Source organism: Arthrobacter sp. AG367 (assembly GCF_007828995.1).
Taxonomy (GTDB): Bacteria; Actinomycetota; Actinomycetes; order Actinomycetales; family Micrococcaceae; genus Arthrobacter.
The window spans coordinates 57,672-171,529 of the sequence record NZ_VIVE01000007.1 but is presented as its reverse complement, the minus strand read 5'-3'; the positions used below and the strand labels follow the sequence as shown (position 1 = coordinate 171,529).

At 65.9% G+C, this 113,858-nt stretch carries 114 protein-coding genes (2 of these 114 cut by a window edge); 43 read left to right on the top strand and 71 right to left on the bottom strand.

The genetic code is table 11. The features are described from left to right. From FB478_RS17060 to FB478_RS17045, 4 genes are all read right to left on the bottom strand, one after another. On the bottom strand, positions 1–572 hold the beginning of the coding sequence (locus FB478_RS17060) for a dihydrolipoamide acetyltransferase family protein (protein ID WP_056392469.1). 898 nt of this gene lie to the left of the window's left edge; only the first 572 of its 1,470 coding nucleotides appear in the window; its start codon is at positions 570–572; its stop codon lies off the left edge, out of view. A 7-nt stretch (positions 573–579) separates the two neighbouring features. Then, positions 580–1,560 (bottom strand): alpha-ketoacid dehydrogenase subunit beta, encoded by a 981-nt coding sequence (locus FB478_RS17055; protein ID WP_018769758.1) that lies wholly within the window; start codon positions 1,558–1,560, stop codon positions 580–582. Further along, positions 1,560–2,792: a pyruvate dehydrogenase (acetyl-transferring) E1 component subunit alpha gene (pdhA, locus tag FB478_RS17050; protein WP_144601160.1), complete on the bottom strand. Its 1,233-nt coding sequence runs from the start codon at positions 2,790–2,792 to the stop codon at positions 1,560–1,562. The genes FB478_RS17055 and pdhA overlap by 1 nt, the downstream gene beginning before the upstream one ends. 150 nt (positions 2,793–2,942) lie before the next feature. Next, entirely contained in the window at positions 2,943–4,061 is a 1,119-nt protein-coding gene (locus FB478_RS17045; protein ID WP_186447826.1) for a histidinol-phosphate transaminase, read from the bottom strand. A gap of 105 nt (positions 4,062–4,166) precedes the next feature. On the opposite strand from FB478_RS17045, the gene FB478_RS17040 reads away from it, so the two are divergent. Beyond that, entirely contained in the window at positions 4,167–4,592 is a 426-nt protein-coding gene (locus FB478_RS17040) for a phage holin family protein (RefSeq protein WP_018769761.1), read from the top strand. A gap of 195 nt (positions 4,593–4,787) precedes the next feature. Next, positions 4,788–5,696 carry a hypothetical protein gene (locus FB478_RS17035; protein ID WP_261377434.1) on the top strand — a complete coding sequence of 303 codons (909 nt, stop codon included), beginning with the start codon at positions 4,788–4,790 and terminating at the stop codon, positions 5,694–5,696. A gap of 31 nt (positions 5,697–5,727) precedes the next feature. Here FB478_RS17035 and FB478_RS17030 read toward each other — a convergent pair whose 3' ends face one another. Beyond that, on the bottom strand, positions 5,728–7,074 hold the full coding sequence (locus FB478_RS17030; RefSeq protein WP_223993108.1) for a hypothetical protein: 1,347 nt from the start codon (positions 7,072–7,074) through the stop codon (positions 5,728–5,730). Next, complete coding sequence (locus tag FB478_RS17025) at positions 7,074–7,376, bottom strand: hypothetical protein (protein WP_018769764.1); 303 nt, start codon at positions 7,374–7,376, stop codon at positions 7,074–7,076. Before FB478_RS17025 ends, FB478_RS17030 begins: the two co-directional genes overlap by 1 nt. A 167-nt stretch (positions 7,377–7,543) precedes the next feature. Between FB478_RS17025 and purB the strand changes: the two genes are divergently transcribed. Continuing rightward, on the top strand, positions 7,544–8,986 hold the full coding sequence (gene purB, locus FB478_RS17020) for an adenylosuccinate lyase (RefSeq protein ID WP_018769765.1): 1,443 nt from the start codon (positions 7,544–7,546) through the stop codon (positions 8,984–8,986). A 133-nt stretch (positions 8,987–9,119) separates the two neighbouring features. Then, positions 9,120–9,797: a histidine phosphatase family protein gene (locus FB478_RS17015; RefSeq protein WP_018769766.1), complete on the top strand. Its 678-nt coding sequence runs from the start codon at positions 9,120–9,122 to the stop codon at positions 9,795–9,797. On the opposite strand, the gene FB478_RS17010 is transcribed toward FB478_RS17015, so the two are convergent. The 3 genes from FB478_RS17010 to FB478_RS17000 form a co-directional block, all read right to left on the bottom strand. After that, complete coding sequence (locus FB478_RS17010; protein WP_144601158.1) at positions 9,794–10,786, bottom strand: serine/threonine-protein kinase; 993 nt, start codon at positions 10,784–10,786, stop codon at positions 9,794–9,796. The two genes, FB478_RS17015 and FB478_RS17010, sit on opposite strands and share 4 nt — an antisense overlap. Continuing rightward, entirely contained in the window at positions 10,783–11,103 is a 321-nt protein-coding gene (locus FB478_RS17005) for a hypothetical protein (protein ID WP_134164888.1), read from the bottom strand. Before FB478_RS17005 ends, FB478_RS17010 begins: the two co-directional genes overlap by 4 nt. 70 nt (positions 11,104–11,173) lie before the next feature. Further along, positions 11,174–11,689, bottom strand: a complete 516-nt coding sequence (locus FB478_RS17000) for a MarR family winged helix-turn-helix transcriptional regulator (protein ID WP_043425008.1) — start codon at positions 11,687–11,689, stop codon at positions 11,174–11,176. 156 nt (positions 11,690–11,845) lie between these two features. Here FB478_RS17000 and FB478_RS16995 point away from each other — a divergent pair, with 156 nt between their 5' ends. The 5 genes from FB478_RS16995 (at position 11,846) to FB478_RS16975 (ending at position 17,033) form a co-directional block, all read left to right on the top strand. Next, positions 11,846–12,349, top strand: a complete 504-nt coding sequence (locus FB478_RS16995; RefSeq protein ID WP_018769769.1) for a GNAT family N-acetyltransferase — start codon at positions 11,846–11,848, stop codon at positions 12,347–12,349. Positions 12,350–12,426: 77 nt separating this feature from the next. After that, entirely contained in the window at positions 12,427–12,861 is a 435-nt protein-coding gene (locus tag FB478_RS16990) for an acyl-CoA thioesterase (protein ID WP_018769770.1), read from the top strand. A 168-nt stretch (positions 12,862–13,029) separates the two neighbouring features. After that, positions 13,030–14,106 carry an extracellular solute-binding protein gene (locus tag FB478_RS16985; protein WP_144601157.1) on the top strand — a complete coding sequence of 359 codons (1,077 nt, stop codon included), beginning with the start codon at positions 13,030–13,032 and terminating at the stop codon, positions 14,104–14,106. Between the two features lie 45 nt (positions 14,107–14,151). Next, positions 14,152–15,216, top strand: a complete 1,065-nt coding sequence (locus tag FB478_RS16980; RefSeq protein WP_144601156.1) for an ABC transporter ATP-binding protein — start codon at positions 14,152–14,154, stop codon at positions 15,214–15,216. Then, the gene (locus tag FB478_RS16975; protein ID WP_144601155.1) at positions 15,213–17,033 is read left to right on the top strand and encodes an iron ABC transporter permease; all 1,821 of its coding nucleotides are present in this window, start codon (positions 15,213–15,215) and stop codon (positions 17,031–17,033) included. The genes FB478_RS16980 and FB478_RS16975 overlap by 4 nt, the downstream gene beginning before the upstream one ends. 1 nt (position 17,034) lies before the next feature. Here FB478_RS16975 and FB478_RS16970 read toward each other — a convergent pair whose 3' ends face one another. Further along, positions 17,035–18,090 (bottom strand): FAD-dependent monooxygenase, encoded by a 1,056-nt coding sequence (locus FB478_RS16970; RefSeq protein WP_144601154.1) that lies wholly within the window; start codon positions 18,088–18,090, stop codon positions 17,035–17,037. Between the two features lie 57 nt (positions 18,091–18,147). On the opposite strand from FB478_RS16970, the gene FB478_RS16965 reads away from it, so the two are divergent. Next, complete coding sequence (locus FB478_RS16965) at positions 18,148–18,687, top strand: TetR/AcrR family transcriptional regulator (protein WP_056392537.1); 540 nt, start codon at positions 18,148–18,150, stop codon at positions 18,685–18,687. A 40-nt stretch (positions 18,688–18,727) separates the two neighbouring features. On the opposite strand, the gene FB478_RS16960 is transcribed toward FB478_RS16965, so the two are convergent. After that, positions 18,728–19,915 carry a 4-hydroxybenzoate 3-monooxygenase gene (locus tag FB478_RS16960; protein WP_134164884.1) on the bottom strand — a complete coding sequence of 396 codons (1,188 nt, stop codon included), beginning with the start codon at positions 19,913–19,915 and terminating at the stop codon, positions 18,728–18,730. 113 nt (positions 19,916–20,028) lie between these two features. Beyond that, positions 20,029–20,772: an IclR family transcriptional regulator gene (locus tag FB478_RS16955; RefSeq protein WP_134164958.1), complete on the bottom strand. Its 744-nt coding sequence runs from the start codon at positions 20,770–20,772 to the stop codon at positions 20,029–20,031. 215 nt (positions 20,773–20,987) lie between these two features. On the opposite strand from FB478_RS16955, the gene FB478_RS16950 reads away from it, so the two are divergent. After that, positions 20,988–22,157, top strand: coding sequence for an aromatic acid/H+ symport family MFS transporter (locus FB478_RS16950; protein WP_144601153.1), 1,170 nt, complete (start codon positions 20,988–20,990; stop codon positions 22,155–22,157). 52 nt (positions 22,158–22,209) lie between these two features. Here the strand turns inward: FB478_RS16950 and FB478_RS16945 are convergent, their stop codons facing one another. Continuing rightward, positions 22,210–23,274, bottom strand: coding sequence for an FUSC family protein (locus tag FB478_RS16945; RefSeq protein WP_134164882.1), 1,065 nt, complete (start codon positions 23,272–23,274; stop codon positions 22,210–22,212). Positions 23,275–23,427: 153 nt separating this feature from the next. Between FB478_RS16945 and FB478_RS16940 the strand changes: the two genes are divergently transcribed. The 6 genes from FB478_RS16940 to FB478_RS16915 all read left to right on the top strand — a co-directional run bounded on the left by FB478_RS16940 (position 23,428) and on the right by FB478_RS16915 (position 29,653). Continuing rightward, on the top strand, positions 23,428–24,270 hold the full coding sequence (locus tag FB478_RS16940) for an ACT domain-containing protein (protein WP_134164881.1): 843 nt from the start codon (positions 23,428–23,430) through the stop codon (positions 24,268–24,270). Between the two features lie 285 nt (positions 24,271–24,555). Beyond that, entirely contained in the window at positions 24,556–25,914 is a 1,359-nt protein-coding gene (locus tag FB478_RS16935) for an MFS transporter (protein WP_056392441.1), read from the top strand. Between the two features lie 78 nt (positions 25,915–25,992). Then, complete coding sequence (locus FB478_RS16930; RefSeq protein WP_018769782.1) at positions 25,993–26,676, top strand: GntR family transcriptional regulator; 684 nt, start codon at positions 25,993–25,995, stop codon at positions 26,674–26,676. Then, a complete protein-coding gene (locus FB478_RS16925; protein ID WP_056392439.1) occupies positions 26,673–27,461 on the top strand; it encodes an aspartate/glutamate racemase family protein in 789 nt (262 codons plus the stop codon). Before FB478_RS16930 ends, FB478_RS16925 begins: the two co-directional genes overlap by 4 nt. A gap of 30 nt (positions 27,462–27,491) precedes the next feature. After that, entirely contained in the window at positions 27,492–28,919 is a 1,428-nt protein-coding gene (locus FB478_RS16920) for an amidohydrolase family protein (RefSeq protein WP_144601152.1), read from the top strand. Positions 28,920–28,927: 8 nt separating this feature from the next. Further along, complete coding sequence (locus FB478_RS16915; protein ID WP_056392435.1) at positions 28,928–29,653, top strand: aspartate/glutamate racemase family protein; 726 nt, start codon at positions 28,928–28,930, stop codon at positions 29,651–29,653. Positions 29,654–29,659: 6 nt separating this feature from the next. On the opposite strand, the gene FB478_RS16910 is transcribed toward FB478_RS16915, so the two are convergent. The 6 genes from FB478_RS16910 to FB478_RS16885 all read right to left on the bottom strand — a co-directional run bounded on the left by FB478_RS16910 (position 29,660) and on the right by FB478_RS16885 (position 35,443). Further along, on the bottom strand, positions 29,660–30,580 hold the full coding sequence (locus tag FB478_RS16910) for a diacylglycerol kinase family protein (RefSeq protein ID WP_056392433.1): 921 nt from the start codon (positions 30,578–30,580) through the stop codon (positions 29,660–29,662). A gap of 72 nt (positions 30,581–30,652) precedes the next feature. Next, entirely contained in the window at positions 30,653–32,026 is a 1,374-nt protein-coding gene (locus FB478_RS16905) for an NAD(P)(+) transhydrogenase (Re/Si-specific) subunit beta (protein ID WP_018769787.1), read from the bottom strand. Beyond that, the gene (locus FB478_RS16900) at positions 32,023–32,346 is read right to left on the bottom strand and encodes an NAD(P) transhydrogenase subunit alpha (RefSeq protein WP_056392431.1); all 324 of its coding nucleotides are present in this window, start codon (positions 32,344–32,346) and stop codon (positions 32,023–32,025) included. Before FB478_RS16900 ends, FB478_RS16905 begins: the two co-directional genes overlap by 4 nt. Continuing rightward, positions 32,346–33,557 (bottom strand): Re/Si-specific NAD(P)(+) transhydrogenase subunit alpha, encoded by a 1,212-nt coding sequence (locus FB478_RS16895; protein WP_018769789.1) that lies wholly within the window; start codon positions 33,555–33,557, stop codon positions 32,346–32,348. Before FB478_RS16895 ends, FB478_RS16900 begins: the two co-directional genes overlap by 1 nt. Before the next feature lie 161 nt (positions 33,558–33,718). Then, complete coding sequence (locus FB478_RS16890) at positions 33,719–34,501, bottom strand: IclR family transcriptional regulator C-terminal domain-containing protein (protein ID WP_056392429.1); 783 nt, start codon at positions 34,499–34,501, stop codon at positions 33,719–33,721. 117 nt (positions 34,502–34,618) lie between these two features. Next, positions 34,619–35,443, bottom strand: coding sequence for a shikimate dehydrogenase (locus FB478_RS16885; protein ID WP_134164876.1), 825 nt, complete (start codon positions 35,441–35,443; stop codon positions 34,619–34,621). Between the two features lie 138 nt (positions 35,444–35,581). On the opposite strand from FB478_RS16885, the gene FB478_RS16880 reads away from it, so the two are divergent. Continuing rightward, entirely contained in the window at positions 35,582–36,919 is a 1,338-nt protein-coding gene (locus FB478_RS16880) for an MFS transporter (RefSeq protein ID WP_056392427.1), read from the top strand. Positions 36,920–37,081: 162 nt separating this feature from the next. Here FB478_RS16880 and FB478_RS16875 read toward each other — a convergent pair whose 3' ends face one another. From FB478_RS16875 to FB478_RS16820, 12 genes are all read right to left on the bottom strand, one after another. Beyond that, complete coding sequence (locus FB478_RS16875) at positions 37,082–37,894, bottom strand: IclR family transcriptional regulator C-terminal domain-containing protein (RefSeq protein WP_056392426.1); 813 nt, start codon at positions 37,892–37,894, stop codon at positions 37,082–37,084. A gap of 23 nt (positions 37,895–37,917) precedes the next feature. Beyond that, a complete protein-coding gene (locus tag FB478_RS16870) occupies positions 37,918–38,592 on the bottom strand; it encodes a 3-oxoacid CoA-transferase subunit B (RefSeq protein ID WP_056392424.1) in 675 nt (224 codons plus the stop codon). A 2-nt stretch (positions 38,593–38,594) separates the two neighbouring features. Beyond that, a complete protein-coding gene (locus FB478_RS16865; protein ID WP_018769796.1) occupies positions 38,595–39,296 on the bottom strand; it encodes a 3-oxoacid CoA-transferase subunit A in 702 nt (233 codons plus the stop codon). Then, positions 39,296–40,495, bottom strand: coding sequence for a thiolase family protein (locus FB478_RS16860; protein WP_056392422.1), 1,200 nt, complete (start codon positions 40,493–40,495; stop codon positions 39,296–39,298). The genes FB478_RS16865 and FB478_RS16860 overlap by 1 nt, the downstream gene beginning before the upstream one ends. Continuing rightward, positions 40,492–40,932 (bottom strand): 4-carboxymuconolactone decarboxylase, encoded by a 441-nt coding sequence (gene pcaC / locus FB478_RS16855; protein WP_018769798.1) that lies wholly within the window; start codon positions 40,930–40,932, stop codon positions 40,492–40,494. Before pcaC ends, FB478_RS16860 begins: the two co-directional genes overlap by 4 nt. Continuing rightward, positions 40,929–41,747: an alpha/beta fold hydrolase gene (locus FB478_RS16850; protein ID WP_056392419.1), complete on the bottom strand. Its 819-nt coding sequence runs from the start codon at positions 41,745–41,747 to the stop codon at positions 40,929–40,931. The genes pcaC and FB478_RS16850 overlap by 4 nt, the downstream gene beginning before the upstream one ends. Next, entirely contained in the window at positions 41,740–43,215 is a 1,476-nt protein-coding gene (locus FB478_RS16845; RefSeq protein WP_056392417.1) for a lyase family protein, read from the bottom strand. The genes FB478_RS16850 and FB478_RS16845 overlap by 8 nt, the downstream gene beginning before the upstream one ends. Further along, positions 43,212–43,769 (bottom strand): protocatechuate 3,4-dioxygenase subunit alpha, encoded by a 558-nt coding sequence (gene pcaG / locus FB478_RS16840; protein ID WP_018769801.1) that lies wholly within the window; start codon positions 43,767–43,769, stop codon positions 43,212–43,214. The genes FB478_RS16845 and pcaG overlap by 4 nt, the downstream gene beginning before the upstream one ends. A 4-nt stretch (positions 43,770–43,773) precedes the next feature. Further along, positions 43,774–44,646, bottom strand: coding sequence for a protocatechuate 3,4-dioxygenase subunit beta (pcaH, locus tag FB478_RS16835; protein WP_018769802.1), 873 nt, complete (start codon positions 44,644–44,646; stop codon positions 43,774–43,776). Positions 44,647–44,702: 56 nt separating this feature from the next. Further along, on the bottom strand, positions 44,703–46,574 hold the full coding sequence (locus FB478_RS16830) for a bifunctional sugar phosphate isomerase/epimerase/4-hydroxyphenylpyruvate dioxygenase family protein (RefSeq protein WP_018769803.1): 1,872 nt from the start codon (positions 46,572–46,574) through the stop codon (positions 44,703–44,705). After that, positions 46,574–47,455 (bottom strand): shikimate dehydrogenase, encoded by an 882-nt coding sequence (locus FB478_RS16825; RefSeq protein ID WP_056392411.1) that lies wholly within the window; start codon positions 47,453–47,455, stop codon positions 46,574–46,576. Before FB478_RS16825 ends, FB478_RS16830 begins: the two co-directional genes overlap by 1 nt. A gap of 147 nt (positions 47,456–47,602) precedes the next feature. After that, a complete protein-coding gene (locus FB478_RS16820) occupies positions 47,603–48,469 on the bottom strand; it encodes an IclR family transcriptional regulator (protein ID WP_018769805.1) in 867 nt (288 codons plus the stop codon). A gap of 233 nt (positions 48,470–48,702) precedes the next feature. On the opposite strand from FB478_RS16820, the gene FB478_RS16815 reads away from it, so the two are divergent. Further along, positions 48,703–50,022, top strand: coding sequence for an MFS transporter (locus FB478_RS16815; RefSeq protein ID WP_018769806.1), 1,320 nt, complete (start codon positions 48,703–48,705; stop codon positions 50,020–50,022). 146 nt (positions 50,023–50,168) lie between these two features. Here the strand turns inward: FB478_RS16815 and FB478_RS16810 are convergent, their stop codons facing one another. From FB478_RS16810 to FB478_RS16780, 7 genes are all read right to left on the bottom strand, one after another. Next, positions 50,169–51,476 (bottom strand): nitrate/nitrite transporter, encoded by a 1,308-nt coding sequence (locus tag FB478_RS16810; protein ID WP_056392410.1) that lies wholly within the window; start codon positions 51,474–51,476, stop codon positions 50,169–50,171. Between the two features lie 11 nt (positions 51,477–51,487). Next, entirely contained in the window at positions 51,488–52,924 is a 1,437-nt protein-coding gene (locus FB478_RS16805) for an FGGY-family carbohydrate kinase (protein ID WP_056392407.1), read from the bottom strand. Positions 52,925–52,951: 27 nt separating this feature from the next. Next, a complete protein-coding gene (locus FB478_RS16800) occupies positions 52,952–53,740 on the bottom strand; it encodes an SDR family oxidoreductase (RefSeq protein ID WP_222430069.1) in 789 nt (262 codons plus the stop codon). 36 nt (positions 53,741–53,776) lie between these two features. Then, the gene (locus tag FB478_RS16795) at positions 53,777–55,219 is read right to left on the bottom strand and encodes an FAD-binding oxidoreductase (RefSeq protein WP_056392405.1); all 1,443 of its coding nucleotides are present in this window, start codon (positions 55,217–55,219) and stop codon (positions 53,777–53,779) included. A 236-nt stretch (positions 55,220–55,455) separates the two neighbouring features. After that, positions 55,456–56,061 carry a glycerol-3-phosphate responsive antiterminator gene (locus FB478_RS16790; RefSeq protein ID WP_222430068.1) on the bottom strand — a complete coding sequence of 202 codons (606 nt, stop codon included), beginning with the start codon at positions 56,059–56,061 and terminating at the stop codon, positions 55,456–55,458. 156 nt (positions 56,062–56,217) lie between these two features. Continuing rightward, a complete protein-coding gene (locus FB478_RS16785) occupies positions 56,218–57,306 on the bottom strand; it encodes an ATP-dependent DNA ligase (RefSeq protein WP_056392402.1) in 1,089 nt (362 codons plus the stop codon). 62 nt (positions 57,307–57,368) lie between these two features. Continuing rightward, positions 57,369–58,292 (bottom strand): AEC family transporter, encoded by a 924-nt coding sequence (locus tag FB478_RS16780; protein WP_134164872.1) that lies wholly within the window; start codon positions 58,290–58,292, stop codon positions 57,369–57,371. Positions 58,293–58,443: 151 nt separating this feature from the next. Here FB478_RS16780 and FB478_RS16775 point away from each other — a divergent pair, with 151 nt between their 5' ends. Further along, a complete protein-coding gene (locus FB478_RS16775) occupies positions 58,444–59,670 on the top strand; it encodes a pyridoxal phosphate-dependent aminotransferase (RefSeq protein ID WP_144601151.1) in 1,227 nt (408 codons plus the stop codon). A gap of 150 nt (positions 59,671–59,820) precedes the next feature. Then, positions 59,821–60,057: a hypothetical protein gene (locus FB478_RS16770; RefSeq protein WP_056392396.1), complete on the top strand. Its 237-nt coding sequence runs from the start codon at positions 59,821–59,823 to the stop codon at positions 60,055–60,057. A 64-nt stretch (positions 60,058–60,121) separates the two neighbouring features. Here the strand turns inward: FB478_RS16770 and FB478_RS16765 are convergent, their stop codons facing one another. The 3 genes from FB478_RS16765 to FB478_RS16755 form a co-directional block, all read right to left on the bottom strand. Next, entirely contained in the window at positions 60,122–60,442 is a 321-nt protein-coding gene (locus FB478_RS16765) for a MoaD/ThiS family protein (RefSeq protein WP_377204588.1), read from the bottom strand. After that, a complete protein-coding gene (locus tag FB478_RS16760) occupies positions 60,402–61,511 on the bottom strand; it encodes a glycosyl hydrolase (RefSeq protein WP_018769812.1) in 1,110 nt (369 codons plus the stop codon). The genes FB478_RS16765 and FB478_RS16760 overlap by 41 nt, the downstream gene beginning before the upstream one ends. Positions 61,512–61,579: 68 nt before the next feature. Beyond that, positions 61,580–61,780: a hypothetical protein gene (locus tag FB478_RS16755; RefSeq protein ID WP_018769813.1), complete on the bottom strand. Its 201-nt coding sequence runs from the start codon at positions 61,778–61,780 to the stop codon at positions 61,580–61,582. Between the two features lie 277 nt (positions 61,781–62,057). Between FB478_RS16755 and FB478_RS21170 the strand changes: the two genes are divergently transcribed. From FB478_RS21170 to FB478_RS16725, 6 genes are all read left to right on the top strand, one after another. Next, on the top strand, positions 62,058–63,122 hold the full coding sequence (locus FB478_RS21170; protein ID WP_186447825.1) for a hypothetical protein: 1,065 nt from the start codon (positions 62,058–62,060) through the stop codon (positions 63,120–63,122). Between the two features lie 102 nt (positions 63,123–63,224). Continuing rightward, positions 63,225–64,010: a class F sortase gene (locus tag FB478_RS16745; protein ID WP_056392389.1), complete on the top strand. Its 786-nt coding sequence runs from the start codon at positions 63,225–63,227 to the stop codon at positions 64,008–64,010. A 79-nt stretch (positions 64,011–64,089) separates the two neighbouring features. Continuing rightward, entirely contained in the window at positions 64,090–64,602 is a 513-nt protein-coding gene (locus FB478_RS16740) for a universal stress protein (RefSeq protein ID WP_026265853.1), read from the top strand. 298 nt (positions 64,603–64,900) lie between these two features. Beyond that, positions 64,901–65,284: a metal-sensitive transcriptional regulator gene (locus FB478_RS16735; protein WP_018769816.1), complete on the top strand. Its 384-nt coding sequence runs from the start codon at positions 64,901–64,903 to the stop codon at positions 65,282–65,284. 54 nt (positions 65,285–65,338) lie between these two features. Further along, positions 65,339–65,578 (top strand): heavy-metal-associated domain-containing protein, encoded by a 240-nt coding sequence (locus tag FB478_RS16730; RefSeq protein WP_018769817.1) that lies wholly within the window; start codon positions 65,339–65,341, stop codon positions 65,576–65,578. 25 nt (positions 65,579–65,603) lie between these two features. After that, entirely contained in the window at positions 65,604–67,904 is a 2,301-nt protein-coding gene (locus FB478_RS16725) for a cation-translocating P-type ATPase (RefSeq protein ID WP_144601150.1), read from the top strand. 10 nt (positions 67,905–67,914) lie between these two features. Here FB478_RS16725 and FB478_RS16720 read toward each other — a convergent pair whose 3' ends face one another. Then, positions 67,915–68,187 carry a DUF2277 domain-containing protein gene (locus tag FB478_RS16720; RefSeq protein WP_018769819.1) on the bottom strand — a complete coding sequence of 91 codons (273 nt, stop codon included), beginning with the start codon at positions 68,185–68,187 and terminating at the stop codon, positions 67,915–67,917. A 210-nt stretch (positions 68,188–68,397) separates the two neighbouring features. Between FB478_RS16720 and FB478_RS16715 the strand changes: the two genes are divergently transcribed. Continuing rightward, positions 68,398–68,661, top strand: coding sequence for a WXG100 family type VII secretion target (locus FB478_RS16715; protein ID WP_018769820.1), 264 nt, complete (start codon positions 68,398–68,400; stop codon positions 68,659–68,661). Between the two features lie 102 nt (positions 68,662–68,763). Here FB478_RS16715 and FB478_RS16710 read toward each other — a convergent pair whose 3' ends face one another. Then, positions 68,764–69,810: a DMT family transporter gene (locus tag FB478_RS16710; protein ID WP_018769821.1), complete on the bottom strand. Its 1,047-nt coding sequence runs from the start codon at positions 69,808–69,810 to the stop codon at positions 68,764–68,766. Positions 69,811–69,881: 71 nt separating this feature from the next. On the opposite strand from FB478_RS16710, the gene FB478_RS16705 reads away from it, so the two are divergent. Next, positions 69,882–70,427, top strand: a complete 546-nt coding sequence (locus tag FB478_RS16705) for a CGNR zinc finger domain-containing protein (RefSeq protein WP_018769822.1) — start codon at positions 69,882–69,884, stop codon at positions 70,425–70,427. Between the two features lie 39 nt (positions 70,428–70,466). On the opposite strand, the gene FB478_RS16700 is transcribed toward FB478_RS16705, so the two are convergent. The 3 genes from FB478_RS16700 to FB478_RS16690 form a co-directional block, all read right to left on the bottom strand. Continuing rightward, entirely contained in the window at positions 70,467–70,844 is a 378-nt protein-coding gene (locus FB478_RS16700; RefSeq protein WP_018769823.1) for a hypothetical protein, read from the bottom strand. 99 nt (positions 70,845–70,943) lie between these two features. Further along, a complete protein-coding gene (locus FB478_RS16695) occupies positions 70,944–71,534 on the bottom strand; it encodes a hypothetical protein (RefSeq protein WP_018769824.1) in 591 nt (196 codons plus the stop codon). 45 nt (positions 71,535–71,579) lie between these two features. Further along, positions 71,580–72,905: an MATE family efflux transporter gene (locus tag FB478_RS16690; RefSeq protein WP_144601185.1), complete on the bottom strand. Its 1,326-nt coding sequence runs from the start codon at positions 72,903–72,905 to the stop codon at positions 71,580–71,582. A 136-nt stretch (positions 72,906–73,041) separates the two neighbouring features. Here FB478_RS16690 and FB478_RS16685 point away from each other — a divergent pair, with 136 nt between their 5' ends. Together FB478_RS16685 and FB478_RS16680 are read left to right on the top strand one after the other, a co-directional pair. Then, a complete protein-coding gene (locus FB478_RS16685; RefSeq protein WP_144601149.1) occupies positions 73,042–73,476 on the top strand; it encodes a DoxX family protein in 435 nt (144 codons plus the stop codon). A 142-nt stretch (positions 73,477–73,618) separates the two neighbouring features. After that, a complete protein-coding gene (locus tag FB478_RS16680; protein WP_144601148.1) occupies positions 73,619–74,629 on the top strand; it encodes an acyl-CoA thioesterase in 1,011 nt (336 codons plus the stop codon). Here FB478_RS16680 and dnaB read toward each other — a convergent pair. Beyond that, positions 74,626–76,005: a replicative DNA helicase gene (gene dnaB, locus FB478_RS16675; protein WP_018769828.1), complete on the bottom strand. Its 1,380-nt coding sequence runs from the start codon at positions 76,003–76,005 to the stop codon at positions 74,626–74,628. The two genes, FB478_RS16680 and dnaB, sit on opposite strands and share 4 nt — an antisense overlap. Before the next feature lie 642 nt (positions 76,006–76,647). On the opposite strand from dnaB, the gene FB478_RS16670 reads away from it, so the two are divergent. Both FB478_RS16670 and FB478_RS16665 read left to right on the top strand, forming a co-directional pair. Beyond that, positions 76,648–76,953, top strand: a complete 306-nt coding sequence (locus tag FB478_RS16670; RefSeq protein WP_056392372.1) for a hypothetical protein — start codon at positions 76,648–76,650, stop codon at positions 76,951–76,953. Between the two features lie 14 nt (positions 76,954–76,967). Then, entirely contained in the window at positions 76,968–77,534 is a 567-nt protein-coding gene (locus FB478_RS16665) for a hypothetical protein (protein ID WP_018769830.1), read from the top strand. 118 nt (positions 77,535–77,652) lie between these two features. On the opposite strand, the gene FB478_RS16660 is transcribed toward FB478_RS16665, so the two are convergent. The 7 genes from FB478_RS16660 to rpsF form a co-directional block, all read right to left on the bottom strand. Next, positions 77,653–78,954 carry a hypothetical protein gene (locus FB478_RS16660; RefSeq protein ID WP_144601147.1) on the bottom strand — a complete coding sequence of 434 codons (1,302 nt, stop codon included), beginning with the start codon at positions 78,952–78,954 and terminating at the stop codon, positions 77,653–77,655. Positions 78,955–79,216: 262 nt separating this feature from the next. After that, positions 79,217–79,843 carry an FMN reductase gene (locus FB478_RS16655; RefSeq protein WP_018769832.1) on the bottom strand — a complete coding sequence of 209 codons (627 nt, stop codon included), beginning with the start codon at positions 79,841–79,843 and terminating at the stop codon, positions 79,217–79,219. Positions 79,844–79,950: 107 nt separating this feature from the next. Continuing rightward, positions 79,951–80,799 carry a PhzF family phenazine biosynthesis protein gene (locus FB478_RS16650; protein WP_144601146.1) on the bottom strand — a complete coding sequence of 283 codons (849 nt, stop codon included), beginning with the start codon at positions 80,797–80,799 and terminating at the stop codon, positions 79,951–79,953. A gap of 79 nt (positions 80,800–80,878) precedes the next feature. Then, a complete protein-coding gene (rplI, locus tag FB478_RS16645) occupies positions 80,879–81,331 on the bottom strand; it encodes a 50S ribosomal protein L9 (protein ID WP_018769834.1) in 453 nt (150 codons plus the stop codon). Positions 81,332–81,348: 17 nt separating this feature from the next. After that, positions 81,349–81,588 (bottom strand): 30S ribosomal protein S18, encoded by a 240-nt coding sequence (rpsR, locus tag FB478_RS16640; protein WP_003800144.1) that lies wholly within the window; start codon positions 81,586–81,588, stop codon positions 81,349–81,351. Between the two features lie 126 nt (positions 81,589–81,714). After that, positions 81,715–82,290, bottom strand: a complete 576-nt coding sequence (locus FB478_RS16635; protein WP_018769835.1) for a single-stranded DNA-binding protein — start codon at positions 82,288–82,290, stop codon at positions 81,715–81,717. A gap of 74 nt (positions 82,291–82,364) precedes the next feature. Further along, a complete protein-coding gene (gene rpsF / locus FB478_RS16630) occupies positions 82,365–82,670 on the bottom strand; it encodes a 30S ribosomal protein S6 (RefSeq protein ID WP_013602900.1) in 306 nt (101 codons plus the stop codon). Between the two features lie 266 nt (positions 82,671–82,936). Here rpsF and FB478_RS16625 point away from each other — a divergent pair, with 266 nt between their 5' ends. The 8 genes from FB478_RS16625 to FB478_RS16590 all read left to right on the top strand — a co-directional run bounded on the left by FB478_RS16625 (position 82,937) and on the right by FB478_RS16590 (position 90,570). Beyond that, positions 82,937–83,683, top strand: a complete 747-nt coding sequence (locus tag FB478_RS16625) for a glycoside hydrolase family 16 protein (protein WP_261377432.1) — start codon at positions 82,937–82,939, stop codon at positions 83,681–83,683. Between the two features lie 273 nt (positions 83,684–83,956). Further along, a complete protein-coding gene (locus FB478_RS16620) occupies positions 83,957–85,051 on the top strand; it encodes a hypothetical protein (protein ID WP_018769838.1) in 1,095 nt (364 codons plus the stop codon). An 11-nt stretch (positions 85,052–85,062) separates the two neighbouring features. Beyond that, positions 85,063–85,881: a glycosyltransferase gene (locus tag FB478_RS16615; RefSeq protein ID WP_018769839.1), complete on the top strand. Its 819-nt coding sequence runs from the start codon at positions 85,063–85,065 to the stop codon at positions 85,879–85,881. Beyond that, entirely contained in the window at positions 85,871–87,160 is a 1,290-nt protein-coding gene (locus tag FB478_RS16610; protein WP_018769840.1) for a lipopolysaccharide biosynthesis protein, read from the top strand. Before FB478_RS16615 ends, FB478_RS16610 begins: the two co-directional genes overlap by 11 nt. Next, on the top strand, positions 87,157–88,938 hold the full coding sequence (locus FB478_RS16605) for a hypothetical protein (protein ID WP_018769841.1): 1,782 nt from the start codon (positions 87,157–87,159) through the stop codon (positions 88,936–88,938). The genes FB478_RS16610 and FB478_RS16605 overlap by 4 nt, the downstream gene beginning before the upstream one ends. Beyond that, positions 88,935–89,276, top strand: coding sequence for a hypothetical protein (locus tag FB478_RS16600; RefSeq protein WP_018769842.1), 342 nt, complete (start codon positions 88,935–88,937; stop codon positions 89,274–89,276). Before FB478_RS16605 ends, FB478_RS16600 begins: the two co-directional genes overlap by 4 nt. Then, positions 89,273–89,515, top strand: a complete 243-nt coding sequence (locus FB478_RS16595) for a hypothetical protein (protein WP_018769843.1) — start codon at positions 89,273–89,275, stop codon at positions 89,513–89,515. The genes FB478_RS16600 and FB478_RS16595 overlap by 4 nt, the downstream gene beginning before the upstream one ends. Next, the gene (locus FB478_RS16590) at positions 89,512–90,570 is read left to right on the top strand and encodes a hypothetical protein (RefSeq protein WP_018769844.1); all 1,059 of its coding nucleotides are present in this window, start codon (positions 89,512–89,514) and stop codon (positions 90,568–90,570) included. Before FB478_RS16595 ends, FB478_RS16590 begins: the two co-directional genes overlap by 4 nt. A gap of 160 nt (positions 90,571–90,730) precedes the next feature. Here the strand turns inward: FB478_RS16590 and FB478_RS16585 are convergent, their stop codons facing one another. Both FB478_RS16585 and FB478_RS16580 read right to left on the bottom strand, forming a co-directional pair. After that, a complete protein-coding gene (locus FB478_RS16585) occupies positions 90,731–91,702 on the bottom strand; it encodes a glycosyltransferase family 2 protein (protein ID WP_018769845.1) in 972 nt (323 codons plus the stop codon). A 28-nt stretch (positions 91,703–91,730) separates the two neighbouring features. Continuing rightward, a complete protein-coding gene (locus tag FB478_RS16580; protein ID WP_018769846.1) occupies positions 91,731–92,546 on the bottom strand; it encodes a glycosyltransferase family 2 protein in 816 nt (271 codons plus the stop codon). Between the two features lie 594 nt (positions 92,547–93,140). On the opposite strand from FB478_RS16580, the gene FB478_RS16575 reads away from it, so the two are divergent. Beyond that, positions 93,141–95,864, top strand: a complete 2,724-nt coding sequence (locus FB478_RS16575; protein ID WP_315898352.1) for an AAA family ATPase — start codon at positions 93,141–93,143, stop codon at positions 95,862–95,864. Between the two features lie 187 nt (positions 95,865–96,051). Further along, positions 96,052–96,711, top strand: a complete 660-nt coding sequence (locus FB478_RS16570) for a NeuD/PglB/VioB family sugar acetyltransferase (protein ID WP_144601144.1) — start codon at positions 96,052–96,054, stop codon at positions 96,709–96,711. Here FB478_RS16570 and FB478_RS16565 read toward each other — a convergent pair. The 15 genes from FB478_RS16565 to FB478_RS16505 form a co-directional block, all read right to left on the bottom strand. Continuing rightward, positions 96,708–98,030, bottom strand: coding sequence for a M18 family aminopeptidase (locus tag FB478_RS16565; protein WP_144601143.1), 1,323 nt, complete (start codon positions 98,028–98,030; stop codon positions 96,708–96,710). The two genes, FB478_RS16570 and FB478_RS16565, sit on opposite strands and share 4 nt — an antisense overlap. Before the next feature lie 22 nt (positions 98,031–98,052). Further along, on the bottom strand, positions 98,053–99,459 hold the full coding sequence (locus FB478_RS16560) for an amino acid permease (RefSeq protein ID WP_018769850.1): 1,407 nt from the start codon (positions 99,457–99,459) through the stop codon (positions 98,053–98,055). Positions 99,460–99,734: 275 nt separating this feature from the next. Further along, positions 99,735–100,628 carry an ABC transporter permease gene (locus tag FB478_RS16555; RefSeq protein WP_186447824.1) on the bottom strand — a complete coding sequence of 298 codons (894 nt, stop codon included), beginning with the start codon at positions 100,626–100,628 and terminating at the stop codon, positions 99,735–99,737. Then, entirely contained in the window at positions 100,628–101,551 is a 924-nt protein-coding gene (locus FB478_RS16550) for an ABC transporter ATP-binding protein (protein ID WP_144601142.1), read from the bottom strand. Before FB478_RS16550 ends, FB478_RS16555 begins: the two co-directional genes overlap by 1 nt. Positions 101,552–101,700: 149 nt before the next feature. After that, positions 101,701–103,197, bottom strand: a complete 1,497-nt coding sequence (locus FB478_RS16545; RefSeq protein ID WP_134164858.1) for a bifunctional phosphatase PAP2/diacylglycerol kinase family protein — start codon at positions 103,195–103,197, stop codon at positions 101,701–101,703. Between the two features lie 21 nt (positions 103,198–103,218). After that, entirely contained in the window at positions 103,219–104,448 is a 1,230-nt protein-coding gene (locus FB478_RS16540; protein ID WP_134164857.1) for an MFS transporter, read from the bottom strand. Then, positions 104,445–105,218, bottom strand: a complete 774-nt coding sequence (locus FB478_RS16535) for a DeoR/GlpR family DNA-binding transcription regulator (RefSeq protein ID WP_018769855.1) — start codon at positions 105,216–105,218, stop codon at positions 104,445–104,447. Before FB478_RS16535 ends, FB478_RS16540 begins: the two co-directional genes overlap by 4 nt. A gap of 52 nt (positions 105,219–105,270) precedes the next feature. Next, positions 105,271–106,953 (bottom strand): ABC-F family ATP-binding cassette domain-containing protein, encoded by a 1,683-nt coding sequence (locus FB478_RS16530; protein WP_144601141.1) that lies wholly within the window; start codon positions 106,951–106,953, stop codon positions 105,271–105,273. 43 nt (positions 106,954–106,996) lie between these two features. Further along, complete coding sequence (locus tag FB478_RS16525) at positions 106,997–108,985, bottom strand: penicillin-binding transpeptidase domain-containing protein (protein ID WP_144601140.1); 1,989 nt, start codon at positions 108,983–108,985, stop codon at positions 106,997–106,999. A gap of 66 nt (positions 108,986–109,051) precedes the next feature. Continuing rightward, positions 109,052–110,494 (bottom strand): NAD(P)/FAD-dependent oxidoreductase, encoded by a 1,443-nt coding sequence (locus tag FB478_RS16520; protein ID WP_018769858.1) that lies wholly within the window; start codon positions 110,492–110,494, stop codon positions 109,052–109,054. Next, positions 110,487–111,941 (bottom strand): glycosyltransferase family 87 protein, encoded by a 1,455-nt coding sequence (locus tag FB478_RS16515; protein WP_056392345.1) that lies wholly within the window; start codon positions 111,939–111,941, stop codon positions 110,487–110,489. The genes FB478_RS16520 and FB478_RS16515 overlap by 8 nt, the downstream gene beginning before the upstream one ends. A 50-nt stretch (positions 111,942–111,991) precedes the next feature. Continuing rightward, a complete protein-coding gene (locus FB478_RS21410) occupies positions 111,992–112,123 on the bottom strand; it encodes a hypothetical protein (protein WP_261377430.1) in 132 nt (43 codons plus the stop codon). A 362-nt stretch (positions 112,124–112,485) separates the two neighbouring features. Further along, the gene (locus FB478_RS21405) at positions 112,486–112,620 is read right to left on the bottom strand and encodes a hypothetical protein (RefSeq protein ID WP_018769862.1); all 135 of its coding nucleotides are present in this window, start codon (positions 112,618–112,620) and stop codon (positions 112,486–112,488) included. Positions 112,621–112,775: 155 nt separating this feature from the next. Next, positions 112,776–113,360, bottom strand: coding sequence for a histidine phosphatase family protein (locus FB478_RS16510; RefSeq protein ID WP_018769863.1), 585 nt, complete (start codon positions 113,358–113,360; stop codon positions 112,776–112,778). Next, positions 113,357–113,858, bottom strand: partial view of a CCA tRNA nucleotidyltransferase gene (locus FB478_RS16505; RefSeq protein WP_144601139.1) — the end only. The gene runs 1,007 nt beyond the window's last position; only the last 502 of its 1,509 coding nucleotides appear in the window; its start codon lies beyond the right edge, outside the window — the gene reads right to left on this strand; it ends in the stop codon at positions 113,357–113,359. The genes FB478_RS16510 and FB478_RS16505 overlap by 4 nt, the downstream gene beginning before the upstream one ends.

Sequence of the window (113,858 nt, the reverse complement as noted above, 5' to 3'; positions counted from 1 at the left end):
ACCAGGCCCGTGATGGTGCCGCCAAGGGTAGGACGGTTGTCGACGGCGGCGGGTTCGGTGGCGGACACTGCAGCCGGCGTGCCCGGCTGGACAGGTTCAACCTGCGGGGCATTGACCGTCACGGCAGCGGCCGGCGCCGTTTTCCGCGGGCGCCGCTTGACCGCGTCGGCCTTGGGGCCGGACCCCACCAGCGGGCCGGCGGCCGGGGCACTTCCGCCAGCGCCGCCGTCGGCCGTTGTGTCCACTGCCGCATCCTGCGGGAGCTTGCCGTAGAGCGGCTGCACTGGTGCTTCCGGTGCACGGACGTCAGCGGGTGTGGGATCGCCGGACACGTGGTCGCTGACGCTGATGATGGCCGTGCCGACGTCCACGGTCACCCCTTCCCCCACCAGCAGTTCGGTGACCGTCCCGGCGAACGGGGACGGCAGTTCCACGATGGACTTGGCGGTTTCGATCTCGCAGAGGACGTCATTGATGGCGACGGCGTCGCCCGGCTTGACCTTCCAGGAGACGATTTCCGCTTCGGTGAGGCCCTCGCCGACATCGGGCAGGTTGAACTTGTTCAGGGTCATGGTGTCCTCAGTAGGAGAGGGCGCGGTCCAGCGCCTCCAGGATGCGGTCGATGTCCGGAAGGTAGTCTTCCTCCACCTTGGCAACGGGATAGGGCATGTGGAATCCGCCAACGCGGATCACCGGGGCCTCGAGCGAATGGAAGGCACGTTCACTGATGCGGGCGGCGATTTCGCCGCCGATTCCACCGAAGGTGGGCGCCTCGTGCGCCACGATCAGCCGTCCGGTCTTCTGGACGGAGGCGGTGACGGTGTCGAAATCGATCGGCGAGATGGACCGGAGGTCGATGACCTCAACGCTCCTGCCGTCCTCCGCCGCGGCGTTGGCGGCCGCAAGCGCCACGGGAACCAGGGGGCCGTAGGCAACAATGGTGGCATCAGTACCCTCACGCAGCACGTGGGCCTTGAAGGGGTCCTCCGAGGGGCCCGGAGCGTCAACGTCGACGTCGCCCTTGAGCCAGTAGCGCCGCTTGGGTTCGAAGATGATCACCGGGTCCTGGCATTCCACGGCCTGCTGGATCATCCAGTAGGCGTCGTGCGGGTTGGAAGGGGTGATGATGCGCAGGCCTGCCGTGTGCGCGAACAGCGCCTCGGGGGACTCGGAGTGGTGCTCCACGGAGCCGATGCCGCCGCCGTACGGGATGCGGATGACGACGGGAACCGTAAGGTTGCCGTGGCTGCGGGCGTGCATCTTGGCCAGCTGGGTGGTGATCTGGTTGAAGCCGGGGAAGACGAAGCCGTCGAACTGGATCTCGCAGACGGGGCTGTAGCCGCGCAGGGCCAGGCCGATGGCGGTGCCGATGATGCCGGATTCGGCCAGCGGGGTGTCCACCACGCGGTCCGGGCCGAACTCGCCGATCAGCCCGTCGGTCACCCGGTACACACCACCCAGGGGACCAATGTCCTCGCCCATCAGCAGCGACTTGGGGTTTGCCGCCAGGGTGGCCCGGAGGCCCTCGTTGATGGCCTTGGCAATGGTCATGGTGGTCATCAGTGGCCTGCCTTTGCTTCCTGCGCGGCGGCTTCTTCCTCGCCGGCGAATCCTGCGCTGTACTCCTCGAACCATGCCAGTTCCTCGGCCACCAGCGGATGCGCCTGGGCATAGACGTTGGCGAAGGCCTGCCGGATGTCCGGGTTTTCAAGATCATGGGCGGTGCGCCGGACATACGCGGCCAGCTCGTCGCCGTCGGCCTTGACCTTGGCGAAGAAGTCGCCGTCCGCCAGGCCTTCGGCACGCAGGTACTTCTCGAGCCGTGTCAGCGGATCCTTGGCCCGCCAGGCGTCTTCTTCCGTCGACGGGCGGTACTTCGTGGGGTCGTCGGCGGTGGTGTGCGCGCCCACCCGGTAGGTGAAGGCCTCGATCAGGACGGGTCCGTTGCCCTGGCGGGCATGCTCCAGGGCCCATTCGGTGACTGCATGCACGGCGATCACGTCGTTGCCGTCCACCCGGATCCCCGGGAAACCATAGCCCTTGGCGCGGTTGGACAGCGGAACCCGGGTCTGGACGTTGGTGGGTACGGAGATGGCCCAGTGGTTGTTCTGGCAGAAGAACACCACCGGCGCCTTGTAGGAGGAGGCGAACACCATGGACTCGTGCACGTCACCTTCCGAGCTGGCGCCGTCACCGAAGTAGGCGATGACGGCGGCGTTCGGCTGCTCGTTGGCCGCATCCGTGGCGGCGGCGAGCTTCTGGTCGCGCTGGATCCCCATCGCGTAGCCCACGGCGTGGAGGGTCTGGGCAGCCAGGACCAGGGTGTACAGGTGGAAGTTGGTGTCCTTGGGGTTCCAGCCGCCGTTGGAAACTCCGCGGAACTGGCGCAGGAGTTCGGCCAGGTCCACGTTGCGGGTCAGCGCGACGCCGTGCTCCCGGTACGTGGGGAAAATGTAGTCCTGCGGCTGGCTGGCACGGCCCGAGCCAATCTGCGCTGCCTCCTGGCCGGTCAACGGTACCCACAGTGCCAGTTGGCCCTGGCGCTGGAGGGCGGTGGCTTCAATATCGAACCGGCGGATAGCGGCCATGTCCCCATACAGCCCACGCAGGTCCTCCGGGGTCAGTTTGTCCGCGTAGCCGCTGAAGACCGGATCGCTGCCGAGCTTCCCGTCGGGGCCGAGCAGCTGCACCATCTGGGCCGCGGGCTCGCCCATGACGGCTTCAGCATCGGCTTCCCGCTGATCGTCTACCGCTGTTCCGTCGAACTCGGTGGAAGGCAGATGAGTGCCCATACCGTCTCCTTGCTTGCCGCATCCGGATGCAATGCAAATGTCGCTGGGATATATGCCTCAAAAGGAATACATTCCCCTTGCGGCATATACATTGGCTTACTGATCCTAACTTTATCTTCGGTAAGTAGCGGGAGGGCTACTTGTTAAGTGCTAGGAAGTTGCCGGTGCCTTTGTATAGTCGGCACACAACTGGAGGAACCGGGTGTTGGCCTCGGGTTCCCCGATACTGACCCGGACGCCCTCCCCGGGGAAGGCCCGCACGGAGAGGGCACGCGTCCCCGCCAGCTCCGCAAAGGCTGAACTTTCAGCACCGAGTGCCAGCCATACGAAGTTGCCCTGGGCATCCGGGATGGCCCATCCGAGCTCCTTCAGGCCGGCGGTTACCCGCGCCCGCTCGTCCACGAGCTTTTGTACCCTTTCCACAACCTGGGCGTAATTCCCAAGGGAAACAATTGCTGCGTCCTCGGCAATTTGGGACACGGCGAACGGGGTGGCGGCAACGCGGAGGTACTGCGTCAGTTCCGGTTGGGAGACGCTGTAGCCCACCCGAAGGCCGGCCAGTCCGTGGGCTTTGGAGAAGGTCCGCAAAACCACCACGTTGGGGTATTTGCGGTAGAGGTCGATCCCCTCAACGGCGTCCTGGGCCCTGACGAACTCCTGGTAGGCCTCGTCGATGACCACCACCACGTCCGCCGGCACGGAACGGATAAAGGCTTCGGTTTCAGCAGCGCCGAGTGCCGGGCCCGTGGGATTGTTGGGCGTGCAGAGAAGGATGACTTTGGTGCGGGCCGTCACTGCAGCCGCCATCGCTTCCAGGTCATGCCGTCCGTCCGCGGTCACGGGGATGCGCACGCTTTCCGCACCTGCCAGTCCCACGCTGATGGGGTATGCCTCAAAGGAACGCCACGCATAGATGACCTCGTCCGCCTTGCCGTCCTCGTTCTGGCCCGCAAAGGCAGCCAGAATCTGGTTCAGTGCGCCCAGGCTCCCGGCGCCGGTGACGATGTCCTCGGCGGGCACGCCAAGGAATTCCGCCAGCGCCGCGCGGAGCCTGCTGCTCAGCGGATCCGGGTACCGGTTGAAGTCCCGCTGCCGGGCGATCGCCTCGAGGACGGCCGGAATCGGGGGCAGCGGGTTCTCGTTGGACGACAGCTTGTAGCTGGCCAGCCCGCTGACGGCGGCCGGTGGCTTTCCTGCAGCGTAGCGGGGCAGCCGCTCCAGCACCGGGCGGGGTGCAATGCCGCCTGCCCTGGTCTCAGATGAGGTCATGGCTTCTAGCCTACTTCCAAGCCCCCACGGGAATCGGGGGACCATGCACCGAAATTCAGGGCACGCTGCCGGCCGCACATCAGCACCGTGTGGAAGCATGGTGCCATGGGTTCATTCATCCTCCGGGTCATCGTCAATGCCGCAGCTCTTTGGGTGGCCAGCTGGATCCTGCCGGGCATGGACATCTCCAGCACGGCGGCATCGGATGCCGTGGCCCGCAGTGGTATTTCACAGGACACCGATGCCATCGGGATCGTCCTGGCCTACCTCTTCATCGGCCTCATCTTCGGGGTGGTGAACGCCTTCGTGCGGCCGCTGGTCAGACTCCTGGCGCTTCCCATCACCATCCTGACCCTGGGCCTGTTCGCGATCGTCATCAACGCGGCCATGCTGTACCTGACAGCCTGGATCAGCGGCTACACACCGGTGCACCTCACTATCGATTCCTTCTTCTGGACCGCCGTCCTGGCGGCGATCATCATCTCCCTGGTCTCACTGGTGGCAGGTTTGCTCCCGGGCGGCAGGCGCTGACCCCCGGTCCGGGATCCAGCCTCTAAGTAGGAAGGCGGGCGGAAACAGGTACCCGGCAGGTGCCGTTTCGCCACCCAGCTCCCAAAACAGCAGTACCCGCCACCCATGACCCCTGCCGGACGGGCCGCTTAGGCTGCGAACCGGGGCCTCCAGAGGCCCTGTTGCTGTCAGTTCCGGACCACGGGGGGCCCACGCATGAAGCCCATGAGATTCCTGCTTGCCGCCTGCCTGCTTTTGGCGTGGCAGGCAGGCCCTGCACACGCAGATGCCGAAACAGGGCCGGCACCGCGGAGCATGACCGCGCTTGGCAACGACATCTCCTGGCCCCAGTGCGGCGCAGACCTCCCCGCACCCCCGTCATTCGCAATCGTGGGCGTCAACGGGGGACGGCCGGACACCGTCAACCCATGCCTGGCTGCCCAACTGGCGTGGGCGGACCAGACGTCGGATGCCGCCGGGGGAACTCCGGCGGCGGTGTACGTGAACACCGCCGCAACAGGACCGGTGGAGTCGGTGTGGTGGCCTGCGAGCAACAGCTACCGTGGCATAGACGTCAGCAACCCCTACGGAGTGTGTGACGGCACGGGGGCACCTGCCTGCGCCTACGTCCACGGGTACGCCATGGCCGCCAATGACGTTGCCATCCTGAAGGATTCCGGCGCCGGGGAGCTGCGGCGCATGTGGTGGCTGGATGTTGAAACCGGAAACAGCTGGCTGTGGGACAAGAGCGCCAATGCTGCGGAGCTGGAGGGCATGACCGCGTTCCTGGAGGGCACTGGCTTGGACGTGGGGATCTATTCCACCGGTTATCAATTCGGTGAAATTGTGGGGGAAGTGGGCCCCGGCAGCAACCTCTACCGGCTGAGGAACTGGCTGGCGGGTGCGGAATCCACGGACTCTGCCCGCGAATACTGCTCGGCTTCCCCCCTGGCGCCGGGCGGGACCGTCACGCTGACCCAGTTCACCGAAGGCGACCTGGACTACAACTACCGGTGCACAGCCGCCGTGCCGGCGCCGGCCCCGAAGCCCGCCCCGCAGCCGGACCCGCAGGGAAAGACGCGCACCAAGAGGTTCGCGGAAATGCACGCCGCCCAGATCTCCTGAGGGCCTGCCCTGCTTTGGCTGGATGCAAGTTTTACCTGGCACCCGGCTGCGGCCGCCCCGAAAAGGGGTCCCTGCGTTCCCTGGGAAGAGGAGGCGGTGGCGGCTTGGACAGGGAAAACCTGGTGGCAGTGGCAGCACCGCCGGCACCCAGGACCCCGCCCAGCACCGCCGTGGACTGGGCCAGGGACGGGTCCTTGCTGGCGCCCACCAGGCGGGCTGCCTCCTCATAGCCGGTGAGGCGGTGGCCCGGCCCCAGTCCGGCGTCTTCTCCCCCGCGCACGTAGAGGTCGTTGTTCACGGTCACCGTGACCTGGTTCCTGGCATCCCGGTTGTCCAGGCCATCGCTGCCGGGCACCCAGTCCGTGCGGTGTTCCAGGTGAAGAGTGCTGACATCGGGGGGAGGCGTTATGCGCGAAATGGGCGATCCCGCAGTCAGGACGTATTTCATGTCGTACTCCTTGAGGAACTCCTTGTCCGCCGCCAGGTTCATGGCATGGATTCCGCCCTGGCTGTACCCCACCGCAACGACGTCCGCTCCCGGCTCGGCGCCGGCCTCCCGGAGTGCCTGCAGGACTGCGGCATTCACCTGCCGGGAATTGCTGCCCAGGCCGTCGACGATTCCGGCAAGATCGAACGGGTTGGTGCCTTCGTCTTCGTCATGGACCTGGGTTCCCGGAACCACCACCACGTAGGCCTTTCCGCCTCCGTTGTCCACCTCGATGACTTCGATGTAGCCACTGCCGCGCTCCTCCACCAGCCTGACCCGTTCAAGCAGCCCGGCGGGGGTGGCGTCGAGGTCGATGGGCACGCGCTCTTCCTGCCTGGCCGTCACCGGGCCCGGACGCAGCGCGGGGTTGACGCCTTCGACCAGAGACTTGATCAAGGGAAGGGTGGTGACGGCATTGGCCACCAGCATCTCCATGGCATCCCCATTGAGGAATCCCGTCCGCCAGAAGTCCACATGCTTCCGGAGCTCAACGTCCGGATTCGACAGGCCCAGCATCCACTGCGTGTGGGCAATGGATTCGGCCATCTGGTAATCCCACCTGCAGCTCCGTACCTGGCCGCTGATCCGCTGGAGCTCCAGCCGGACCCTGAGGACCGCCTCCCTTGACTCCCCCACCGCAATAAGCGCTGCAGTCCCCGTGGTTCGCGGCTGGTTCTGGTACTCACCAAGCTCCCGCCAGACCGTGAAAAGCTCCGCCTCGATGGCGGCGAGACGGCCGGCGAGTCCATCGAGCTTCGCGGCCCCCGCATCCAGTTCCTCCAGCTGGACGGTGATTCCACCCACGCCACCGGAAATGGTCAGGATGCCGTCCGGGGGCGGTGGTGAAACGTGGATGGGACCTCCTGAACCGGAGGGCGTCACATCGGCCATCAGAACCGGCTGCCCGGCGAGCACTCGGCCGTCAATGCCGCGCTGGCGTGCGCGGCCACCGCGGCAGACGCCTCCCGCACCCGGTCAAGCGCCCTGCGGACCGCCACCGCCTGCAGGCTGACCGAATCGCGGTATGCCTGCCCGGCAGGTGATTCCCAGTTCGCCAACTGGATCTCGTGGAATCCTGCGAGCACCTCTTCCGCCGTGTGACAGCACTGCGCCACCCTTCGCCCCAGTTCCTGGACTTCAAGGCTGACGCCCAGCCCGTTGCCCCATATCCCGTCCGTCAGATCGTTCCCCATGCCAGCTCCCCGTCACGGCCTTCCCGGCCAGATGTTTCGCCATCTCCCTGCTGTGTCCAACGCTAGGCAGGCAGCCCCCGCGGGGTAAGCACCGCCGTCGGCTATGTGGACAAGTAACGTGGCCGCCCGGCTTAAGGCGGTGCCGGACTTCATGAAAGAATCAGCACATGCCTGAAACTGCCGCCACAGCTGATACCCGTACGCCCTCAGGACGCCTGGCCCTCGCCGCGTCATCGGAAAAAATCGCGCTCGGACCCCTGGACGGCCGTTACCAGTCCGCCGTCGCCCCCCTCGTGGACTACCTGTCCGAGGCCGCCCTGAACCGCGACCGGGTGGCTGTGGAAGTTGAATGGCTCATCCACCTGACCAGCAACAACGTCCTGCCGGGAGCCGGTCCCCTCAGCAAGGAGCAGCAGGACCAGCTCCGCGCCATCGTCACCGAATTCGACGCCGCCTCGGTAGCCGAACTCGCAGAGATCGAGGCCGTCACCGTCCATGACGTGAAGGCCGTGGAGTACTACATCGGCCGCCGGCTGCCCGCTATCGGCATCGAAAACCTGACCGCCATGGTCCACTTCGGCTGCACTTCCGAGGACATCAACAACCTTTCCTACGCGCTGGGCATCAAGGGCGCCGTGAAGGATGTGTGGCTGCCCGCCGCCCGCGCCCTGGTGGAACAGATCAGCAGGATGGCGGAAGACAACCGCGCCGTCCCCATGCTGTCCCGGACCCACGGCCAGCCGGCCACGCCCACCACCCTGGGCAAGGAGCTGGCTGTCATCGCGCACCGCCTGACCCGCCAGCTGGACCGGATCGAAAAGACGCAGTACCTGGGCAAGATCAACGGTGCCACGGGCACCTACGCCGCGCACGTGGCCTCCGTCCCGGGCGCTGACTGGCAGCAGGTGTCCCAGACCTTCGTGGAGGGGCTGGGCCTGACCTGGAACCCGCTGACCACGCAGATCGAGAGCCACGACTGGCAGGCAGAGCTCTACGCCGACGTGGCACGCTTCAACCGCATCCTGCACAACGTCTGCACGGATATCTGGAGCTACATCTCCATCGGCTACTTCGCCCAGATTCCGGTGGCCGGCGCGACGGGTTCGTCCACCATGCCGCACAAGGTGAACCCCATCCGCTTCGAGAACGCCGAGGCCAACCTGGAGATCTCCAACGGCCTGCTGGACACCCTGGGCGCGACGCTGGTCACCTCCCGCTGGCAGCGCGACCTGACCGACTCCTCCAGCCAGCGCAACATCGGCGTGGCATTCGGCCATTCCCTTCTCGCCATCTCCAACGTGGCCAAGGGCCTGGAGCGCCTGGACGTTGCCGGGGACGTGCTGGCAGCGGACCTGGACACCAACTGGGAAGTGCTGGGTGAAGCCATCCAGATGGTCATGCGCGCGGAGGCGATTGCCGGCGTCGAAGGCATGGAGAACCCGTACGAGCGCCTCAAGGACCTCACCCGCGGCCAGCGCGTCGACGCAGCGCGCATGCGCGAGTTCGTTCAGGGACTGGGCCTTTCCCCAGATGCCGAGGCACGCCTCCTTGCCCTTACCCCGGGCAAGTACACGGGCATCGCTGACCAGCTGGTGGACCACCTGAAGTAGGCTCCGCACCAACGCAGAAGATTACGACGGCGGCGCCGGGCTCCCCAGGGCCCGGCGCCTTTCTGCGACCCCGGCGATGTGACGCCCGTTCCGGCCGTACGCCGGCAGCATTCCGGAGTGCGAAACTGGGACCATGAAGTTGCTCCTGATCCGCCACGGCGAAACCCCCGGCAACGTGCTGGGCCAGCTTGATACCGACCATCCCGGCCCTGGGCTGACCGAACTGGGCGAGCGCCAGGCGGAGGCCATGGCGCGGGCCCTGGCCAACGAACGCATCGGGGCCCTCTACGCCTCAACGCTGATCAGGACCCAGATCACCGCCGCCCCGCTGGCGCGGCTGCAGACCCTCGATGTCGAAGTGCTGGAAGGGCTGCACGAAATCGAGGCCGGATCGCTGGAGAAGCTCACCGACCACGAATCCCACAAGCGCTACATGGGGACGGTCATCTCCTGGGCCGCCGGGGACCTGGATCTCCGCATGCCGGCGGGTCCGGACGGCCACGCCTTCTTCGAACGGTTTGACGGTGCCATCGCCCGGGTGGTGGAGCGGGCCGAACATCACCAGCACGGCACCGTTGCGGTCGTCAGCCATGGTGCAGCCATCCGCACGTGGGCCGGGTTGCGGGCCGACGGCGTTGACCACGAGTTCGCCGCCCGTCATGTCCTTGCCAATACCGGGATCGTGGCGTTGGAGGGCGACCTGCGTGCCGGCTGGAACCTGATCCATTGGGACGGCAGCCCGGTGGGCGGCCTCGCCCTGGCGGACCCGACCGCCGAGGACCCGACAGGGCGGGACGCGGGCGCCCCCTAGACCTGCTGCCGGTGGCGCCGGGGAGAGAAGATGCGCATTGCCTTGCACGGGACGGCACCCGGCTCCACGCGCTGACTTACACGGCTGCGCTGGTCGTCCCCGCCGGGCCGGCTGTCTTGGGCCTGCACCGGGGCCGCGGGGATCAGCCGTGCTGCCATCGCCGCGGCGCTTGCCGCCGTCGGCCGTTCGACGGGATCCATGGCTGTCAGGGACCGCAGCAGGATGGCCCATTCACCGAGGTGGTCCGGAACATCCGGTGACCGCAGGGTCCTGGCCACAAGGGATTCGATGGCGGTGCCCGGAAACGCCTTGGAGCCGGTGAGAAGCTCCAGCAGGACCAGGCCCATGGCGTACACATCCCAGGAGGGGTCAGCCGTGCCGCCGGAGGCCTGCTCGGGGCTCATGTAATGCACGGTGCCGGAGGAAATTCCGGGCTCGGGAGCCGACCCCGCCGCGGCGGCGATTCCAAAATCGATGATCCGGACCGGACTCCTGCGCAGCCCGCTCAGCATCAGGTTGGCAGGCTTGATGTCCCGGTGCACAAGCCCGCTGGAGTGAAGGTGCGCCAGTGCACGGAAGAAACCCTGTGCCCAGAGTGCAACATCCCCGGGCCCCGAATTCTGCAGCCGGATGGTTTCGGCCAGGCTCGCGCCCAACGCAAGTTCCTCCACCAGAAAGGGGCGCCCGGAATGGCGCCCGCCGTCGGGCATGACGCCCTGGGCCAGCAGCCGCACGATGGACGGGTGGTTGAGCCCCGCCAGCACGCTTGCTTCATTGCGGATGCGCTGGTGCTGCTTCCGGCCGTTGACTGCCGCGATCTTGACTGCGGCATCAGGACCGCCCTCCAGGTCAACCGCACGGAAGACTTCGGCAGCGGACCCGCGGCCCAGGCGTTCCCTGAGCTGGTAGCGCCCGGCAATGAGACCGTCCGGGCCAGGTTTCTGCGGGCTGAGCGGCAGTACAGGCGCTGCCGTCCCGGCGATGCTCATGCTGAAAGGGCAGCGGAGGTGTGCGTGGCGCGGACATCGGCCGGCTGCCAGGCATCCAGCTGGAATCCGCAGGCGCAGCGCCACACGGGCGGAAGCTCCGTACCCCCTGCGTCGGCCGGCGTGAAGGTGTAGCTGGCGCGGTGCCATCCCACAGCCGGCGTCACGAGCTGCATGGCGGCACCACAGTGGACTGCCGGATCTCCCTGCGGCGCAGTGGTGCCGTCCAAGGTGGATTCCAGCAGGTCGCTTGTCAGGACCGCCCCGGCCAAGCGGGGTTCAGGCGGTGAAACTTCGGTGAAAGTAACCAACACACTCACGACTCCGTTGGGAAGCAACTTTGGGAACAATCGTAAGCTTACATATAACTAGTTGATCTAGCTAGTCCACCTAGTGAATTTTCTGGTCCTTGCCTTCGGGCGCCTGGAGCGCGTCCGTCATCCGCTGGAGGAAATCGACCACGACCCGGGCCTCCTCCGCGGTCAGGCCTTCCGCCACCTGCATCATGCGCCGGTGCATGGCGCCGAGCGTCTCGCGGACCTCCTTGTCCGATTCAACGGTGGGGATGACCACCACGGACCGGCGGTCCGAGGGATGCGCCTCGCGGCGAACGTGGCCGCTGGCCACCAGCCGGTCGATCAGCGAGGTTGTGGAAGCGCTAGTAATATTGAGGAACTGGCTCAGGTCCTTGGGGACAACCTGCTTGCCTGAGGCCTGCACACGCAGCAGATACCGCAGCGCGAGAATGTCGGTTTCCCCCATGCCCATGGAGTCCCTGGTGGTGCGGCGGATTTCGGTTTCGGCCGCGCGGTAGTCGCGGAGCGACTTCAGCACCGCAGCACTGTAGTCCAGCTGCCCGTCGGGCCCGTACCAGTAGCCGGATCCCTCGTTGCCCATAGAAGCCATGGATTTATTTTAGACCAGCTGGTAACTAGGCTGCCAAGTAACCTGCCCAGCCGCGTCAACATCCGCGTTATCCAGGTGCTTACCGCCAGGAAACACCTGTGTAACTCCCCGCGCCTAGCCTTATCAGGCATACCCCTCCGGCGAATCGAGGCAGATATGCAGACCAACCCCAGGCTGAACATCCGGCAGGTCCCCTGGTCCAACCCCGTGGGCGCCGACCTCCGCCGCGCCCAGCAGGCCGAACTTGACGCCCGCTTTGGCCGGCCTGACCACGAACCCGGCCCGCCGCCGTCGGGCGCCGACTGTGCGGTGTTCCTGGTGGCGTACGACAAGGGTTCGGGGCAGCCTGTGGGCTGCGGGGGGCTGCGGCTCCTGGACGGATCGACGGCGGAAATCAAGCGCCTCTACGTACTGCCGTACACGCGGGGATCCGGGGTGGCCAGCTCCATCCTGGCGGCCCTGGAAGCGGAGGCCTTCAGGCAGGGCATTACCCGCATCAAGGCAGAGGCGGGGTCCGCGCAGCCGGACGGCCGGAACTTCTACGAGAATTCGGGATTCGAGGCCATCCCGAACTTCGGGCCCTACGTCGGGGTGGAACACTCGTACTGCTACGCCAAGAGCATCAATGCCCGCAGCGCGGCGCAAACCGCCATGGCCTAGCAGTGGAGCCCGTGGCACCGGTGCCGGCGCGCCGTCACACTGGAAGGGCGCACCGCCCCGTCGGCTAATCTCAGCCTATGGAAACAGCGGACATCACCTTCCGGACCCGCAAGTGGGTGCGGCCCGAGGACCTCAACGCCAACGGGACGCTCTTCGGCGGCAGCCTGCTGAAATGGATTGACGAAGAGGCCGCCATCTATGCCATCCTCCAGCTGGGAAACGGCCGCGCCGTCACCAAGTACATTTCGGAGATCAACTTCGTCAGCTCGGCCGTCCAGGGCGACCTCATCGAGATGGGCCTCACGGCCACCCGGTTTGGCCGGACCTCCCTCACCATGCGCGCCGAGGTCCGCAACATGATCACGCGGCAAAGCATCCTCACCATCGAGGAGATCGTGTTCGTGAACCTGAACCAGGACGGCAAGCCCGAGCCGCACGGCTACACGGAGATCACCTACGACCGGGACCGGATTCCCACGCACCACCTCAGCGGTACCACGGTCAAGGACTAACGTTCGCCCCCGGTTCACGCCGCGGGCCCCCAGAGTTTCCCCATCTGGTCCAAAGTGGACAGCCGGGCTGTTTATCGAATCGATAGGTATAACAGCCCGGTTTTTGTCATGCGCGGCTATAGGCTGTGCGGACATGCTCCGATTCCAGTCCAGAAATGAGTCCTGATCGTGCGTAAATTGCAGACTTTGGTTGCCGCCGCCGTCGCCGTCACCCTCCTCGCCGGATGCGGTGGTGGATCGAACCCACCAACTTCAACGGGGGAAGCTTCCAAAGCTCCGCAAGGTGCGTCCGGGGACACCCTGGTTGTCTACACCAACTCCAACGGTGAAGGCCGGGGTGACTGGTTGGCCGCCAAGGCGGCCGAGGCCGGATTCAAGATTGAGATCGTGGGGGCCGGCGGCGCTGATGCCACCAATAAACTCATTGCCGAGAAGAACAACCCGATCGCGGACGTCGCATTCGGCTTGAACAACATGTACTTCTCGCAGATCAAGAACGAGGGCGCATTGGAGGCCTATCAGCCGGCGTGGGCAGGTGACGTGGACAAGGGACTCGGTGACGGCGAGACGTACTGGCCCCTCGTGAAGCAGGCGATCCTCCTTGGCTACAACTCTGACAAGTTCGCCAAGGATGCAGCACCGAAGGACTGGACTGACCTGTGGGCCAAGAATGAGTTCAAGAGCCGCTATGAAAGGGTCACCGGCCTGGGCACCGCCACAGCCCAGCTGGTCTTTGCCGGCATCCTCTCGCGCTACCGGGACGACTCAGGGGATTTGGGAATCTCCGATGACGGTTGGAAGCAGGTTGAGCAGTACTTCAAGAACGGAAGTCCCGCCGTGGCGAAAACCGACCTGTTCGCCCGCATCGCATCCGGTGAAGTGGACATGGGGCAGATGCCGTCCTCGATCATTGCCGATCGCGAAAAGTCCTTCAAGGTGAACGTCGACACGGTGATCCCTGCGGTTGGCGTCCCGCTGGCGGTAGAGCAGATCGCGCTGGTGAAGGGGACCAAGAAAAAGGACCAGGCGCAGAAGTTCATCGACTGGTTTGGCAGCGCCGAGGTCCAAGGCGAGTTCGCCCAGAAGTTCAACTCCATGCCGGTCAACAAGGGCGCCCAGGCAAAGGCCAATCCCGAGGTGGTGGGCTTCTTCGCGGATCTTAAGCAGCAGGACATCGACTGGGACTTCGTCCAGAAGAACATGGGTGCCTGGGTGGAGAAGATCGAGCTCGAGTACATGACGTAACCGTCCTGCCAGTCACCGTTCCGCTTTCCATCAGACAGGTATGCCATGATCCGCTTGGAAAACATCGAAGTTACCTTTGGCGATTTCACCGCCATTCCGCAGCTGGACCTGCATGTGCGCCCCGGCGAGTTCTTCACCCTCCTGGGGCCCTCGGGCTGTGGAAAGACGACGGCGCTGCGCACCTTGGCCGGCTTCATCCAGCCGGCCAAGGGTACGGTCCGGGTGGATGGGAAGGACGTGACCCGGCTTCCCAGCGACAAGCGGCAGGTGGGGATGGTGTTCCAGAATTACGCCCTGTTCCCCAGCATGAGCGTGTGGGAAAACATCGCCTTCGGGCTCCGTGTCCGGAAAGAAAAACCTGCCGAGAGCGACCGACTTGTGCGGGATATCGCGCGGCGCGTTGAGCTCAGTGATGAGCAGCTGGCGAAGAACGTGGCGGAGCTGTCCGGTGGCCAGCAGCAGCGCGTTGCCGTGGCCCGCGCCCTGGTGCTGCGGCCCAAGATCCTGCTGCTGGATGAGCCGCTGTCGAATCTCGATGCCAAGCTCCGCCACCAGCTGCGCCAGCAGCTCAAGGACCTGCAGAGTGAATTTGGCATCACCACCGTCTATGTCACTCACGACCAGGATGAGGCACTCGCCATGAGTGACCGCGTCGCGGTGTTCAACAAGGGCGTCATCGAGCAAGTGGGGACACCCCAGGACATCTATGACCATGCCGCCACGGAGTTCGTCTGTAACTTCATCGGCGACAGCTCAACCCTGACTCCGGACTTTGTCTCCGAGGTGAACCAACTTTCGGGGGCCGGCCTCAGCACCGACGCCAGATCCTACCTCCGCGTGGAAAAGGCTTCACTGGACCGGCCCTCCGGCGGAGGCACCGCCGTCGGGCTTCCAGCCACTGTGGTCTCCCGCACCTATCATGGCCTCCACAGCCGCTACGTTGTGCGCAGCCACGGCGCGGACATCCGCCTCCTTGTCAGGGAGAACGGAGGCACGCACCCGGAGGCCGGCACGAACACCACCGTCTATGTCCAGCCTGAACACATCCTCCAGTATCATCCGGAAACCGGTGTGTCGCTGCGCCGGGACCGGGCAGTTGCCCTGCCATGAGCGCCAACGCCACTGTGCGCAGCATGGGCCGTTCACCCTTCGTCCTGGTGGTGGGCGTCGTCCTCACCTGGTTCATCACCGCGTTTTTGGTCTGGCCCAACGTCAATATCCTGATTGCCACCTTCTTTCCTGACGGCAGCTTCTCGGGGCGCGCCGCGGAGAAGCTGTTTTCGTCGCAGCGGGCCATGAAGGCACTCGGCAACAGCTTCCTCCTGGCCGTGGCCCTTTCCGTCACCGTCAACCTGGTGGGGGTCTTCATCGTCCTGGTGACGCACTATTTCCGGATCCGCGGCTCGCGCATCCTCTTCCTTGGCTACGCCTCCACCTTCATCTATGGCGGCATCGTGCTGGCTGCGGGATACAAATTCATTTATGGGGACAAGGGCATCGTCACCTCGCTGCTGATCAAGCTGATCCCCGGAATGGACCCGGGATGGTTCTCCGGGTTTTTCGCCGTCCTGGTGGTCATGACCTTTGCCACCACCACCAACCACATGCTCTTCGTGGCCAACGCACTCAAGGGGATCGACTACCAAACCATCGAAGCCGCCCGGAACCTTGGCGCATCCCCCTGGACGATTCTTCGGCGCATCGTCCTGCCAATGCTCAAGCCCACGCTGTTCGCCGTCACCATCCTGTCGTTCCTGACCGGGCTGGGGGCTTTGAGCGCACCGCAGGTGCTGGGCGGCCGCGAATTCCAGACCATTACCCCGATGATCCTGACCTTCACCAACAGCCCCACGTCCAGGGACCTGGCAGCGCTGCTGGCGGTGATCCTGGGCCTGGCCACCATGCTGATGCTCGCCGTCATGTCCCGGCTTGAGAAGGGCGGCACCTACTTCTCGGTGTCCAAGGTGTCCTCCGAGCTGCAGAAGCAGGACATCACCAACCCCGCAGCCAACATGGCCGTCCACGCCGTGGCATATCTCCTGTTTGCCATCTACACGCTCCCGGTAGCCCTGATCGTGCTCTACTCGTTTGCCGACGGCGCGGCCATCCAGACGGGGCAGCTGTCGCCGGCCAACCTCACGCTGGACAACTACGTGCGCGTCCTCACCCAGCAGTCCGGGCTCCGTCCATTTGTCGTCAGTGTTGTGTACAGCGCCTTGGCGGCCGTTATTGCCGTCGGCGGACTGCTCTTCGTGGCCCGGCTGCTGCAGAAATACAAAAACTGGGTGGCCTCGGCCTTCGAGTACCTGCTGCACATTCCCTGGATCCTGCCGTCTGCGCTGCTGGCTTTGGGCCTGATCGTCAGCTACGACCACCCCAGCCCGCTGGTGGGCGGTGCCGTGCTCACCGGAACAACGGTGATCCTGCTCATCGCATTCGTCACGGTGAAGATTCCGTTCACCCTCCGGATGCTCAAAGCATCCTTTGCCTCCGTGAATTCGTCGCTGGAGGAGGCTGCATCCATCATGGGAGCCAAGACGCTGTACGTCTTTCGGCGCATCCTCCTGCCGTTGGTACTCCCGGCGGCAGCAGCCATAACCGCCCTGAACTTCAACAGCCTGTTGGACGACTATGACACAGCCATCTTCCTGGCCCACCCGCTGGTACAGCCGCTGGGCCTGGTGATCAAGGCCAACACCGATGGCGCAGAAGGCACCGAGGGTATTGCCAACACGTTCGTCTACACGGTGCTCCTCATGATCATCACCGGCGTGACGATGTACCTGGTCTACGGCAGGTCGGGGCGGAGGCGGACCAGGAAACGACTGCCCGCGGTACCGCCCGTCCAGCAGGCTCCTGGAGGACTCCCCGGCGCCCAGGCCCCGGGCGGTGACGACGCAACACGGCCTGCCGCGGCCGTGCGCTGAATCACCTGCCGGAACTGCTGCCGACGGCGGCGCGTTTGTTGCGCCGCCGGGCCAGGTTGAGCAGGCCATCACGCAGCGGCTGGCCGCGTTCGGTGAGCGCGACGCGGCCCAGCGCCGAGGACGCCAGGCTCACCGCGCGGGTCCGGAACCTCCGCTGCCGGTCGTAGGCGCGCAGTGCCTGGTCTTCGGGCAGCGTGTTAAGCAGGTCCGCAAGTGTCACCGCGTCAACCAGCGACTCGCAGGCGCCGCGGCCAAGTGTGGGCATCATGGCATGGGCCGCATCACCGATGAGCGCAATCCTGCCACTGACGTAGGAGCCCAGGCGCGGAACCGTCCACAGGCGCTGGACCAGGCATTCCTCCGGCGTGGCTGCAGCAAGGGCGCGCCGGATGGCAGGTGCGTGGCCCGCATAGCGCTCCCGGGCCTGTTCCAGCGCTGACGGAACGTCGATCCCGTAGGGGCCAAGTCCGGACCGGTAACTGGCGTACCAGAAGGACCCGCCCCGGGCGGCGGCCATGCCGAACAGGTCCCCGCGGCCCCAGTACTCGCCCACCTCGTCCGGGGCAACCGGAGTAGGCAGGGTCCCGCGGAGGGCGAGGTAGGGCGTCAGACGTGCGTCCGCGCCGGGACCCCAGGCCGTGCTACGGACAACGCTGTGGACGCCATCGGCGCCAACCACCAGTCCCCCGTCCGCGGGCAGCCCCCGTATCTGGCTGGTGGCCCGGCGGACGCTCCCCGGGACGGCCGTGTCCAGGAGCCGCAGCAGGTCGGTCCGGGAAATGCCGAACATTTCCCCGGCATCGACCGTAACCCAGGGCTCCCCCTGGGCGTTACGTACCGAACCGCTCCCGAGCACCGGGCTCACCGCCCGCGCCTGGTCCAGTATCCCCAGCCGGGCCAGGGCGCGTTGGGCGTTGGGCCACATCCCGAGAGCGTTGCCGACGGCGGGCAGTTCCGGACGCTTCTCGTACACCGTCACGTGGAAGCGGTTGGGGTCCAACGCCGCCGCGAGGGCAAGCCCGGAGATGCCGCCGCCCACGATGGTGATCGTCTCCATACGCAGGATTCTACTACTTTTGTAGTGAATTGAAAGGAGTCCCACTAGACTGTGGTCATGCGCGACAGACGTACCCAGCTCCTTGATGCCGCGCTGTCCGTGGTGGCAAACAAGGGGCTGAAAGGCCTCACGCACCGGGCCGTGGATGCCGCCGCCGACGTGTCCGAAGGCACGACGTCAAACTATTACCGCAACCGGTCAGCACTGGTGGAAGGCGTCCTGGACCGTTTGCTGCAGCTGGACGCAGAGCTCCTGCAGCACGTTGGCCCGGCCGGTCCCCCACGGGACGTCGACCAGCTGGCCGGGCAACTGGCCGCGATGGTTCTCGCGCTGGCCCGGCAGCATGCCGGCCTCACCAGGGCCCGGCTGGCCCTGTCCCTGGACCATCCGGAGGCGGTGACCGGCGGGCACCACCTGCTGGTGGGCGGGCTGGAACAGGCTCTTGCAGCCCTGGGGGTGGCTGACGCAGCAGCACGCGCCCGGGATATCGCGGACTACGGCGACGGGGTGCTGTTGCACCTGCTTACCGTCAGGCGCGACGAGCAGCCTGACGCTGCCGCCATCGCGGCGGCCGTCCGGCGACTGGCAGGCCCCTGAACCCACCCCGGCCGACCGCCGTCGTCCTTCTCCCGCGGCTTTAGGCGCCGCCGGGCCAGCCCGTGTAGGCCTCGGCCAGGTAGGCCATGCCGTGGCGGGAGGAGACCACCGAGTTCAGCTCGCCGAGCTGGCGGGCGCGGGAGAAATCGTCCGCGTCGGCGGGGGTGTGCAGCATGGTGGTCATCCAGTACGAGAACTGCTGCGCCTTCCAGACACGCTCCAGGGCCCGGTCGCTGTAGGTTTCCAGCAGGCGGCCGGAACCGGAGTTGTAGTGGCTGTCCAGCCCCTCGAAGAGGACCTTGACGTCGTTGATGGCAAGGTTCAGGCCCTTGGCACCGGTGGGCGGCACGGTGTGCGCGGCGTCGCCGGCCAGGAAGAGGTTGCCGTGGCGCATGGGGGTGTGGACGAAGCTGCGGAACGGCAGCACCATCTTTTCCAGGACGGGCCCTTCCTTGAGCTCGAAGCCGTTGCCGTTGACACGGCTCCGGAATTCGGCCCAGATCCTCTCGTCGTCCCAGTCGGCCACGTTCTCCTTGGGGTCGCACTGGAAATACATCCGCTGGACTGTCTCCGTACGCTGGCTGATCAGGGCGAATCCGTTGGCCGAGTTGGCGTAGATCAGTTCATCGGAGCTGCGCGGGGCCTCGGCCAGGATGCCGAACCAGGCGAAGGGGTACTCGTGGAAGTACCACTTGCGGTGGGCTTCCGGGATCTGGAACCGGCAGTGGCTGCGGGAGCCGTCGGCACCCACCAGGAAATCCGCCTGGATCTCGAACTCAACGCCTTCGGAGTCGGTAAACCGGACTTTCGGGCTGCCTTCCAGGTCATGGACAGTGGTGTCGGTGACGCTGTAGCGGACGTCGCCGCCGTCGTCCTTCCTCCGCGCGGCGAGGTCCAGGAAGACGTCCGTCTGCGGGTACAGCCAGACGGACTCGCCCACGAGGTCCTTGAAGTCGATGCGGTGGCTCTCGCCGTTGAACCGCAGTTCGATGCCATCGTGCCGGTCGCCCTCGCGCAGCACACGGTCCGAGACCCCGCTGTCCACCAGCAGGTTGACCGTCCCGTGCTCCAGGATGCCGGCGCGGACGGTGTGGGCAATCTCCTCGTGGCTGCGGACCTCGATGACCGTTGACTCGATGCCTGCCTTCGCCAGGAGATGGGACAGCATCAGCCCTGCCGGGCCGCCTCCCATGATGGCCACCTGGGTGGTGATGGTTTTTCGTGCCATGACTGCGTCTCGCTTCGTTGCGGGTCCCGCCACGGGCGGCACCGGATCGGTTTGTCTGCCATCAGTGTGGGGGAAGCCGGGTGACCGGCGTTACAGAAATTCCGTTGAATGGTTCAGGCGTCCGCAAGTTGCCGGGCAATGCCCCGGGCGGCCGTTTGCAGTGCCGGAACCAGTGCCTGCAGGCGCATCTCCTGCAGGGGCACCACGACGCCCAGTGAGGCTACGGCCCGCTGCCGGCGGTCCAGCACGGGCACCGCGATCCCCCAGGTGCCCGCATCCACCACGCCTTTCAGTTGCGCAAAGCCCTGATGGGCGGTCTCTGCCAGCAGCGCCCGGACGTCGGCCGCAGCCAGCCTTCCTTCGGGATCGGTGAACTGGCCCAGGTACTCCTGCTGCATGGCCTTGTCCTGGTGGGCCATCAGCGCCAGTCCGGCGGACGAGATATGGATGGGCATCCTGCCCGCTACCTGCGCCCGGTTGGCCACCGAGCCCCGGCGGGACAGCCGTTCCACAAAGAGCGCCTCCCAGCCATCCAGCACCGCGAGGTTCACGTTTTGGTTCAGGACCTGCTGGATGTCCTCCATAAAGGGCATGGCTGCCTGCCGGAGCGCCAGCGCCGGCGAGGCACGGTTCACCAGTTCCCACAGCCTGAGTCCAGGCCGCACCATCCCGCCGGGAGCAGTCTCCAGCAGTCCGTAACCTGCCAGCTGGCCCACCAGCCGGTGGGTGGTGGTCAGCGGAAGGCCTGCCCGCCCGGCAAGGTCAGACAACTGGAGGGCATTGACATCCTGGGGAAACGCGGAGATCAGCCGCACGATCCGGTCCACCACGGAATCGCCGGACGGGGAGTTGGCCAGCGTGAACACCTGCTTCCATTGAATGGGAAAAGTTGTCCCAGATTACACCCGATAGTGATACAAACCTCACTGGGGATGTGGGCAATGCTGCCCACCCACTACCGGCAAAGCAGCCTGCCGCTCAAAACTCCTGGAAGATACACCGAGGTATTTCTATGTCATTTGCGCCATCCCAGCACCGTTCCAAGTGGCCAGTCTGGCTTTGCTGGCTGGCTATGGTTCTTGACGGTTTTGACCTGGTGGTTTTGGGCACCGTCATTCCCACACTGATCAAGACCCATGAGCTTGGCTTCGACGCGGTGGGTGCCACCTTGGCCGCCACAATCTCACTGGTGGGCGTTGGCGCCGGTGCCCTGTTCATCGCCCCGCTGTCCGACCGCTTTGGCCGGCGCCGCCTCCTGGTGGCCTGCGTCCTGTGGTTTTCGATCTTCACCATCGCCGTGGTGTTCGCACCCAACGTGGCGGTGTTCTGCGCCGTCCGGCTTCTTGCCGGGCTGGGACTGGGCGCCTGCCTCCCGGCCGCCCTGGCCTACATGAACGATTACGCTCCGGCAGGTACCGCCGGAAAGTCGACCACCCGGACCATGACCGGCTACCACGCCGGCGCTGTGGCCACGGCCTTCCTTGCCCTGCTGCTGATCCCGGACTGGCGGATGATGTTCGTCGTGGGCGGGCTGGCAGGCTTCGCCCTGGCACCCTTCCTGTGGTTCAAGCTCCCTGAAACCCTTCCCCCGGCTGCGGCAGGAACAGAACCTGCCGCAGCCCGCACGGGCTTCCGGGACCTGGCACGGAAGCCTTACCCCTTGGTGGCGCTGGCCATCGCGGCCGCGTCCTTCATGGGGTTGCTCCTGGTCTACGGCCTGAACACCTGGCTTCCGCAGCTGATGGCCGGCGCCGGGTACACCGTCAGCACCGGCCTGGTTCTCCTGCTGGTCCTCAACGTAGGGGCCGTGCTGGGCCTGGTGATCGCAGGGATCCTGGCCGACAAACACGGCACCAAGCGTGTGGTGCTGCTGTGGTTCGGACTCTCCGCGGTTTTCCTGGCTGTCCTGAGCGTCAAGATCCAGAATGAACTGCTGCTCAACGCGGCAGTCTTTGTCACCGGCGTGTTCGTCTTCAGCGCACAGGTCCTGGTTTACGCATGGGTCAGCCAGCTGTTCCCGGCAACCCTCCGTGCTACAGCCCTCGGCTTCGCCGCCGGGGTGGGCCGGCTCGGCGCGATCATGGGCCCCGCCGTCACCGGCACGCTGGTCGCTGCCAACATCGCCTACCCCTGGGGCTTCTACGTCTTTGCGGCCGCTGCCGCGATTGCCGTGGTGGCGCTGGTGACGGTGCCGCACACCATCGCTGCGGTCCGGGAAGCATCAGCCGCGGAACGTCCGTAACGCGTCACTGTCCGTCCCTGCCCCTGGTGTTGCAGGGACGGGCACAAGGCGGTCAGGCCGCCGTCGTCCTTTGCCTGATCCGGCGCCATGCGCCGGGCGCCAGCACCACGGCAATGCCGACGGCGGCGCCGATCACGGTCTCGATGATGCGGTCGCGCAGCAAGATGGAGGGTGACGCCGGGACCACCAGCAGTGTTGAGACCAGCGCGAGGGGTGTCACGAAAACCTGGGCCAGAAGGTACTGGCGGATGATGAACATCTCGGCCCCGAACTGGCACAGCGCCATCACCAGCACGGTTTGCCACGGCTGCAGGCCCACCAGCAGCACGGCCGCGAGGACCAGCAGGCCCAGGACCGTGCCGATGATCCTTTGTATGCCGCGGCGCACCCGGTGCCTGGTGGTGTGGCCCACCAGCGGCACCACGGCAGCAACCATGGCCCAGTAGTTGTGCCCGAACCCCAGGCGCTCCCCCGCCCACGTGGCCAGCGTGCCGGCAAGGCCTGCGGCCACCAGGTAGCCGAGCCCTTCAACCCAGGCCGCGCGCTTCTCCGCGGGAGTGCGGCGGATGCGGGGAGGCCTGGCCCAGGGAGTCCTGTGGCTGGGAAGGATGCGGGACGAGAAGCCGACCAGCAGGGCGAACACCGTGGTCAGGACGGCCACCAGCATGCCTTGCCAGAGCGGCGGCTGGTTGGGAATGGATGCGATGGCGGCGAAGGCGAAGATATGGAAGAGCGAGCCGCCGGGGCGCAGCCTGAGCCAGGAAATGGCAACCGAACAGGCGCCGGCCACCAGCGTGGTGGCCAGGACCAGCAGCCACGTGTGGGTGGGGGCGTCCAGGCCCCAGGCGGGACCCATGCGCGCCGCCAGCGCCGCCAGGAGCATGACGAGCAGCATCAGCAGACCGGCGCGCAGCTGCAGGATAAACCGGACGGCGTGGGGTTCGCCGCGGCCGTAGATTCCGGTGAAGGCGCCGAAGGACGCGAAAATTGCCAGGTCCAGCCTGCCGAGCAGCACCAGCGTGATCAGCGGAACGAAGACGCCCACGGCGCACCTGAACGCGGGGTGGTGGTCCTTGTTGCCGGGGGCAATGCTGAACATTTCAGCAAACAACTTCACGGGCAGCGCCTTCCTGGGGTGGATTCTGACGGGCGGCCGCGCTGACGTTCCTGATAAATCCTACGGTGCGGGACCCGGAAGGCCCCCGGCGCGTTCCCATGAATGGAATCGGGAGGCAATGCGGTGGAAACAGCACCGCACCATGCTTGTGTCATGAAGCGCCCTGCCCACAACACACCCGCTGCCGAACTGCGCTGCGAGGTCTGCGGCCTGATGCCTGAGCCGCCCAAGGCGCGGCTGACCTTGGCGAACGTCGCCGTGATGCTGCCCATCGAGCTGCTGGTCCACGCCCTGGTGGTGGAGACCCACCTTCCCTATGTGGCCAAGGTCCTGGTGCTGACCCTGACGGCCACAGTCCTGGTGATCTGGGTGGCCGAGCCCTCGGCTGCCCGGATCCTGCTGCGCTGGCTGCACGCCCCGGCCCTCCGGCACCGGCGGCAGCTGGCGTCGGCGCCGTCCCTGTGGCGGGCGCGGACGCTTCTCCAGGACCGGCCCGGTTCGCTGCAGCGGATCACGGCGGCGCTGGCCCGGCTGGACACCAACATCCTGAGCATCCACGTCCACCCGGTACCGGCTGGGGTCCTGGATGAGTTTGTCCTCTCGGTGCCCGGGGACGTGGGCGAACGGGAACTGCTGGCGGCACTTCACGACGGCGGCGGCAGCAGTCCTCACGCCTGGCCCACCACCGCCCTGGCCATGGCTGACGGGCAAACCCGGGCGCTCAGCCTGGCAGCGAGGATTGCCGCCACCCCGGACGAACTCCCCCTGGCGGTGGCCGAGCTGCTGCACGCACGGATTGTGCCGCCGTCGGACGCCGGCTTCAAAGCGTCCGACGACGGGACGCACCTTAAGATCCCCACGGCCTGGCATGGCCCCATCACCTTCTCCCGGCCGGATGAGCCGTTTACGCCGGCCGAGTCCGCGCGGGCCCACCGGCTGGCGGAACTGGCCGAGATCCTGTCCCACCGGCCGGACGGATCCCCCACGGCGCGTTGAGCTTTCCGCGCTGCTGCCGCCCGGCCTTACCCGTGCGCGGCAGTCACAATCCGTCAGCAGGGCCCCTGCAGCGCCCGGCCGGCAAAAACCCTTGACAGTGGCCGGAGTCACTTCTACCTTTGATTTTGGGATCCCAAATTGGGATCCCAAAAGTGCATTTCCCGCTCAACGCTCCGGATCGTCCAGCGGCCCCTGCCGGCAGGCGCAACAACCCTGCCCGGCACGTACGTACAACGCACCATTCGCATCCTCCCCATCCGTAAACTTCCCCGTGAAGGAGAAGCTGTGTCCATCCCAAACACTGAAACAACGGCCACGTCCGACGAGGCCACCCCCGGCACTACCGAAACGCGCGGAAAGGACGGAACGCAACGGCGCACCTCCGTCCGCTGGCGGCTGTTCCTGCTGCTCCTGGTCCTGGTGTCCGTCAACTACATCGACCGCGGCTCCATCTCGGTGGCCCTGCCCATCATCCAAAAGGAGTTCGACCTCGCCCCGGAACTGGTGGGCCTGCTGCTCTCCGCCTTCTTCTGGACCTACGCCCTGATGCAGATCCCTGTGGGCCTGCTCATCGACAAGTTCGGTCCCCGCAAGGTGATGACCGCCTCCTGCGTGGGCTGGGGCGCGGCAACGGCCGCATCCGGCATGGCCGGCGGCTTCCTGAGCATGTTTATCGCCCGCCTCGGCATCGGCGTGACCGAAGCAGGCGTCATGCCCGCCGGCGGCAAGCTCAACGCCATCTGGATGCACAAGTCGGAGCGCGGCCGCGGTGCCACCATCCTGGACGCCGGCGCCCCGCTGGGTGCAGGCCTTGGCGGCATCCTCATCGCCGGCCTCATCGCAGCGACGGGCAGTTGGCGCAGTTCGTTCGTCATCGCCGGCGCCGCAACAGTCCTGATGGGCCTGGCCGTCTGGTGGTACGTCCGCGACGACCCGCGGCAGCACCGCGGTGTCAATGCCGCCGAAGCCGAGTACATCGAAGCGTCGCACGCTGCCGAGGATGCCGAAGCTGAGCTCGACGGCAGCCAGGGCAAACGCGCACTGCTCCCCTACCTCAAGTTCCGCTCCTTCTGGGCGATGTGCTTCGGCTGGCTCGGCTTCAATGGAGTGTTCTATGGCCTGCTGACCTGGGGCCCGCTCTATCTCGCCCAGGCCAAGGGCTTCGACTTGAAGACCATCGGCTGGTCCACCTTCGTCATCTTCGGTGCCGGCTTCGTCGGTGAAATCCTGGGCGGCACCATTGCGGACAAGTGGCGTGCATCCGGCGCGTCAGCCAACCGGGTGATGCGCACCCTCCTGGGCATCTCGAGTGTCGTGGTGATCGGCGGCCTGGTGGGCGTCACCGTGGTCCCGGACCCCACCACCGCTGTGGTCCTGCTCTCCCTCGTCATGTTCTTCCTGCGCTGGGTGGGCCTGTTCTGGAGCATCCCCTCCATCCTGGGCGGCCGCACCAACGCAGGCGTCCTGGGCGGTGCCATGAACTTCAGCGGTAACATCTCCGGCTTCGTCACGCCGATCGCCGTCGGCCTGATCGTCGGAGCCACAGGTTCCTACACCTGGGCGCTGCTGTACTTCGTGGGTTCCGCGGTGATCATGGGCGCCTCAGTCCTGACGCTGAACTACAACAAGCGGCTTCCTGTCTAAGCTGACCCTCGCAGGGAAACTTGCAACCAACGCCCCCGCAGCCGGGAGCAGTGCCGTACAAAATCCGAATGGAGCATCATGCTGACCGCAGAAGAGACCCAGGACAAGGACCGCCCCCTCCGCGAGACTGTCCGGGATACCCTCCGCACCAGGATTTTCGAAGGACACTACGCTCCCGGCACGCGGCTGGTGGAACGCGACCTGGCAGCCGAATTCTCCGTCTCCCGGCTGCCGGTCCGCGAGGCCCTGCGCATGCTTCGCCAGGAAGGCCTGATCAGCGACCGGGGCGCCCGCGGGGCTGAGGTGAGCAGCCTCAGCCCCAAGGACGTGGAGGACCTCTTCGATGTCCGCCAGTCCCTGGAAGTCCTGGCCTGCCGGCTCGCCGCCAAACGGGCCACCAAGGAGGACCTCGCCCATTTGAAGGGGCTGCTGGACGATGCGGAAACCTTCCTGGCCAAGGGATCAGTGATGGAGGCGCACCGCTCCAACAGCGAATTCCACGACGCCATCACCCGCATCGCGGACAACAACTTCCTCAAGTCCGCCCTGGAACCCCTCCAGGGCCGCATGCACTGGCTGTTCCGGCATGTCAGCGACCTGCCCGAACTCATCCGCGAACACCGCGACCTGTACACCGCCATTGCCAGCGGCGATCCGGACAAGGCAGCCGCCCAGTCCGCATCACACATTGGAAAGTACCGGGACCAGTTTCCCGAGGACTTCCAGAAGACCGAACCAGAATTCCACCGGAAGAGAAAATGAAACTCCTGGTCATCAACCCCAACATCAGCGCCGATGTCACCGCGCTGATTGAATCCGAGGCGCTCCGTTCCGCCTCCGCCGGCACCGAACTGCTGGTCAGGACTGCCGGGCACGGCGTGGAGTACATCGAGACCCGCTTCGAAGCCCTCATCGCCGCGGGTGCCGTGGCAGAGATCATTGCCGAACACACCCGTCCCGGCGCAGACCCGGTGGACGCCGTGGTGGTGGCTGCCTTCGGGGACCCGGGAATGCCGGCCCTCAAGGAACTGGCCGAGGTGCCCGTCATCGGGATCACCGAGGCCGCCCTGTGCGCAGCAGCACTGCAGGGCCACCGGTTCTCCATCATCGCCATCTCGGACCGGATCAAGCCCTGGTACCGCGAGTGCGTGGAGCAGTTCGGACTTGCCGGACGGCTGGCCTCCATCCGTTCCATCAATGACTCCCTGACCAGCATCGCCTCCGTCCAGCAGGACTTCAGGGAAACCCTGCTGGCACTCAGCCGGCAGGCCGTGGCGGAGGACGGCGCCGACGTCGTGATCCTTGCCGGCGCCCCGCTGGCCGGCCTGGCCCGCGACCTCACGGGGCAGATACCCGTCCCTGTGGTGGATGGCATCTCCGCAGGCATCCGCATGGCCGAGGCCGTTGCCGCCCTGCAATCCGGGCCGCACCGCGCCGGCGCCTTCGCCCCGCCGCCGGCCAAGGACCGCAAGGGCCTGTCGCCAAATCTGGACGCGGCCCTTGCCGCCCGCCAGGAGCACGCCGGCACCCCCCAGCCCGCCGCCTAGCCAGAGCCCAACAACTTTAGGAGGACACCGATGTCCCACCAGCCACAACTCGTCATTGCCAACGCCATCGTGGTGAACAGCCACGGCCGCCGGGAGGCGCACGTCGTGGTCCACGACGGCCGCATTGCCCGGCTCGTCGACGCCGCCGGACCCGTCCCCGCGGCGGACCGCACCATCGACGCGGCGGGCAAACTCGTGATCCCCGGCGGCGTGGACGGACACTGCCACGTGGCCCAGGTCACGGGGCGATTCCGCACCCTGGACGACTACCGGACCACCTCCACGGCAGCGCTGTGGGGCGGAACCACCACCATCATCGATTTCGGAATTCCCCGCGACGCCCAGGAAACCCCGCTCGCCGCCGCCCTGTACAAGAAGGAACTCGCCACGGAGTCCCGCTGCGATGTTGCCCTTCACGGCGCCGTGGTCACCTGGGACGAAACCGTCCCGTGGCAGCTTGAGCAGCTGGCAGCGGAAGGCGTCCGGTCGGTGAAGATGTACACCACCAACCGGGGCACCACCATGGCGGACGGCGACACCATCCTGAAGGTCATGCGGGAAATGGTCCGGCTGGACGGGTTGACGTACATCCACGCCGAACACGATCCCATCATCGCCGACTGCACCGCCCAGCACGCGGAGGACGGGCGGATCGGCATCGAACAGCTGCACCGGACCCGGCCGGAACTGGCCGAGGAGATCTCGGTCAAGGAAACCCTGGCCATGGCCGAGTACACCGGCGCACCGGTGTACTTCGTCCACCAGTCCACGCCCGGGGCAGTGGACCTGGTGAGCGAAGCCCGCTCCCGAGGACTGGAGGCCTACTCCGAGACCTGCCCGCATTACGTCACGCTGGACGATTCCGTCTACGGATCCACCTTCCCCGAGTGGTTCGCCTGCTGCCCGCCCATGCGCAGCCCGGAAACCGTGGCCGCCCTCAAGGAGCGGCTGGTGTCCGGAGCCATCCACACCATGTCCTCCGACCACTCCTGCTACGACCTGTCCCAGAAGCGCGAGCGCACCGACGACGTGCGCGCCATGCCGCACGGACTGCCCGGCGTGGAGACGCGGATGCCGGTGACGTTCACCGCGATGACCTCCGCCGGGGCAACCGTGGAGCAGTTCGTGGAGGCTTTCGCTGCCGCGCCGGCACGGATCAACGCCGTGCCCGGCAAAGGCTGCATCGCCGAGGGGTTCGACGCCGACCTGGTGGTTTTCGACCCCGCAGAGGAACGCACCGTGAACGGCGCGGCCCTGCACATGGGAACGGACTTCTCGCCTTTTGACGGGAAGGCACTCACGGGCTGGCCCGCCGTCGTTGTTTCCAAGGGACGCGTGGTCCTGGACGCGGACGGCTTCCATGACCCCGGCGCCGTGGGCCGCTTCATCAACCGCACCGGCTTCCGGCAGCACCAGTCTGCTGCCCCCGAAGCTTCCCGACTCGCCGCCGCCCTCTAGGAGCCCCCATGCCTGCAAGCACACGCCCCCGCCGGATCGGCATGATCGTGCCGTCCTCCAACACCTGCCTGGAACCGCAGACCTACCGCATCCTGGGCGGCCGCACCGACGTCACGGTGCACTTCACCCGGATCCCAGTCACCCGCATCGCGCTCGATGACTCCTCCGACCGCCAGTTCGATCCCACAGTCATGCAGGAGGCAGCAGCGCTGCTGGCGACGGCGGACGTGGACGTGATTGCCTGGAACGGCACGTCAGGCTCGTGGCTGGGCCCGGCGCACGACCAGGAGTTGGCGGCCGGGATCAGCGGCGCCACGGGCATCCCCGCCACCACCTCCACGCTTGCCTACCTGGAAGCCTTCCGGACCTTCGGCACGGAGCGGATCGGCCTGTTCACCCCCTACACCGCGGACGTGAACCACCGGGTCATCGCCTGCTACGAGCGCGAAGGCATCAAGACCGTGGACCACCGGGCGCTGGGTTTGAGCGACAACGAGTCCTTTGCCCGGGTCACCGACGACGAGGTGCGCCCGGGGTCCCTGGAACTCGCAGCCAATGCCCCGGACGCCCTGGTGTACCTGTGCACCAACCTCTACGGGGCCAACATCGCCGCCGAAATCGAGGACAGCACCGGAGTGCCGGTGTTGGACTCCGTTGCCGTCACCCTCTGGCACGCTCTGAAACTGGCAGGCGCGCCGTTGCTGGAACCACGCTGGGGACGGCTGCTGGGCTAAACCGCCCTACATCCGCAAGGTCAGGGCGCCGGGCTCCATGGTCATGAGCACGTGCTTGCTCTCGCCTTCGTGGTCCCCGTCCAACTGGTAGTCGTCCTTGTGTTCCAGCGTGATCTCAACGGTCTTGCCCTGGAAGTACTCCACGGCGGTGTCCTTGCCGCGGCCCTTGCCGATCATTCCCGCCACCACGGAGAGCCACCCCAGCTTTCCGTGGTGGGGAGCCAGGATGGCGATGTCCAGCAGGCCGTCGTCCACCTTGGCATCAGGGAAGATTTCAAGACCGCCCTGGACCTTGCCGCAGTTGCCCACCATCACGCTGCGGACGCCCCGGTGCACCACGGGCTTGCCGTCGATCACCACGGTAGCCTTGACCGGTTTGCCGGGCAGGTTCCGGATGCCGGCGTCCACGTAGGCCAGCCAGCCCACCTTGTCCTTCAGGTCCTCGTTGGTGTCCGCCATGATGGTGGCGTCATAGCCCAGGCCGGCCATGACCAGGAAGAGCTGGTCCTTGTCCGGGTCGCTGCGCCGGGCCCGGACCACGTCGATCTTCCGCTCCGTGCCGATGAGGGCCCCGGCCATGGCGCCGTCGTAGTCGGTGACGTCCATGCCCAGGTTGCGCGCCAGCAGGTTGCCCGTCCCCAGCGGCAGCAGGCCCATGGGGGTGTCGCTGCCGGCCAGGACCTCGGCAACGCACCTCACGGTGCCGTCGCCGCCGGCCGCGATCACGATGTCCGCACCCTGGGCCAGCGCTTCCTTCGCCTGGCCGACGCCCGGATCCTCCTTGGTGGTTTCCAGCCAAATGGCTTCCCCCCACCCGTTTTCCACGCAGTGCTTGGCCACCAGGCCGCGCACGTCGATATCCACCGGCTTGGCAGGATTGACGATGATGGCGGCACGTTTGGGCGAAGTGGAGCTGTTGTCAGTCATGGCGTCCTCTGATGGCGGATGGAAAGCAAGCTTCTGAGAGAAGGGTAACCCGCCCGGTGCGCCGTTCCGCGCCTACAGGGCCTTGACCGCGCCCAGCACCTGGGCCAGGGAGTCCTTGGCGTCGCCGAACAGCAGCGATGTCTGGGGTTCATACAGCAGGTCGTTCTCGATGCCGGCGAATCCCGGGCGCATGGACCGCTTGAGGAACACCACCTGCCGCGCCTCCGCCACTTCAAGGATGGGCATGCCGTAGATCGGTGAGCCGGACGAAGTCTTGGCGGCGGGGTTCACCACGTCGTTGGCGCCCACCACCAGGGCCACGTCCGTCGTCTTGAACTGCGGGTTGATCTCGCCCATCTCCTTGAGCGACTCGTACGGGACGTTGGCCTCGGCCAGGAGCACGTTCATGTGTCCGGGCATCCGGCCGGCCACGGGATGGATGGCAAAATCCACTTCGATGCCTCGGGCCTCCAGGGCCAGGGCCAGCTCGGCGGCCGTATGTTGGCCCTGCGCCACGGCCAGGCCGTAGCCGGGGACGATGATCACCCGCTGGGCGTACCCCAAAAGGACCGCCACGTCCTCGGCCGAGGACGAACGGACCGGACGCTCGCTCACGGCGGTGGACCCCGCCGTCGAACCTCCCCTGAAAGCCCCGAACAGGATGCCCGCCACGCTCCGGCCCATGGCGGCGGCCATGGCCCGGGTGAGGATGGTGCCCGAAGCCCCCACCAGGGTCCCGGCCACCACCAGCAGGACGTTGCCCAGCACCAGGCCGGACGCCGCAACGGCCAGGCCGGTGAAGGCGTTCAGCAGCGAGATGACGATTGGCACGTCGGCGCCGCCTACTGGCAGCACCAGCAGGACGCCGGCGGCAAGGCCCAGCAGCAACAGCAGGACCGCAAGGGGCAGCGAGGCGGTGAGCACCACGGCCACGCCGGCGGCCACTGCGGCGAGCAGGACCACGGCCATCACCACCGGGAGGCCCGGGAACACCACGGGCCGGGTGGTCATCAGTTCCTGCAGCTTGGCGAAGGTGACGCCGGAACCGGCGAAGGAAACGGCACCCACCAGGAGCGTGAACACGATGGCCACGCGGACCCAGGGATTGCCGGCATGGCCCAGTTCCAGGAGGGCCACCAAGGCAGCCGCGCCGCCGCCCACGCCGTTGAACAGCGCCACCAGTTGGGGCATCTGCGTCATCTTCACGCGCCGGGCCACGGGTGCCGCCACCACGCTGCCCACCGCGATGGCGGCCAGGATCCAGGGGATGTTCTCCAGTCGGGCGGACAGGAACACCGTGACGACGGCGATCAGCGCACCGAGTGCGCCCACCAGGTTTCCGCGGCGCGCGGTCCGCGGGGAACTGAGCCCGCGCAGGGCCAGGATGAAGCAGACCGCCGCGACGAGGTAGAGCAGGGAGGTCCCGATGGGGTCGAGGAGGCTCATTTGCTGCCCGTTTCAGGCTGCGCGGCACCTTTTGGGGCTGCGTCCTTCCTGGCATGGAACATGTGCAGCATCCGGTCCGTCACCACGAACCCGCCCACCAGGTTGGCGGTGGCAAGGACAACGGCGAGCAGCGCCACCGCCAGGACCCATGGGTCTGCTGCCTGGCCGGCCACAATGATGGCACCGACAAGGATGATGCCGTGGATGGCGTTGGCACCGGACATCAGCGGCGTGTGCAGGGTGCTGGAGACCTTGGACACCACTTCGAAGCCGACGAACACCGCCAGTACCGTAATGGTCAGCAGGGCTGTTCCGTCCATCAGAGCGTTCCTTCCTGCCGGGCCGCGGCCGTGGCCGGCTCTGCGGCGGCACGTGCGCGGGCGGCCAGCAGCTCCGCCGTGGGCTGGTGCCGCACCACGCCGTCGTGGGTGAGGCAGGCACCGGCCACCACTTCGTCGTCGAAATCCAGGGTGAGCCCGCCGGCACCGGCGTCATCCGGGCGCACCAGCAGGGCCAGCAGGTTGGCCACGTTCTTGGCGTAAAGACGGGAGGCGTCCGACGCCATCGCCGAGGCCGGGTCCTTCAGGCCCACCAGGGTGACGTGCCCCATTCCATCGGCGGTGGGGATGGGGATGTCCTGGCCCGGTACCGAACCCTCCACGTTGCCGCCGGACTCCGCGGCGAGATCAACCACCACCGACCCGGGCCGCATGCCCTGCACCATCCCGCGCGTCACCAGGAGGGGTGCGGGGCGCCCGGGGACTGCCGCCGTCGTAATCAGCACGTCCGACTGAGCCACGTGCGGCGCCAGCAGCTGCCGCTGCCGTGTGCCGGCATCGGAGCTCAGCTGCCGGGCGTAGCCGCCGGCCGCCTCCGCCGTCTCCAGGTCCAGCCGGATGAAGGTGCCGCCCATGGAGGCAACCTCGTCCGCGGAAGCCGGACGGATGTCGTTGGCGAAAACCCGGGCGCCCAGGCGCTTGGCCGTGCCGATGGCCTGCAGCCCCGCCACCCCGGCTCCGAGGACCAGGACCCTGGCGGGCGGAATGGTTCCCGCGGCCGTCATGTAGAGCGGGAAGAAGCGGGGCAGCCGGATGGCAGCCTCCAGCACGCAGCGGTAGCCGGCCACCAGCGCCTGCGAGCTGAGGGCGTCCATGGACTGGGCACGGGAAATGCGGGGCACCAGTTCAAGGGCGAAGGAGGTCACCCCGTTGTCCGCGAGCGCCTGCACTGCCGGCAGCTCGGACGACGGCGACGCGAGCCCCACGGTGACGGCTCCCCTTTTCAGGGACGCGGCGGTGTGCGGGTCAAGGGGGCGGACATGCGCCAGGATGTCGAGGGCCGTGGTGTTGAGTTCCGGGACGACGGCGGCGCCGGCGTTTTGGTATGCCTGGTCAGCGTGCCCGGCGCCGTCCCCCGCCCCGGTCTCCACCAGGACCTCCAGCCCCATCCCGGCCAGCTGCCTGACGGTATCCGGCGTGGCGGCCACACGACGCTCGCCCTCCCGGCGTTCCCGCGGTATGCCCAGTTTCACCCGCCGACCCCTCCTCCTGACAAGCGATGCAGCGGCTCTGCTGCACGCAGTTGGCTAGAGTCTATGGCCCGTTCAGCTGCGGCGGGAGTGGTGCGCTGTGCTTGTGTGGAAACAGTTACATGGCAAGCGGCCTTGAGCGCGGTCCACCGCGGGAGGGAGGGTCAGCCGCGGGTGGTTGGGCCAGGGCCGCCGTAATCGAGTGCGATCCGCCGCGCGGTCTCCATCAACGGGGGAAGGACTGACGCTTCAATGTCCTGGGCGGCCGCCCGGTGCGTCTGCAGTGAAACATTCGCCGCAGCCACCACCTCGTTCCCCCGCCGCACCGGCACGGCCACGCCGCGCAGGCCTTCCTCGAGCTCCTGGGAAACCATGGACCAGCCCCTTTTACGCGCCAGCTCCACTTCGGAACGCAGGTCGTCAATGCTGCTGATGGAGCGGTCGGTGTAGCGGTGCAGCTGGACCGTGCGGAGATACTCCTCGAGCTGCGCCGGGGGCATTCCGGCGAGGAGCACCCGGCCCATTGAGGTCGCCCAGGCCGGAAACCGGGTCCCCACGGTAATGGAGACGCTCAACAGCCGCGGCGACGGCACGCAGGCAACGTAAACCACGTCGCCGCCGTCGAGGATGCACAAGGCCGTGGTCTCGTTCAGGTCCTCCGCCAGTTCCTTGAGGTGCGGCTGGGCCACCCCGGGAAGCGTAAGGCCGGCCAGGTAGGCCCGACCGATGTCCAGGGAACGGGCGGTCAGTTCAAAGGCCTGGCCCTCGGCGCGGAGGTAGCCAAGATCTGCCAGGGTCAGGAGGAACCGGCGCGCGGAGGCGCGGGTCATGTCGGTCCGGGCAGCAACCTGGGAAACAGTGAGCCGTGGCTGGTCGGCGGAAAAGGCGAGCAGCACGTCGAAGGCCTTCTCAACCGACTTCACAAAGTAGGCTGGCTGCTCCTCCATGAACGTTGCGGTTCCTCTCCCGACGGTCGGCGCCCCGGCACAGGGTCCGCCGGGCTTCAGCGCCTGTCCGATCATATCGGGCCGGTGGGCACTGGAGTGCGGGGTGCGGCCCGCCGGTCAGGAGGCTGCCCGGATGCGTTCCAGCGTTTCCTTGAGCAGCCTCCCGGACTGCCCGTCGAGCCCCAGGAGCGGCACCATGGCCACCGCCTGTTCCCGCAGGTGCTCCCAGCCATCGATGCACCGGACTCCCATGCCACGCGCCCGGGCCACGCTTGCAGTGGTGTGGCGGGCATACACGAAGTCATAGACGACGGCGTCAGGGGCGAGTGGGCCGTCGCCCCATGCCGGACCGTCGGACATGCTTTTGCCGATGGGAGTGGCATTCACGATCAGGGATGCATCGGCGGACAGCTCCTGCCCCTGCTGCCAGGAGACCGTCCGGGCGTCCATGCCGCGTTCCCGGGCAAGATCCAGCAATTCCGCCGCGGCGTGCGGGTCGCGGTCAGTGATGGAAACGGTCCCCAGATGCCCCTCCAGGGCGATCATCGCGGCCCTTGCCGCTCCACCGGCGCCCAGGAGGAGGGCGTGCCGTTGGTACTGGCCGCCCAGCAGCGCGGTCAGGGCGGATATATCGGTGTTGTGCCCCACCAGCCGTGTGCCCTTTCGAACCAGGAGGTTGCAGGCACCGCTCAACAGGACTGGGTCTGTTGCCTCGTCCGCTGTTTCCGCCGCCCAGTGCTTGTGCGGCATGGTCACGTTGGCCGCCACGATGCCGGGCGCCAGAAGCCGCCTGCGGACCTCGTCGAGGTCGCCGCCGGCCGGCACATCCCAGGCATCGTAGGTCCATTCAAGGCCGAGTTCCTGGAAAACAGGATTCCAGAGGCGCGGGGACATGGCCTTGGAAGCTGCTGATCCGATCAGGACTAAGCGGGAGGGTTCCATTGTGAAGCACCTTTCCGTCGGCGTTGTGATTGGCGTCACCGACTAGTATCCTCTTTCTAGGCGCATTACGCACACATGTTCGCAATGCGTACAAATAGAACAGATCCCCCGCCTTCAGCGTGGAAGGAAAACCCGGACATGACCGACATCGCAGCAGGAGCCCAGGCCAAGCCGACGCCTGAGGCACAACGCCGGCTAAAGCGCGCCAAGAAGGCAGCGCTGGCCGCATTCCTCGGCGGCGCCCTGGAGTACTACGACTTCTTCATCTACGCCACTGCCGCTTCCCTCGTCTTCTCGAAGATCTTCTTCCCGGCGGGCGACCCCACGGTTGCCTTGCTGGCCTCCTTCGCCACGTTCGGCGTGGCATACGTGGCCCGGCCCTTCGGCGCCGTGGTGTTCGGCCACCTTGGTGACAAGATCGGCCGGAAGAATACGCTCGTGCTCACCCTGGTGCTCATGGGCAGCGCAACGTTCCTCATCGGCGCCCTGCCGGACTTCAACACCGCCGGCTACTGGGCACCCGCGCTGCTGGTCCTGCTCCGCCTGATGCAGGGCCTCTCCGCCGGCGCCGAGACGGCCGGCGCCTCCGCCCTCTCCACGGAAGAGGCTCCCGAGGGCCGGCGCGGCTTCTTCGCCAGCTTTGCCATGAGCGGCATTTCCGCGGGCATCGTCATGGCATCCCTGGCCTTCCTGCCCGTGGCTGCCATGAGCGAGGCCGACCGCCTCGCCTGGGGCTGGCGGATCCCGTTCTGGCTCTCCCTGATCGTGCTCATCGTCGCCTACCTGGTCCGCCGGTCACTGGCCGAACCTGAGGTCTTCGAGGAAAAGCAGGAGCACGGTGAACTGGTGAAGCTTCCGTTCGCCAAGATGTTCCAGACCCACCCGGCGCAGTTCTTCCAGGTGGCGCTCATGTCCTTCGAAACGGTCACCAACACGTTCATGCAGTCATTCGGCCTGGCCTACGCCGTGTCCGTCGGCGTTCCCGCTTCCACCATGCTGTGGGTCAGCATCGTGGGCAACATCCTTGCCGTCTTCACCCAGCCCCTGACCGCGCGCCTGTCGGACACGTTCGGCCGCCGGCCCATCTTCATCATCGGCGTCCTGGGCTCCGGCATCATGATCTTCGTGTATTTCTCGGTGATCGCCACCGGCAACATCCCCATGATCTTCCTGACCAGCACGCTGATCACCGCCGGCACCTATGCCATGTCCAACGCGATCTACCCGGCCTGGTTCTCCGAGCTCTTCAACGTCAAGGTCCGCTACTCCGGCATGGCCATCGGGCTCCAGATCGGCATCCTGTGCGCCGGTTTCACCCCGCTGCTCGGCACCGCCCTGGTGGGCGCCGACAAGGCGAACTGGGGACCGGCAGCCTGGATCGTGGCGGGCTCGTCGATCCTCGCCGTGGCCGGCGCCTGGTGGGCGCGCGAGACCGCCAAGACGCCGCTGCGGGAGCTGGGCAACCCCGTCCGGTAGGGGCATTCACAGCCCCATAACGAACAGAAGAGGACGACGGCGGGAAGCACCCGCCGTCGTCCTCTTGCTTAACCTGGCGGCGCGGCGAGGCCCTGGTTGAGTGCGCAGGAACAGTCCCGGCGCACTCAGGCCAGGAGTGGACGCACGGCTGGGGTGGTATTGCTAACCGCGGGCGGTCAGGTCCGCGGAGATGAGTTTCGCGGTGGCCATGATCTCCTGCGCCACCGAGGCCAGGTAGGCTTCCCGGTCCGGTTTGGCCTCCACGGACTGGGCCTGCAGGGAGACGTTCACCGCGGCCACCACCTTGGGTCCGTCGTACACAGGAGCGGCAACGGACATCAGGCCCAGCTCCAGTTCCTGGTCCAGCAGGCACCAGCCCTGTGCACGGACCGTTTCCAGGACGGCCAACAGTTCCTGGACGGACCCGAGGGCGCGGGGGGTCAGGGGCTTGATGTCGGCCGCGGCGAGATAGGCCTTGAGGTCCGACGCCGGCAGGTGGGCCAGCAGGACCCGGCCCATGGAGGTGGCGTAGGCGGGGAACCGGGTGCCCACGGTGATCCCGATGGTCATGATGCGGCGCGTGGTGACGCGGGCAATGTAGGCGATGTCGGTGCCGTCCAGCACGGCGGCCGACGTCGATTCGCCGAGTTTGAGGGACAGTTCCTCCAGGTGCGGCTGGGCCAGTTGGGGCAGCGACAGCCCGGAGAGGTAGGCGTAGCCCAGCTGGAGGACTTTGGCCGTCAGCGCGAAGGTCTTGCCGTCGGTGCGCACGTACCCCAGCTCCACCAGGGTATGCAGGAACCGGCGTGCCGTGGCACGGGTCAGGCCCGTGCGGCCCGCCACCTCGGTGAGCGTCATGACCGGCCGGTCGGCGTCGAAGGCGCGGATCACCGCCAGCCCGCGGGCCAGCGACTGGACGTACTGGTCGCCGGCCTGCGGGGTTGGCTGGATATCGGTACCTGCGGCGTCGGTCATGGTAACCAATCCTAGGGCCGTCCTTAGCCGGCCGAGGCGGCCTTGAGCGGGACGGGGATGAGTTCCTGGAGTTCCTCGAGGGTGCAGCCAAAAGTCTCGCGGACGGTGACACCGTTGGGACCGGTGAGGAAGACGGCCTTGTCCGTGTAGACGCGGGTGACGCAGTTGACGCCGGTGACCGGGTAGGTGCAGGCCTCGACGATCTTGGAGGCGCCGTCGCGGGTCAGGAGGGTCATCATGACGAAGACGTCCTTGGCGCCGGTGGCCAGGTCCATGGCACCTCCGACGGCGGGAATCGCCCCGGGTGCGCCGGTGTGCCAGTTGGCCAGGTCACCGGTGGCCGAGACCTGGAAGGCGCCCAGTACGCAGATGTCCAGGTGCCCGCCGCGCATGATGGCGAAGGAGTCGGCGTGGTGGAAGTAGGAAGCGCCCGGGAGTTCGGTCACGGGAATCTTGCCGGCATTGATCAGGTCCTCATCGATCTCGTCGCCCTTGGCTTCGGGGCCCATGCCCAGCATGCCGTTCTCGGTGTGGAGGGTGATGTTCTGGTCCTCGGTGAGGTAGTTGGACACCAGGGTGGGCTGGCCGATCCCGAGGTTCACGAACGAGCCCGGGGCGATGTCGCGGGCCACGAGCCGGGCGAGGTCATCCCGGCCCAGGGGCGTGGCGGAGGTCTGGAGTGATGTTGCAGTGGTCAAGGTCAGGCCACCTTTCCGCTGGTGCCGGTTGCGCTGCGGTCTGAGGCCGGGACGCGGACAACCGTGTTGACGTAAATGCCGGGGGTGACCACGTTTTCCGGGTCCAGCGCCCCCGTGGGCACGATCTCGGAGACCTGCACGATGCTCTGCTTCGCGGCGGCAGCCATGATGGGGCCGAAGTTCCGGGCCGTCTTGCGGTAGACCAGGTTGCCCTTGCCGTCCGCCTTCAGTGCCTTGATCAGGGCGACGTCGGCGTGGATGGGGGTTTCAAAGACCTGGCCGCGGCCGTCAATGATCCGCGTTTCCTTGCCCTCGGCCAGCATGGTGCCGTATCCGGTGGGGGTGAAGAACCCGCCGATGCCTGCCCCGGCGGCACGGATCCGTTCGGCCAGGTTGCCCTGCGGCACCAGTTCCAGCTCGATCTCGCCGGCCTTGTACTTGGCGTCGAAGTGCCAGGAATCGGACTGCCGCGGGAAGGAGCAGATCATCTTCCGCACCCGGCCTTCCTTGATGAGCAGGGCCAGGCCCTGGTCGCCCTGCCCGGCGTTGTTGTTCACCACGGTCAGGTCCGTGGCGCCGCAGTCCAGCAGCGCGTCGATCAGTTCGAACGGCTGGCCGGCGTTGCCGAATCCGCCGATCATCACGGTGGAGCCGTCCTTGATGCCGGCCACGGCCTCCTGGACGGTGTCAACAAAAGTCAGCATTACTGGTCCTTTCCAGCGGTGACGTTCTCGAGTACCACGGCCAGGCCCTGGCCCACGCCGATGCAGATGGCCGCGACGCCCCAGCGTTCGCCGGAGGCCTGCAGGGACCGGGCCAGGGTGCCCAGGATCCGGGTGCCGGAGGCACCCAGCGGATGGCCCATCGCGATGGCCCCGCCATGCCGGTTCACGATCGAGGGATCGATGCCCCAGGCGTTGATGCAGGCCAGGGACTGCGCGGCGAACGCTTCGTTAAGTTCGACGGCGCCCACCTGGTCCCAGCCGATGCCCGCCTTCGCGAGGGCCTTGTTCGCCGCCTCCACCGGTGCGTACCCGAAGTACTGCGGATCATTCGCGTGCGCGCCGCGGCCGGCGATCCGGGCCAGCGGATCCAGCCCCAGCAGCCCGGCGGCCGCCTCGGATCCGATCCACGCCGCGGAGGCGCCGTCGGACAGCGGGGATGCGTTCCCGGCGGTCACCGTGCCGTTCTCGGTCCGGAACACGGTCTTCAGCCCGGCCAGCTTCTCCGCCGACGATCCGGCACGGATGCCTTCGTCGCGGACCAGGTCCGTCCCGGGCACCGGGGCGACCAGGTTGTCGTAGAACCCTTCATCCCAGGCGGCGGCGGAGAGGTTGTGGGAGGCCGCGGCGAACTCGTCCTGCGCCTCGCGGGTCACGTTGTACTTCTCGCGCAGCCGCTCGGTGGCCTCGCCCAGGGAGATGGTCCAATCCTTGGGCATGGCCTTGTTCACCAGCCGCCAGCCCAGGGTGGTGGAGGCCAGGGTCATGTCCCCGGCCGGGTAGGGCTTCTCCGTCTTGGGCAGCACCCACGGGGCACGGGACATCGACTCGGCCCCGCCCACCAGCACCAGGTCGGCGTCGCCGGCGTTGACCTGCCGCGACGCGATGATCGCCGCGTCCAGGGACGAGCCGCAGAGCCGGTTGACCGTGGTGCCCGGGATGGACACCGGCAGCCCGGCCAGAAGGGTTCCCATCCGCGCGATGTTGCGGTTTTCCTCGCCCGCGCCGTTGGCGTTGCCGAACACCACCTCATCGATCCGCTCGGGATCAAGCCCGGGTGCCCGCTTCACGGACTCGCTGATAACGTGCGCGGCAAGGTCATCCGGCCGGACGCCGGCGAGGCCGGAACCGAACTTGCCAAAGGGGGTGCGCACGGCGTCGTACACAAATGCCTGGTTCATGGGGTTTTATCCGTTCCGGTGTTGTCCATGTCGTGGAACACCTGCTGTGCTGTCTTGAAGGCGGTGTTGGCGGAGGGGACGCCGCAGTAGATGGCGGTCTGGAGCAGGATCTCCTTGATCTCGTCCCTGCTCAGGCCGTTCCGGAGGGCGGCGCGGATATGCATGGCCAGCTCTTCCCAGTGCCCGTGCGCCACCATGGCAGTGATGGTGACGGCGGAGCGCATCTGGCGCGGGAGCCCCGGGCGGGTCCAGATACCACCCCAGGCGATCCGGGTGATCATGTCCTGGAAGTCCTCGGTGAACTCATCCTTGTTGGCGTTGGCCCGGTCCACGTGCGCGTCCCCCAGGACTTCGCGCCGGACCACCATGCCGCCGTCGTAAATCTCCTGGCTGGTGGCGCCGGGCTGGACCACGCCGTGCCGCTCATTTCCGCTCACTTGGCTGCTCCTTGGGATTCGGTCCAGCTGATCAGGCTGCGCATGAGATCGGCAACATGCGCGGGAGCCTCGGCCGGTGCCAGGTGCGCCACGCCTTCCAGCGTGACGGCAGTGGCGGTGCCGCCCCCGGCGGTGATGCCGGCTGCCACCTCGTCAGCCATGGCCGGCGTCGCCACGCCGTCCACCGAGCCGGCGATGACCTGGGTGGGGACGCGGATGCTGCCCAGCTGGCTGCGGACGTCGAAGGAGGCCAGGGCCTCGCAGCAGAAGGCGTAGCTGAAACGGTCGGCGTCGCGCAGGGCGTGCAGGAGCCGGCTGCTGAACTCGGGTTCCCGGTCCATGTAGCCCGGCGCGAACCAGCGCTGCGCCGAGCCCTGGATCATCACGGGTGTGCCCTGGGTGCGGACCGTTTCGGCCCGTTCCAGCCAGCCCTCCGGGGTGCCGATCTTCGCCCCGCTGTTCTGGATGGAGAGGCTCTTGAGCCGCTCGCCGTGCTTGATGCCCAGCTGCAGGCCCACGGCGCCGCCCAGTGAAACGCCGGCGTAGTGGAATGTTTCACCGGGGGCGATGGAATCCACCAGGTCCACCACGGCGTCCGCGAGGGCTGCGACGTCGAAGGTTTCGGTGGCTGCCGGAGAGACGCCGTGGCCGGGCAGGTCCCAGGCGACCACGTCGTAGTCATTGCCGAGCAGGGTGGCCACCCTGTTCCACAGGATGGAGGAGGTGCCCAGGGATGGGCCCGCCACCAGCAGGGGGTGGTCGCCAAGGGGTCGCTGGGGGGACAGCAGCGCTGCCTTCAGGGTTGGCTTAGCCACGGGAAGCTCCGTTCGCGTCGGTGGTCTGGGAATCAAAGTCGGGGAACGCCGCCAGGATGCGGCGGGAGATCTGGGCCGCCTGGCCCAGGTAGCTGCCGGGGTCCAGGAGCTCCTCCAGCCGCTCGCCGGGAACGACGGCGGCAGGGACGGCCTCGCGGAGCAGCTTCCGGTAGGTGGCGGCTTGGTCGGAAGGCGGTGCTTGAAGGGTCTGGTCCACCACGTCCTGCAGCTGCTGCTTGCCGGTGCGGCCGTCCTTCCCGTCCAGGAGGGGCGCCACGGCCGCGCTGACGCCTTCTGCCAGCAGCAGCGGCCCGGACAGGTCCAGGTTGCGGCGCATGGCGTCGGGGAACACCTGGAGTCCTTCGGCGAGCTCACGGATATGTCCGGCAGCGCCGAGCGTGAGCGCCAGGAGCTGGCGGAGTGCCGGCCATTCGATGTGCCAGGCGCCGTCCGGGCGTTCGTCGTTGAAGGTGGCGGCGGCCAGGTGCAGCTGGGCAGCCAGGCCGGGCGCCTGCAGTGCGGCGCTGCGGACCAGGACGGACAGGACCGGGTTCTGCTTTTGCGGCATGGCAGAGGAAACCCCGCGCCCGGGAGCGCGTGGCTCGGCAAGCTCGGCCACCTCGGGCCTGCTCAGGAACAGGACGTCCGCGGCGATCTTTCCGAACGCATCCAAAACCGAAGCCAGCCCATGCCCAAGGGACGTGATGGCCAGCCGGTTGGTGTGCCAGGGAGCCGCCGCGGGGGCCAGGCCCAGCTGGGCGGCCAGGGCATCGGCCAGGGTAAACGGGGTGGCAGTGGATCCGTCGGTCAGCACGGTTCCGGCGGCGAGCGTTCCCGCAGCCCCGCCGAACTGGACCGGGAACTCCAGGCCTTGCAGCTGCCGGCCCGCGGCGGCCACGCCCTGGAACCACTGCGCGGCCCGGAGCCCGAAGGTATAGGGAAGCGAATGCTGCGTCAGGCTCCGGCCCACGCACAGTGTCTGCGCATGTTGCCCCGCCAGGGCGGCCAGCGCCGCGGCGGTGCCTTTGAGGTCGGCCAGCACGGCGTGGACGGTGTTGCGGGCCACCAGCATGAGGGCGGTGTCCAGCACGTCCTGGCTGGTCAGGGAGGTATGCACGGCCTTCCCGGCACCGATCCCGGCGCTGTCCAGCGCGGCCACCTTCTTCCGGAGGTCCGCCAGCAGCGGAATGACCGGGTTGCCGCCGCCCTGGGCACGCAGCGCGATGTCGGCGAGGTCGTATCGCCCTGCCTCGGCAGCGGAAGCCACGACGGCGGCAGAACCGGCAGGTGCCAGGCCGGCCCGTTGCAGCACGGCTGCCCAGCCCGATTCGACGGCGAGGATCGCCGCCAGCACTGCCCGGTCCCCCGTCAGCGCCGCCACCAACGGTGACGCTGATACGGGACTGAGCAGGCCGGCGTCGGCCTCTTCCGCGAAGGCGCGCAGATCTCCCGGGGCGGCGTTGGTCACTGGAAGTCCAGGAAGACGGTCTCGCCCTCACCCTGGAGGCGGATGTCCCAGGTGAGGCCGCCGTCAGGGTCGCGGCGGGCGATGAGCGTCTTGCGGCGCTCCGGATCCAGCGAGCTGAGCAGGGGGTCGTTGGCCAGCGCCTCGGCGTCCTCAGGCAGGTAGATGCGGGTGAACAGCCGGTTGGTCAGGCCGCGGGCAAAGAGCGCCACGGAGATGAACGGCGCCGCGCCCGGTTTGGTGGGGCCGGGGTTGACCGTGGTGAACGTGAAAACGCCGGAGTTGCCCACGGCGCCGCGGCCCCACCCGGTGAAGGTGTAGCCGTCGCGGACCAGGGAGCCGGTGCGCTGGACAACCCTGCCGTCGGCGTCCGGCTGCCAGATTTCCAGGATGGCGTCCGGGATGGTGTGGCCGGCGCCGTCGTAGACGGTGCCCTGCAGGCGGATGGAGCCCGGGAAGCCGGGAGGCAGCAGCTCGTTGTCCTTCTCGAACGGAAGCGCATAGCCATAGAAGGGGCCAACGGTCTGGCCCGGGGTGGGAACAAGTTTGGTGCTCATTTTCCTACTCCTCGTCACCTTCTGCGCCGAGCGCCTCGTTTTCGGTCCAGGTCCGCTTGGGCCCGGTCAGGACGATGTCCCAGTTGTAGCCCAGGGCCCACTCGGGCTCGGTGAGGCTGTGGTCGTAGGTGGCCACCAGGCGGTCGCGGGCGTCCTGGTCCACGATGGTCTGGTAGATGGGGTCCAGCGGGAAGAGCTGGTCGCCCGGGAAGTACATCTGGGTGATGATGCGCTGGGTGAACTCCGTGCCGAACAGCGAAAAGTGGATGTGGGCGGGTCGCCACGCGTTCAGGTGGTTCTTCCAGGGGTAGGCGCCGGGCTTGATGGTGATGAACCGGTAGGAGCCGTCCGGGCCGGTGATGCAGCGGCCGATGCCGGTGAAGTTGGGGTCGATCGGGGCGGGGTGCTGGTCGCGCTTGTGGATGTAGCGGCCGGACGAGTTGGCCTGCCAGATTTCCACCAGCTGGCCTGCCACCGGGCGGCCGTCGCCGTCCAGAACCTTGCCGGCGACGATAATCCGCTCGCCCAGCGGTTCGCCGTTGTGCTGGATGGTCAGGTCGGACTCCAGGGCGTGCACGTCCTGGTGCCCGAACGCCGGCGAGTACAGCTCGATGGTCTCCGGATCCGCGTGGTGCAGGCTCTTGGTGGGGTGGCGCAGGATGCTGCTGCGGTACGGCGGGTAGTCCAGCCGCGGCTGGGTTTCCGGCTGGGCGCCGTCCTTCAATGCCCGCTGGTAGGCCTCGCCGATGGCGTTGATCTCTGCGCTGAGGTCCGCCTGTGACTCGATGGCCTTGTCCAGGGGCTGATGGGCAGCCTTCGGTTCGGCCGGGGGCACGAGTTCCTCCGACTCCAGCTCGGCGGTGATGTCTTCCGGCATGGCTGGCTCCTTTCTGATCTGTTCGGTTTCTTGCGTCCGGGGTTGTGTGGTGCGGTCTAAGGCGTGCGGTGCAGCGAGTCGTACTGGACGGCGTGGCGCACCGGAGCATTGGGGGCGCCGTAGCCGTCGTAACCGCCGCGGCGTTCCACCATTTCGAAGAACACGCTGCCCACGGTGGCGGTGTAGAAGTGCAGGAATTCGCCGTCGGCGTCGCGGTCGAACAGCAGGTTCAGCTCCTGCAGGGTGGCCAGGAACCCAGGCTCCAGGTCGAACCGGGCGTCCAGGTCCTCGTAGTAGTTGGCCGGGATCTGCAGGAATTCCAGGCCCCGTTCCCGGGCTGCCCGGGCTGTGGCCACGAGGTCGTCCACGGCAAAGGCGATGTGCTCCTGGTAGGTCTTGCGGACCTCGCTCCGTGCCTGCTGGATGGGGGCGAGGTTGAGCACCAGCCGCACCGCGCCGTCGGAGGTCTGCATGACCTGCGAGCGCACCAGCCCGCTGGGGCTTGGCACCTCCGCGAACGGCTGCGGCTCCAGGGCCAGGGCGCTGGTGTAGAAGAGGACAGCTTCGTCGAAGTGCTGCCACGGCTGGGCAAGGTTGACGTGGTCGATCACGGCACTGGCTCCGGCGGACGGGTGTTCCAGCCCCTCCCCGAACTCGTGGGTCCACGCCGCCGTGCCGTCCGGGCTGCCCTGGCAGAGAAAGATCTCGGTGGAATCGGGCGCGGAGATGCCCTGGAAGACTTCCTCGTCCGCCTGCACCTTGCGGGCCACCACGGGGGCCTTGAGCTGCTGGGCGCGCGCCGAGGCAATCACGGGGGAATCGACGTCGAACCCCAGTGCGGCAATGGCGGGCTCGGCATGCCGGGCCGCCTGTTCGTTGATGATCACCCGGGCCTGGCCCATGGTCCACAGCTGGACGTCCTTGGTGCGGTGCCTGCCCTCGAAGGCGAAGCCCAGCTGGCCCAGGAGTTTCTCCAGCTGCGCGGTGTCGTCCGCCTTGACCTCGGCAAAGTTGAAGCCCGCGGGTTCGTTCACCTTGGGCAGGGTGGCAAGTTCCATGGGGTAACGACGGCGGAGCGCTGCTCCGTTGCCTGGTGCGGCTTCGGTACCGGCCAGCCATTTGGCGCTCTGTTCTTCAAGCCAGATGAGCGACCGCATGGCATCCACGGCCGTCCGCTCCACGTCCGACTGGCGGAAAACGTCATTGAAGACTTCCAGCGAGACGGGTCCGGTGTACCCGGCCCGGACCACGTGGCCCATGAACTTGGCCAGCTCAAACTGGCCCTCGCCCGGGAACACCCGGTAGTGCCGGCTCCAGGACAGCACATCCATGGAGAGCTTGGGGGCGTCCGCAACCTGGACGAAGAAGATCTTCTCCGGGTTGAATGCCTCAATGTGGGCGGTTTCCCAGTCCCGCGAGAGGATGTGGAAGGAGTCCAGGCAAGTGCCCAGATTGGGATGGTCAACCATCTCCACCAGCCGGTAGGCATGCTCGTAGTCGTTGACGTACTTGCCCCACGCAAGCGCTTCATAGGCCACCTTGACGCCGTGGTCGCCGGCCAGGTTGGCAAGCTGTGCCAGCTGCTCGGCGCGGAGGCCGTCGTCGTCGATGGTGGCGGTGGCAACGTTGGAGCAGACCAGGATGGTGTCCATGCCCAGGCGGGCCATGAGCCGGAACTTGGCCTCGGCCCGGCGGAGGTTGGCCTTCAGCAGGTCCGGGCTGACGCCGTCGAAATCCCGGAAGGGCTGGTAAAGATCCAGGCCAAGGCCCAGGTCGGCGGCCAGCTTGCGGACGTCCTCGGGACTCAGCGGGGACGTCACCAGGTCCTGCTCGAAGATCTCGATGCCGTCGAAGCCTGCGATGGCGCAGGCCTGCATCTTCTCTTTGAGGGTTCCGGACAGGCAGACGGTGGCGATTCCGGTGCGCATCAGGCAGCCACCTCTTCCGCTGCCACGAGCTCCAGGAAGTGGGCGCGCATGCGGTCCGGGTCCGCGTCCAGCCCGGTGAAGATCCGGAACGCGTCCGCGGCCTGGCCCACGGCCATCCGGCCGCCGTCCAGGACGTCGCAGCCCTTGGCCCGGGCGCCGCGGACCAGTTCCGTGTCGATGGGGCGGTAGACGATATCCGCCACCCAGTGCCGGGACTCCAGCAGGTCCAGGTCCAGCGGCACGCCGGGGTGGGCGGCCATCCCCACGGGGGTGCAGTGCACCAGGCCGTCGGCCACGCGCATCAGCTGCGGCAGCTCCGCCGTCGTACCTGCCGTGACGGTGCTGTCCGGGAAGAAGCCCTGGAGCTCGGCGGCCCGGGCTGCCGCGCGTCCCGGGTCCACGTCCACCAGGTGCAGGGTCCTGACGCCGGCGGTCAGCAGGGCGTAGGCGACGGCAGATCCGGCACCGCCGGCACCGAGCTGGACCACGCGGTCCAGCGACGCCCCGGGGAGGCCGGAAGCCAGTGCCGCGGCGAAGCCGGAGAAGTCGGTGTTGTGGCCGATGAAGCGGCCGTCCCGGATCACCACGGTGTTGACGGCGCCCAGGCGGCGGGCGTCCGGGGAGATTTCGTCAAGGTGCTCCAGGACCAGCTGCTTGCAGGGATGGGTGATGTTCAACCCATTGAAGCCCAGCGTCCGGGCGCTCTGCAGGATGCTGCCGACGGACTCGCCCGCCAGCCCCAGCTCCAGGAGGTCGATGGGGCGGTAAAGGTAACGCAGGCCCTGCACGTCACCTTCCCGTTCGTGCATGGGCGGCGTGAGCGACGGCGTGACACCGTCTCCAACCAGTCCCACGAGGTAGGACTCAGTTCGAATACTCATCCGTGCAGCTCCTTTGGTAACGGCACCGGCAGCGTCCATGCGGGGATGGGATGCGCCGGTGATAGGGATTACAGTACAGCAATTGTTCACTTCCCGCACTACTGTTCGAGATACGAACCAAATATTTTGAGTAACGGCACAGGCGCCTTAGCCGCGCTGCGGAAGGCGTGCAGCCAACTCGGCTGCCGCATCGACCAGGACGGGGACGTGGGCCTCCAGCTCCTCGAGGCTCAGGCGGAAGACCGGAACGGCCGTCGCCAGGGAGGCAAAGGCGTGACCCTGGCTGTTGAGCAGGGGCACCGCCACGGCACGCATGCCGGCCTCGTTCTCCTCATCCATGACCGCGTAGCCGCGGCGGCGCACCTCCTCGATTTCCGCCCGGAACGCGTCCCGGTCGGTGATGGAGCGGGCGGTGAGCGCCTCGAGCGGGAGTTCCGCGAGCAGCCGCTCCCGTTCCGCATCCTCGGCGAATGCCACCAGGGCCTTGCCGACGGCGGTGGTGGACAAGGAGCCCAGGTGGCCCGGATCGCTGGTGACGCGGAAGATCTGCGGCCCGTCCACCTTGCTGACGGTGAGGTGGTGCAGGCCGTCCCGGACGCTGAGGATGGTGGCTTCCCCGGTCTGCTCGGTCACCCGGCGCAGGATGGGCATGGCAGTGCCGGCGAAACCGTGGTGGTTGGATACCCGCTGGCCCAGCTGGAAGATGCGCAGGCCCAGGTGGTAGCGGCGGCCGTCCGGCTCGTAGTCAACAAAGCCGTCACGGGTCAGGGATCCGAGCAGCCGGTAGGTTGTGCTGAACGGCAGTTCCGCGCGGCGGGAAATTTCCGCGGCGCTGGCACCGCGGGGTTCGTCCCCCAGGAGGACAAGCAGGCCCAGGGCCTTGCCCACCATGTCCGTGCGTTCCGCAGGACGCGCGCCAACCTTCGCCTCCGGGGGCATGGCGTTCACGGGCTCCGTGGCGGCAGGGGCAGCAGCGGATTCTTCATTGGCCGCTGTGGTTTGGTTCACACTCATGGCATCATGTTGCCACAATGTGAGAGCTATTTCTAGATGGTGATTATTTTCTTGACAGGTGACTGCCCTCACAGTCATAGTTTCTATATCGCACAAGTAGCTCCCACCATGTGGCTACTGACGCCGGGTCTTCTTCCGGACTCCAGCCGCATCGCGCCCCGCCCGCACCAAGGCAGCGGCGGCTGCGACCTCCAGATCCATCCGCGACAATGTCGTCACACCAAAGGAACACCATGAGCCAGACACTTCCGTCCGCCGGGGCGGGTGCCCTCACCCGTGCCGGGACGCCCAGGAAAGCAGCCCTCGCCAGCTTCCTGGGCAGCGCCGTCGAATACTACGACTTCTTCATCTTCGGATCCGCTGCGGCGCTGATCTTCCCCAAGGTCTTCTTCCCCGATGCAGACACCAACGCTGCCATCATGTCCTTCGCCACCTTCGGCTTCGCCTACGTGGCACGTCCCGTGGGCGCCATCATCCTGGGCCACTTCGGCGACCGGGTGGGCCGCCGGAAGGTCCTGATGTTTACCCTGCTGCTCATGGGCGCGTCGACGTTCGTGATCGGCTGCCTCCCCGACTTCCACACGGTCGGCTGGTGGGCCCCGGTCCTGCTGGTGCTGGCCCGCCTGTGCCAGGGCCTCTCCGCCGCCGGTGAGCAGGCCGGCGCCTCGTCCATGACCCTGGAGCACGCTCCGGACAATCAGCGTTCCTTCTTTACGTCCTGGACCCTCACCGGTACCCAGGGCGGCCAGATCCTCGCCGCCCTGGTCTTCATCCCCGTCCTGGCCCTGCCGGATGAGATCAAGTACGGCATCGGCTGGCGCGTCCCGTTCTGGCTCAGCGCCGTCGTGGTCATGGTTGCCTTCTTCATCCGCCGCACGCTGCACGAGCCGCCGGCCTTCGAGGAAGCGCAGAAGAACGCCCAGATCTCCAAGCTCCCGGTGGCCGACCTCCTCAAGGGCCACTGGCGCGACGTCCTGCGTGTTGTCGCCTGCGCCTTCATTGCCGCCGTCTCCACCGTCTTCGGCACCCTGGCCATCAGCTACGCCAAGACCGTGGCCGGAGTGGACGGCACCACCACCCTGTGGCTCGTCGTCGGGGCCAACCTGGTGGCCCTGGGCACCCAGCCGCTCTTCGGGAAGCTCGCGGACAGGATCGGCCGCAAGCCCGTCTTCATTTACGGCGCCGTGGCCAGCGCAATCCTCACCCCGCTGTTCCTGCTCAGCCTGGAATCCCACAGCATCCCGTTAATGTTCGTTGCAGCCATCGGCTTCTTCTCCTTCGGCTACGCCGCCTCCAACGCCGTGTGGCCGTCCTTCTACGCCGAGATGTTCAGCACCAAGGTCCGCTTCTCCGGCCTGGCCATCGGCACCCAGCTCGGGTTCCTGATGGCTGGCTTCGCCCCGGCCATTGTGGCTGCCATGGGCGGCATCCAGGCGGGCGGCTGGGTCCAGATCAGCATCTTCACCGCCATCATCTGCGCCATCGCCGCCGTCTCGGCACTCACGGCCAAGGAGTCCTTCCGGACCCCCACCAACCTGCTGGGCGTGAAGTAGGCGCCGACGTCACACCAGCCCGGTTTAGAGCCGGAAAGCCCGCCACCTACTGGAAGATGATCCATTAGGTGGCGGGCTTTTTGGTGCCATCTGCAACGTCCACGCGGGATCAGTGTGCAGCGATCGCTCCTTCGGATCGAGGCACACTAGATCGCACTGGCCGACGCCTCCAGGACGCTGGTGGCCTCGGAATCCTGGCGCTTCTTCATAAGAACTGCGAAGTAGGCCGCCGCCGCCGCCCCAAGCAGACCGATACCGGCAGTGACAATAAAGTACAAGTTGTTCGCGCCGGCAACATCGTCACCGAAGGCGGAGTAAATCGCACCGCTGATCTGGGGAATGACAATGTCAGGGAGATAACCCACGAACGAGATGATGCCGATGGCGATACCGGTTGCCGCAACGGGAACACGGCAGTCGTCAAGCAGGGACCAGTAGATCCCCCGGATCGCGTAAAGGAAGAGACCCACAACGACGACCAGCACATATGCCAGGCCAGTCGAGCCGTTGGGCAGGAGGCTCAGGCTGACGAATCCCAGTGCAGCCACCACCATTGAAACTGCGAGCACACGGCTCTTGCCGAGCTTGTCAGCGAGAAATCCTCCTCCGAACCCACCGATTGGCCGCATCCACAGAACGATTACAGTCACTACGCCCGCATTGACCGGACTCACGGCGTGATTCACATTGAGGAAACCGGAGAAGTAGTAGTGTCCCCAGAACAGCGTGTAGCCGCAGAACAAAACTACACTCATCACCCATACCTCACGGATCTTGAGAATTCGACGGACCGCTGCGAACGTTGACTCGACGGGTTCCGCTTGCGCGGTTTCCGTCTTTTCGTGACCATCGGAAAGAACGAAGAAGATCAAAACCGCGACGACGACGAGCACGGCACAGTACATGTAGACGACTGCCTGGAAGCCTGCCGTGGTGTGCGTGATGTCGGTAGTTCCATTTCCGGCGAAAAGTGCGAAGAGGCCAACGGCGCAACTGGCCAGAATTGCTTCGACAAGCCCGCGACCGCCGTCGAGCGCACCAAAGTATTTGCCTTCCTCGTTCCTGTCCGCCAGCAGGCTGACAGTTTTGAGGATTGCGCTCCAAAACGTGAATACAGTGGCGAAGCCCCAGACGAGGTAGACAAAGACAAGGGCGGACTTGTCCGGAACCTGCGCATAGTACAGACCCGTAACCGCCGTGAGTAACAGTGAGAACACAATCAGGTACCGTACCGGGACCTTATCGGCCAACCATCCGCTTGGTATGTAGCCGATAACGAAGATGATCCCGATCATCGAATAGAGGCCTGCCAACTCCGCGTTACTCAGGTGAAATACCTCTAAAATCGTTGATTCGAAGTTCTGCCGAAGGTACACAAGCGGATAGATTGAGCCAGCCGCGAGAATGAGCAAAGCAAGCTGAAAAATCTTCTTTGATTTGCCGAGCTTGAGCATGAAATAGCTCCTTAGTTGTTAGATAGGATCTTGTGGATTTTTTCCAGGATGGGGTCCGTCTGCATGGGGATTTCAGCCGAGACCGTGCACAGTTGCTCGTACAGCGCGGCGTTGCGCGGGTCGGGCTCGAAGCGGTCCTCGCGCCGAACCATATGGGCAGCTGCTTCGTCGAAGTCAGGGTAGATTCCGCAGGCCACAGCAACGCAGACGGCGGCGCCGAGGCCGGCAGCGTTCCGGACAACATTCCTGACGACCGGGATATTGAAGACGTCGGCGAAAATCTGCATGACGAGGTCGCTGTTCGAGCCGCCGCCCGAAACAACAAGCGTCCTAAGACTGATGTCTCTTTCAGCGGTCATGGCAGCCATGTTTCGCTTCATTGTGAAGGCGATGCCTTCCAGGACGGCCCGGTACATGTGCGCGTAACCGTGCCGTTCATCGAAGCCGATGAACATACCTTTCTTGAAAGGTTTGTTCGGGGGCGCCAGCCAATCGAGAACGCACAGCAGACCGTCACTTCCTGCCGGAATGTCGGAAGCCAGTTTGTTGAGGAGTTCCTCGGCGCTGGCTCCAGCCGCGGCAGCAGCACGGGCGTTCTCCGCACCAAGCAGGTCCCGTAACCAGGAAACTGTCCACATGCCCCGGCGGATGCCGGCACATTCGTATATGTAGCGGTACGGCTCGGAGGCAAAGTTCGAAAAGTATGTCCGGGGTTCGGGCGCAAATTCCTTCCCAACAACCATGCCGGCGATGTAGGTGCCCAGTGAGATGAGGCCCGTCGAGTCGTCGCGGAGACCGGCGCCCAAAGCCTCGGCTGCCTTGTCGTTGGCCGTGTGGACGACCGGTATTCCTTGTGGGATCCCCGTGCGCCTCGAAAAGGTGGTGTTCACAAAGCCGCCGACGTCGCCGGGCATCTGCAACCGGTACAGCATGTCTCGCGGTACTTTGAAGGAGTCGAACTTTTCCTGGTCGTCGAACCAGTTCCAGGTCCGGACATCCATGGGCCACGGACCAATGTAGTTGGCCGCGGTGTCCGTTAACTCACCAGTGAGCCGGCCCATGAGGTACCCCGAAGCGGTGGTAACGAAAGCGACGTCGTCGTTTTCGTGCTCATAGGCTGTGGAGAGCCGGTGGTCCATCCAGCTTTGGACGGGGCCGGCGAGGGTCCCGTCGCTGCGGACGAGGGCGCGGCAGCATCGGATGGTACACAATCCCACGCCGATAATGTCTGCGGGGTTGCCGGGGAAAGACTTCATCGCCCGGGAGGCCGCCGCAACCATGGAGTCATAAAGGTCGTCGTGCGGGTGCTCCGCGATACCCGCCCCGGGCGTGTGCATAGGTGCCAGGGGTTCACTTGCCTCGCAGACGACGTGGCCGTCCGTATCGAAGATAACTACCTTCGAACTCTGGGATCCACCGTCAAGTCCGATGATGTACTTGGTGGTCATGTCATGTTCCTCATCTGCTGACGGTGCCTAGCGCACCAGATAGCCGCCATCGACGCTCAGGATGTGACCGTTGACGTAGTCGGACGCCCGGCTGGCCAGGAATACGGTCGCGCCCATGAGGTCCTGGGTCTGCCCCCAGCGGTTTGCCGGGATGTGGTCCAAGACCCGCTGGTTGGCTTCCGGATCCGACCTGGTGGCAGTTGTAAGTTCGGTTGCGTAGTAGCCGGGCGCAATGCCGTTCACCTGCACACCGAACTGGGCCAACTCGTCGCAGTAGGCCTTGGTGAATCCTGCGATGCCGTGCTTGGTGGCTGCATAGGCCGGCGACCATTGGCCACCGAGGAAAGTGAAAACCGAGCAGATGTTGATGATCTTGCCGCTGCCCTGCGGGACCATGTGCTTGGCGCACTCGTGGGACATCTCGAAGGCGGCCGTCAGGTTCAACGCCACCATGGGGTCCCATTGTGCACGGGTGTAGTTGAGGACGTCGGGTTCATTGATGCTGCGTCCAGCACAGTTGACAAGGATATCAACGCTTCCGAATTCGGCGATACAGGCGTCCACAACCTTTTTCGGGTTTCCCGCCACCGTGATGTCGGACATCATGTAGGCGTATTTCGCGCCGGTTTCCTCAACCATGGCAGCCGTGCGGCCATCATCGGGCATGATGCTGGCCGCCAAAACATTGGCCCCTGCCTTGGCCAGCGCCAGTGTGAAGGCCTGACCGAGTCCGGTGTTTCCTCCGGTTACGATCGCGTTCTTGCCTTCCAATGAGAAGAAGCCCATTTGAAAATCGGCAATGTCTAAGTCGGGCATACAAACTTCCTGGTTCTCGATTGATTTCGGACTGGCTCAGAGTGGGAAGATTGTCCCTGGATTCATGATGCCGTTCGGGTCGAAGGCTGACTTGAGAGTCTCCAGCATGTATAGCGAGGAACCGTATTCTTCTGCGAGAAAGTGCGTACGGTGTTTTCCCACACCATGGTGATGGCACATTGAACCGCCGAGCTTCAGCGTTTCCTCGACAATGATGTTCTGAATCGGATCATGGTAGGTCGTGCGTTCCTCGGTGGGGTCTACATCAATTTTGTAGTAGTAGACGAAGTACATATTGGTTCCATTGAGGTAGCTGTGGCTGGAGTGGCCGCCCAGAAGGCTGAATTCTGCAGGCACTTCGCTTCGGATTCTTGCAAGCGCATTATTGTAAATGTCGTTAATGACGCTCCAGTTTCCAGAGATCTCCGTGGTGAAGCCGTTGTTCAACGTCTCACGGATCTCAACCCTTTCCTCCTCGATCTTGGAGACGTCCCAGTTGAGGTGGTTGAACCAGTCCTCGATGAGCGAATCCTCCACCCGATCTGCAGAGGCGAAGGAGGAGACAATTTGCTCGATGGCTTCACCCGTGGCATCGGCAATGAGTTTGGGGCCCTCCGCCATGAAAATCAGCACGCAACGGCCTCCGGAGAAGTGCCCGAAATGGTAGAGCCCATCTTCTTTGTCGTAGAGGCGTGCCACGGAAGGCTTGTAGCCCTGCGTGACAACTTCCCGAAGGATTTCGAAGCCGGTCTTCATGTCGTCCAGCAGATACCCATAGAACCGGTTGTTTTCAGGGAAGTAGCGGAAGATCTTGACGCTTACCTCGGTGATGAAGTTCAGGGCGCCCTCATTTCCAAGCACCAGGTGTCGGATGTCCGGGCCGGCTGCCCGGCGAGGGACGTTTTTGATACGGCAAATCTCGCCGTTGGCAAACACCGTCTCAACGCCCACGAGCATGTCCTCGATGCCACCATAAAGAGTCGAAAACTGGCCGATGGACCGTGTTGCGACCAGCCCTCCGAACTGCGCAATTGGCTTGGACTGAGGGGAGTGCCCGGTGGTGTAGCCGATTTTTCGAAGTTCGTCCTCGAGATCCTGCAGCCGAACGCCGCACTGGACTGTCGCCAGCATATTCTCGACGTCGATGTTGATAATCTCGTTCATTGAGGATCCGTCAACAACGACCGAATTCTCAACGACGGTTTCAAGGCCGCCTTCCGTGGCTGAGCCGCCGGTCTTAGGCACGACACTGATACCGTATTCGTTCGCCAGTTTTAGTACTGACGAAACTTCTTCCGGAGTTCCCGGCTTCACGACCGCCGCAGGCAGGGGTAACGAATAAATGCCAAAGACGTTTTCAACCTTGTAGTAGCGGTCGACGCTGTTCTCTCGAAGCGTCTGCTCGTCGGTGATTACGCGGTCACTGCCGAGGATATCGACGTAGGCGCTTACAATTTCTTCGCGTGTGAGGGTTGTCAACTCTTATGTTTCCGTTCGTGTTAGGCATTCGCGCTTTCGCGCGCTGACTTAACCTCCACCTTGTTCAAAGAAGGCACAAAAAAAGAGAACAGCGATCCCCTTGAAATTGGGGGTCGCTGTTCTCTAGTTTTCGAGCAACCGTTATGGGCAGAGCCCAGAACAAGTATGAAGTTTTAAGTTGAGTAGGACTCTAGCATGTAGCCGGGAATCTGCCTAGGGGCCAGTATGGATGTTTGCTACATAAGCCAGACGTCACGATTGGATGAAGCCACTGCCGCGGCGCCAGCACCCAATGCTCCAATCACATCCTCTTTGTCACACACCAGGCCGCCGGCTATCAGCGGAAGATCTATGTCATCGCAAACCCATGAGATCACGCGGGGCATGCATCCCGGCAGGATCTCGATGGCGTCTGCACCTGATATGGAAACCTGCTTGGGCAGATTGTTGTAGCTGAAGGAATCGATCAGGAAGAGGCGGTGAATCGACAGAAACCCCGCCGTCTTCGCCGCCCGTACGATGGCGGCCTTTGAGCTGAGAATGCCGTCGACACGCGTGTTTGCTCTCAGGAAATCGACCACGATTGGCTTGCTGGAGAAACCGTCCAGGAGGTCCACGTCGACAAAAACAGTCTTGCCTGCTGACTTGAGCGTCTCCACGATTCCTCGGATCGACATGACGGACCCAAAGAGCACAAAGACAACCGGGCACGGGGCGGACAAAACCGCCCGCAGACCATCCTCATCCTTGATACTTGCGATCACGGGGTGGTCCAACAGCATGGCGTTCATCGCGGCAGATTCCCCCCGCGGGTGGCGGCTCTTGGTCGGTGATTCTGCCACAGCATTCATCTCCTGGTGTAGGGACCATCTCATTGCGGGAAACCAAACGATGCCGCTTCACGGACGGTTAAACAATGGTATCTTCCGGTCCGTGGCCCCTCCAGATGGTTCGCCCCGGAGCATGCTCAGCGGCGATGCCGGCAATCAACGTCCCGCCTAAGGCCGCCCGGTCTCCAGCACCGAGGCCAGGTCAAAATTGACCGGTTCCTCCAATTGCTCATAGGTGCAGGACTCCGGGTCCCGGTCCGGTCGCCAGCGGTTGAACTGGGCCGTGTGGCGGAACCTGTCGCCCTCCATGTGGTCGTAGCGGACCTCCACCACCAGTTCGGGCCGCAGTGGGACGAAGGACAGGTCCTTCCCGGCGCTCCACCTGCTGCCTTCGGCGTTCCGCGGCGTCCGTTCCCCTTCTTCCTGCTTGCCCCACGCCCACGGGTGGCCCTCGAAGCCGGTCACCAGCGGCTGGAGTTCTTCGAACAGTTCCTTGCGGCGCTTCATGGGGAAGGCGCCGATCACGCCCACGCTCGCCAGGCCGCCGTCGTCCTTGTAGAGGCCCAGCAGGAGGGACCCGATAGCATCGGGACCGCTCTTGTGGAGGCGGTATCCTGCCACCACGCAGTCGGCCGTGCGCTCGTGCTTGACCTTGAACATCACCCGCTTGTCCGGCTCGTACCGGCCGTCCAGCCGCTTGGCCACGATGCCGTCCAGCCCGGCGCCCTCGAACTGTTCGAACCACTGCGCGGCCGTGGCTTTGTCCGTGGTGGCAGCTGTGAGATGGACCGGGGCGCTGCTGGCCGCGAGCGCCTTCTCCAGCGCGGCCCGCCGCTCAGAAAAAGGCCTGCCGGTGTAGTCGTCGTCGTCCAGCGCCAGCAGGTCGAACGCCACGAAGCTCGCCGGGGTTTGTTGGGCCAGCAGCTTCACCCGGCTGGCCGCGGGGTGGATGCGCTGCTGCAGGGTGTCGAAATCCAGCCGGTCGCCGGACGCACCGATAAGGATGATCTCGCCGTCCACCACGCAGCGCGGCGGCAGGTTTTCCTTCAGTGCCGCAACGAGCTCCGGGAAGTAGCGGGTCATGGGCTTCTCGTTGCGGCTGCCGATCTCCAGGTCATCACCGTCGCGGAAGATGATGGACCTGAAGCCGTCCCATTTTGGCTCGTAGCTGAGGTCCGCGCTTCCTGGAATGCCGTCAATGCCGCTGACGGCCTTGGCGAGCATGGGCGGGACGGGCGGCATCACGGGAAGTTCCATAGTGCCCATTCTTGCCCGGCCAGCGCCCTGCACGGTAGGGCGGCGCGGCGGCGGAGTGGTTTTCAGCCTGCCAGCAGCCAAACCACCAGCACCAGCACCGGCGCCGCGGCGGCGGTGGAGAGCAGGATGGTTTCCCGCGCCACCGCCACCCCCCTCCCGTACTTGCTGGCGAACAGGAACACGTTCTGGGCCGAAGGAAGCGCCGCCATGAGCACTACGCCCAGCAGCATGTGGTGGTCCAGGTTGAAGAGGAAGCGGCCGACGACGAACGCCACCGCCGGCATCACCGCGGACTTGAGTGCCGTGGCAGTGAGGATTTCGGCCGTGTGGCCGCCGCTTCGAAGCATCTTTGTTCCGTGCAGCGACATCCCGAAGGCCAGGAGCACCACCGGCACTGCAGCACCGCCCAGGAGCGTCAGTGGAGCCATCACCGGAGCCGGAAGCTGCACATGGAACGCGGCCAGGACCACGCCCAGGAGCGAGGCGATGATCATGGGGTTCCGGAAGGGCTGCGTCAGCATGAGCCGGGGCGAAAACCGGCCGGCCTCGGAGAGGTCCAGCAGGGTCAGGACCAGCGGGGCGAACAGGAGCAGCTGGACCAGCAGGACCGGAGCTACGGGAGTGGCGTCCCCCAGGGCATACAGCGTGATGGGGATGCCGATGTTGTTGGCGTTGACGTAGGAGCCCGCCATCGCGCCCACGGCCGTCTCCGCGAGCGGCCGCGGAAACCAGATCCGGCTGGCGGCCACATACAGGAGGGCCGTGACCGCCGCCGTGATCATGGCGAGCGGAACGTATGCGGAGAGGACCACGGAGAGGTCCGATTTCAGCACCACGGTGAAGAGCAGCACCGGGTTGGTGATGAAGAAGGCGGTCCGGGTCAGCGCCGAGATGGTGGGTTCATCGCCCAGGCCGCAGCGTGCGGCGATGTAACCCACGGCAATGACGACGCCGATCACCGCCAGTCCGATCAGCACACCGCCCACGTGGGGTACTTCCTTCCGCTCCCGCCGCATCCTGCCGCGCCGCAGGACAAAGTACTACAAGTCTCAAACTTATCGGACAAGCGGTCCCGACATTGCCAGGTGGGCCGCGTGACCCGCTGCCCGCGGTGTGCGCTGTGTGAAAAGATCAACCATGCACGCAATGCAGCACTCCAGCAAGCTTGAAAACGTCCGGTATGAGCTCCGCGGGCCAGTCCTGCAGGCGGCCAAAAACATGGAGGCCGAAGGGCACCGGATCCTCAAGATGAACCTCGGGGACACGGCGCCGTTCGGCCTGGAAGCACCTGAATCCGTGGTGGTGGACATGATCCACCACCTTCGCGGCGCCCAGGGCTACAGTGACTCCAAGGGCATTTTCACGGCGCGGACCGCCATCTCGCAGTACTACCAGACACGTGGCCTGATGAACATCGGGGTCGAAGACATCGTGATCGGCAACGGCGTCAGCGAACTGATCTCCATGTGCCTCCAGGCGTTCATGGAGAACGGCGACCAAATTTTGGTCCCGGCACCGGACTACCCTTTGTGGACCGCCGCCGTGACCCTGACGGGCGGAAAACCCGTGCACTACGCCTGCGACGAGGCGGAGAACTGGTGGCCGGACATGGCCGACGTGGAGGCAAAGATCACCAGCCGCACCAAAGGCATCGTGATCATCAACCCGAACAACCCCACCGGCGCCGTCTACCCCCGCCACATCCTGGAGCAGTTCGCGGCGCTGGCCCGGAAGCACAACCTGGTCCTGTTCTCGGATGAGATCTACGAGAAGGTGCTGTACGACGACACAAAGCATATCCACACCGCGTCCGTGGCTGAGGACCTGTGCTGCCTGACGTTCAGCGGACTGTCCAAGGCCTACCGGATGCCTGGCTACCGGGCAGGATGGGTGGCCATCACCGGACCGCTTGCCGCTACCGCCGCCTACCGTGAAGGCCTTGAGCTGCTTGCCTCGCTGCGCCTTTGCGCCAACGTTCCCGCCCAGCATGCCATCCAAACCTGCCTGGGCGGCTACCAGAGCATCGAGGCGCTGGTGAAACCCGGAGGCCGGCTGCGCGAGCAGCGGGACCTTGCCCATAGACTCCTTACCGCCATTCCCGGCGTGACCTGCGTGCCGGCGTCGGGCGCCATGTACCTGTTCCCGCGCCTGGACCCGGACCTGTATCCCATTGCCAATGACGAAAAATTCGTCCTGGACCTGCTCCGGGACCAAAAGATCCTGGTCTCCCACGGCTCGGCCTTCAACTGGCCCGCGCCGGACCACTTCCGGTTTGTCATCCTCCCCTCGGTGCTGGACATCGAGGAAGCCGTCCGGCGGATTTCCAGCTTCCTGGCCGCCTACCGCAACGGCACGGACGAATAACGCCGGGGACATGTAAGCAGAGGCAGGAAACCGCAGCGGCGCGAAGAACTAACCGGGCGCTAACCACGGGGAAACCGCTACGCAACATTCCCGGCCCACACTGGGTAGTGCAGGCAAGAGCCGGCACCAGCTCCAGCCAGGAGGCCCCCGATGTTGAAGAAAGCGACCACGCATGTAACCAGAGTCCGCGCCCTGGACCAGCTCCACCGCGGTGACGAAATCGAAGCCCGCCTCTCCGTAGGCCCTTCCTACGACGACGTGGTGATCCGCCGCGGCAGCGTGCAGGAAACGGCGCCCGGCATCGGGGTGGTGTGGATCCTGGACCGGATCACGGGGGTCCGGAAAGCAATCAATACGGACGAATGCACCGTCTGGCGTGTGGCATAGAGACCTGGATGCGGGGCTGCGGGCGTAGTCAGTAAGGACTGCCCGCCACCGGCCCGCCTCCCGGTCAGCCGCCGGCCACGGACTGGATCACCAGTACTTCCTGGCCCGGCGCCACCCTGGTATCCAGGCCCTGCAACCGCCGCACCTCGTCGCCGTTGACGTAGATGTTGACGAACCGGCGCAGCGCACCGGTTTCGTCACGGAGCCGCCGGCCCAGCACCGGGTAGTCGGAGGCCACCGCATCGAGCAGGCTTTCCACCGTCACCGGCCCGTCCGCGGGCGCAGTCAGTACGGACTGCCCGCCGGCCAGGGGCTGCAGGACGCTGGGCAGCAGCAAAGAAATCTCAGGCACCTGCCACCACGGCCGCCCTGACACACAGGACATCAGGCAGGTGGGAGGCCACCTCCCTGAATGTCTCCCCTTCATCCGCACTCGCATAGACCGTCCCGCCCCGCGTACCGAAGTACACGCCGGCGGGATCTGCGGTGTCCACGGACGCCGCGTCCCTGAGCACGCTGTTGTATTCGTGCTCAGGGAGCCCGGTGCTGAGCCGCTTCCAGGTGTTCCCGGCGTCGTCGGTGCGGTGGACGGCAAGCTTTCCGTCGGGCGGGATGCGTTCGCCGTCGGCCTTCAACGGAATAACCCAGGCGGTGCCCTCCCTGCGGGGATGCGTGAGCATGACGAAGCCGAAATCGGCAGGCAGGCCTTCGGCGATGGAGGTCCAGCTGTCCGCATTGTCGTCCGTCCGGTACACCCCATGGTGGTTCTGGGCATAGAGGCGCCCTTCCACGGCGGCATCGGCGGCGATCTTGTGCACGCACTGGCCGAACTCGGGGTTGGGGTCCGGCATGAAGTAGGCCGAGATGCCCTTGTTGCGCGCCTCCCAGGAGGTGCCGCCGTCCAGCGAGCGGTAAACGCCGCCGGTACTCATGGCAACGTGCACCGTTTCCCCGGCCGGCTGGACCACGATCGAATGCGCAGCCGCCCCGCCATAGCCCGCTCCCCATTCGCTGCGGTGCGGGTGGTCCCACAAGCCGCGGTTCAGCTCGAAGTGCTCCCCGCCGTCCGTGGATTTCCAGACGGAGATGGGTTCGGCTCCGGCCCACACCACTCCGGGCCGGGACTCGGCGTCCGGATAGATCTGCCAGACCCGCTCCAATGCTGCCCCGGTGTCCTCTGGGAACTTGATGGCGCCCTGTTCCGGCTCGGTCCAGGTGGTGCCGAAGTCGTCGGAGTGGGCAACCGTTGGTCCCCAATGCGGACTGCGGACACCCACAAGGATGCGCGTGCGGCCTTCCCTGGTATCGATCCCGATGCTGGGGATCTCCGCCATGAGGAAGTGCGGCCCGGTGAAGGACCACTCCTGCCGGTCCCGGCTCGTGGCAAGCCACAGCCCTTTCTTGGTCCCGATTGCCAGGACAAATGATTCTGCCGCCGTTGCCATGCGGACCATGCAACCACCGGATCAGTCACCGCGCAACGTTTCCAGGTGCGCAGGCTCCACATTCACAGAGGCAGGCGTCAGTCCACGAACTCCGACTGGGTCTGGATGAAGTCCCAGTCGGCGACGGTCAGCACGGCGGCGGGATTGCCGGGGTGCGGGCCGCCCGCCTCAGCGATGCCCTGGAGCACCGGAAGGGGCAGTTCCTCCGCATAGAGGTTTTCCCGCAGCCACTCTTTGCTGGCGAGGTCCAGGTCCAGCCACCACATAAAGATTTCCACGAAACCCCTCCTTGCGTCACTTTAAACGTTAGGCGCGGCCCCTACGGGGGACAAGGTGCTGCGGCCGGAAGCAGGTGTGTCCGGCCGGGTTTCAAGTACTGGCAGGTAACTTTCCCGGCCAACCCCGTTGAAAGACGAGTATCCCCTACTGGCGACTGCGCAAGGCGGCGCTCCTAGCCTGAAATCTCAAGCAAGCTGACCGTGCTGCTGGGGCATACGGCGTTACCGCTGGCCTTTCCTCGCCATGGTCCGTTTCACACATATATGGGGAGACAATATGAAACGCACCTTAGCAACAATGGGGGTGATGGGGCTTGGCCTTATCAGCCTCACAGCGCCCGCCATCGCGGCTTCCGACCAGGTGGTGGTCGCCCGCTCAAACGGAAGCGCCCTGATACCGCTGGAGATCAATACCAACGGCGGCACTAACAACGGCGGTGGCAACAACACCGGTGACACCAACAACGGCGGCGGCAACAACATCGGTGGCGGCAACGGCGGCGGCGGCACCAACAACGGTGGCGGCAACGGCGGCGGCGGCACCAACAACGGTGGCGGCAACGGCGGTGGCGGCACCAACGGCGGCGGCACCGGCGGCACCAACAACGGCGGCGGCAACGGCGGTGGCGGCACCAACGGCGGCGGCACCGGCGGCACCAACAACGGCGGCGGCGGCAACAACGGCGGTGGCGGCACCAACAACGGTGGCGGCAACGGTGGCGGCAACGGCAACGGTGGCGGCGGCGGCACCAACAACGGTGGCGGCAACGGTGGCGGCAACGGCAACGGTGGCGGCGGCGGCACCAACAACGGTGGCGGCAACGGCAACGACGGTGGCGGCAACGGCAACGGCGGCGGCAACAACGGTGGCGGCAACGGCGGCGGTGGCGGCAACAACGGTGGCGGCAACGGCGGCGGTGGCGACAATACCGGCGGCGACAATACCGGCGGCAACACCGGCGGCGGCGATACCGGCGGCGACAATACCGGCGGCAACACCGGCGGCGACAATACCGGCGGCGGCGATACCGGCGGCGACAATACCGGCGGCAACACCGGCGGCGACACAACCGGTGGAACTGCTCCGGCCGCTGTGGCGGCTGTGGCCCCTGCTGCCGCACCCGCGCAGCCGGCGCCCGCCAAGCAGGCTGTTGCCACACCCAAGGCCGCCCCTGCCGCGGCACCCGTCAGCGTCGGAACCAACCAGGGCTACAACGCACAGACGGCGGTGGGAGCACCCGATGGCTTGCCGGGCTGGCTGGTAGGCCTGGGAGCGCTTGCTGCCGCGGGGACCGTGGTGGCAGTACGGCGCCAGTCGCGTCCGCTGCACACTGCCGGCTAGCCGGAACACCGCCACCACCAGTGGCCCCCTGACAAGGAAGGCGTCCTGCCAGTGCCCGGCAGGACGCCTTCCTTCCACCCCCGCCAACCCGTGAGGAGCGCCATGCGGCAGGATCGAAGCCGGCACGCAGCCCCCCAGCACGGCATGTGGCGGCGCATATGGCGCCGGTGGAACGCCGGTGACCTGGCAATCCTGTGCTGTGGCGTCCTCGCCTTCGTGTCATTCACCCTCGGCGCTCCCCTGTTCCACCCGGCACCGCCACTGGCAATCGGAAATGCCGCCGCTTCGGTTGCCCTGGTTCGTGGCGGCATTCCATCCGCCGCGGGGGCGGCTCCCATTGCGGAGACCGGCCTGCCGGACGCCGCAGCGGCACCCGACCAGGCAGCGGCAGCCCAGGCTCCTGGCGAAACAGCAACGGAAGCGCCTGCGGGACCGGAGCTTCCGGCGGCATCCCAGCCGGTCCGCATCCGCTACCCGTCGGCCGCCTTCGATGTGCCCGTCCACCCGCTGGACCTGGACAGTGGGGCCCAATACAGCCGGACCATTGAACCTCCCGCCACCAAGGACGGCTACTGGCTCACGCCCTTCGGGGTTCCGGGCAAGGGCTCCGGCAACACCACCTACGTGATTGGCCACAGTTGGGACGGCGCGGATGCTCCCTTCAACCACCTCAGTTCGGCGGCGGCCGTTGGCGACCGCCTGGAGGTGGAAACAGTGGCGGGAACCATCAGCTACCGGGTGGACAGCGTCACGACCTACCTGAAGTCCAGCCTCAAGGACAGCCCCGTCTGGGACATGGTGCCCAACCGGCTGGTCCTCATCAGCTGCTACACCGAGGATCCGTGGGGCAAGAACGTGGTGGTCACGGCATATCCCAGCCTTCCCTAGGCCTCCGGGCCCGCACTCCGGAAGTTTGACGGGCCGAACGAACCTGTTCATGCAGCCGGTGCGGGCGGACAATTGCAGCATGACATGGGAAAACTTCGACGGCGCTCCGCTGCTGACGGGAATCATGCCCAAACAGCACCCGGAGGTTCTCCAGACCGCAGCCTCCCTGGCAGCCCGGTTGTCGGCGCCATTGGTCTGCGCGTACGTGGACGAAGCCAGCTACCTGGTGGAATGGGACCCGGCCCGCTCCGCCCACCGGCTTTCCCTGCACCCGGACGCAGATGACGACATGCTGGCCCTGACAACGGAGTTGAAGGCACAGGTCCAGGCTGCGGCGGACAAGGTGCCTTCCGACGGCGGGCCCCTGCAGTGGTCCTTCCGCACCCTTTCAGGCGATCCCGCACGGGCGCTGGCGCAACTGGCCGCCGAACTGGATGCCCCGGTCATCATCGTGGGCACCTCCGAGCGCGGCTTCACGCACCGGCTCTCGGAGGCACTCAACGGATCGGTCGGGCAGTGGCTAAGCCACCACCAAAGCCGCCCCGTGCTTGTGGTTCCATACCGGATGCCGGCCCATGAGGACAGGCCCTGAGCGGCGGATACCGGGGAAAATACGCCTGGAAATGGCGGGCTTAAAGTAAAGCGAAAGTACTTATTCGTGGTGCTGGCGCGCTGCCCGTACCTGCCAGTAAGCTGATTCAAGCAAGGCCGATCCACACGAGTGGAAGCCGGATTTGCCCAAAAGCTGCTCCGGAGTGCGTATCCCCCAATAACGCACTCCGGAGCTTTTTTTGTGCCCGGGATACTGTCCCACGGACGGGTGGGAAGAGTTCCCGGATACCCCTAGGGGGTACTTGCGCTCATACCCCCAAGGGGTATAGGTTGGCTGCATGAACGCTATCGAAGAAGCCGTTGCGGCGGTAGCAGCCGCACCACCGGCCGCGGAGTCCGGCGTTGCAGCCCAACACGGTTACGCAGCCCAGCACGGTTACACGGAAAACAAGGACGCGTACCTTCGCCGCCTGAAGCGCATTGAGGGGCAGGTCCGGGGCATTGCCCGGATGGTGGATGAGGACAAGTACTGCATCGATATCCTCACGCAGGTTGCCGCCGTCACCAAGGCCCTGCACGCCGTCAGCCTGGGGCTGGTCGAGGAACACATCGGCCACTGCGTGGTGGGTGCAGCCTCCGAGCCGGACCCGGCAGCACGCGCTGAAGCCATCGATGCCAAAGTCAAGGAAGCCGCCGACGCCATCGGCCGGCTGCTTCGCTGACACCCACCAAAACCCGGATCCCGGCCGCCGCCGTCCCAACTGAAGGAGCAAGCCATGAGCACCACCTCTCCCACCACCACGACCATCAGCGTCTCCGGCATGACCTGCGGGCACTGTGTGTCGGCCGTCAGTGAAGAACTTGAAGCCCTCGAAGGCGTTGAAGAGGTCACCGTCGACCTGAACGCCGGCGGGGTCTCCACCGTGACCATCACCTCAAGCAAGGAACTCCCACCCTCCGACATCGGGGAGGCCGTCGCTGAGGCGGGCTACCTGGTGGTTGCCAACGAGGCCTAGAAACCCCTACACCGCGGAAAGCGACATGAGCCACCAGGAACTGCTCCACCCACCGGGTACCCGGATCGTCGAACTGGACATCGAGGGGATGACCTGCGCGTCCTGCGTCAACCGGGTGGAGAAGAAGCTCGGCAAGCTCGACGGTGTGGCGGCCACCGTCAACCTGCCGCTGGAGTCGGCGTACGTGACGGTCCCCGAGGGCATCACCGACGAACAGCTCACGTCAACGGTCGAGGCAGCCGGGTACAAGGCGAGGGTCCGCCACCGCAGCACTACTGGTGCGGGGGCGCGGCCGGTGGACCCGTCTGCTGAGGTCCACGCTTCGAGTCTCCGGCCGCGCCTGGCCGCCGCTGCGGTGCTGACAGTCCCGGTGTTTTTGGTCAGCATGGTTCCGGCGTTCCAGTTCCCGCACTGGGGCTGGGTGGCAGCGGTCCTGGCGCTGCCGGTGGTCACGTGGGCGGCGTGGCCCTTCCACCGGGCCGCAGCAGTCAATGCCCGCCATCTCGCCTCCACCATGGACACCCTGGTGTCGCTCGGCGTGGCCGCCGCCTACTCCTTCTCCGCCTGGCAGCTGCTGGCGGACCCGCGCATGACGGAGCATCCCGGCATGGAAGGCATGTCCGGCGGCCTGTACTTCGAGGTGGCCGCGGTGGTCACCACCTTCCTTCTCCTGGGCCGGTACCTGGAGGCCAATGCCAAGCAAAAGGCCGGCGACGCCCTCCAGGCCCTGCTGAACCTGGGCGCCAAGGACGCCACCGTCCTGCGCGGCGGCCGGGAAGAGAAAATTCCCGCGGACGGTCTGCAGGTGGGCGACGTCCTGGTGGTAAGGCCGGGTGAAAAGATCGCCACCGACGGTGTGGTGGTGGACGGCGCCTCCGCGGTGGACGCCTCCCTGGTCACGGGTGAGTCCGTCCCCGTCGAGGTGGGGCCGGACAGCCGCGTTACGGGTGCCACCATCAACACCTCCGGCCGCCTGCTGGTCAGGGCAACCCGGGTCGGCTCCGAAACCACACTGGCCCAGATGGCGCGCCTGGTGTCGCAGGCCCAGACCGGCAAGGCCCCCATCGCGCGGCTCGCCGACCGCATCAGCGCCGTCTTCGTACCGGTGGTCCTGGCCATCGCCGCCCTGACGTTCGTGCTCTGGCTCCTCGTCGCCGGCCCGGGCGCCGACGGCAGCCACCTGCGGCAGGCGTTCACGGCCGCCGTCGCAGTGCTGGTGATCGCCTGCCCCTGCGCGCTGGGCCTGGCCACTCCGGTGGGCCTGCTGACCGGAACCGGACGCGGCGCACAGCTGGGCATCCTGATCAAGGGCCCCCAGGTCCTGGAGGACACCCGCACCGTGGACACCATCCTGCTGGACAAGACGGGGACGGTCACCACCGGCGCCCTGGCCGTGGATGCCACGGCCGCGTTCCCCGGCTTCCAGGACCGGGATGTCCTCCGGCTGGCCGGAGCCGTTGAGGCCGCCAGCGAGCACCCGGTTGCGCACGCCATTGCGGCAGCAGCAGTTTCCGCCGCACGCCTGGCGCCCGCAGGGGACGACGGCGGCACCTCGCCTTCAGTGCACCTGCCGCCAGTCCAGGGGTTCAGTTCCGCCCCGGGTGGCGGAGTGTCGGGCACCGTCGAAGGCAGCCACGTGATGGCCGGGCGGAGCAGCTGGCTGCAGCAGAACGGCATTGCCCTGGACGGCGGCCAGCAGGCGCAGTTGGCTGCTGCAGAGGAAGGCGGCGCCACGGCCATCTGCGTGGCAGTGGATGGCACGCCCGCCGGCATCATCAGCCTCAGGGACAGCGTCAAGGAAGGGTCCGCCGCAGCGGTCGCCCGGCTTAAGGCGCTGGGCCTGCGGCCCATCCTGCTGACCGGCGACAATGCCGCCGTCGCCGCCCAGGTGGCTGCCGCCGTCGGCATCGCCGCGGATGACGTCCATGCAGGCGTCCTGCCGGAAGGGAAGGTGGCAGCAGTCCGGGAGCTCCAGGCGGACGGGGCCACGGTGGCCATGGCCGGGGACGGCGTCAATGATGCCGCGGCGCTTGCGCAGGCGGATCTCGGGATTGCGATGGGCTCAGGGACCGATGTGGCCATCGAAGCCGCGGACCTGACGGTGATGGGGAACGACCTCGCCCAGGTGGCCCAGGCCATCGAACTGTCCCGGAAGACCCTGGGCACCATCAAGACCAACCTGTTCTGGGCGTTCTTCTACAACGCCGTGGGGATCCCGGTGGCCGCCCTGGGGCTGCTCAACCCCATGATCGCAGGAGCTGCCATGGCTGCCAGCTCGGTGCTGGTGGTGGCCAACTCTCTGCGGCTGCGCAGCTTCGGCAAGTAGCAGCGCAGGCTCAGGCCGCGCCGTAACGGACCGCGGCGCGCGCCCTGGCCTTGGCCGCTTCGGCCTCCCGGTCCTTCGGCGGCGCCTGCGTCACCAGGGAATCCAGCAGGTGCTGCGTGATGTGGGCTATCTGGTGCACGGCCTCATCAAAGGCCTCCTGGTTGGCCTTGGACGGTTTGGTGCTGCCGCTGACTTTGCGGACATACTGCAGCGCCGCCGCGTGCACTTCCTCGGAGGTGGCGTGCGGCTCAAAGTTGTGAAGGGTTCGGATATTCCGGCACATACCGCCATGCTAGGCTCTTCCAACGCCTGGGATCGACCCCTTTTCATGGTCCCTACCCGGCGTCCATGGGGAGCCCGGCATGGGCAGGGCTGCCCATCGACACTGTTTTGGGGGCCGGGATAGGTTTGAGGCAATGGATCTTCCGGATGAGCCGGGGGGCCACTGGGGAGCCGATCTGGTTCGGATCCACGACCTAACAAGGAGAAACTGATGGCTATTTGGGGTGCAGACGTTGAGCAGCTTCGCCAGCTCGGCAGCAAGCTTCAGGCAGGGGCGTCCGAGATCGAGACGCAGAAGTCCACTCTCACCAAGGTCCTGAGCGGCACTGACTGGAAGGGCCCGGACGCTGATAAGTTCCGCCAGGAGTGGTCCGGAACCCACACCACCATGCTTACCAAGGTTGCCGAGGCGCTGAAGGAAGCCGGCGCGCAGGCCAAGCGCAACGCCGAGCAGCAGAGCCAGGCATCGAACTAGGCTTATCGCCGCATTCCGGCAAGGGGCAGGGACACCAGGTGGTGTCCCTGCCCTTTTGTGTTGGCGTGCGACGCCGGTGCCCGGCTTACGGGACCTGCGCTCCTAAGGGACAGGCTCGACGTCGTTCGCGTGCTCAAGCGGTGACGCCGGCACCTGGGTGCCCTTTCCGCCGTCGTAAGGAGCAATGGTGGCGGGGGAACGCAGCTCGTCGAGCCTTACCAGGATGACCCCGCCGACGATCAGCACCCCGCCCAGGAGTTGGATGGTGCCCGGCAGTTCCCCAAGCAGCAGCCACGCCCAGACCACGGCGAAGAGGACCTCGGTGAGCGACACGAAGGACGCCACCTTGGAACCGAGGGCCCGGGCCGCCATGACGCCCGAGACGTACGCCAACACGGTGGCCAGCACCACCAGCCCGGCAAGCGGCACCCACCACGGCGTAAGCCATGGGCCCAGGGTGGTGTCCGCAGTGCTGAAGGCCATGGGCAGCAGGCCCGTGGCGGCAGCGAGCCACATGGCGGCCGCACCCACCAGCAGGCCGCCGGCAGCCAGCACGATGGGCGGCAGCGTGTCATTTTCCTTTGCCGTGATGAAGAAGTAGATGGCCAGGCAGACCGCGGCAGCCATGCCCCACAGCACCCCCACCAGGTCAACCTTCACGGCTCCGGTGAGGTCAAGGACCAGTACCAGCCCGGCCAGCGACAGCAGCGTCCCGCCGGCCGTGAGGACGCGCGGGCGGCGTCGGCTGGCGGCCCAGAGCCACAGGACGATGATCACCGGGGCCAGGTACTCCAGCAGGAGCGCGACGCCCACGGAGAGCAGGGCCACTGCGTTGAAGTAGAACAACTGGCATGCCGCCACCCCGATGAGTCCGAACAGCATGATGGTGAGCCAGTTGTCCTTCAACTGGCTCCAGCGGCCCCTAAGCGCCCACGCCGCGGGCAGGGCAAGGATCAGGGCAGCTCCCGTCAGGCGGGCAGTCACGGCCGCCCCCGGGGACCAGCCGGTTTCCAGCAGCGACTTGGCGAAGGATCCGGACAGGCCAAAGACGGCGGAGGAGAACAGCGCGACGCCGAGCCCGGAGGCCTGGAAGCCGGGACGCCTGGGGGACAGTTCCGGGGTGGGGGTGTGGTTTTGGGCGGCAGGCACCGTTGCCTCCTGTCAGGAGTAAAGTGGGGTAATGCTCATGACACTACGCTCAGGCGCTGTAAGGAGTCAACATGGTTTTCGCCCCTGACACTGAAGTGGCGCTGCGGACGGTGGTGAACCTCATCAACACGGCCGCGAACGGCAGGGAAGGCCTGGCCTCCGTTGCGGACCTGGACAGCTTCCTGGCCGCGGAGGGTTTTTCCGGCTCCCGGAACCGGGACGCTGCGGAATTGGAAAGCGTGCGGCAGTTGCGCCGTGAACTGTCCGCGGTATGGACGGCCGGTGAGGACGCCGCCGTGGAAACCGTCAACCGGCTGCTGCGGGACGCCAACGCGCTGCCGCAGCTGATGAAGCACGACGGATGGGACTGGCACCTTCATGCCACGGCGCCCGAGGCACCCCTTGCCGACCGGATGAGCACCGAAGCGGCCATGGCCCTGGCTGATGTGATCCGCAGCAAGGAGATGGACAGGCTGCGGATGTGTGAGTCAGAGGACTGCGATGCCGCCGTGCTGGACCTGAGCCGCAACCGGTCCAAGAGGTACTGCGATACCGGCAACTGTGCCAACCGTGCGCATGTTGCTGCTTACCGGGCCCGCCAGGCTGCTGCGGGGTAGGGATTTTCCCGCGCTTTGTCCGGCTGCCGCCGGTAACGGCTAGCGCTGGGGAGTTTCGTCAGTGCCATCGCCGGATGCCGGCGGGTTCTGGTTGCCGGGAGCTCCGAAGCCATGGCTTGGCCCTGCGTGCGGGGATCCTTTGGGCGCCGAACTCAGGTTCACCCCTGATCCCTTGCCCAGGTGTTCGGCGTTCTCCTTGTAGCTCATGGACAGCATTGCGGCGATCACCAGGGTGGCGATGAAGGCGATGCCGGCTGCGGTGAACGCGAGGTCGAACCGGGGTGCACGTGCGCTTCCACCGGAGGCGAAGATCAACACTGCCACGAAGGCGACGACGGCCCAGAATGCCGAAAACATCAGCGGCCCCTTCACCGAGGTCCGCAGCTTGCGCGGTTTTCCTTGATGCTGGTCAGCCACGGTGGTTCCTCCCTGCGGGCGGCGCACGGCCGGCCCGGTTTACGAATTGCGGTGTCGCACCGAATTTTCTACAGAAAGTAGAAGGGCGCTCCCCCTAGTTTACGGCTTCCCTGCGCCGGCACGGGCATCGTGCCGCAGCGTCAGGCCGGAAAGCACCCACAGGACGCCGGAAATAATGGCGCCTCCACCGGCCACGCCCAGCAGGGCATGGGCACCGAGACTGATGAAGAACGGCAGGAGCACCGCGGTTCCAATCCCGATGACGCCGGAAGCAATCCAGTCGCGGGCAAGAACATGGCGGCCCCTGTGCTGCAGGCCGCAGGCAAGCTCCAGGATGCCGGCTGCGCCCAGGCCCAGGGCTGCGATCACCCCGAACAACAGGTCACTGTGCAGGAGGAGCACGGCAAAGCCTGCGCCGGCCAGGACCGCGCCGGCGGCGGACAGCAGCTTTCCGGCCGCCGAGTTCTGCGCGAATCCGGCTGCGGGGACGGTCCGCAGGGAAACCACACCGGCGGCCAGGAGGTAGAGTCCCCCGGCCCAGCCCATGACCTCCACAGACGGTGACGTCCAGAAGACCGTCACGGCGCCAAACACCAGGGCAGCGGCCGCACGGAGCAGGACCGGCTTCCAGAGGTCGTGGCGGGCGGTGGTTCCGGGAGCAGCACCGGCGGGGGTGGATGGTTGTGTCACCGGTCCAGTTTAGTGGGGGCAGCTGGAAGGTCTAACCGGGCCGCGTCAGGCAGAGCCCAGCACCATCCAGCGGTCGGACCGGGCACGCAGGCCCAGCGTCACGGCGCGCGCCGCCATATACCCCAGCGCGAAGGCAACCCAAAGCCATGCGAGCCCGGTGGTGCCGGTGGCACCGGACCAGGCAACCGCTGCCAGCAGCGGCACGTAGACGGCAAGGTTCACCAGCCCCGCCAGCGCGAGGTACCGCGCGTCCCCTGCGCCGATCAGCACACCGTCCAGGACAAAGACATAGCCGGCGATCGGCTGCCCGGCCGCCAGGATCCAGAGGGCAGCGGTGAGTGCCTGCTGCACTTGGGGGTCCGTGGTGAACAGAGCCCCGGCCCAGGGGGCTGCCGCTGCCAGCAGCAGGCCCGTCACCACGCCGAACCCCGCGCCCCAGCGGATCATCGTTCCGGTCAGCAGCCGGGCCCTGGCGGCATGGGACGCGCCGAGCTCCTTGCCAATGAGCGCCTGCGCCGCGATCGCCAGGGCATCCAGCGCGAACGCCAGGAAGGAAAAAATGGTCATGGCCAGCTGGTGGGCGGCAAGGTTGACCTCCCCCTGGGCCGTCACCACCAGCACCGTGGCCAGGATTGCGGCCCGGAGGCTGAGCGTGCGCAGCATCAGCCAGGATCCAACCCGCGTCATGCTGCGGATGCCGCGCCAGCTGGGGAGCAGGCTCACACCCTGCCGCACTGCGCTGCGCCGCACCATCACCACATAGACAGCCGCCATGGCCCACTGGGCCAGGCTGGTGCCCACCGCGGAACCAGCCACAGACATGCCCAGCCCGTACACAAGCCACAGGTTCAGGACAATATTGACCCCGAAACCGGCCGTGGCCACCACCAGCGGGGTGCGGGTGTCCTGCAGTCCGCGGAGAACACCGGTGCCGGCGAAGATCAAGAGCATTGCCACCAGGCCCGGCATGGACCAGCGGAAGTAATCGACCGCAAAGGTCCGGACGCTGCCCTGGGCCCCCATCAGGTCAATCAGCGGTTCGGCCGCCGCGAAGCCTGCCACGGCGAGGACCACGCCGAGGAGCAATGCCAGCCACACGCCGTCGCGCCCTGCCGCAAGGGCCTTGCCCAACTGCCCGTCACCAATGGCGCGGGCCACGGCGGGCGTGGTGGAGTAGGCCAGGAAGACCATGAGTCCGACGGCGGTCTGGAGCACCGCAGATGCCAGCCCCACTCCCGCGAGCTGCGCAACACCAAGATGTCCCACAATGGCGGAGTCCGCCAGCAGGAAGAGGGGCTCAGCCACCAGCGCGCCAAAGGCAGGGACAGCAAGGCGGAGTATCTCCCGGGCATGGCCTTGGCGGCCGGCCACGGCGGAGGGGGCGGGTTGTTGGGGCACGCTGCCAGCTTAACCGCGGCCGCCGACAACACGCTCCGGAGATGAGAAAGCCCACAGTCCCCCAAAGAATAGTTGACACTTCAACCATTGGTCGGCAAGAGTGGTATCCATGAACCAGTCACGACTCACCACCACCGCCCTCACCGCCCTGCGCATCGTCCTTGGCTTCCTCTTCGCAGCCCACGGATGGCAGAAGTTCAACGAATGGACCATCGCCGGCACCCAGGCATCCTTCGCCAAAATGGGGGTTCCGGCAGCCGGGCTCGTGGCACCCGCCGTCGCCGTCCTGGAACTGGCGGGCGGCGTTGCCCTGATCCTGGGGATCCTCACCCGAGTGGTGGCCGCCCTCCTCGCCCTGGACATGCTGGGCGCCCTTTTCCTGGTGCACGCTCCCGCCGGCATCTTTGCCGCAAACGGCGGCTACGAACTCGTCCTGCTCCTGGCCGCCGCGGCATTCGCGCTGGCGCTCACGGGCGCCGGCCGGCTTTCCCTGGACCGCGCGCTCTTCGGGCGCAGCAACTCGCGGCTGGCCGCCCTCACCTAGGATCACTTGTCCCACCGGGTGCGACGGCGGCAGGTCACCCAAGGTGACCGGCCGGCGTCGGGCTTTAATCGCGGCACTCCCGCCGGGAAGTTTGTTTCAGGCCCAACCGGCCGGTAACCGTGGGCCTCAGTAAGATCGCAGCATGACTGAGACCGGCCGCGCCAACTCCGTGACCCTCCGCTTCCTCGCTGCCCCCACCGACGTGGGGCACAGCGGCTCCGTGGACGCAGGCACGGTGCTTGAGTGGGTGGACAAAGCCGCCTATGCCGCGGCAGTGGGATGGGCCAAGTCCTACTGCGTCACCGCGTACGTGGGAAACATCCACTTCGCCGATCCCGTCAACAGCGGCGACATGGTGGAGGTGGAAGCGACCATCGTCTACACCGGCCGGTCCTCAATGCACATCCATACCGTGGTTTCCTCGGGTGACCCCAAAGGCGGCCCTGCCACCATGCGCAGCCAGTGCATGGTGATCTTCGTTGCGGTCGGCCCGGACGGCAGGCCCATCCCGGTGCAGCAGTTCGAACCCCAAACCCCGGCCGAGATCGAGCAACGGGACCACGCGCTGGCCAGGATCAAGGTCCGCGAGCAGATCGTGGAAGCCATGAACCGGCAGGAATATACCGACGCCGGTACGGCCGAGCGGGTGACGCTGCGGTTCATGGCCGCCCCCACGGACGTGAACTGGGGCGGCAAGGTCCACGGCGGCATTGTCATGAAGTGGATCGACGAGGCCGCTTACGTGTGCGCTTCCCGTTACTGCGGCAGGGATACCGTGGCTGTCTTCTCCGGCGGCGTGCGCTTCTACCGGCCGCTGCTGATTGGCCATCTTGTGGAGGTTGAGGCCCGGCTGGTTTACACCGGGACCAAGGGAATGCACATCGCCGTCCATGTCCGTTCGGGCGATCCGAAAGGCCGTGAACTGGCCCTCACCACATACTGCCTCACCGTGATGGTGGCGCGCGACGACGAGGGCAACTCCGTGCCCGTCCCCGCCTGGGTGCCGGTCAGCGAGGAGGACAAGCGGCTCCACGCCCACGCCCGCGAACTCCTGGAGATCCGGGGAACAGCGCCCGGCAACCGCCTGCCGAACCACCTGCTGGCCGCCGCAGGGCCTGCCGGCGGCGGAACCAGCGCCCGCCGGGATACTTAGAAGCCGCCGCCGGTATCGCCGGCCATGTTGGCGAAGCGGGAGTAGTGGCCCTGGAAGGCCACCACAATGTCCTTGGTGGGACCGTTACGGTGTTTGGCCACAAGGATGTCCGCTTCTCCGGCACGGGGTGATTCCTTGTCGTAGACGTCCTCGCGGTGAAGCAGGATCACCATGTCCGCGTCCTGCTCGATGGAGCCGGACTCGCGGAGGTCGGACACCATGGGCCGCTTGTCCTGCCGCTGTTCCGATCCACGGTTCAGCTGGGACAGCGCGATCACGGGGACCTGGAGTTCCTTGGCCAGGAGCTTGAGCGCACGCGAAAACTCGGAGACTTCCTGCTGGCGGGACTCCACCTTCTTTCCCGAGCTCATGAGCTGCAGGTAGTCCAGGATGACCAGCTTGAGGTCGTGCTGCTGCTTCAGGCGGCGGCATTTGGCCCGGATTTCCATCAGGGACATGTTGGGGCTGTCATCAATGAACAGCGGTGCATCATTCATCCGGCCCATGGTGGTGGCGATCTTGGACCACTGTTCGTCCTTGATGGTGCCCTTGCGGAGGTCCTGGAGACCAATGGTGGCCTCGGCAGACAGCAGGCGCATGGCGATCTCATTCCGGCCCATTTCCAGCGAAAACATGACGGTGGCGAGGTTGTTCTTGATGGCTGCGGAACGGGCGAAGTCCAGTGCGAACGTCGACTTACCGACGGCCGGGCGGGCGGCGATGACGATCATCTGCCCCGGGTGGAGCCCGTGGGTCAGCTCGTCGAGCTCATAGAAGCCGGTGGGCACACCCGTCATGCCCTCTCCACGGTGGCCGGACGCCTCGATTTCGTCCACCGTGGACTCCATCACGTCCTTCAGTACCACGTAGTCCTCCGCGGTGCGGCGCTCCGCTACCGCGTAAACCTCCGCCTGCGCCTGGTTGACCAGGTCCTCCACCTCGCCGTCCGACCCGTACCCCAGCTGGACGATCTTGGTTCCGGCGTTCACCAGCCGGCGGAGCACTGCCCGTTCGGCCACGATCTCGGCGTAGTAGCCCGCGTTGGCTGCCGTGGGAACGGTCTGGATCAGTTCGTGCAGGTAGGCAGGGCCGCCGATCCTGTTGATCTCGGCGCGCTTGGTCAGCTCATCGGAGACGGTGACGGCATCGGCGGGCTCCCCCCGGCCGTAGAGGTCAATGATGGCCTCGTAGATGGTCTCGTGCGCGGGACGGTAGAAATCCTGCCCGCGGAGGATCTCAACGACATCCGCGATGGCATCCTTGGACAGCATCATGCCGCCCAGGACCGACTGTTCGGCCGCGATGTCCTGGGGAGGTTTCCGGCTGGCGTCCGATCCACGGGTTGTCTCGACAGGGTCCAGATGCGCGATTGACAAAGCTGCCGTCCTCAATTTATGCCCGGCCTGGCGGCCCGGCGATCCATCCTGTTCGCGGCACCCGGTAACCGGCTCCGCCACCTGCCCAGGTCTACCCGCTGGCCCTGACAATCAAGCGCCGGCGGCTCCGGATGCCTGGCTCCGCGGGAGTTATCCCCACTATCCACAGCTTTTCCACAGAGACCTGCAGGAGGCCGTGCGCCGGGCTGAAAACCGGTGCAGGCATACCCTGTTTTGACCGCGGAGAACAGGTACCCCGCTACGCTAACCGCCCTGGCGCCAGCCGCAAAGCCAGCATGCCGCAGGGGCTGTGGATAACCTGTGCAGTACGGGGCATACCTTGTGCACAGTCTGTGGGGAACACTGTGGATATCAAAGTTTTTTGTCGCCGCTTCCGCCTCTGACCTGCGGAAACACTTGGGACAGCATGTGGAGTAAATATTTCTTCCAAGGAATTTCATCCACAGGCCATTGTTGGCACCACTCGCGGAAAGCGGAGGTAAGGCCGGGCCGGGAGCACTTCGATCGGCGCTGTGGCACTACTCATATTCCCGTCAGGGAGTTTGACCCACACCAGCGGGGCGCTGTATGCGAAGCAGTGAATATGCTGTGGATAACCACGATCTGGATTAAGCTCTAGGTATGGGCGATCTACTGCTGGTGCTGTTGCCGGCGATAGTTTTGGTGGCGCTCATCTGGGGCATTGCCACAGCCCTGCGGCCGCGTGGTGCGGGCACCTCTGAAGCCGAAAAATACCAGCACGAACTTGCCGAGCGGTCTGCCCGGCATTACGCAGCCCAGGTCGAGGCGGCCACCGCCGCCCGCGCCCGGCTGGAGGCGGCTACCCACCCAAGCCAAAACAGGCAGCAGCGCATCCAACAGCAGGAACACGGCTGGGCGGATGACCAGCAAAGCAATCGCACCTGGCGAGGGCCAGGAAGTACATAGAACGGCTCGTGAAAATGGAATCGCTTGTGGTCCCGGTCCTTATCCTGCTCGCCGTGGTTGCGGGGGTCACCGTGGCCTACCGCGCGGCCACCAGGCGGAGGGCCGCACATACCGCCTCCCAGTCCCAGCCCGCTGCCACCCCACAGGAGCTGGCCCGGGCTGCGGCAGACCGGCTGTCGGAAGACGAACACCGGCGGCTTTATGCCCTGATTGCCCAGGGCCAGGCCATGGCTGCCATCAAGCTCTACTACGAAATCACGGGCGACGGGCTTCGGGCCTCCCGTGACGCCGTCGGGGCCCTGGCGGCCCATCCCCAGCCCTACCGGAGCCCCGAGTCGGCGCAGGCACCCGAGGCCGACGACGACGAGCCCCAGCGGTTTCCTTACCGCTACCGGGCGATCGCCAGCAAGGGCGACGTCACCCGCGAAGTGAGCAGCAACATGCTCAACGACGAGATCTATGGCAGGATCCGCACCCTTGCCCGCAGTGGCGACACCGAAGCGGCAGCCACTGCACTGTCCAAGCATTCTGATATCTCCATGAAGCAGGCCCGCGAGTTCATTGCGCTGCTGGACGACTGACACCTGCCAATTGAAACGGCTGTACGGCCGGGCTCCCATTCCTGCGAATGGGTCCCGGCCGTACTTGTCCTGTTTGCCTTGCCTGGCTCAGGATGAAGACGGGCTGGGTCCCGTCCGCCTATCCGGCACCTCCGGTGGAATCGTAGTAGTGCCAGTACCGGCTTGTGGCATTCACGTCAGCGAGCACCAGCAGGCCGCTGTTGGCCGTGCCCCGCGCAACACTGTTGACGTTCTGCTTGGTCGACGTGACGTTATGGACGTACTGGTCGGCGTCAACGATCCGGGCCGTCTTGGTGGTGCTGAAGCTGATGTTGTCCAGCGACGTGGATTTCTCGTAGATGGCCCCGCCGGAACTCGTGCATACCCCGGCATTCGTTGTGCCACCCGGCTTCGGATAGGTAGCGAAGGTACGCAGCTTGCGCGCTGCCTCGTCGATCATGACGATCACCCTGTTCGGGCACTCAGACACTGTCGCAATCGTGTATGCAGACCATGTCGACGTAGACGTATTCAGTGCCAGCAACTGGATCAGCGGCTGGGACGCCGAGGTGTACGAGGTTTTGATTGCGGCATAAACCTTGTCTGTTGAGGCATCCAGCCACTTCAGGTTCATGTGGTCGTCGCCGCTCCGCTGCCCCTTCACCGCCGCCACAGGAGTGGTCCAGGTGGTCTTCGACGCTCCGTCGACGTGGTAGCTCCAGTACATGCCGTCAGTGGAGTCCCCCACCTGCCTGCTCCACATAACACCGATCTTGTTCCCGCTGAACGCGATGACCGCCGAGTTATCGTCCACGGACACATTGCTCAACGACGCCGGATGGGCAAACGGGGTGCCCCACGTGGCGCCGTCCGTGCCGGTGACGTTCATATAGATCCGATTGCCCTGCTGCCACGTGGCCCACACCCGGCCGGTTGAGTCCTTATCAATGGAGATGGTTTCAGTTTTTTGGTTGTTGATTTGGCTGGATCCCAGGCTCGTGTACGACTTGGTGCTCGAGTTGTAGCTGTACCGCCGCATAGTCGTGGGGAAGTTCGGTTCGGACGGCAGGCCGTCATTGACGAACCGGAAGCTCGCGACATACAGGGTCTTCCCGTCCCACAACACGTCATGGTGGGTGTTCGCCCGGGACTCCGTCACCACACCTGTACTCGTCCACGAACTTGTGGAGGCATTGAACCGGAAGATGCGGAAAGTGGAACTGCCGGCGTCCCAAAGGTTCCCCCACCAGGTCCCGTCGTTGAACCACAGCGAATTCGTCTGCCGTTTAGTCCCGGTGGGCGTTGCCGTCCCGGAGTGGGACGGGCCCTGGACGCCTACATCACCGGTAGCGGCGGAGGCGGCCAACGGCGCCACCAGACCACCAAGCACAAGCAGCAGCGCCGTCAGCAATGCGGGAAACGCCAGTCGGGGTTGACGCATGCGGCGGCCCTCGGGACCGGCAGGTCCCCATCTAAGAAAGGGCCGGGAAGCCCCGGCACCCCGATCATGCTCGTCCACGTTGGATATTGGATGGTCTCTCAACTTCACTCCCCGGTGTTGAATTATCAGTCAACCCCCAGATTGCTCAGTGTTGGCGGTGGAAGCATCAATAGCAATCCCCGGACCGCCCCCTAAAACCCGCGGCCCGGGTCCCCTAACCCCGAAACCACGGGGTCCGGCGCCGGGGGCGGCCGCCCGTGTGTCAGCGGTTCCCGGAAATCCCGGCCAGCAGCTGCTCGAAGGGAAGGGACTCCAGCGGGGCGGGCTTCCGGCCCGGTTGGGGCCCCTGCAGCAGAGTGGTGAATTCACCGGCTGCGCGGTCGATGCGGTCCGCCAGTGACCCCCCGCCCTCTTCAGCTGTTCCCCAGTCCTGGGGTCCGGCAAAGACGCCGGTTGCAGCCATGCGCGTGCGGAGGTAGCTGAACAGTGGCCGCAGCGCGTAGTCCAGGACCATCTGGTGCCGGTCCGTGCCGCCGGTGGCGCCCAGCAGGACCGCCTTGCCGTCCAGCGACTTCGGGTCGAGAACATCGATAAAGGATTTGAAAAGGCCGCTGAAGGAGGCGCTGAAGACCGGTGTCACGGCGATGATGCCGTCCGAGGCCTCCACCCCGGCTATGACCTCGGCCAGGCGTGGTGCGGCATAGCCGGTGACGAAGTTGTTGGCGATGTCCACGGCAAGGTCGCGGAGTTCGACGACGTCCACCTCCACCTCGTAGCCGCCGGCCCTGAGCTGGCGCTCGGCGGCAGCAGCCAGCTGGTCAGCCAGCAGCCGGCTGGACGAAGGTACGCCAAGCCCTGCGGAAAGGACGGTGATACGGCGGGTTTCCATGGCATTCTCCTGGTAATCGTTCACTTCAGCATACATGCGTTTGCATCTATACCTGTGAACTGCCGCCGGCAGCGAAGTATTCCCGGACGTGAACCCGGGCCGCCGCGTCAGAGCAGGACGCTTCCCTGGATGCAGGTGGCGGAGTCCCCGCCCACCCAGATGTCCCCGGCATCGGCAGTAATGTGGATGCGTCCGGCGCGCCCCAGGACGGTCCCCTGCGAAGCCACATATTCCTCCGGCGCCCTGCCCCTTCCAATGAGCCATTGGGCGGCGCCTGCATTGAAGCTGCCGGTGACCGGGTCTTCGGCCATGGCGTCGCCGGGCAGGAATGTGCGGACCTCAAAGTCGGCGTCTGCACCCGGCTCGTGCGGCCCGATAACGCCGATCTTCAGGTCGCCCATCGCCGCCTGGTCCGGATTCAGGGCCAGCACCTGGGCCGCAGAAGGCAGCAGGACACCGATCCATTCCGGACCATTCACCAGCCACGACGCGTCAACGATGTCGGCAACGGACACCCGCAGAGCCGCGGCCAGTTGACGGCGGATACCCGCATCCACAGGCCCGAAGCGTGTCAGCGGCGGTGCCGCGAAAGCCAGCCTCCCGCCGTCGCGCTTTATCCGGACCAGCCCCGCAGCGCACTCCTGCACCACGTGGCCGTCAGACCGCGGCACTCCCCCGGCCTGCAGCCACGTATGGGCCGAGCCAAGGGTCGGGTGGCCTGCGAACGGAAACTCTTCGCTGCCGGTAAAGATCCGGACCCGGTAATCGGCGCGGGGATCTTCGGGAGGCAGGAGAAACGTGGTTTCCGAGAGATTGGTCCAGTTGGCGAAGTGTTGCATTGTTGCCGTGTCCAGCCCTTGGGCATCAAGTACGACGGCGAGCGGGTTGCCGCGGTAGGCCTGGCTGGCGAAAACATCCACCTGATGGAAGGGGCGGCTGCGTGGTGTCGGGTTCACCGGAGCAGGCTACCACCGGAAAACGAAAGACCCCCGCCGCCGGAGTCCGGCGACGGGGGTCTTCCGATGCAGTTGAGGACTACTTTCCTGCAACCACATCGAGTTCGATCACAGCAGCAACGTCAGCGTGGAGGCGGACGTTGGCCTGGTAGGAACCAACCGACTTGATGTGGGCAGGCAGTTCAACCTTGCGCTTGTCGATCTTGCCGAGGCCGGCGGCCTCAACAGCGTCGGCGACGTCGCCCTGCTTGACGGTGCCGAACAGGCGGCCGGACTCGCCGGCCTTGACGACCAGCTTGACCGGCTTCGCGGACAGTGCAGCGGCCTGCTTCTGAGCATCTTCCAGGGAAGCGTGCTCGCGGGCAGCGCGGGCAGCCTTGATGGACTCAACCTGCTTCTCGCCACCCTTCGACCAGGTCAGGGCAAAGTTGCGGGGCAGGAGGTAGTTACGTGCGTAACCGTCCTTGACCTCGACAACATCGCCAGCAGCACCGAGACCGGTTACTTCGTGGGTCAGAATGAGCTTTGCCATGTTAGTTAATCCCTTCCTTAGCCGCGGCCAGCGCCGGAGTAAGGCAGCAGAGCAACTTCGCGGGCGTTCTTGATTGCCTGGGCGATCTTGCGCTGTTCCTGCACCGTAACGCCAGTGACGCGACGGGCGCGGATCTTTCCGCGGTCGGAGATGAACTTGCGCAGCAATGCTACGTCCTTGTAGTCGATGACAGTGATGTCAGCGGCCTTCAAGGGGTTGGACTTTGGTTTGGGCTTACGGAGTTCAGCCTTAGCCATCGTGGAGCTCCTATTCTAGGGAGCCCGTGGATATTGATCCACGGGATGGTGGTGGTCCGACGGCGGCAGTTCCCTGGGTGCCTTTCGGCTCCCTGGGAGGCCCCGCGCCGGACCGTTGTTTGGGTTTTAGAAGGGAGGTTCGGAATCGGGGCCGTTGCCCCAGCCGCCTGCGTTGGACACGCCGGGCGTAGCCCAGGGATCGTCCTGTGCAGCCTGCTGGTTGCCGCCGCCCCAGCCTCCGCCGGCGTTGGCGCCCTGGCTTCCACCAGAGTTGCCGCCGCCGAAGCCACCGCCGCTGTTGCCGCCGCCGAAGCCGCCGCCACCCTGTCCGCCGGAGCGCTGGGTACGGTTAACCTTGGCGTTGGCGTAGCGCAGGCTCGGGCCGATCTCGTCGACCTCAAGCTCGATAACGGTGCGCTTTTCGCCTTCCTTTGTTTCGTAGGAACGGCTCTTCAGGCGGCCGGTCACGATGACGCGCATCCCCTTGGTCAGGGATTCGGCAACGTTCTCGGCTGCTTCACGCCAGACAGCGGCGCGGAGGAACAGGGTTTCCCCGTCCTTCCACTCGTTGGACTGGCGATCAAAGGTGCGGGGGGTGGAAGCGATGGTGAAGTTCGCTACTGCCGAACCGGACGGTGTGAACCGCAATTCCGGGTCATTGGTGAGATTACCGATGACCGTAATGGTGGTCTCGCCTGCCATCTACTGCCTCCTTGTTCGATCCTGGGTGAAGAGTGCGTGTCCTGCGGGGTAAAGAATGAAGAGGTGGTGCTGAATTACTCAGCAACAACCTTCTGCTCTTCGGGGCGGGTGATCTTGGTGCGCATGATGGTCTCGTTAAGAGACAGCTGGCGGTCAAGTTCCTTGGCGGTTTCCGGCTTGGCGGTGAAGTTCACCACGGCGTAGATACCTTCGGACTTCTTCTTGATTTCGTAAGCCAGACGGCGACGGCCCCAGATGTCAACCTTTTCGATGGTTCCACCATCGTTGGTGATGACATTCAGGAACTTCTGAAGCGACGGCTCAACGGTACGCTCTTCGACCTCGGGGTCGATGATTACCATCAATTCGTAAGGACGCATATGTGAACCCACCTCCTTTGGGCTAAGCGGTTACGGCATTTCCGTAACAGGAGGTTCATTTGCGATTCCGTGCAATGCCTTGCCCCGGAACGGAGGCAGGACGCAGCACAGACTTCAATATCCTAGTGCATTTGGACCCGATAGGCGATTCGCGCTTGACTCAAGGCTAGTGCCGTGGTGCGAAGCCCAGGCAGCGGCGCGGCACGCTATGTGGAAAAACCGCGGCTGCTATCCACCCCGCCGCTGAAGCCCCTATTATCTGACACATGCGTCGACCCGCGATGGCCCTGGGGATGGCGGCACTGTTCCTGTCCGGCTGCTCGGCCAGCTCAGCCCAACCCATGACAGACTCTGCCGCGACCTCTGCCGCGGCAAGGCTGGGCTGGGGCACGCCGATCGCCGGCGACGAGTTCAATTACGCCGGGGCACCGGACGCCGCGAAGTGGTCCGTGTACGACAGTGACGGGCACGCAGGGAACGGCATACGCAGTCCCCGGCAGGTCACGGTGGATGGTTCCAGGATGGTCATTACCGGAACCTCGGATGGCACGACTGCGGGAATGAGTGCCAAGTTTGGCCTCCAGAGGTATGGCCGCTGGGAAGTCCGGGCAGCGGGCTCCGGGGACGATGAGTACCATATGGTGTCGATCCTGTGGCCGGACAGCGGGCACTGGCCCTGTGACGGTGAAGTGGACTATGCGGAGACTACTGGTGACTGGAACCGCACCAATTTCTTCCACCACTTCGGATGCTCGAACTCTAAGACCTCTGTTTCCAAGCCCCTGGACGTCACGCAGTTCCACAACTACGCAGTTGACTGGTCCCCCGGCGGCATCATCGGCTACGTCGATGGCGTGAAGTGGTTTGAGGACAGCGACCCCACGCATCAGCCACCGGGTTCGATGCACCAGACGTTGCAACTGGACTGGTTTCCGGACGGCACTCCCAATGGTCACGGCGAGATGCGGGTGGACTGGGTTCGCGTCTACGCCCAAGGTACCCCCTCTACCTGACGCACCGAACGGGACAAACCCCCAACGTACTTAACGCCACGCCCGGACGTGCCCCTCCACCCCCAGCCCTGCGAAAAGCGCGCCATTCCCCACGTAGCAGGCGATGCAAAAGGCGAGTACTCACTACCGGTGTTTACCCGGGCGGCCTACCCTACGCTCGATTCTGCCGGCGGAGTTTTACGGCCGGGGGTTTCGAATCCGTCTACGGGCACTGGGTGGATTGGCCCGGGCCGGAGCTGTATTCGGCCGACACCAATCAGACAGGGGAGGACTATGAGCACCAGGCGGGCGAAGGCACTGCACTTCGACATTCACGGCCGCGTCACGATCAGCGTCGACGCAATGGCCCCCACGGCAAGGCAGCTTCAAAGCATGTTGGCGTGTTTCGCCTCCGACACGGAGGATCGGCAGCCCGACATTATTGTTGATGACCGCCCCGAGCCTATGCCGAATGCCGGCTTCGTCGAGCATGAGCTGGCGTACACGGACAACAGTGTGCGCTTCCAGGCTGACCGGGTCCAAGTTGTCAGGGGTGCAGAGCAATGGCGTATTCACGGACCCGGAGAGCTCTTGACCTCCGTGGTACCGGTTCTCGATGCCGCCATGATCTCCCGCGGGGCGGCCATGATCCACGCGGCAACGATGGCCTACCGGGGCCACGCCATCGCGCTGCCCGCGGCCGGCGGGACCGGTAAGACCAGCACCGCCGCCAAGCTGATGCGGCGTGAGGGCTGGTCGTTCATGGGTGACGACTGGGCATTCCTCGCCGAGGACGCAACGCTGCTTGGATACGCGAAGCCCATGTTCATTAAGCCGCATCACCGCGCAATCTACCCGCACCTGTTTGAAGGTGCGCGCAAGCCCCTCGTCCCCTCCCGGTTCTCCGGGAGCATCGGACGCCTCACCACTGTGGTGCACCCGTTCGTTATCCGTTATCCACGCCTGGCCGACTTCTCCCGACGGTGGTCGCCGGAGCACCGCATGGTCACCCCGGAGGCAGCGTTTCCCGGTCGGAAGGTGACCACCTCAGCACCGCTTGCGGCCGCCATATATGTGGAGCGCTACGAGGGCGCACGGTCACGGGTTGTTGAACGGACCACCGACTGGATGGTGGACCGCATGATCGGCAACTTCCACATCGAGATGGCGAGCTTCTCGCAGCGGGTCGTTACCGGCCTCGCAGCAAGCTCCGTGGTCCCGTGGCGCGAACACTTCGCGGCGAAAGGACTCGTTCTCAGCAAAGCCCTGGACGGACGCCCCTGCCACCTGTTCCAAGTCCCGGCCGCCTACTCCGCGGACGAGGCATCGGACGATATTGTCCGGCACCTGGACGAGCTGCTGCCGTCGATCCTCGACGAGCAGGCCTAAGGGGGATCACGGTGGGCTACAGCACAGCAGACGTCACCGCGGTCGTTCCGGCCCGCAACGCGGAGCAGCTGCTTCCGCGCTGTCTGGAAGCCTTGCGTCAGTCCGGTGTCGCGGAAATCATCGTGGTGGACGGGTTGTCCACCGACCGCACGGTCGAAATTGCCCGCGCTGCCGGCGCCCGGATCCTTAGTGACGAGGGCCGCGGCCTGCCCTGGGCCCGCACGCTTGGCGTCCAGAACAGCACCACCCGGTGGGTCCTGCTGGTGGATGCCGACGTCGTGTTCGGAGCCACCGGCGTCGCAGACCTGCTCATTGAGTTGGTGGAGGACGGATATGACGCCCTCCAGGCAGGCCTTGAAAGCGTCGCAGGACCCGGCTACTGGGGCCAGGCGCTGGCACATCACCATCGCACCGGACGCAGCCGCAACTGGTTCGGACTCGTCGCCACGCTCGTAGACCGGGACCTGATGTTGGGCCTCGGTTTCGACGACGCATTCAAGTCGGGCGAGGACATCGAACTGCGGTGGCGGATGCGGCAATCAGGGATGAAGACCGGGGTGTCGCAGCGGGTCATGGTCGAACACCGGTTTGCCGCCGACGACTTCGACTTCGCGCTTGACCAGTTCCTCATGGATGGTACGGGACTGGGCCGGATGGTCCGGAAGCACGGCTGGGGCGGCGCACGATTGGCGCTCCTGCCCGCCGCCGCCGCCGTTCGGGGAAGCGCTTTGAGCCTCGCCTCCGGCCAGCCTAAATGGCTTCGCTATTACATCGCCTTCTGCTGGTACAACTACGCGGGTATGGCGAGGGGTTTAGGTCGTGACGGCTGAACGGGAGATCGCTCCAACGGAGGCCCCACCCGTCGTCCGGCATTCCCCCCTGCGCAGCTCGCTTGGACTCGTCCTGGCCAAGGCTGCGCAGACGGGCACGGGTTTCGCATTCTGGGTCGTCGCCGCGCACGCGGCGATAGACCGTGAGGTTGGGTTGACCACTGCTGCGGTTTCGGCGGTGATGATCTGCACCCAGCTTGCGGTGCTGGGCACCGGTTCGGCCGTCATCGTCTCGGTGGGGCGGGGGGAGCCGCCGGCCCGGGTGCTGGACGCGGCGTTTGGCATCGTGGGGGTGGCAGGGACCGTGCTGGCCCTGGGCTACCTCGTGCTGGAGTTGTTCGTGGCGCCGAACACGGCCCCGATGTCGGTTCTCTTCTGGTTGACGTTCGTGGTGGCTGCCGTCACGGGAACCATGTGCACGGTGCTGGACCAGGCGCTCGTCGCGTTGGGACGCGGCAGCAGCGCAACACTGAGGTACACACTGGGCGGCATGGTCTCCCTTGGGGCCACGGCGTTGGTGGCGTTGCAGGCGGCCCACGCGGCTACGGCCGATGTGCTGATGGCCTGCTGGACCCTCGGTTCGGCCGTCTCGTGCATCATCGGTGGCGTCCAGCTGCGGAGATTGGTGGGCTATCGGCCACGGCCGTCCCTGCATCCCGGGCGCGGACGTTCATTGCTGAAAATGGGCATTCCAAACCAGCTCCTCACCCTCACCGAACGCGCCCCGGGACTGGTGCTGCCGCTCCTGCTTGCGCACTTGGTATCGCCGGAGGTGGCGGCCTACTGGTATCCCGCATGGATGATGGCCTGGGCTGCCTACACAGCTCCGATGCTTATAGGCATTGTCCAATTCTCCGAGGGAGTCCGTGAACCGGGCCGCCTGGCGGCCACCACCTGGGCAAGTTTCCGCTGGTCCCTCATAGTCGGTGGCCTCGCTGCGATGGTCCTCATCGTCTTTGCCCACCCGCTGCTCCATCTGCTCGGCGACAGGTACGCCAATGCATCCACCGGCACCCTGCGGTTGTTGGCCGCGGGAGTGGTGGCCTACGCAGTGCTGCAGGCCTACAACTCCGTCTGCCGGGTGCTCGGCCGCTATACAGAGTCGATCATCGTCGGGGTGACACTTGGCGCCGCGCTCTGCGTCTCGGCGCTCCTGGGCGCCGACAGTGGCTCCAGCGCCATGGCCCTTGCGTGGCTGGTAGTGCTCTCCGCCGGGGCCCTGGTCATCGGACTGCGGCTCATCGCAATTCTCCACCGCACCAAAAAGGAGGCATCATGACCAGCACGCTCAAGGAGGCCATCCACCGTCCCCAGGCGCGCTGGAAAACCAGGGATGTCTGGTGCGCCGCAGCGGGGGCGGTGTCGCTCGCACTTGCAGCGTGGGCCGCCTCCACCGTGGCACTTCCTGTGAACAGCGACCTTGGACTGGTCGGTGTGCTGCCCTACCCGTTCTGGGTGGGGGTCCTGATTCTCAACATCGCCTTCGTCGTGGCACTGCGGGGGGATGCCGCAGGCCCTGCACGCAGCCCGGTGATGCTGTGGCTCCTCGTGGTACTGGTGCTCATACTCTTCGGCGCCGCTGTCTTCGTGACGGACGTACCGCGCGGTGAAGTGGCGTTCCGCCACCTGGGCATCGCCGACGCGATGTCGCGCAATGTGGCCATCGATCCCAACATCGATGCGTACTTCAACTGGCCGGGATTCTTTGCCCTCCTGGCGACCGTGCTCGGAACGGCCGGCCTCGACCCCGTGAGCGTTGCCCTGTGGGCACCGGTGTTCAACGTGGGCCTGTGGCTCGTCGCCGTGGCCGTGGTGACACGGTACCTGATCAGCGATCCGCGCCGGCGCTGGCTGGTGCTCTGGCTCTTCTGCCTCGGCAACTGGCAGGACCAGGACTACCTCTCCCCCCAGGCCTTCGGCTTCTTCCTCTACCTGGTTGTGGTGGCCCTGGCACTGGGGCCGCTGGCAACGGAGCCTTCCCACTTCCGCGGGTTCCGGCGCGCCGACCTGGCAGCATGGTGGCGGGGCCGGTCCCCGGCCGAACCCCAGCCGGGGCGCCGGATTGGCGCCCTGGCGGTAACCCTCCTGCTGATCGTGGTCATTTGCGCGAGCCACCAGCTCACGCCGTTCATGGTGCTGATCGCGCTCACCGCCCTTACCCTGAGCGGACGTCTCTGGCCCAGCAGGCTGCCCCTGATCGCCGGCGTCGTACTGGTGCTCTGGCTTGTTTTTCCTGCAAGCACGTACCTCGCAGGCCATCCGCCGCTGGCGGACGCGGGCCTGCAGACCGCCATCGAAGCAAATGTCGTCGACCGCACCAACGGGACCCCTGGACATCTGCTCGTGGTGCAGGTCCGAATGGGCCTCACCCTCCTGCTCTGGGCCCTCGCCGCCGTTGGAACGTTCCGCGACTGGCGCAGGGGGCGCCTTGACATCCGCGTGCTCCTCCTGGCCGTCGCCCCGTTCCTGCTCTTTCCCGCGCAGTCCTACGGCGGGGAAATGCTCATCCGCGTATCACTGTTCGCGCTCCCCTTCGTTGCGATGCAGGCGTCATCGGTCCTGCTTCCCGGAAACGTGGGATACCGGCCTTCCTTCCGTGCTGCGGGAGCCCTTGTCCTCACCTGCATCCTGTTCGCCGTCATGACCGTGACAGGCCGTTTTGGCAACGCGCAATATGACGTCTTTACCGATGACGAGATGGCCGCCATCGCCGCCGTGGACCACATGGCGCCGCCCGGCTCTTCGATTATCTCGGCTGACCATCCCACACCGTGGCGCAACCAGGACTACCTGGAGCACCGATACCGGACCATTGAGGACCTCTGTCCCGCCGACCTGTCGGCCGAAACCTGCGGCCCCCTCATCTACGGTTACGCCAGGCACAATGCCGCCGGCGCCTACCTGCTGCTCCTGCGCTCATCGGAGTCGAGCCTGATCATCCAGGGCCAGACCACCGCCACGGGCCTCGGGGAGCTCGAGGACTGGCTTGATACGCAGGTCGGCGTGGAGCTCGCGTACAGCAATGCCGACGCACGCGTATACCGGGTGGGGCCATGACCGGCCGCGGAGTGAGCCGGCCCACCCTGGCGCTGGGGGTTGCCGCGGTGGTACTGGCCCTGGTCACGCTGGTCGGGTTGCCGACACCGCTGCAGACGGTCGCCGCCATAGCCATCCTTATCCTGCTCCCGGGCCAGGCACTGGCCCGGCTTATCCCGATTACCGACGTCCCGCTTGGCGTGCTGCTCGTCCTGGGACTGGGCCTGGCCACACTCACCGCAGTGTCCACGGCCATGTTCTACCTCACGCTGTGGTCGTGGCAGGCATGCGTCGTGACAATGGCCGTCATTACTGTCCTCGCATGCTTGGCGCGGGCACGTCAGGAGGTCGCATCATGATGGATCTGGCAGGAGTGCTGGCAGCTGCCGTGCTGCTCATCACCCTGGTAACCCTCGAGGTCCGGCGGCTTGGGCCCGGCAGGTCAACCACCGCACCAAGCACTGGATCAAGCACTGGGCAACCGGCAGCAGCGCCGGTTCCCCACAGCCAGTCCAGGAACAGCAGGATCGTCGTCGGCGTCATGTGGGCAGCCTTCCTGCTCCTTCTCTTCCCCCGCGTCCTTGGACTGCTTACGTGAACCTGGGGCGCGGGGCGCGATGGTTGCTCGTCAGCGACCTCCATCTGGACGTCACTGACGACGATCCCCGGAACCCCGGCAGGGTACTGCCGGGGTTCCTCCACCGCGAGGTGCCCGCCGCCCCGGGCATGCAGCAACACCTTGTCTTCGTTGGTGACACTTTTGAACTCACAGGCCTGTCCGAGAACGAGAGCCTGGCCCGGCTTGACTCCATCTTCGAACGGCACCCGGCCACTCTCCGGGCCCTGGAGGCGTGCGTGGCGCGCGGGGTGCAGCTGCACTTCGTATGCGGGAACCATGATGTGGAGTTGGCCCGCCCATCGGTGGCCGCACGGCTGGCGGCGCTGCTGGCACCCGATGATCCCACGCGGGTCCGGGTGCACCCGTGGTTCCTCTATGTCCCCTCCGTGCTGATGGCCGAGCATGGACACCTGCATCACGCGCTGCACCGGATACCCGAGGTGCTGCGCACCGCCGTCAACGGCACTGACGGGCTGGATCTGCCGCCCCTCGCCGCCTGGCATGCCCATCCCACGCGGTCGCGCCTCAGTCGTGCCGGAGCTGTTGCCCAGGCCTGTTTGGCCTCGGAACGGGCGGAACGGCGCGTCCGCGGCCCGGCCTATGACGAGCTGCTCCAGACCGAGTCGCAGCGGCTCGCGCTCAACGGGACGGCAGTGCGGGAACTTGCACGCCTGTCCCGGTTCCGGACGGTGTCAGCGCTTCCCCTTACCGCGACCCGCATGGTGCTTGCTGCCACTGGACGCAATGTCAGTGGCGGGCAAGCTCCTGCGGCGGCAGCCCGGGTGGCGGGCATTCTTGAAGCACACGGTTCCGAAGTGGCCTGGTACATCTCGGCCCACACGCACCGCGCCCTTGAATCACGGCTGGAAGGTTCTCCAACCCGGTACATCAACACCGGCACCTGGTCGTCGGACGTCCGCGGCCAAGGTCCGGATCAGTTGGACCGCCAGGTCTTTCCCTACGCGCTGATCGATGTCGCCGACGACGGGGGTACCAGCGGCGGATTGCGGTACTGGCACCCGGACGCCGGCTGACCCCACTGCCGCAGCCCCTGAACGCAGCGCTTGTGCCGGGTTTGATTCAACCTCCACATTGGGAAAGACCTCTTAGTCGTTGGCTCTGTTTGGTTGCCACCAACGTTAAGAGGTCTTTCCCATGGACGGGACGGGCAGCGTCCTGGCTAGGTGTTCACCCTCACTGGACTTCCCGCCAGACTGCGCCTTGGGGAATTTCACTGCCCAACTGGGTTGTGGAGCTGTGCGCCAGCCGGCGGCCGCGGAGGTAGCCGGCGGAGGTGAAGGCCAATACCGCAAGGACGGATCCTGCCCGTCCCAGTCCCATGGGATTGTCGCCCCGGCTCCAATCGCGGATTCCCGAGAACACGGCGCGCGGCAGTGTGCTGCGGACATACCGCCGTTCGGGACCGAGGGCCCGTTTGTGCCCCACGACGTGGCTGACCTGTGCCTTGGAGAGGCCCTCCGACCAGGACCTGGAAAGCATGTAGCGCACAGTCCCACGTTCCTGCGGGACGTGATGCCGGACCAAGGCAGCAGGTTCGTAAACGATCCGGGAACCGGGTGCGCCCATGGTGGAGCGGATGCAGATCTCGGTCTCCTCGCAGCCAAGCGGCAAATTGCCTTGCCTGCCCAGCGCGATGTTGAAGCCACCAACCTGTCGGAGGACGTCGAGCCTGAAGGACATGTTTGCCCCAATGAGGTTCCGGACTTCGGAGGCAACCGTCGGCATTCCGCGGTGGCTGCATCCAACGATCCAGTCGAGTTCTTCACCGAAGTAGCCTGGGCGGCCCTGGTCCCATACAGGTTCGACGCGGCCGCCAACGGCCAGCACGTCGGGATCGTCGTAGAGGACAAGCAGCCGTTCCAGCCAGTTTGGCGTCGCCACCGCATCATCATCCAGGAAGGCCACGATGTCCCCCTCTGCGAGTCCGACGCCCGTGTTGCGTGCCCCTGAAAGCCCCGGAGGGCCTTCGCTCTCCACCACTGTCACGTCGTCGACAATTTCGAGGAGCCGACCGTAGAGGTCCTCGTTATGGTCCACGACCACCAGGATCTCCTGGGGGGCGACAGTTTGGGCGCGGACGGACTCGATCACGTCCAGCAAAAGCTCCCAACGGCGTTCGGTGTAGGCACAAATCACGATCGACACACTTGGACGGACAATTCGATCCAGCATGCTAAGCCCCCTGAACCAATGCAAGGATGCTCTGCGGGTCGGTTGGCGTCCGCGGAACGCTGACGTTGGCGTAGGCGTACTTGACCCGGCGCAGGGCTTCGGGCCGGGCGCCGGCCGTGGGTGCCTCCCACATGGTGCATTCGTGGGCCAGCTTCCTCAGGACCCGCCACCCATCACGGAAGGTCTGCAGGTTGGAGGCTCCCGAAATCCGGTCAAGCTCAATGCTGGGGACTTCCGCAATCCGGAGGCCGGCCCGTGCTGCCCGGACGATCAGTTCAGTTTCGATTTCGAATCCGTCTGATTCGAGTTGCAGGATCTCAAGGCATTCACGCCGAAACGCAATATATCCGTAGCAGAGATCGGAGTAATTGCTGTGCAGCACCGCGTTGGCCAACTTGGTCAGCGCCTGGTTGCCGGCTTTCCGCAGGCGCGTGAGGTCCTCGGAGCCCCCACCGGTGACATGCCGGGAGCCCTTGACGAAGTCGTAGTCATGTTGCAGCGGGGAAACGAACCACCCGATCTCCTGCGGGTCCATGCTGCCGTCCGCGTCAAGCATGACAATAATGTCGCCTGAGGCGGCAGCGAACCCTGAGCGTAGGGCCACACCTTTCCCCTTGCGGGGCTCATTGACGATGACGAGATTGTCGCGGACCGCCTGGGCTACTCCCACAGTGTTGTCGGTGGACCGGCCGTCCACGATGATGACCTCATCAACGTAGGACGGCATCCTGCGCAGGACCCACGGAATGTTCCTGGCTTCGTTCAGTGTTGGAATGACGACGCTGACGGAGGCCTTACCGGGCTCCGTGCCCTGCATCGCAAGAGTAATTGGGAGCTGGATGGAAATGGACAAATACCTCACCACTTCATGACGTTTGCGGATAGTTAACAACGAACCCGCCCGCTTGGAAGCCGAGCGCGTCTTTGACGCTTTATCCGGTCATGGGTCTGGTCTCGGGCCCCAGCTCTCGTTAGCCTTTGACTCTGGCCGTGGAGAAAGCCTATTTCCACCCCTTTCGAGTGTCACCAGTAGCGAGTACTCAGTTTCTGCAGTCATATTTACTGCGATAAGGCAAGTACGGGGATTACGGGTGCAGGGTGATATTAGGTATAGGGGTTATTGTCTGCCGCGCGTTTTTAAGTACGGGGGTTATCATGCCGCCCTTCGTGGTTCATGCGATGGGGTGGCGCCGATACTGCCGCCAATACCGCAATCGCCAGGCCCTGCAAGGCCCCAGCGTTCGCCGGGCCGGCCTTCAGCCACGCGGCCGGGACCTTGAGCAATTGTGGATCTAATCTTGATGCAATCCAGCGCAAATTTGTGTGGTGCCATGTTTAGTGGCGCGTTATATTCGCTTGTAGCGGCCTACGCGTTGGGGAGCGCGGCCACCATTTGAACCGGCAGTACAAAATGCGGTCTCCTTCTTCGATGATTGGGGACCCCATGCCGCTTGTGGGCCGAAACAAAGAAATTGACCGGATTCTTTCTGCGATCCGTGGCCCCAAGGAAACAGCCTTGGCCATCGTCGGCGGCCGGGGCATAGGCAAGTCAGCCGTGTTGTCCGAAATTCCCTCTCTCTGCGAATACCGGTCCGTGTTCCTGGCCGCCAGCGCCGCTGAATCGGGCTGGCCCTTTTCCGGGCTGACTGCGCTGCTGAATGAGATGGATGACCCGGTCCTGAACGGGTCCGTCGACGCCCTCCGGGGTGGCAACGCCGGTGCCCTGACCGTTCCCGCTGTGTCCGGCATGCTGCTCAGCGGACTGCAGCGCCGGTCGTCAACGCGGACCATCATTGCGATTGACGACGCCGACAGCCTGGATCCGGCCAGTCAAGCAGTCATTGGATTCCTGGCACGGCGACTGGCCGGCACGGAAATTGTCCTGTTTGCGGGCATGCGGGACGAGGTCCCCAGAAGCCCCTTCACCGGCCTCCCCGCCCTGCGCCTGGGTGCGCTGAGCCAGGGTGACACCGTGCGGATGCTGGAAAGCATGCCAATCAAACAGACCACGACGGCGGTGGCCCACGCGGTTGCCGCAGCCACCGGCGGCAACCCGCTTGCCGCCGTCGAACTGTACAGCGGGCTGGTGGAGAGGCACGCCGGCGGCAAGTGCGCACTGCCCATCCCGCTGTCCTCCACGAGCAGCCTTGACGCTGGACACGCATCAGCGGTGGCCGCTCTGACCCCCGGCGCGAGCATGGTCCTGGACCTGCTTGCGCTCTCGTTCCGCAGTGACATCACCACTATCGGGATAATCGACCATGAAGCGTGGCTTCACGCAGATGAATTGGTGGCTGCCGGACTGGTGCAGCGATCCGGACAACACCTGTGGATAGTGGACCAGATGCTGCGGGGCCATGTGCACGCGGCCATGCCACCTGACGTCCGCACCGCAACCCACCGCGCCCTGGCTGAAGCAGCACGGGGTACCGATCGACATGCCCGCAGCTGGCACTTGAGCTTCGCGGTGGTCTTGGAGCACGAAACTCCCTTCCACCTTCTCCGTCACGCGGTGCACCTGGTCCGGAGGGGCGAGGTGTCCTTCGCGGTGGAATGCATCGAGCGGGCCCTCGCCATCAACCCGGGCGAAGCGGAAACGGCGGCACGCCTCACCGGGCTGGCCGAGCTGCTCTTCACCCGCGGTGATCTGGTGCATGCGCGCCGGTACCTGGAGTGGGCGCAAGGGGTCACCCGCGACCCCAACTTGATTCTGCGGTTGACCGGCCTCTCCTTCGAGATCGATTTCGTCCAGGGCGTTGCGGTGCGCTGCAGCATGCTGCAGCGGCTGGTAAAGGAGTTTGGCCAGCACGATCCGGGGTATTCCGCTGGCCTGCTGGCCATCGCCGCCGTCTATTATGCCGAGCGGTGGGAACTGAAAGAGGCAGTTGAGCTGCTGCGCCAGGGCGGCGCGTTCCGCGGCTCCGCGTCCTTGCAGTGCCTGGCCATCGCCGACCATGCCGAACTGCTGGTCGAATCGATCAGCGGCGGAAGGGCAAACCCCTCCCGCCGCCCCGGGCAGGTCCGCAGCGCCCGGCCGGCCCGCCTCCTGCTGCGCGGCCGGGCGCTCACCTATGCGGAACAGTACGAAAGCGCCCGTGAAGCCTTCGCGATGCTCCGCAGCTCCACAGAACCGGACCACGCCAACTGGCGGGAAACAGCAGCCCTCATGGCAGTAGACAATGAGATCCGCGCCGGGAATGTGGCAGCGGCGGTCAGGCTGATCGACGAACTCGAGCTCTGCCAACCTGACCTGGAGTACCACCGGGGAGCCCGGCACCTGTTCCGGGTTTGGCGTGCCTACTCGTTGGGCGATGACGAACTCGCGCGTAACCAGGCCGCCAATGCCCTGGACTATCTGCGATCGGGAAACCACCCTGGGCTCACGGCACAGCTGGCGGCCTGCCATGGCCACTTCGCACTCCTGCGGGGTGACCTGGCGGAGTCCGTTGTCCAGTTGTCCAGGGCCACGGAAATCGGTCTGGGGCTGGGCAACCCCACCCTGCTGCGCTGTGAGGCCGACCTGGTGGAGGTACTGGTCCGTCTTGGCCGGCACCGTGAAGCCACCCAGGCTCTTCAACGCCTGGAAAGCCGTTCGGCGGGGTTGCGCTCTCCGTGGCTGGTCATGGTGGTTGCCCGGAGCCGCGCCATGCTTGCGGACGGCGAGCAGTCCCTGCAGCTCTTCAAGCAGGCGCTTGAAGACAGGAACGGTCACAGGCTTGAGCGGGGCAGGACCCTGATGTGCTATGCGGAACGTTTGCATGGCTTCGGCAGGCTGCGCCACGCGCGGGAGGCCTTGCTCCGGGCCAAGGTGATGTTTGACGAGGCCGGGGCTGATGCCTGGACGCAGCACGTGGACGCCCTCCTGCTGGACGAACGGTGGGAGGCCGCCCGCCCGCAGGGCAACCCGTCAATGCTCTTGCTCACGGACCATGAGAGGGCGCTGGCGATGATGGTGGCCCGGGGGATGCGCAACAAGGAAATAGCCGGCACATTGTATGTTTCGGTCCGCACCGTCGAAGTACGCCTCACGGCCATCTACCGCAAGCTCGGCGTTGAGTCCCGCGCACAGCTGACTGCCCTGGCCGCCGGCAAGGCAACTCCGGCTGCGGAGCCGTACGTCCTGCCCGTCCTGTGATCCACAGGTCCCCGCAGTTTCCACATAGTCCCTGTTCCGAACCACATAGCCTTCGGTGTCCAGCCGGAAAGTGTGCCCCTGGCGAATAGCCTTGTCCCACGTTCAGAGGACGTCACGCGCCGGAAAGGTACAGCATGGACCGGATTCCAGTAACGACACCCCGGCAGGCTGCTGCCGGCGCCGTCACGTGAGCGAACTGATCCTGATAGGTGCCAGCGGCCTGGCGCGTGAAGTCCTGGCCATGGTCCGCGGCAGCGGCCAGTATGACGTGGTTGGGCTGCTCGATGATGACAGGGAGATGGCCGGCGTCACCGTCGATGGTGCCCCCGTCCTTGGCAACATTGATGATGCAGTCAACTACATGCACGCCTTCCTCCTGGTGTGCATTGCGTCCAGCAGGGAACGCGAAGCGGTGGTGTCGCATCTGGGCACCCTGGGGATCGGCGAGTCGAGGTACGCCAGTGCGGTGGATCCTTCCGTCCAGTACCCGGAAGGCTGCCGTGTGGGCCGCGGCAGCATCCTGCTGCGCAACGTAACCCTCACTGCCGCCGTGAGCCTGGGATCCCACGTGGTTGCCATGCCCTCCGTCACGTTCTCGTACGACGACGATGTCTCCGACTTTGCGACCTTCGCCGCGGGCGTCTCACTGGGCGGCGGCGCCAGGATAGGCAAGGGCGCCTACCTCGGATTGAATTCGAGCGTCCGGGAGAGGACATCCGTGGGAGACTACGCGACCATCGGCATGGGCGCGGCCGTTCTCAGCAATGTTCCCGACGGCGAAACGTGGGTAGGGGTGCCTGCCCACCAAATTGACCATGGTGGGTTCAACTACGGCTGGATCCGTTAGGGGTGTGCCCCCGCCGGCAAGGCCGCCGTCCGGAAGAACAGCTCCGTCACCGCGGCCAGGCGGCGTGGATCCTCAATCCCGCACAGCTCCCGCGCGGAGTGCATGGACAGCAGCGGCACGCCCACGTCCACGGTCCGGATGCCCAGCCGGGTCGCGGTGAGGGGCCCGATGGTGGAACCGCAGGGCACCACGTTGTTGGACACGAATTCCTGGTAGGGAACGCCTGCTTCGCCGCAGAGCCGCGCCCAGAATGCGGCGCCGAACGCGTCCGTGGCGTAGCGCTGGTTGGCATTGATCTTCAGCAGCGGCCCGCCGTTCAGCACGGGATGGTTGGCGGGGTCGTGCCGCTCGGGATAGTTGGGGTGCACGGCGTGGCCGGCATCGGCAGAGAGGCAGAACGACGCCGACAAAGCCTGCCGCCGTTGGCTCACCGTCGCGCCCAGGCCGTCGGAGATGCGCACCAGCACGTCCTCGAGGATGGGCCCGCAGGCCCCTGAGCGGGAGTTGGAGCCGATTTCCTCGTGGTCGAAGGCGGCAAGGACCGCAATCGGGCCGCCGGCGGCTGCGGACTCCGCATGGGCGGTCAGCGCTGCCAGTCCGGCATGCGTGGCGGAAAGGTTGTCCAGCCGCCCTGATGCGAAGAACTCCCCCTTGCCCCCGAAAACCGCAGGCGCCTGCGTGTCCGCAATGACGACGTCGTACCCGCCAATCTGCCCCGGATCGACGGATGCGCCGGCAACCGACGCCGCCAGCACGCCCAGCAGGTCGGAGTCTGAAGGACTTCCCAGCCCCCAGACGGGGTTCATGTGGCGCTGTTTGTCCAGGGTGAGGCCATCGTTCACGGCCCGGTCCAGGTGGATGGCCAGCTGCGGGAAGCGGAGCAGCGGCCCGGTGGCCGTGAGGTGCTCGGTGCCATCGAGCATCACCAGCCGGCCCGCCAGCCGCAGCTCCCGGTCCAGCCAGGAATTAAGCAGGGGGCCGCCGTAGATTTCCACCCCGGCCTGGAGCCAGCCGTGCGCACCCGTGGTGGGCTTGGGCTTGAGCTTGAACGACGGCGAATCGGTGTGCGCGCCCAGGATGTTGAAACCCGTGGCGGGTCCCGCGTCTTCGGGAGCCACCCAGGCGATCAGGGCGCCGTCGCGGATGATGAAGAAGGAACCGGGCCCGGCCTCCCACGGCTGCAGCTCATCCAGGCGGGTGAACCCGGCTTCCTCCAGGCGCCGGCCCCCCTCATGCGCAGCGTGGAAGCTCGACGGCGATGCGCTGACATAGGCGCCAAGGTCCTGGATGTGGTCTGCAGCAGAGGGAGGCAAAGGCATGGTCCCGAGTCTAGTGCCGCGCCTACTCGACAGGTGCCGGCGCAGCCTCGGTTGCCACGTCCGGCTGGCCCGCGGCGGCCACGCCCTTCCGCCGGTAGCGCAGCACGCCCACCGCCACCACAACGGCTGCCAGTGCAATCGAAAGCAGCAGGGACTCCCGGGTGGACTCCACGATCACCATGCCGATCAGCAGGGCCACGATGCTGATGATCGCTGCCCACGTGAGGTAGGGGAAAAGCCACATCTTCAGCTGCAGGTCCTTTGCTGCGGCTCCCATGCGCTTGCGGAGGACCAGCTGCGAGGCGGAGATGACCAGCCAGACGAACAATGCGATGGCTCCGGAGGTGTTGACCAGGAAGAGGAACACCGTGTCCGGGGCAATGTAGTTCAGGCCCACCGTGACGAAGCCGACCACGGTGGAGGCGAGGACCGCGGCAGCGGGTACGCCGCGGCGGGAGATGCGGGTCCATGCCCGCGGTGCGTCACCGCGGGTGGAGAGTGAGAACAGCATGCGGCTGGCGGTGTAGAGGCCGGAGTTCAGGCAGGACAGCACAGAGGTCAGCACCACCACGTCCATGATGGTTCCGGCGCCCGGGATGCCGAACAGTTCGATGACCGCTACGTAGGGGCTCTTGGCCACCGAGGCCGAGTTCCACGGAAGCAGGGTGACCACCACGGCGATGGAGCCGATGTAGAAGACCAGGATGCGCCATACGGTGGACTTCACGGCCTTCTTCACGGCATCCACGGGGTTTTCTGATTCGCCGGCGGCGATGGTGGCGATTTCGGCGCCGAAGAAGGAGAAGACCACCACGAGGATTCCGGCCAGGACAGCGCCCGGACCGTTGGGCATGAAGCCGCCGTTGTTGATCAGGTTGCTCAGGCCGGGGGCTGGGACACCGGGGATGAGCCCCAGGATGGCGGCGGCACCGAAGACCAGGAAGAGGACGATCGCCGCCACCTTGATGGACGCGAACCAGAACTCGAACTCGCCGTAGGACTTCACCGAGCCGAGGTTGGTGAGCGTCAGCAGCACCATGAGGACAAGGGCCCAGACCCACTGGTCAATGCCCGGCACCCACCGGTGCATGATGGCTGCGCCTGCAGTGGCCTCGATGCCCAGGACGATGATCCAGAACCACGCGTAGAGCCAGCCGATGCTGAACCCTGCCCAACGGCCCAGTGCCTTGTCCGCATAGGTCGAGAATGAGCCCGTTTCCGGGTTTGCCGCGGCCATCTCCCCCAGCATGCGCATGACCAGGATGACCACCAGGCCCGCGGCAGCATAGGCGACGAGGATACCCGGGCCGGCCTGCTGGATGGCGGCACCCGAGCCGACAAAGAGGCCTGCACCAATGACGCCGGCGATGGCGATCATGGACAGGTGCCTGGGTTTCAGGGACTTTGAGAGTTGCTGGTCAGCATGCATGGAAGCGCCGTCCTGTTGGGAAAATAGCATGGGTTGAGCGACGTGCCTTGGTGGACCACCGGGGGACCGTGTGATGCACCACATCGTCGTTTCACCCTAGGTCGGCCATTATGCACCTTGCTTTGTGCACTCCAACAGACCTGGTTGCTCTCAACAGGACGTGCCTCCAAGCAGGAACCACCACGGGCAAAGAAAGTTTCCCGCCATGCACTTTTGTAATGTGCCGGAAACCACGCGCCGTCCCTCTCGCCGGGGGCGTCAGCAGTGGTTGGCCGCTAAACGTCCCGCCGCTTCAACAGGACTGCCGCGAGCAGGACGGGGACGATGACCCAGGCGCCAAGGACCAGTGCCGCCTGCCAGGCTTCCAGGGTGTCCGGAACATGCTGGGCCGCCGTCAGCGGATCAACGGTATTGCCGGGCAGGTACTTGCGGGCCTCCTTGAAGAAGTCCCCGGGAATGAGCTGGAAGGCGATGGGTGCCACGAAGAAGATGCCCACCAGGCTCATGATGCCGCCGGCGGAATTCCTGATGAGAGTGCCCAGGGCCATGCCGATGGCGGCGACGGCGGCCACATAGATGCTGTTGACCAGAAGGAGCTTCACCGACTGGGAACTGCCAAGGTCGAGCGTGAGGCCATAGTTGTCCAGGATGGGCACGGCCACCAGTCCTGCCACCCAGGTGGAGACGGCGGTAACCACGAATGACGTCACCATGACCACCACGAGCTTTGCAGCGAATGCGGGAAGCCGCCTGGGCACGGCCGCGAAGGTGGACCGGGCCATCCCGGTGGTGAATTCCGAGCTCATCAGGAGCACACCAAGGGACCCCAGGATCAGCTGGGCGAAGGCGATGCCGGAGGTGGGCACGCTGACGGCAAGATCGCCGCCCTGCGATGCCATCCGCGCCGCGGCCTGCGGATCCCTTGTGGCCGCGTCGGCGAACTGGCCCGTCCCCCACGCGGACAGCGCGCCGAACCCGACCATGACCACCGCCGTGGAAGCGAGCAGGATCAGCGTGGAAAGGAGGCTGCGGAACTTGATGACTTCCGAGTTGAGCACCCGGAAGAACGTGGGGCCGGGCAGGGCCCGTCCACCGGCACGGGGGCTGCGGCCACCGGCGGAGGATGCGGGGTCAGGCGAAGACGTGGGTTCGGTGGTGGTTACGCTCATTACTTGCTTACCTCCGCGGCGGGCAGGGAGTGGTATTCGACGTCGTCCTTGGTCAGTTCCATGTACGCCTCCTCGAGGCTGGCGACGAGCGGCGTCAGTTCGTAGACCATGACGTGGTTTTCCAGGGCGGCCGCCGCGATGGTCCTGGGCTCCAGGCCCGTTACTTCGAGCAGTTCCCGCTCCGGGACGTCGATGGACGCGCCCCGTCCGGCGAGCAGCTGGTAGAGACGGTCGGGTTCGTCGGTACGCACCCGGACCCGTGCCTGCCCCTTGCCGGTGATGATGTCACGGATGGGTGCGTCGGCAATCACGCGGCCGCGCCCAATGACGATCAGGTGGTCGGCGGTCTGGGCCATCTCGCTCATCAGGTGGCTGGAAAGGAAAACCGTGCGTCCCTGCCCTGCGAGGTAGCGGACCAGGTTCCGCACCCAGACCACACCTTCCGGGTCCAGGCCGTTGACGGGTTCATCCAGGATGAGGGTCTGCGGGTCCCCCAGCAAGGCTGCCGCTATGCCCAGCCGCTGGCCCATCCCCAGGGAGAAGCCGCCGGCCTTCTTGCGTGCCACGGCCTCCAGCCCCGTCATTTCAATCACCTCGTGCACCCGGGATTTGGGGATGCTGTGCGTGGCCGCCATGGCCAGCAGGTGGTTGTAGGCACTGCGGCTGGTGTGGACCGCCTTGGCATCGAGAAGGGCACCCACTTCGCGCAGGGGTGCCTTGTGCCGGACGTACGGCAGGCCGTTCACGGTGACCGAGCCCGACGTCGGCCGGTCCAGTCCCATGATCATCCGCATGGTGGTGGATTTTCCTGCCCCGTTGGGGCCCAGGAAGCCGGTCACTTGCCCTGCCCTGACGGTAAAGCTGACGCCGGCCACGGCGGTTTTGGCGCCGTAGACCTTGGTCAGCCCGTTTGTCTCGATCATGAAGAATCCTTTGCACGGCAGCGCGCGGCTGCAGACGACTTTCGGTGGGTGTTCATGCCTTACGCTACCGATGCCCGGGCAGCTTTTTCCCGGAATCAGGGTTGATTCAGGGGAGAATCAGGGTAGTTACTTCCCCCACGTCCACGTGGTCAGCGGCGCGGGGAGTAATACGTCAGCGCCTTCGGCTGGATCCGGTATGCGACGCTGCGCACGCCGGCCAGCGCTTCGCCATCCACCGCCAGCGCCATGGGTGCGCCTCCGGCGTCGATCCTTACCTCTGTGGCCTCCCGCAGGTGGGTGATGCGGGAGCTTGCCACTGTTCCCGTCAGCACGGACCACAGCAGCCGCAGCCGGGCAAAGGATTCGTCAGCCGTGATCATCCGGACGTCCAGCACGCCGTCATCCATCACCGGCCGGAACAAGGGCGCATGGTCCCGGGGGTAATAACGCCCCCTGCCCAGATAGGCAATCCACACCTTGCGCACAACGCCGTCCACGGACAGGGTGGTTGGGGTGCCTGCCGCAAAGGTCCTGAACATGGCCACCACCCCTGCCAGCGGCTTCCCGAGCGCCGGTTGCAGGTGTTCCCGGCGGCGGACAAAGTTCGGATAAAGGCCGACGCTGGAGGTGTTCAGCATGACCATTTCGGAGACCTCCGGGCTTCCCGCCAGGCCCCGTTCCGCCGTCACCACCCCGATGTCCGCCAGGGCCGCTTCACCTTTGCTGGCCGCATCCACCGCATCCTTCAGGCTCCCCGTCCCCGCGTCGCGCGCAAAGTGGTTCAGGGTGCCGCCGGGCAGGACCAGCAGGGGAATCGAACGTGCGACGGCGGCGGCGGCAGCTGCGCCGACCGTTCCGTCACCGCCCCACACGCCCAGGGCGCGGGTGCCAGGGAAGTCGGCGGTGGCGGCGATCCGTTGCACCAGGTCCTCGTCCGGCTGCACGGTGTTTATATGCGCTTTGGGAAATACTTCCTTAAGTGCTGACGCCGTCTCCTCCTTGAAGGATCCGCCCAAGGTGTTGACCACAATGCTCAGACCCTCGCCGCCCGGCAACTCAGGCGCACTGGTCCATGCCCTGGTCGTCTGCGGAATCGGCGGACGAACCGGCCACCAATGGCGGGTCACCAGCGCAGCACCGGCACCAAGGGCCGAACCGAAGAGGACGTCCGACGGCCAGTGGGCGCCGGTGTGAACCCGCGAATAGGCGACTCCCACGGCTGCGGGAGCCAGGGCAGCACCTACGGCCGGGCGGACCAAGCCTGCCCCGACTGCGAACGCTATCGCAGACGCCGAATGCCCCGATGGCATGGAGGAACTGGTGGGCTGTGGATGCACGAAGCGGAATACCGGAAGATGTTCGGGGAGCGGGCGGGTCCGGGGGAGCAGCGTCTTGAACACCACGTTGGTCACGGCGGAGGCCACCCCTTGGGCGATCAGCCCATGCAGAGCTGCCCTCCGCGTCTTGCCGGGAAACAACGCCAGGACGGCCGCCGCTCCCATCCAGAGCTTTCCGTGGTTGGCCGAGGCGGAAAGCCGGCGGAAGAACACATCGTGGTTGCCGCCGGGCAGGTTGGATACATGCTTGAGAAGGTATCTATCGAGGCGGCTGATCCAGCTTCTCCCCCGCGGCCTGGCGCTTTGCATGTGATCACCCTAACCCAATGTCTAGTCCCGCTTGGCGGCTTCCTGCCCGGCGGCTTCCTCGACCGCGTTAAGGGGCCTCGCGGCACCGGCAAGAAGCAGCGCCACCAGGATGGGTGCCATGATGGCCAGCAGCGCGGTGTGGATACCGGTGAGGTCACCGAGGTAGCCCAGCAGCGGTGGTCCAGCAAGGAATGATATATACCCCAAAGTGGATACAACGGAAACGCGTGCGGCTGAGTGCCGTGGGTCATCGGACGCAGCGGACATGCCCATGGGGAAAGCCAGGGCGGCGCCGACGCCCCACAGGGCTGCACCGATGCCGGCCAGCCAGATATTGGGCGCCAGCACAAAAAGGCCCAGGCCCGCGGCCGCTGCGGCCATGCTGGCCCGCAGGACTGCCACCCGTCCGTATGCGTCAATGACTCGGCCGCCCAGGAACCGCATGGCGGTCATGGCCAGGACGAAGAGGGCGAACATGAGGGCGCCGGTGGATTCGGAGGCCGCGAGCCCGTCCACTGAGGCCTTGGCGATCCAGTCGTTGCCCGCTCCCTCGGTGAGGGTGGCGCCCAGGACCACGACGCCGATGAGCAGTGTCCTGCTGTCCCGCCACGCGGACGGTCCCTTGGCGGGTTTCGGCTCCCCCTCCACGGGGGCGGTGGAGATGTGGGGAAGGAAGTAGCGTGGCACGGTCAATGCCACCAGCACCACCACGGCTGCAATCGCCATGAGATGCAGCGGCAGGTCCACACCCAGGGTGGAAAGCCCTGCACCCACCAGGGCGCCAACGAATGCGCCGCCGCTGAAGGCCGCGTGGAACTGGGGCATGATGGTGCGACGGAGCTTGTGCTCCACGTCGGCCCCTTCGATGTTCTGTGCCACATCCCAAAGACCAATGCCAATGCCAAAGAAGAACAGCGAAACCGCTGTTCCGGGAATGGACGTGGCCGAAAGCGACAGGGCGATTCCCACACCTGCGGCCGCCGCCAGCAAGCCCGCAAAGCGGACCGTGTTGGCGGTGCCAATCCTGCCGACCACCAGGCCGGCGGTGGGAAGTGCCAGCAGTGAGCCTACGGCCGTGCACAGCAGCAGCGTGCCCATTTGCCCCGACGTGATGTGCAGCGTCTGCGTAACGGCAGGGATCCTGGCCGCCCAGCTTGCGAACACGAGTCCGTTGATCCCGAAGACCACGAACGTGGCTGCGGCGGCGGCTCTCAAGCCTGCCTGCTGTTCCTTACCTGTACTGGAGCTCATACGTACACTACTTCCACAGAGTATTTTTTAAGGTCGGCATGGTCCTGGGCGCTGAATTGCCGGTCCGTCACGATGACATCCACTTTTTCCAGGCCGGCGACGAGCACCCGGGCGCTGGCCTGCCACTTTCCCGCGGAGGCGGCCACCACCACTCGTGCCGCAGCTTCCAGGCCGGCCTTCTTCACCGCGGCATCGTCGAGGTCGTGGGCCAGCAGGCCGTCGCGGAAGTCCACTGCGCAGGGCGTGACCACCGCGGTGTCAAAACGCAGGGACCTGATGTTGGACTCGGCCAGCGGTCCGCGGAAACAGAGTTCACCGGGCACCACGCTTCCACCCGGCAGCAGCAGGGCGGGGCGGGAGCCTGCGGCACCGTCACCGCCTGCAGCCGCATTGAGGGCCTGCAGGGACATGGGCATCAGGGTCACCTGCCGGCCGGCCGCTGCCCGCGCCACTTCGGTTGCCGTGCTGCCGCTGTCCAGCCAGACGTGTTCGCCGTCGGCCAGCAGGCCGGCCACGGCAGCTGCGATGCGCTTCTTGGCATCCCGGTCCTCCAGCTCCCGCTGTCCGTAGCCCGGGTTGCGGCCGTGGCCTATCAGGCTCCTGGCGCCGCCGTGGACCCTGCGGAGCACACCGTGGCCGGCCAGTACTTCAAGGTCCCGGCGGATGGTTGCGCCAGAGGCGGCGCAGGCCTGCATCAGGTCCTCGACGCTCACCTCCGGCTGCCGCCGGAGGATTTCGGCAATGGTCCTGTGCCGCTCGTCCGTTTTCATGAGCAAATGATATCAACTCATGATCATTTGCTCATGTGGTGGCCGGGACAGCTCAGCGGCTGCGCGCCACCCTCTGTTCGTCCCACACCGGCTCCGCCGACTCGTACACCTTCCCGTCGGAGCCGAATACCAGGAACCGGTCGAAGGTCCGGGCAAACCAGCGGTCGTGGGTGACCGCCAGGACAGTTCCCTCGAAGTGGTCAATGGCCCGCTCCAGCGCTTCAGCGGAGTGCAGGTCCAGGTTGTCCGTGGGCTCGTCCAGCAGAAGCAGGGTGGCACCACTGAGCTGAAGCAGGAGGATCTGGAACCGCGCCTGCTGGCCGCCGGAGAGTGACTCATACTTCTGTTCCGACTGTCCCGCCAGGCCGTAGCCGTCCAGGGCACCCGCGGCGGCCTCCCGGCCCAGCCCGGAACGGTGTTCATCGCCGCGGTGCAGGATTTCCAGCAGGGTCTTTCCCAGCAGGTCGGGACGGACATGGGTCTGGGCAAAGAATCCCGGCCGGATCCTGGCACCGAGCTTGACGGTGCCTTCGTGCGGTACCTCGGCGATGTCAACATCGGACACGGGCAGGTGTTCGCGTTCCGGGTCAGTCCCGCCAGTGGCCAGCAGCCGCAGGAAGTGCGACTTGCCGGAACCATTGGAGCCCAGCACGCCCACGCGGTCGCCGAACCACACTTCCGTGGAAAAGGGCTTCATGAGCCCGGTGAGTTCCAGCTTCTCCGCCACGATGGCGCGCTTGGCGGTCCGTCCGCCTTTGAGCCTCATTTGCACGTTCTGCTCGATGGGCAGCGCCTCGGGCGGCCCCACTTCAAGGAACTTTGCCAGCCGGGTCTGGGCGGCATGGTAGCGGTTGGCCATGTCGGAGCGGAACGCGGCCTTGTTCTTGTACATGTTGACGAGTTCCTTGAGCTTGATGTGCTCCTCGTCCCAGCGCTTGCGCAATTCCTCGAACCGGGCGTTCCGGTCCGCCCGGGCCTCCACGTACGATTCGAATCCGCCCCCGTGGATCCACGCGGCGGCCCCGTTGATCCCCGGCTCAAGGGTGACAATGCGCCCGGCGGCGTTGTTCAGCAGCTCGCGGTCGTGGCTGATGAAGAAGACGGTTTTCCTGGAGTCATTGAGCTTCTCCTCGAGCCAGCGCTTGCCCGGCACGTCAAGGTAGTTGTCCGGCTCGTCCAAAAGGAGGAGATCGTCCGGGCCGGCGAACAGTGCTTCCAGCACCAGGCGCTTCTGCTCGCCGCCGGAAAGGGTCGACGCCGGGCGGTGCTGTGCGCGGTCAAAGGGCAGTCCCAGCGCGGCCATGCAGACCTCGTCCCAGACGGTCTCGACGTCGTAGCCGCCGGCGTCCCCCCAGTCCACGATGGCCTGGGCGTACCGCATCTGGGTGGGCTCGTCGTCGTCCTCCATCATGGCCAGCTCGGCGTCATCCACCTCGCGGGCAGCGGCTGCCAGGGCCGGGGGAGCGGCGGACACCAGGAGGTCCCGGACAGTGGAGCCGTCCCGCACCTGCCCCACGAACTGGCGCATGATGCCCATGTTTCCGGACCGCCCAATGACGCCCTCGTCCGGGATCAGGTCTCCGGCGATGATCCGGAACAGCGTGGTCTTCCCAGTGCCGTTGGGCCCGATGAGGGCGGTCTTGGTGCCGTCAGGGACCTTGAAGGTCACTCCGTTCAGGAGCTGGGTGCCGTCGGAGAGGAAGTAGTCGATGCCGGAAACGTCAATATGGGCCACACCGTCAATCCTCCCACGCCGGTCCCTTGCCTGGCGGGGTCCCCTAGCCGGCGGCGGTGAGGAACTGCTTCAGCAGCGGGCCGGAGGTGGTGGCGCCCAGGCCGCCGTCCTCCACGAAGACGGCTACGGCCAGGTCCCCGTGGACGGCCACGATCCAGGCGTGCGTCTTTAGCGGAGTCTCGGTGCCGAATTCGGCGGTTCCGGTCTTCGCCCCTACCGGTGCCCCGGGGACGCTGGACAGGAACCCTGCGTGGCCGGACGTGACGACGGCGCGCATCATGTCTGCCAGCGACGCCGCCTCCGCAGCCGTGATCGGCTTGTCCGAGGCGGTGGAGGGTGCCTCGGCAGCGGCGGTTGCGGACCGGTCGGCCGCGGGGGCAGTGGAACCTGCCGTTGTTCCGGCAGCGGGCGCACCGGCGTCGGGGTTGAGGACCAGCTGCGCGGCGACGGGGGCGCCCTTGGCCACGGAGCCGGCCATGATTGCTGCGGCCAACGGGGAGAGCAATACCTTGCCCTGGCCAATCATGGACGCTGCGTGTTCGGTGCCCTGCGCCTGCCCTGGAACGGAGCCCAGGAAGGCTTCGGCGCCAAGTTTCGGCGCCTCCACCGCCACTCCCATGGACGTGGCAGCGGCTTCAAGCTGGCCCTGCGACACAGAGTCACGCTGGGAGATGAAGGCAGTGTTGCAGGAGTGGGCAAAGGCGTCCCGCAGGGTCACCGCGCCCAAAGAGGTCTCGGGGTAGCCTTCCGAGTTTTTGAAGGTCCGCCCGTCCACCGTGAGCGTGGGGGTGCACTGGATGGTGGAGTCGGGCGTCATCCCGTTCCGGAACATGGCCAGGGAATCCACCATCTTGAAGATCGATCCCGGGGCGTACTGTCCCAGCATTGCCGTATTATAGCCGTTGCTGCCGGGCCCGGAAGCCGCTGCCAGCACGGCTCCGGTGGAGGGTCGGAGGGCCACGATGGCTGACGCCGGACCCACCGGCTCCAGGATGCCCTCAGCCAGCGTCTGCAGCCGCGGATCGAGGGTGGTCTTCAGCGGCGTCCCGGGCTTGGGCTCCACCTGGAAGAGGACGCGGCGGGGGTCGGTGCCGGCGGATTGGATCTGTTCGCGCGTGAGGTCGGCCCGTTGCGCGCGGATGACGACGGCGTCCGATCCGCGGAGCTGCTCGTCATACTGCTGCTGGAGCCCTCCGATGCCCGTGACGTCCCCGGGGGCCAGGGCGCCATCGGACGCCTCGATTTGTTCCGCCGTCGCTTCCCCTACCGACCCGAGCACGGCCCGGGCAAACGTCCTGCTCGGGGCCAGGGGGATGGATGCCGGGATGCCGCGGGCGCCGGGAATGGCCTGGATCTGTGCATCGGTGATGGTCCGGCCCTCTTCGCGGAGGGTGATGGCGGAAACAAAGGCCTGGGCACCTGCTGCCTTGACCTGCTGCACGTAGGCGGCAGGGTCCACTCCCACCAGGGCAGCCAGTTTGCCGGCGGAATCGGCGGGGTCTGCGCTGCCCAACTGGGGCTTGTCGATGCCCACATTCACCACGGGGCGGTAGGTCACCAGCGGGACGTCTCCGGCGCCCAGGATGTCTGCGCGCTGGGGGGTCTGGGATCCTTTGGTCACGATTTCGCTGTCCCCGAGGCCCGGTGCCAGGATGGCCGGATCCCAGACGGTGAGCCATTTATCGCCGGACTTCCTGAAGTTCGCTGCGATGGTGTACTTCCATTCCGCGTCGCCGAACTTCCAGGTGTAGTTCAGGGGTGCGGAGGCCTTGTCCCCGTCCAGCGTGAGTCCGCCTGCCTGGACCTCGGGCTTTTGCGGGTCCAGGGCCGCGAAGACCTGGTGCAGCTGGTCGTTCGCTGCGGCGGCGTCCTTGCCGTCGAAAGCCACGGACCCTACATCGAGCGCCGAGACTGCGCCGGCCAGCTGCCGTGCCGCGGCTTCGGCGCCGGACTTTCCGTCATCGCAGGCCACCAGCGAGGTTCCGATAATGAGCGCAGTTATGGCAAGCGAAAGTTTTGTTGTTTTCCCCATCGCGCCATTATCCCCCGGGCCGGCTGACATCAGCGCCACGCGTGTTCAGTCCCGGGTCATGGAGCGTTATGAGAGCCCCAGGTCCGGCACCGGCAGTTTGAAGACGTCCTTCAGGGCGGACGTTGCGGCATGCAGCCCGGGCATGCCCGTCACCCCGGGACCCGGCGGTGTCGACGACGAACACAGGTAGACGCCCAGCAGCGGCGTCCGCCACGGGATGGGGGACACCACCGGCTTCTGGACCAGACCCCGGACGTCCATAATGCCGGCGCTGAAATCGCCCCCAATGTAGTTCCGGTTGTATTCAGCCAACTCCGCTGCGGTGATGACGTGTGATTCCACCACAAGATCGCGGAATCCCGGGGCGAACCGTTCCAGCTGCGCGGCAACCTGGCTGGTCATGTCCTTCGTCGAGCCGGAGGGAACATGGCAGTACGTCCACAGTGTGTGCCGGCCTGCAGGGGCGCGGCCTGCGTCGAAGCGGGACGGCTGGGCCACGAGCACATATGGCCGTTCAGGATGGCGTCCGGCACTGACTTCGTTTTCCGAGCGTGCCAGCTCGGCCCGCGTGCCGCCCACGTGCACGGTGCCGGCGTCGGAAAGTCCGCTGGCCTGCCACGGCACCGGCCCGGACAGGATGAAGTCCACCTTGCACGAGCCATTGCCGTAACGGAAGCGTTCCAGGGCCCGCCGGTAATGTCCGGGAAGTGATTCCCCTGCCATGTCCAGCAACCCTCGGGGTGCCACGTCCAGCAGCGTGGCGCGGGTGGCAGGAAGCTGTTCCAACCGGTCAATCGGGGTTCCGGTGTGGATGACTCCTCCGTGGGCGCGGATGTCGTCCGCGAGGGCTGCCGCGATGGATGCGGAACCGCCGCGGGGGATGGGCCATCCCACGGCGTGTCCCAGGGCACCAAGCATCAGCCCGGCTCCGGAGGCGGCGAGGGAGGGCAGGTGGGAGATGGCATGGGCGGCCACACCGCTGAGGAGGGCCGGCGCCAGTTCCTCCCGGAACCGAAGGTTCCACAGCCCGGTCCCTTGTTCCAGGGTCCGCAGGCCGTAGACGCCGGCCACCAGGGGGTTCCGGGGGATCCGGAGGAGTTGGTTTTGGGTGAAGTCCATGACGTCGTCAATGTGGCGGACCAGTGGCTCCATGAGCCGGCGGTACGCGGGTCCGTCCCGGCCCAGTCCTTCAACGGTCCTGTCCATCGATTGATAGGCCAGGGCTGCCCGGCCACCTTCCAGCGGGGAACCGAAGGACACGTCCGGGGTGATGAGGTCCACCCTTCGGGGCAACTCGAAAGCGCGGAAGAAAGGGGACGCCACAGCCATTGGGTGCACGGCGGAGCAGACATCATGGAAGTGCCCGGGCTGCATCAACTCCGTAGTCCGGGTTCCGCCGCCAATCGTCGCTGCGGCCTCGAAGACCTCCACTGACAGGCCGGCCCGCGCCATCACCGCGGCCGCGGAGAGTCCGTTGGGGCCGGACCCTACTACTGCCACATCAGGCACGGGACCCCGCCTTCGCCGCGCGGAATGAAGCCGGCAGCTTGAGCCGGATCCGGTCCGGCGCGTTGGAGAAGGGGCCGCCGTGGGGGTCGTCCAGGTGGTGGCGGCGGATGGGATCATAGGCGGGATCGTAAATATCCCAGACGACGCGTGCCATGAGATAGGCCACCGCGGCCATATGCGCGGCCACCGCCAGGACGTAGTAGGGCATGTCCAGGTTGTGCTGGGAGGAACCTGCGCTGGTCACCTGTCCAAGGTACATCCATATCGCAGCCCAATGCAGGGCTTCGATGCCCTGCCAGACCAGGAAGTCGCGCCACCGCGGCCGCGCCAGGGCCAGCAGCGGAATGAGCCACACCACGTATTGGGGCGAATACACCTTGCTGCTAAGGATGAAGGCCGCCACGATCAGGAAGGCGAGCTGCGCCATGCGGGGACGGCGGGGGGCCGTCAACGCAACAGCGGCAATGCCTGCACAGGCCACGGCAAAGAACCCGGTGGAAAACATGCTGACGGCACCGGCGCCAAGCCCGGACCAGCCCAGCCTGTCCGCCACCAGGTTGTAGGCAAACCAGGCTGAGCTGTACCCGGCGCCCCGCTCAGCGCTGTACTGGAAGAAGAAGGCCCACCCGGAAGGGTTGGCAGCCGCGAACGGCAGGTTCACTGCCAGCCAGGTGGCGGCCGCGCTGCCGCCGGCCACCAGCAGCGGGCGCCATCTTCCCGTGCGTACTGCAAGCAGCAGGATGGCGCCCAGCACCAGCAGCGGATACAGCTTGGTGGCCGTGGCGAGGCCAATCATGACCCCTGCGGGTACAAGCCGTTGCCGGGCAAAGAAGTACATCCCCAGGGCAAGCAGGCATGCGGCCCAAAGGTCCCAGTTGATGGTTCCGGCCAGCACGATCCCCGGGGCCACCGCCACCATGGCCGCATCCCACGGACGGCGGCCGGGCATGCGTGCTGTCACCAGCACGGTGGCCATGGCCACCGCCGCCAGCAGCACCGCGTTGATGTCAAAGTAGGCCAGGGCGCGGGCACCGGCCTCTCCGCCGGGTACCAGCCAGGCCGTCACACCCGCGATCAGCCCAAGGAGCACCGGGTATTCGAACTGGCTGCCGCTGCCCAGGATGGGAAAGATTCCCGCGGCCATGCCGCGGTTGCGGAACAATTCGGGGAAATCCGAGTAACACGTGGCATAGAACTGCGTGGGCGTCTCCCAGCCGTTGGCCCTGCAATAGCCCTTCAGCAGGACCCCCACCAGGGCTGCCAGGGCCGTGAGGACAATGAGCACCCGTTCCACCGAGTAGATACCGGGGGAGACCACGCCGGGATCTGTCCTGGATCCCAGCGGGCCGCCGATCACCTCGGTGAAATTCCGCAGCAGGGCATCGCTGCGGCTGGGCACTACGATTCGGGGCCGTCGTCCACTGTCCGGCGACTGGGTCTCGTGCATGGCTTCGAGCTTACAGCCGGCCCCCTCCCGGGGGTTTGGGGGCCGGCCCGTCAGCGCAGGCCACCTATTTGCTGGTGCATGAGCACGAAAACGTCGTTCCGGTGCTGCTCCAGCAGGGCGCTGTTAAAGGAACTGCGGCGCTGCAGGGGCCGGGACAGGAGTCCCATGATTTTTTGCATCAAGGGAGCCACCTCCTTTCTTCGGTTATAAGGCACAAAAGTGCATGGCGAATTAGCACCCCTTTTCAGTGCGCAAAAGCGCGGAAATTTGGGCGCAAGGAATTCACCGAGGGAATTAGTGGAATTGCCCAGGAGCGCAGTGGCAGCGCGGACTACCGGGAGCCGGGAGTGAACCGCAATGCCGGTGGGAGAGCTGTGGCAAATGCGGGACTATGCGGCTGCGAAGGGGAGGCCTGGGCAGCAGCAGTTCCCGGAAGTCAGCGGAGAAGCACGGTGGTCCGGCCTGGACGGCCCGTCTTCGACATGGAGTCCCGCCTGGGCCTTGACGGTACTGGCACCGTGGCCCGCGGCCAGGTGGCTGGCGCCTAGCGGCGTCGCAGCAGGCCCGGGAGGTCCGCCGGCCGGCGGTAACCCGAGTTGACCGAAGCCACGCGCACAGGATCAGCAAAGGCCGGGAACGCATTGATGGAGGCATTCCATTCGCCAGTCAAAGTCATCATTATCCCAACCTCCTTTTCTACTGTCCGCTGCGTGGATTGCAATGCGGTCTTTGACCCCGGCAGATTGCCGTGGGGTCAGGAATAAAGGTACCCCAGGAATTCGCGGAAGACCAGCAATTTCCGGAGAAAAGAAGAAAACTTTTGAATAGGGGTATTTAGAGGCCCCAGCGGACAATGGCGGGGGTCTTCTTGTCCCATCCAAGCGTGCAGACCTTCGCCGTGCCCAGGATGAAATGCCGGCCTTCCGTGGGCGGCAATTCCAGCCAGCGCGCGGTGAGGATCCGGGAGAAGTGCCCGTGCGCCACGATCAGCACATTGTCCATCCCGGATTCCAGGATCCGGCCGATGATTTTGTCCGCCCTGGCGGCAACCTCGTCGAGTGTCTCCCCGTTGGGCACGCCGTGGGTCCAGATCAGGTAGTCGGGGTTGTCCTTGCGGATCAGGTCCGAACTGATGCCCTCGTAGTCGCCATAGTTCCATTCGACCGCGAGCGGTTCATGCCGGGCATCGGGGAAGCCGGCGAGTTCGGCTGTCCGCCGTGCCCGCCGCAGCGGGGACGTGAGCACCAGGTCGAAGTCGACGCCGTCCAGCACCTTGCGGGCCTCCACGGCCTGCTGCTCGCCTTCCACCGTGAGGGGGAGGTCGGTGAGGCCGGTGTACTGCCCGCTCTTTGACCATTCGGTTTCGCCGTGGCGGAGGATCCAGAGCTGGGGGCGCGGGGCAAAGGCGGGGTTGGTCACTTGGACTCCTCAACGGGTGAAGGTTCGACGGCGGCGGAAGAGACTCCAGGGCCGGGTCCGGCAGGTGCTGATTCAGGCTGTTCGGCCCACCACCGGAGCAGGCGCGCCTCAGCTTCCGCGGTAGGCAGTGGTCCGTGTTCCATCCGTTCATTCAGGAGGAACTTGTAGGCGCGGCCCACCACAGGCCCCGGTTTGAGTCCCAGCACGGCCATGATCCTGGCCCCGTCCAGGTCCGGGCGCACTGCGTCCAGGGACTCCTGTTCCCGGAGTGCGTCGATGCGGGCTTCGAGGTCGTCGTAGGCGAAGGCCAGGCGCTCGGCCTTGCGCTGGTTCCGGGTGGTGACGTCGGAGCGGGTCAGGCGGTGCAGGCGCTCCAGCAGCGGACCAGCATCGGTCACGTACCGGCGGACGGCCGAGTCGCTCCACCCGGCGTCGCCGTAGCCGTAGAAGCGCATGTGGAGCTCCACCAGGCGTGCCACGGCCTTGATGGTGTCATTG

Coding starts and splice junctions, on each gene's coding strand:
- FB478_RS16765 (WP_377204588.1), bottom strand. CDS start 60,442: ATGTCCTGTGTGTCAGGGCGGCCGTGGTGGCAGGTGCCTGAGATTTCT.
- FB478_RS16830 (WP_018769803.1), bottom strand. CDS start 46,574: ATGCGCACCGGAATCGCCACCGTCTGCCTGTCCGGAACCCTCAAAGAG.
- FB478_RS16670 (WP_056392372.1), top strand. CDS start 76,648: ATGGGCGATCTACTGCTGGTGCTGTTGCCGGCGATAGTTTTGGTGGCG.
- pcaG (WP_018769801.1), bottom strand. CDS start 43,769: ATGAGCACCAAACTTGTTCCCACCCCGGGCCAGACCGTTGGCCCCTTC.
- FB478_RS16810 (WP_056392410.1), bottom strand. CDS start 51,476: ATGCTCAAGCTCGGCAAATCAAAGAAGATTTTTCAGCTTGCTTTGCTC.
- FB478_RS21405 (WP_018769862.1), bottom strand. CDS start 112,620: ATGATGACTTTGACTGGCGAATGGAATGCCTCCATCAATGCGTTCCCG.
- FB478_RS16865 (WP_018769796.1), bottom strand. CDS start 39,296: ATGCTGACTTTTGTTGACACCGTCCAGGAGGCCGTGGCCGGCATCAAG.
- FB478_RS16600 (WP_018769842.1), top strand. CDS start 88,935: ATGACCGGCCGCGGAGTGAGCCGGCCCACCCTGGCGCTGGGGGTTGCC.
- FB478_RS17040 (WP_018769761.1), top strand. CDS start 4,167: ATGGGTTCATTCATCCTCCGGGTCATCGTCAATGCCGCAGCTCTTTGG.
- FB478_RS16990 (WP_018769770.1), top strand. CDS start 12,427: ATGGAAACAGCGGACATCACCTTCCGGACCCGCAAGTGGGTGCGGCCC.
- FB478_RS17010 (WP_144601158.1), bottom strand. CDS start 10,786: ATGAGCATCGCCGGGACGGCAGCGCCTGTACTGCCGCTCAGCCCGCAG.
- FB478_RS16635 (WP_018769835.1), bottom strand. CDS start 82,290: ATGGCAGGCGAGACCACCATTACGGTCATCGGTAATCTCACCAATGAC.
- FB478_RS16910 (WP_056392433.1), bottom strand. CDS start 30,580: ATGACTGACAACAGCTCCACTTCGCCCAAACGTGCCGCCATCATCGTC.
- FB478_RS16890 (WP_056392429.1), bottom strand. CDS start 34,501: ATGGAGGAGCAGCCAGCCTACTTTGTGAAGTCGGTTGAGAAGGCCTTC.
- FB478_RS16730 (WP_018769817.1), top strand. CDS start 65,339: ATGAGCACCACCTCTCCCACCACCACGACCATCAGCGTCTCCGGCATG.
- FB478_RS16565 (WP_144601143.1), bottom strand. CDS start 98,030: ATGCCTTTGCCTCCCTCTGCTGCAGACCACATCCAGGACCTTGGCGCC.
- FB478_RS16525 (WP_144601140.1), bottom strand. CDS start 108,985: ATGGGGAAAACAACAAAACTTTCGCTTGCCATAACTGCGCTCATTATC.
- FB478_RS16965 (WP_056392537.1), top strand. CDS start 18,148: ATGCGCGACAGACGTACCCAGCTCCTTGATGCCGCGCTGTCCGTGGTG.
- rpsR (WP_003800144.1), bottom strand. CDS start 81,588: ATGGCTAAGGCTGAACTCCGTAAGCCCAAACCAAAGTCCAACCCCTTG.
- FB478_RS16915 (WP_056392435.1), top strand. CDS start 28,928: ATGCCTGCAAGCACACGCCCCCGCCGGATCGGCATGATCGTGCCGTCC.
- FB478_RS16825 (WP_056392411.1), bottom strand. CDS start 47,455: ATGAGTATTCGAACTGAGTCCTACCTCGTGGGACTGGTTGGAGACGGT.
- FB478_RS16970 (WP_144601154.1), bottom strand. CDS start 18,090: ATGGAGACGATCACCATCGTGGGCGGCGGCATCTCCGGGCTTGCCCTC.
- FB478_RS16625 (WP_261377432.1), top strand. CDS start 82,937: ATGCGTCGACCCGCGATGGCCCTGGGGATGGCGGCACTGTTCCTGTCC.
- FB478_RS17000 (WP_043425008.1), bottom strand. CDS start 11,689: ATGGCTTCTATGGGCAACGAGGGATCCGGCTACTGGTACGGGCCCGAC.
- FB478_RS16550 (WP_144601142.1), bottom strand. CDS start 101,551: ATGATCGAGACAAACGGGCTGACCAAGGTCTACGGCGCCAAAACCGCC.
- FB478_RS16820 (WP_018769805.1), bottom strand. CDS start 48,469: ATGAGTGTGAACCAAACCACAGCGGCCAATGAAGAATCCGCTGCTGCC.
- rpsF (WP_013602900.1), bottom strand. CDS start 82,670: ATGCGTCCTTACGAATTGATGGTAATCATCGACCCCGAGGTCGAAGAG.
- FB478_RS17035 (WP_261377434.1), top strand. CDS start 4,788: ATGAAGCCCATGAGATTCCTGCTTGCCGCCTGCCTGCTTTTGGCGTGG.
- FB478_RS16605 (WP_018769841.1), top strand. CDS start 87,157: ATGACCAGCACGCTCAAGGAGGCCATCCACCGTCCCCAGGCGCGCTGG.
- FB478_RS16805 (WP_056392407.1), bottom strand. CDS start 52,924: ATGACCACCAAGTACATCATCGGACTTGACGGTGGATCCCAGAGTTCG.
- FB478_RS16740 (WP_026265853.1), top strand. CDS start 64,090: ATGACATGGGAAAACTTCGACGGCGCTCCGCTGCTGACGGGAATCATG.
- pcaH (WP_018769802.1), bottom strand. CDS start 44,646: ATGCCGGAAGACATCACCGCCGAGCTGGAGTCGGAGGAACTCGTGCCC.
- FB478_RS16940 (WP_134164881.1), top strand. CDS start 23,428: ATGAAGCGCCCTGCCCACAACACACCCGCTGCCGAACTGCGCTGCGAG.
- purB (WP_018769765.1), top strand. CDS start 7,544: ATGCCTGAAACTGCCGCCACAGCTGATACCCGTACGCCCTCAGGACGC.
- FB478_RS16575 (WP_315898352.1), top strand. CDS start 93,141: ATGCGGTCTCCTTCTTCGATGATTGGGGACCCCATGCCGCTTGTGGGC.
- FB478_RS16925 (WP_056392439.1), top strand. CDS start 26,673: ATGAAACTCCTGGTCATCAACCCCAACATCAGCGCCGATGTCACCGCG.
- FB478_RS16545 (WP_134164858.1), bottom strand. CDS start 103,197: ATGCAAAGCGCCAGGCCGCGGGGGAGAAGCTGGATCAGCCGCCTCGAT.
- FB478_RS16975 (WP_144601155.1), top strand. CDS start 15,213: ATGAGCGCCAACGCCACTGTGCGCAGCATGGGCCGTTCACCCTTCGTC.
- FB478_RS17030 (WP_223993108.1), bottom strand. CDS start 7,074: ATGGCCGATGTGACGCCCTCCGGTTCAGGAGGTCCCATCCACGTTTCA.
- FB478_RS16515 (WP_056392345.1), bottom strand. CDS start 111,941: ATGCACGAGACCCAGTCGCCGGACAGTGGACGACGGCCCCGAATCGTA.
- FB478_RS16905 (WP_018769787.1), bottom strand. CDS start 32,026: ATGAGCCTCCTCGACCCCATCGGGACCTCCCTGCTCTACCTCGTCGCG.
- FB478_RS16880 (WP_056392427.1), top strand. CDS start 35,582: ATGACCGACATCGCAGCAGGAGCCCAGGCCAAGCCGACGCCTGAGGCA.
- FB478_RS16725 (WP_144601150.1), top strand. CDS start 65,604: ATGAGCCACCAGGAACTGCTCCACCCACCGGGTACCCGGATCGTCGAA.
- FB478_RS16680 (WP_144601148.1), top strand. CDS start 73,619: ATGACTGAGACCGGCCGCGCCAACTCCGTGACCCTCCGCTTCCTCGCT.
- FB478_RS16660 (WP_144601147.1), bottom strand. CDS start 78,954: ATGCGTCAACCCCGACTGGCGTTTCCCGCATTGCTGACGGCGCTGCTG.
- FB478_RS16875 (WP_056392426.1), bottom strand. CDS start 37,894: ATGACCGACGCCGCAGGTACCGATATCCAGCCAACCCCGCAGGCCGGC.
- FB478_RS16960 (WP_134164884.1), bottom strand. CDS start 19,915: ATGGCACGAAAAACCATCACCACCCAGGTGGCCATCATGGGAGGCGGC.
- FB478_RS16930 (WP_018769782.1), top strand. CDS start 25,993: ATGCTGACCGCAGAAGAGACCCAGGACAAGGACCGCCCCCTCCGCGAG.
- FB478_RS16885 (WP_134164876.1), bottom strand. CDS start 35,443: ATGGAACCCTCCCGCTTAGTCCTGATCGGATCAGCAGCTTCCAAGGCC.
- FB478_RS16760 (WP_018769812.1), bottom strand. CDS start 61,511: ATGGTCCGCATGGCAACGGCGGCAGAATCATTTGTCCTGGCAATCGGG.
- FB478_RS16745 (WP_056392389.1), top strand. CDS start 63,225: ATGCGGCAGGATCGAAGCCGGCACGCAGCCCCCCAGCACGGCATGTGG.
- FB478_RS16580 (WP_018769846.1), bottom strand. CDS start 92,546: ATGCAGGGCACGGAGCCCGGTAAGGCCTCCGTCAGCGTCGTCATTCCA.
- FB478_RS16560 (WP_018769850.1), bottom strand. CDS start 99,459: ATGCATGCTGACCAGCAACTCTCAAAGTCCCTGAAACCCAGGCACCTG.
- FB478_RS16655 (WP_018769832.1), bottom strand. CDS start 79,843: ATGGAAACCCGCCGTATCACCGTCCTTTCCGCAGGGCTTGGCGTACCT.
- FB478_RS16620 (WP_018769838.1), top strand. CDS start 83,957: ATGAGCACCAGGCGGGCGAAGGCACTGCACTTCGACATTCACGGCCGC.
- FB478_RS16555 (WP_186447824.1), bottom strand. CDS start 100,628: ATGAGCGTAACCACCACCGAACCCACGTCTTCGCCTGACCCCGCATCC.
- FB478_RS16900 (WP_056392431.1), bottom strand. CDS start 32,346: ATGGACGGAACAGCCCTGCTGACCATTACGGTACTGGCGGTGTTCGTC.
- FB478_RS16665 (WP_018769830.1), top strand. CDS start 76,968: ATGGAATCGCTTGTGGTCCCGGTCCTTATCCTGCTCGCCGTGGTTGCG.
- FB478_RS16705 (WP_018769822.1), top strand. CDS start 69,882: ATGGTTTTCGCCCCTGACACTGAAGTGGCGCTGCGGACGGTGGTGAAC.
- FB478_RS17055 (WP_018769758.1), bottom strand. CDS start 1,560: ATGACCACCATGACCATTGCCAAGGCCATCAACGAGGGCCTCCGGGCC.
- FB478_RS16995 (WP_018769769.1), top strand. CDS start 11,846: ATGCAGACCAACCCCAGGCTGAACATCCGGCAGGTCCCCTGGTCCAAC.
- FB478_RS16980 (WP_144601156.1), top strand. CDS start 14,152: ATGATCCGCTTGGAAAACATCGAAGTTACCTTTGGCGATTTCACCGCC.
- FB478_RS16815 (WP_018769806.1), top strand. CDS start 48,703: ATGAGCCAGACACTTCCGTCCGCCGGGGCGGGTGCCCTCACCCGTGCC.
- FB478_RS16920 (WP_144601152.1), top strand. CDS start 27,492: ATGTCCCACCAGCCACAACTCGTCATTGCCAACGCCATCGTGGTGAAC.
- FB478_RS16535 (WP_018769855.1), bottom strand. CDS start 105,218: ATGAAAACGGACGAGCGGCACAGGACCATTGCCGAAATCCTCCGGCGG.
- FB478_RS16770 (WP_056392396.1), top strand. CDS start 59,821: ATGTTGAAGAAAGCGACCACGCATGTAACCAGAGTCCGCGCCCTGGAC.
- FB478_RS16685 (WP_144601149.1), top strand. CDS start 73,042: ATGAACCAGTCACGACTCACCACCACCGCCCTCACCGCCCTGCGCATC.
- FB478_RS16860 (WP_056392422.1), bottom strand. CDS start 40,495: ATGAACCAGGCATTTGTGTACGACGCCGTGCGCACCCCCTTTGGCAAG.
- FB478_RS17015 (WP_018769766.1), top strand. CDS start 9,120: ATGAAGTTGCTCCTGATCCGCCACGGCGAAACCCCCGGCAACGTGCTG.
- FB478_RS16720 (WP_018769819.1), bottom strand. CDS start 68,187: ATGTGCCGGAATATCCGAACCCTTCACAACTTTGAGCCGCACGCCACC.
- FB478_RS16800 (WP_222430069.1), bottom strand. CDS start 53,740: ATGCCCGACTTAGACATTGCCGATTTTCAAATGGGCTTCTTCTCATTG.
- FB478_RS16785 (WP_056392402.1), bottom strand. CDS start 57,306: ATGGAACTTCCCGTGATGCCGCCCGTCCCGCCCATGCTCGCCAAGGCC.
- FB478_RS16595 (WP_018769843.1), top strand. CDS start 89,273: ATGATGGATCTGGCAGGAGTGCTGGCAGCTGCCGTGCTGCTCATCACC.
- rplI (WP_018769834.1), bottom strand. CDS start 81,331: ATGGCAAAGCTCATTCTGACCCACGAAGTAACCGGTCTCGGTGCTGCT.
- FB478_RS17025 (WP_018769764.1), bottom strand. CDS start 7,376: ATGGGGAACGATCTGACGGACGGGATATGGGGCAACGGGCTGGGCGTC.
- FB478_RS17045 (WP_186447826.1), bottom strand. CDS start 4,061: ATGACCTCATCTGAGACCAGGGCAGGCGGCATTGCACCCCGCCCGGTG.
- FB478_RS16540 (WP_134164857.1), bottom strand. CDS start 104,448: ATGAGCTCCAGTACAGGTAAGGAACAGCAGGCAGGCTTGAGAGCCGCC.
- pdhA (WP_144601160.1), bottom strand. CDS start 2,792: ATGGGCACTCATCTGCCTTCCACCGAGTTCGACGGAACAGCGGTAGAC.
- FB478_RS21170 (WP_186447825.1), top strand. CDS start 62,058: ATGAAACGCACCTTAGCAACAATGGGGGTGATGGGGCTTGGCCTTATC.
- FB478_RS16775 (WP_144601151.1), top strand. CDS start 58,444: ATGCACGCAATGCAGCACTCCAGCAAGCTTGAAAACGTCCGGTATGAG.
- FB478_RS16715 (WP_018769820.1), top strand. CDS start 68,398: ATGGCTATTTGGGGTGCAGACGTTGAGCAGCTTCGCCAGCTCGGCAGC.
- FB478_RS16950 (WP_144601153.1), top strand. CDS start 20,988: ATGGTTCTTGACGGTTTTGACCTGGTGGTTTTGGGCACCGTCATTCCC.
- FB478_RS16735 (WP_018769816.1), top strand. CDS start 64,901: ATGAACGCTATCGAAGAAGCCGTTGCGGCGGTAGCAGCCGCACCACCG.